This is a genomic window from Pseudomonas sp. 5Vm1k (assembly GCF_056161485.1).
In genome coordinates this window covers 1-115,343 of record NZ_JBSPCZ010000003.1, presented here as the reverse complement: position 1 = coordinate 115,343, position 115,343 = coordinate 1, and the positions used below count along the sequence as shown (strand labels likewise).

Genomic DNA, 115,343 nt, shown 5'->3' with positions numbered 1-115,343 from the left:
CGGCATCACCGAACGCGGCCGCCTGCAACCCGGCAGCTGGGCCGACTGCGTGCGGCTGGACCGCTCACTCACACTGACCGCCGTCATGGTCGAAGGAGAAGACATTGACTTCAAAAATGCTTGAAGAGGCGCTGTCCTCGTTTGAGGCCGTGCAAGCCCAACTGCAACAACTCGACCCGCAAATGATCGAGATCGCCGGACGTCTGCGTCGTCAGCCACCGCAAGTGGCGATGACCGTGGCCCGTGGCAGCTCCGACCACGCGGCGAGTTACTTCGCCTACCTGGCCATGCAGCAACTGGGCATCCCGGTGGCGTCTTTGCCGATGTCGGTGGTGACCATGCAGCAAGCGCCGTTGAAGGTCAGCGGCCAGGTCGCGTTTGCGTTCTCGCAATCGGGGCAAAGCCCGGACCTGGTGAACAGCCTGCGTCTGCTGCGCAAGCGTGGTGCCCTGAGCATTTCCATGGTCAACGCCGAGGGTTCACCGCTGGAAGCAGCGTGTGAGTTCAGCTTGCCGCTGTTGGCCGGCACCGAAAGCAGCGTCGCGGCGACCAAGAGCTTTATCGCCACCCTCAGCGCCAGCGCTCGATTGATCGCGCACTGGAAAGAAGACGTGGAACTGCTCGAGGCCGGCAACGCTCTGCCCGAGGGTCTGCGCGATGCGGCGAAACAGGATTGGAGCCTGGCCATCGAGGCCCTGCGCGATTGCGAGCGTCTGATGGTGATCGGCCGTGGCGCCGGTTTTGCCATCGCCCAGGAAGCCGCACTGAAATTCAAGGAAACCTCGGCGATCCAGGCTGAAGCCTTCAGCAGCGCCGAAGTCCGGCACGGCCCGATGGCGTTGATCGGCGACCAATACCCGCTGCTGGTGTTCGCCCCGCGCGGTGCCGAGCAGGCCGGTTTGCTGAGCCTGGCCGCCGACATGCGCCAACGCGGTGCTCGCGTATTGCTCGCGGCGCCGGATGACGTCAGCGAACGCGACCTGACCTTGACCCGCGCCGAGCACCCGGCCCTCGACCCGATCCTGGCGATCCAGAGTTTCTACGTGATGGCCGCAGGTCTGGCCGTTGCTCGCGGCATGGACCCGGACCAGCCGCGGCACCTGAGCAAAGTGACGCGCACGCATTGAGTTAAAGGGAGCCTGAAGCCCCCCGTAGGAGCTGCCGAAGGCTGCGATCTTTTGATCTTAAAAAACAAAATCAAAAGATCGCAGCCTTCGGCTGCTCCTACAGGGATCGGGCCACGCGTCGACCGAACCGAATTGTTTACTGATGAGTACCGAGCCATGCATAACAACAATAAAGAGCTGACCCTCAGCGCCCCGCTCAGCGGCCCGGTGCTCACGCTCGCCAAAGTCCCGGACCCGGTGTTCGCCAGCGGCGCCATGGGTGACGGGATTGCAATCGATCCATTGAATGACACCCTTCACGCTCCTTGCGCCGGCGTGGTGGTGCATGTCGCCCGCACCGGCCACGCGGTAACTTTACGCGCCGACAACGGTGCCGAATTGCTGCTGCACCTGGGCCTCGACACCGTCGAGTTGCAGGGCGAAGGCTTCTCGATGCTGGTCAAGGAAGGCGCGCGAGTCAGCAATGGCCAGCCGTTGTTGCGCTACGACCTGGACAAGGTTGCACAACAATGCAAAAGCCTGGTCAGCCTGATGATCCTGACCAACAGCCAGGATTTCCAGGCACGGCCGATCACCCTGAAATCGGTGAAGGTCGGCGATCCATTGCTGCATATCGTGCGGCGGTTGCCCAATGGCGTGCAGGCCGAAGTCGAGACGTCAGGCATCGAAGTTCACGGGCATATCCGCATCGCTCATCGCGGTGGCCTCCACGCTCGGCCAGCGGCGCTGATTCGTCAGACGGCGCAAGGTTTCAAGAGCAAGTCGCAGCTGCATTTCGCTGGCAAGTCGGCGTCGTGCGACAGCTTGATCGGGCTCATGAGCCTGGCCGTTGGCGAGCAGGAAGAAGTGCAGGTCAGCAGCCAGGGCCCGGATGCGGAAGCGGCGTTGCAAGCATTGCTAACGGCGTTATCCACAGCGCTGGCCGAAGACACTCACGTCGCTGCGCCAACGCCGATTGCCCAACGTCATCGCCCTGCCGAAGCGGGTGTGTTGAACGGTGTTTGCGCTGCTCCCGGCCTGGTCGCCGGGCCGTTGTTTCGCTTGAACGCGATCAGTTTGCCGGTGGACGCCGGCAACCATAATCCCGAGCAACAACTGCACGCCCTCGACACGGCGCTGAGCGTGGTGCGCAGCGAGATCGATCACACCCTGACCCAGGCCAGAAAGCACAAGAACATTGATGAAGAAGCGATCTTCGCCGCGCACCTCGCGCTGCTCGAAGACCCGGCGCTACTGGACGCGGCGGCTCACTCCATCGAAAAAGGTATGGCCGCGACTCACGCCTGGAGCCAATCGATCGACGTGCAGTGCGACGTCCTCCAGCAACTCGGCAGTGTATTGCTGGCCGAGCGTGCCAATGATCTGCGCGACCTCAAGCAACGGGTGCTGCGCGCCCTGCTCGGGGAAACCTGGCACTACGACATTCCGGCCGGCGCCATCGTCGCCGCCCATGAGCTGACCCCGTCCGACTTGCTGCAACTGAGCCAGCACGGCGTTGCCGGGTTGTGCATGGCGGCGGGCGGTGCGACGTCCCATGTGGCTATTCTGGCGCGCGGCAAAGGTCTGCCGTGCCTGGTGGCGTTGGGTTCGACGTTGCTGGATCAGGAGCAAGGTCAATCGGTAGTGCTGGATGCCGACGGTGGTCGCCTCGAACTGACGCCGACCAGCGAACGCCTGACCGAAGTGCGTCAGGCACAACTCGATCACCAACAACGACGCGCGCAACAACAGGCGCAGGCGCACACCCCAGCATTGACTCTTGATCGATTGCACATCGAAGTCGCGGCCAATGTCGCCTCTAGCGCTGAAGCGGCAGATGCGCTGGCCAATGGTGCCGATGGTGTCGGCTTGTTGCGTACCGAGTTTCTCTTCGTCGATCGCAACACCGCGCCGGACGAACAGGAACAACGCCTCGCCTACCAATCTGTGCTCGACGCCATGGGCGACAAGTCGGTGATCATCCGCACCATCGACGTCGGCGGCGACAAGCAACTCGACTACTTACCGCTGCCGATTGAGGCCAACCCGGTACTCGGTCTGCGCGGTATTCGCCTGGCCCAGGTGCGGCCGGAATTGCTTGATCAGCAACTGCGCGCACTGCTGCACGTCAGCCCATTGTCGCGTTGCCGAATTCTGTTGCCGATGGTCACCGAAGTCGATGAGCTACTGCACATCCGCCAACGCCTCGATGCCTTGTGCACCGAACTGGAACTGACCCAGCGCCCGGAGCTGGGGGTGATGATCGAGGTCCCGGCCGCCGCGCTGCTGGCCGAGCAACTGGCCGAACACGCGGACTTCCTGTCCATCGGCACCAACGACTTGTCCCAGTACACCCTGGCCATGGACCGCGACCACGCCGGCCTCGCCTCGCGGGTCGATGCGCTGCACCCGGCGCTGCTGCGACTGATCGCCCAGACCTGCGCCGGCGCGGCGGTGCATAACCGTTGGGTCGGAGTGTGCGGCGCGCTCGCTTCCGATCCGTTGGCCACGCCGGTACTGATTGGCCTGGGGGTCAGTGAGTTGTCGGTGAGCCCGGTGCAGATCGGTGAAATCAAGGACCGCGTCCGCCATCTCGACGCGAGCGAATGCCGACGCATCAGCCAGGACCTGCTCAAGTTGAGCAGCGCCGGCGCGGTGCGTCACGCCTGTCACCAACATTGGCCTCTGAGCTGAACAACAAGCTCTAAAACAAAAAGAACACAGGGAGATCCGCCATGTACCAATACTTTATCGAAGGCTTGCAGCGCCTCGGCCGCGCGCTGATGCTGCCGATCGCGATCCTGCCCATCGCCGGCCTGTTGCTGCGCCTGGGCGACACCGATCTGCTGAACATCGCGATCATCCACGACGCCGGCCAGGTGATCTTCGCCAACCTGGCGATGATCTTCGCCATCGGCATCGCGGTCGGGTTCGCCAAGGACAACAACGGCACCGCAGGCCTCGCCGGGGTGATTGGTTACCTGGTGATGATCTCCACGCTCAAGGTGCTGGATGCGAGCATCAACATGGGCATGCTCGCCGGTATCGTCAGTGGCTTGATGGCCGGCGCGTTGTACAACCGCTTCAAGGACATCAAGCTGCCGGAGTACCTCGCCTTTTTCGGTGGCCGACGCTTCGTGCCCATCGTCACCGGTTTCGCCGCCGTGGGCCTGGGGCTGGTGTTCGGGCTGATCTGGCCGCCGATCCAGCAAGGCATCAACAGCTTCGGCGCGCTGATGATGGAAAGCGGCAGCTTCGGTGCGTTCGTCTTCGGCGTGTTCAACCGCCTGCTGATCGTCACCGGTCTGCACCATATCCTCAACAACATGGCGTGGTTTGTGTTCGGCAACTTCACCGATCCAACCACAGGCGCCATCGTTACTGGTGACCTGTCGCGCTACTTTGCTGGCGATCCGAAGGGTGGCCAATTCATGACCGGCATGTTCCCGATGATGATCTTCGGCCTGCCCGCCGCGTGCCTGGCCATGTACCGCAACGCGTTGCCGGAGCGCCGCAAAGTCATGGGCGGGATTTTCCTGTCGATGGCGCTGACGTCGTTTTTGACCGGTGTGACCGAGCCGATTGAATTCGCCTTCATGTTCCTCGCGCCGATGTTGTACCTGGTACATGCGCTGCTGACGGGTCTGTCGATGGCGGTCACCAATATGCTGAACATCCACCTCGGCTTTACCTTCTCCGGCGGTTTCATCGACATGGTGCTGGGCTGGGGTAAATCCACCAATGGCTGGCTGGTGGTGCCGGTGGGGTTGGCGTATGCGGTGATCTACTACGTGGTATTTGATTTCTGTATTCGTCGCTTCAACCTCAAGACGCCGGGGCGTGAAGATGTTGTTTCTGGTGAGAGGGTTGTGGTTGCCGAGAACGAACGCGCCGGGGCCTACATCAAGGCATTAGGCGGCGCTGCCAACTTGATCACCGTGGGTGCATGCACCACCCGCTTGCGGCTGGACATGGTGGATCGCAACAAGGTCAACGATGCCGAGTTGAAAGCGCTGGGCGCGATGGCCGTGGTGCGTCCGGGCAAGGGCGGAAGCTTGCAAGTGGTGGTCGGGCCGATGGCCGACAGCATTGCCGATGAGATTCGACTGGCGATGCCGGCGCTGGGTCGCGCAGTGATTAGCACCCCCGCCGCTGTTGTCGAAGAGGCAAAACCCGTCGCATTGCCGGAAGCGCAGCAGTGGCTGAATGCGTTGGGCGGTGGCGACAATGTGCTGCAAATGGACTGCATCGCCATGACCCGGATTCGCCTGCATTTGGCGGATGGGAAGGCGTTGTCGGAATGTGATCTGAAGGCGCTGGGTTGTCAGGGTGTCAGCCAGTTGGAGGGTGGGGTTTGGCATTTGTTGATTGGCGATAAAGCGCCGAGTTTGAGTGGGGCGTTGGAGGCGTTGGTGAATCGTAGTGAGGTGAGTGCGAAGGTCTAAAATCTCTAGCGCCTGTTGGTCCGTCTTCGCGGGCAAGCCCGCTCCCACATTGGATCTATGCACGCCGATCCAATGTGGGAGCGGGCTTGCTCGCGAAGGCGCCCGCCCAGACACCACAAATCCCGAACAACAAAAAACCCGCTGATCTGCATCAGCGGGTTTCTTGTTTCAGCGGCAAGAGAATCAGAAATCCTCCAACCGCCACACTTCGTAAGCCGGCGTCTCGTAGGGATGGCTTAACTTCAACGCAGCCACCGCAGCCACGATCAACTCATCCGCCACCACCAGCTCAACCTTCCATTCCTCAACCTGCTCGACCTGTCCCGCTTCGCCAATAAACGGCTGACTGCCATCCAGAGGGCGAAACTGACCCAGGCCCAACACCTGCCATGCGCAGTGATCGTAAGCGCCGATCCGCCCGCCACCGGCGGCGAATACGGCGCTTTTGACCTGTTCCACATGACTGGCCGGAACAAAAAAGCAGAGCTTGTACACAGCTATCAGTTAACCCAGACGCGCGCGTTACGGAACATACGCATCCAAGGTGCGTCTTCGTTCCAGTCTTCCGAGCGCCACGAGTTCTGCACGGCGCGGAACACACGTTCCGGGTGCGGCATCATGATGGTTACGCGACCGTCGCGGCTGGTCAAACCGGTGATCCCGCGCGGCGAGCCGTTCGGGTTGGCCGGGTATTTTTCGGTGACCTTGCCGTGGTTGTCGACGAAACGCATGGCCACGCAACCGGACAGATCAGCTTCCAGCAACGCTTCTTCGCTGGCGAACTCGGCATGACCTTCACCGTGAGCGATGGCGATCGGCATGCGCGAACCGGCCATGCCTTGCAGGAAGATCGAGTTCGACTCCTGGACCTGAACCATCGCAACGCGGGCTTCGAACTGCTCGGAACGGTTGCGCACGAAGTGCGGCCAGAACTCGCTGCCCGGGATCAGTTCGTGCAGGTTGGACATCATCTGGCAACCGTTGCACACGCCGAGGGTGAAGCTGTCGTTACGTTCGAAGAAGCCCTGGAACGCATCGCGAGCACGGCTGTTGAACAGCGCGGATTTGGCCCAGCCTTCACCGGCACCCAGTACGTCGCCGTAGGAGAAACCGCCGCAAGCAACCATGCCCTTGAAGTCGTTCAGGTCGACACGGCCGGCCAGAATGTCGCTCATGTGCACGTCAATCGCGTTGAAACCGGCGCGGTCGAACGCTGCTGCCATTTCCACCTGACCGTTGACGCCCTGCTCACGCAGTACGGCAACCTGTGGGCGAATGTTTTTCTTGATGTAAGGCGCGGCGACGTCCTGGTTGACGTCGTAGCTCAGTTTGACGCTCAGGCCCGGGTTGTCTTCTTCCAGCAGCACGTCGAACTCTTGCTCGGCGCAGTCGACGTTGTCACGCAGACGCTGGATCTGGTAGCTGGTTTCAGCCCAGGTACGTTGCAGCAGACGACGCTGGCCTTCGAAAACGGTTTCGCCGTTGAAGGTGATGTTGATCTGGCCGTTGTTCATCGGCTGACCGATCACCGACACGCAGTCGCCCAGACCGGCCGCGCTGAATTGCGCGAGGATGTCCGGGGTAGCGTCCTGGCGAACCTGGATCACAGCGCCGAGTTCTTCGTTGAACAGGATCGCGGCGATGTCGGCAGAGGTTTCCGCCAGACCGTCGAGGTTCAGGCTCAGACCGCAGTGACCGGCGAAGGCCATTTCCACGGTGCTGGTCAGCAAACCACCGTCGGAACGGTCGTGGTAAGCCAGCAGGTGACCATCGGCGTTGAGGCCCTGGATCACTGCGAAGAAGGCTTTCAGGTCTTCGGCATCATCGACGTCCGGCGCTTGCGAACCGAGCTTGCCGTGAACCTGGGCCAGGATCGAGGCACCCATGCGGTTCTGGCCACGGCCCAGGTCGATCAGGATCAGGTCGGTGGTGCCTTTGTCCATGCGCAGTTCCGGCGTCAGGGTCTGACGGATGTCAGCCACAGGCGCGAAACCGGTCACGATCAGCGACATTGGCGAAGTAACAGTCTTGTCGACACCTTCGTCGTTCCAGCGCGTGGCCATGGACATGGAGTCCTTGCCCACTGGAATGGTGATACCCAGGTCCGGGCACAGTTCCATGCCGACCGCTTTCACGGTGTCGTACAGACGCGCGTCTTCGCCCGGGTGACCGGCGGCGGACATCCAGTTCGCCGACAACTTGATGTCGGAGATCTTGTTGATGCGCGACGCGGCAATGTTGGTCAGGGTTTCGCCGATGGCCATGCGACCCGACGCCGGAGCGTCCAGCAGTGCCAGCGGAGTACGCTCGCCCATGGCCATGGCTTCACCGGTGTAGACGTCGAAGCTGGTGGCGGTGACCGCAACGTCGGCCACCGGAACTTGCCACGGGCCGACCATTTGGTCACGGGCCACGAGGCCGGTGATGGTGCGGTCGCCAATGGTGATCAGGAAGCTTTTGCTCGCCACGGCCGGGTGATGCAGGACGCGTTCAACGCAGTCTGCGATCTCCAGCGTCGACGGATCAAAGTCGTCGCCCAGCTCGCTTTCACGAACGGCCGAACGGTGCATACGCGGGGCTTTGCCCAGCAGCACTTCGAGTGGCATGTCTACCGGGCTGTTGCCGAAGTGACTGTCGGTGACCGTCAGTTGCGGCTCGGCAGTGGCTTCGCCGACCACGGCAAACGGGCAGCGCTCACGTTCGCAGATCGCCTGGAAGCGTTCGAAGTCCGCCGGGCCAACGGCCAGAACGTAGCGTTCCTGGGATTCGTTACTCCAGATTTCGTGCGGGGCCATGCCCGGCTCGTCGTTAGGAATGTTGCGCAGTTCGAAGCGGCCACCACGGTTGCCGTCGTTGACCAGTTCCGGGAAGGCGTTGGACAGACCGCCCGCACCCACGTCGTGGATGAAGCTGATCGGGTTGTTTTCACCCAACTGCCAGCAACGGTCGATGACTTCCTGGCAGCGGCGCTCCATCTCAGGGTTTTCGCGCTGTACCGAAGCGAAGTCCAGATCTGCCGAGCTGGTGCCGGTGGCCATGGAGGAAGCAGCGCCGCCGCCCAGGCCGATCAGCATCGCCGGGCCGCCGAGGACGATCAGCTTGGAGCCGACAGTGATCTCGCCTTTCTGTACGTGTTCGGCACGGATGTTACCCATGCCGCCGGCCAGCATGATCGGCTTGTGGTAACCGCGAACTTCGTCGCCACGCGGGGTGGTGATCGACTGTTCGAAGGTACGGAAGTAACCGGTCAGGGCTGGACGGCCGAATTCGTTGTTGAACGCGGCGCCACCCAGTGGGCCTTCGATCATGATGTCCAGCGCGGTGACGATGCGCTCAGGCTTGCCGTACGGCACTTCCCACGGCTGTTCGAAGCCCGGGATTTGCAGGTTGGATACGGTGAAACCGGTCAGGCCAGCCTTTGGCTTGGCGCCACGACCGGTAGCGCCTTCGTCGCGAATCTCGCCGCCGGAACCAGTGGATGCGCCCGGGAACGGGGCAATCGCGGTCGGGTGGTTGTGAGTCTCGACTTTCATCAGGATGTGCACCGGTTCCTGCACCGCGCCGTACTGGCGGGTTTCAGGGTCCGGGAAGAAACGGCCGGCGACGTTGCCGACGATGACCGAGGCGTTGTCCTTATAAGCCGACAGAACGCCTTCGCTGTGCATCACGTAGGTGTTCTTGATCATGCCGAACAGGCTTTTTTCCTGGCTCTGACCGTCGATGTCCCAACTGGCGTTGAAGATCTTGTGACGGCAGTGCTCGGAGTTCGCCTGGGCAAACATCATCAGTTCGATGTCGTGCGGGTTGCGCTTCAAGCCGACGAAGGCGTTGACCAGGTAGTCAATCTCGTCTTCGGCCAGGGCCAGGCCCAGCTCGGTGTTGGCTTTTTCCAGCGCGGCGCGGCCGCCACCCAACACGTCGATCGCGGTCAGGGGCTTGGGCTCGGCATGGCTGAACAGGCCGGCGGCCTGTTCGAGGTTGCCCAATACGATCTGGGTCATGCGGTCGTGCAGCACATCGGCAATCAGCTGCGCGTCGGCGTCGCTGAACTGGCCGGCCACGTAGAACGCGATGCCGCGTTCCAGACGCTGGATTTTGCTCAGGCCGCAGTTGCGAGCGATGTCGCTGGCTTTACTGGACCATGGCGAAATGGTGCCGAAACGCGGCAACACCAGGAACAGACGACCGGTCGGTTCTTGCACCGGGACACTTGGGCCGTACTTCAGAAGGCGCGCAAGCACCTGCTGTTCGTCGCCGGTCAGGACGCCGGTGACTTCGGCGAAGTGAGCGAATTCAGCATACAAGCCGCTGACAGCCGAAACTTTCTGGCTCAGTTGCTCAAGGAGTTTGCTGTGGCGAAAGGCAGAAAGGGCAGGAGCGCCGCGCAGGATCAACATCTTCGGGACAGCCTCGGGAAGGGGTGTGCTTTGAGGCCGTGCATTCTAGCCTAAACCGCCCGCGACATCACCCGAAACGGTACGGGCGGCGTCACCCGGACGTCGGGCCGGGTATCGGGGCCTGAAACCGGCGCTTATCAGGGGTTATTTTTTCTGTCACAAAATGCTGTTCGGGCCCATTCCTGCGGGCTCCGGGTGGGTTTTCGTTTCTCTAGCAGACTAGCCCTTCGCTGTCGAGATATGGCGCTCGCAGTCCTTTGCGTATACTGCGCAGATGTTTTCCCCAACGGCTTTGCGTCCGCGGTACGCCAAATGGCTGATCGCAACCGGACTCTTCCTGATGCTCAGTGGCTGTGTTGATAAACCCAACACGCTGGAGCGCGTAAAGGAGGATGGCGTGCTGCGGGTGATCACCCGGAACAGCCCCGCCACCTACTTTCAGGATCGTAACGGTGAAACCGGCTTCGAATACGAGCTGGTGAAGCGCTTTGCCGAAGATCTGGGGGTCGAACTCAAAATCGAAACCGCTGACAACCTGGACGACCTGTTCAATCAGGTGGGCAAGCCCAACGGCCCGGTGTTGGCGGCTGCCGGTCTGGTCAGCAGCGAGCAACGTAAAAAGCAGGTGCGGTTTTCCCACTCCTACCTGGAAGTCACCCCACAGATCATCTACCGCAACGGCCAGTCACGGCCCACCGATGCCAGTGATCTGGTCGGCAAGAAGATCATGGTGCTCAAGGGCAGTACCCACGCCGAGCAACTGGCAGAACTGAAAAAGAAATATCCCGGCATTGAATACGAAGAGTCTGACGCGGTTGAAGTCGTCGACCTGCTGCGGATGGTGGATGAAGGTCAGATCGACCTGACCCTGGTCGATTCCAATGAAGTAGCGATGAACCAGGTCTACTTCCCCAACATCCAGGTCGCCTTCGACCTCGGCGACGCCAGCAACCAGAGCTGGGCCGTGGCCGCCGGGGAAGACAACAGCCTGCTCAACGAGATCAACGCCTACCTCGACAAGGTGCAGAAGAACGGCACCCTGCAACGTTTGAAAGACCGCTATTACGGGCACGTCGACGTTCTTGGCTACATGGGCGCCACCACGTTTGCCCAGCACTTGCAGCAACGGCTGCCCAAATACGAACAGCATTTCAAGAACTACGCCAAGAAAGAGAAAGTCGACTGGCGCCTGTTGGCGGCGATCGGTTATCAGGAATCGCTGTGGCAACCGGCGGTCACGTCCAAGACCGGCGTGCGCGGCCTGATGATGCTGACCCAGAACACGGCGCAGGCCATGGGCGTGTCCAATCGTCTCGATCCCAAACAGAGCATCATGGGCGGCGCAAAATACCTGGCCTACATGAAAGATCAGCTGGATGAGTCGATCCAGGAACCGGATCGCACCTGGTTTGCACTGGCGGCTTACAACGTTGGCAGCGGTCACCTGGATGACGCGCGCAAACTGGCGGCCAAGGAAGGGCTGAACCCGGACAAATGGCTGGATGTGAAGAAGATCCTGCCACGGCTTTCAGAGAAGAAGTGGTTCAGCAAAACCCGCTATGGCTACGCCAGGGGCGGCGAACCGGTGCACTTCGTGGCGAACATCCGTCGCTACTACGACATCCTGACCTGGGTGACGCAGCCGCAGCTTGAAGGCGATCAAGTGGCCGAAGGCAACCTGCACGTGCCGGGGATCGACAAGACCAAGCCGAGCCAGGAAACGCCGCCGCTCTAACAGTCACCACAAACAAATGTGGGAGCGAGCTTGCTCGCGAAAGCAGTTTGACAGTCAACGACCATGTTGAATGTTCAACCGCTTTCGCGAGCAAGCCCGCTCCCACATTTTGGTTTTGTGTTTGGCTTTTAGGCTTTTGCTGCAGCCAGAATCAATGCCTTCATTTCCGAAACAGCCGACTTGAACCCGACAAACAACGCATGCGCCACCAGTGCGTGGCCGATGTTCAGTTCGTTGATGCCCTTGATCGCCGCCACGGCTTCGACGTTGTGATAATGCAGGCCATGGCCGGCATTGACGATCAAGCCCTGGGTCAGGCCAAACGCCACGCCATCCGCCACACGCTTCAGCTCTTCAGCCACGTCGGTCGGTGTCTCGGCATCGGCGTAACGGCCGGTGTGCAGTTCGATGGCCGGGGCGCCCACACGCTTGGACGCCGCGATCTGCCGCTCGTCGGCATCAATAAACAACGACACTTCGCAACCGATCTTCGACAGGCGATCCACCGCAGCCTTGATCCGCGCTTCCTGCCCGGCAACGTCCAGCCCACCTTCTGTAGTCAATTCCTGGCGGGTTTCCGGCACCAGGCAAATGTGCGCCGGGCGGATGCGCTCGGCGAACGCCATCATTTCTTCGGTGACGCCCATTTCGAAGTTCATGCGGGTTTGCAGCACATCCTTGAGCAGCAGCACGTCGCGCTCCTGGATGTGCCGGCGGTCTTCGCGAAGGTGCACGGTGATGCCATCAGCGCCCGCCTCTTCCGCGTCCAGTGCTGCCTTGACCGGGTCCGGATAGCGAGTGCCCCGGGCCTGGCGCAGGGTGGCAACGTGGTCGATGTTCACGCCAAGAAGAATGCGATTGCTGGTGGTCACGGAAGCGCTCCTGAATAGGGGGGAAGTTCGGTGCACAGCATACACGGGGAGATAGGGTCTGTTGATGCTTGGTGGTGATCGTGACGGGATGACCACTTGGTACGGGGCAAAGCGCTAGGAACGCAGCCCTGGGCCAAGTGAGTGCCCGTTGCGACCACCGCCAAGCGTCAACAGACCCTAGGGCTTGCGAAACAGTTCGCGACTGACGAGAGGACGACCACCCAGATGCACGGCCAGTGCCTGGCGCATTAGACGCTTGGCGGCCGATAGCGCGCCGGGGGCTGACCAATCGGCTTCGGCCATGGCCAGCAACTCGATGCCGTTGAACAGACCGGGTTGCAGCAGATAGACACGTTCCAGCCCGGCGTCCACTTGCAAACGATAGAGCCCGTCCGGTGCGATGGGTTCGCCGTGGACATCGGTGTTCAGCGCGAAGCCGTAACCGAGATCATCCAGCAGTCGCCATTCGAACGAACGCAGCAAGGGTTCCAGCGGACGACCTTCAGCCAGCGCGAGCAGGGTCGCAGCGTAGTGATCGAAAACACCAGGGTGCGGGTCTTCAGCCGGCAGCAGGCGAATCAGCAGTTCATTGAGGTAGAGGCCGCTGAACAGCGCCTCACCGACGAGCCACGTAGAAGTACCCGAGCTTTCCATGCGCCCGACATTCTTCAGCTCACCACGCCCACGAAACTCGACTTCCAGCGGTACGAACGGCCGCGCCAATGTCCCGGCCTTGCCCCGCGCACTGCGCAACACCGCCCGCAGCCGGCCTTGCGGCGTGAGGAAATCCACGAGCGCACTGGTTTCGCGATAGGCGCGGCTGTGGAGCACGTAGGCGAGCTGGCCGATTGGCTGGGACATGGAGCTCTCAATGGCGGAACGCAGTTTTACAAACAACCCAAAACCAAATGTGGGAGCGGGCTTGCTCGCGAAAGTGGTGTAACAGTCAACATCAAGGCTGAATGTTACATCCTATTCGCGAGCAAGCCCGCTCCCACAGGGGTTCACTGGTGTATCTGGAACCGGGTGTTACAGGTCGCCATAACCCAGCGAACGCAAGGCACGCTCGTCGTCGGACCAGCCGCCTTTCACTTTCACCCAGAGGTTGAGCATGATCTTGGAGTCGAACAGCAGCTCCATGTCCTTGCGCGCCTCGGTGCCGATACGCTTGATGCGCTCGCCCTTGTCGCCAATGATGATCTTCTTCTGGCCGTCACGCTCAACGAGGATCAAGGCATGGATGTGCAGGGTTTTGCCCTGCTGCTTGAACTCTTCGATTTCGACGGTGATCTGGTACGGCAGCTCGGCGCCCATCTGGCGCATGATTTTCTCGCGCACCAGTTCAGCAGCAAGGAAGCGGCTGCTGCGGTCGGTAATCTGGTCTTCCGGGAAGAAGTGCTCGTTTTCCGGCAGGTAACCGGCGATCACGCGTTCCAGTGCTTCGAGGTTGTGCCCGTGCTGGGCCGAGATCGGCATGATCTGCGCGTTCGGCAGCTGTTCCTGCAACCAGCTCAGGTGCGGCATCAGCTCGGCTTTGTCTTCGATGCGGTCGGTCTTGTTCAGCGCCACGATCAAAGGACCGGTCACGTACTGGACACGCTCGAGAACCATCTGGTCTTCGTCGGTCCACTTGGTACGGTCAACCACGAAGATCACCACGTCGACGTCTTTCAACGCCGCCGAAGCGGTCTTGTTCATGTAGCGGTTCAGGGCTTTCTCGCCACCTTTGTGCATGCCCGGGGTATCGACGTAAACGGCCTGGATGGCGCCTTCGGTCTTGATGCCCAGCATGTTGTGACGGGTGGTTTGCGGCTTGCGCGAGGTGATCGCCAGCTTCTGACCCAGGATGTGGTTCAGCAGCGTGGACTTGCCCACGTTGGGACGGCCGACGATGGCAACATAGCCACAGCGTGTTGCGGTTGTATCAGTCATTGCCATTCTCCACACCCAGGGCAATCAGTGCTGCGGCGGCCGCTACCTGTTCGGCAATACGACGACTCACACCCTGACCTCGGCTTTTTTCATTCAGTAAGGTGATTTCGCATTCGACGAAGAATACTCGGCAATGCGGCTCACCCTGGATATCCACCACTTCGTAACGTGGCAGCTCACAGCCCCGCGATTGCAGGAACTCCTGCAGGCGGGTTTTCGGATCTTTATTGGTGTCGACCAGGGTCAGGCCCTCGAACTCCCCGGCCAGCCAGGCCAGCACGCGCTCGCGCGCCATGTCCATGCCGGCGTCCAGGTAGATCGCACCAATCAGCGCTTCCAGGGCATCGGCCAGAATCGACTCGCGACGAAAACCGCCGCTCTTCAACTCACCGGAACCCAGACGCAGGTAGTCGCCCAGATCAAAACCACGGGCCAGTACGGCCAGCGTCTCACCTTTCACCAGACGTGCGCGCAAACGCGACAACTGGCCTTCGCGGGCCAACGGGAAGCGATCGAACAGCGCCTCGCCAGCGACGAAGTTGAGGATGGCATCACCGAGGAATTCCAGGCGTTCGTTGTTACGCCCGGCAAAGCTGCGGTGAGTCAGGGCCAGGACCATCAGTTCCTGATCCTTGAAGGTGTAGCCGAGCTGACGCTCTAGACGACTTAAGGAGACGCTCACGGTTTACCCACGCTGAGTTCGTGGTTGGATTCCACCGCCATCGCCTTGATGCGGCGCAGGCTTGGGACAATTAACGCTGTGTTCAAAAATAACGTCCTGAATATCATTGGCTTCATGCCTTCGGGGTCGATTGTGGCGACTCCAGAAATGCATTCGGCGCTGTGTTCAACAGCGCCGTGTGTGATTACTTGATCAGGCCAACCCGCGAGAAATTCGGCAGGTGACTGAGTTTAGGTTCCGGCCAGCTCATCCAGACAGCGAAGGCCTTGCCGACGATATTCTTGTCGGGAACCATGCCCAGCAGATCCTTGGGAATAGTTGGATCATCCCAGTAGCGACTGTCGTTGGAGTTGTCGCGGTTGTCGCCCATCATGAAGTAGTGCCCGGCAGGCACGGTCCAGGTATGGTCCGGCGTTGCACGGTAGCGGCTCATTTCCTTGCGGATCAGGTGCTCGGCCTCGCCGAGTTTTTCTTTGTAGAGCTCGGCACTGCCCAACGTGCCCGGCTCGGAGCCGACCAGTTGCTCGGCGATCGACTCACCGTTGACGAACAGACGCTTGTCGGCGGTGTAACGAATCTGGTCACCCGGCAGGCCCACTACACGCTTGATGTAGTTGACGTTCGGATCACTCGGATAGCGGAACACCATCACATCGCCACGCTGCGGATCACCGACTTCGATGACTTTCTTGTCCATCACCGGCAAGCGGATCCCGTAGGAAAACTTGTTCACCAGGATGAAATCGCCAACGTCCAGGGTCGGTTTCATCGAGCCGGATGGAATCTGGAACGGCTCCACCAGGAACGAACGCAGCACCAGCACGATGAACAACACCGGGAAGAACGACTTGCCGTATTCGACCAGCAGCGGCTCTTTGTTCAGTTTCTCGACCACCACCCCATCTGGCTGGCTGACGCTGCCCTGATAGGAGGCAATGGCGGCTCGCCGACGCGGCGCCAGGAAAACCAGATCGAGCAACGCCAACAGGCCGCAGACGAACACGGCGATGACCAGCAACAGCGGGAAATTTAGTGACATAGGACCTAACTATCCAACCTGAGCACTGCAAGGAAGGCTTCTTGTGGAATCTCCACGTTACCGACTTGCTTCATGCGTTTTTTACCGGCCTTCTGCTTTTCCAACAGCTTGCGCTTACGGCTAACGTCACCACCGTAGCATTTGGCCAATACGTTCTTTCTGAGTGCCTTGACGGAGGTTCGCGCAATGATCTGCCCGCCAATGGCGGCCTGGATCGCGACGTCGAACATCTGGCGCGGAATCAGTTCTTTCATCTTCTCGGTCAACTGGCGACCTTTGTAGTGCGCATTGTCCCGGTGCACGATCAGCGCCAGGGCGTCGACCTTGTCACCGTTGATCAGCACATCCAGCTTCACCAGACTAGCCGATTGGTAACGATCGAAATGGTAGTCCAGCGAAGCATAGCCGCGACTGGTGGATTTCAGACGGTCAAAGAAGTCCAGGACCACTTCGTTCATCGGAATATCGTAGGTCACCTGGACCTGGGTCCCGAGGAACAGCATGTCGTGCTGCACGCCACGCTTCTCGATGCACAGGGTAATGACGTTGCCCAGGTGCTCTTGCGGCACAAGAATATTGGCCCGCACAATCGGCTCACGCATGTCTTCGATCGAAGACACGTCTGGCAGCTTGGACGGGTTATCGACGTAAATCGTTTCACCGGTTTTCAGCAACAGCTCGAAAATAACCGTCGGCGCCGTGGTGATCAGGTCCAGGTCGTACTCGCGCTCCAGGCGCTCCTGGATGATTTCCATGTGCAGCATGCCGAGGAACCCGCAACGGAAGCCGAAGCCCAGGGCGTCGGAGCTTTCCGGTGTGTACTGCAGCGACGAATCGTTGAGGGTGAGCTTTTGCAGGGCTTCACGGAAATCTTCGAAGTCGTCGGAGCTGACCGGGAACAGACCGGCGTAAACCTGCGGCTGAATGCGTTTGAAGCCGGGCAGCACGTCAACGTCGGGGGTGGAGCTCAAGGTCAGGGTGTCACCAACCGGTGCACCGTGAATGTCCTTGATACCGGCGATGATGAAGCCCACTTCGCCGGCCTTCAGGTCAACGGTGGCGGTGTGTTTCGGGTTGAAGACACCGACGCTGTCCACCAGGTGGATCTTGCCGGTGGACTTGACCAGGATCTTGTCGCCCTTCTTCACACGACCGTGGCGCACACGCACCAAGGAAACAACGCCCAGGTAGTTGTCGAACCAGGAGTCGATGATCAACGCTTGCAGCGGATCTTCGTAGTTACCGGTTGGCGCAGGAATGGTGTGAACCAGGCGTTCGAGTACTTCGTCGACGCCCAGGCCAGTCTTGGCGCTGCACTCGACCGCATCGGTGGCATCGATACCGATGATTTTTTCGATTTCTTCTTTGACGCGGTCCGGATCGGCCTGTGGCAGGTCGATCTTGTTCAGGACCGGCATGACTTCCAGGCCCTGCTCGATCGCCGTGTAGCAGTTGGCAACCGACTGCGCTTCAACGCCCTGACCGGCATCGACCACCAGCAACGCACCTTCACAGGCCGCCAGCGACCGGCTGACTTCATAGGTGAAGTCAACGTGGCCCGGGGTGTCAATGAAGTTCAGCTGGTACTTGATGCCATCGCGAGCAGTGTAATAAAGGGTAACGCTGTGGGCCTTAATGGTGATCCCGCGTTCACGTTCCAGGTCCATGGAGTCCAGCACCTGGGCCTCCATTTCGCGCTCGGCAAGGCCGCCGCACATCTGGATGAAGCGATCGGCCAGCGTCGACTTGCCATGGTCAATGTGGGCGATGATGGAGAAATTGCGGATATGACTCAAATCACTCACGGATCAACACTCAAAAAGGCTGCAGGCATAGCCCGCCGAAAAATAGCCGGGAATTGTACCTGATCCACGGCGCAAGCGTCACGTTCGCAGGTCAGACGGCGAATACAAAAACGCCCCGGTCTTGCGACAAGGGCGTTTTTTACGAGCGGCAAGGTCAGGAAAGCCCCGGATTCAACCGGCCCGACGCAACAGCCAGACCCCGGCCAAGGCACAGACACTGGCCGGCACCAGCACCGCAAACAGCGGCGAGAAACCGAATACCAGGCTCGAAGGCCCGAGCAAATCCTGGACGATACGGAAGGTGAAGCCTACCAGCACGCCGGTAAACACCCGCTGACCAAGGGTCACCGAACGCAACGGGCCGAAGATGAAGGAAATCGCCATCAGCACCAACGCGGCGGTCACCAGCGGCTGCAACACCTTGACCCAAAATGCCAGCCAGTAGCGACCGTTGGCCAGACCCTGGTCAGCCAGGTAATGGATGTAGCCCCACAAGCCGCTGATCGACAGCGACTCGGGCGCCATCACCACGGTGCTCAGCAACTGGGGACTCAAGGCCACTTCCCAACGCTCGACCGGCGTGTTGACCACTTCGGTATTTTTTTCATGGAACAGCGTGGTCGTCACGTCGCTCAGCTGCCAGTGATCCTTGTCGAACTCTGCGCGTTTGGCGAAGCTCGCCGACAACATGTGCCGCTCTTTGTCGAAGTGGTAACGGGTCACGCCATACAGCAGGCCGTTGGGCTGCACGGAGTTGACGTGAATGAACTCGTCACCCTGGCGATGCCACAGGCCGTGCTTGGCGCTTTGCGCATCACCGCTGCCTTGAGCCAGCGAGCGATTGGCCTGTGCCGTGACTTCGGTGGCTGGCGCCACATACTCGCCAATCACCACACCCACCACCATCAGGATCAGCATCGGCTTCATGACCGCCCAGACGATCCGCCCGATCGACACGCCAGCGGCGCGCATGATCGTCAGCTCGCTGTTACTGGCCAGGCTGCCGAGGCCGATCAGGCACCCGATCAACGCCGCCATCGGCAACATGTCGTAAAGACGCCGCGGTGCGGTGAGCAGCACGTAGCTCAGGACATCCATCAAGGTGTAGGTGTCGCTGGCGTCGCTCATTTCATCAATGAAGGCGAACAGCGTCGCCAGACCGAGAATGATCCCCAACACTGCCAGGATCGCGACAAATACGCTGCTACCAATGTAGCGATCGAGCTTAACCACGAGCCACCTCCAGCGCATCGCGGCGACTCGCCAGTTTCAAGCGCATCGGTTCCCAGTAGAGCAAGCCCAGGCCAATGGCCAGGAAGATCCCGTGCACCCACCACAAGCCCAGCGCAGCCGGGATCTTGCCCTTTTCAAGGGCGCCGCGAGCGGCAATCAGGATGGTCAGGTAAGCCATATAAAGAAGAATCGCCGGCAACAGCTTGAGGAAACGGCCCTGGCGCGGGTTGACGCGCGACAGCGGCACCGCCATCAGGGTCACGATGAAGACCAGTAACGGCAAGGACAGGCGCCATTGAAGCTCGGTGCGCGAGCGGATGTCATCGCTGCCCACCAGAGAGCTGGTGGTCATGGCATCACGGTCGGTCACCTCGTCACTGACGTCGGGTTTTGGCAGCAAAACGCCGTACTCGTCGTATTTGATCTTCCGGTAGTCGGCCTGCCCCGGATTACCGTCGTAGCGGTAGCCATTGTCGAGAATCAGGTAGCGGTTGCCGTCAGGGCGGATTTCCTGACGGCCCTTTTCGGCCACCAACACGGAAATCCCGCGGTCCTTCTGGTCGGACGAAATATTCTTTTGCGAAATGAACACGCCACCCAGGTTGACGCGGTCATCTGTCAGGGTTTCGGTGTAGGTCACCCGCGTACCGTCGCGCAATGCCTGGAAGCGACCGGGTTCCAGGGTATCGAATTCGGTCAGTGCATCCTGCTTGTTCAGCAGCAACTGGAACTGATTGGCCCCCTGTGGCGCCAGGCTCAGGCTCAGCCACGCGACCACCAGTGCCACCAGCGTGGCCGGAAACAAGGTGATGCGAAACAGGCGCTGCTGGCTCATGCCGGTGGCCGACAGCACGGTCATTTCGCTTTCCAGGTACAACCGGCCATACGACAACAGGATCCCGAGGAACAGGCCCAATGGCAGGATCAGCTGCAGGAAGCCCGGCAGGCGGAAGCCCATGATCAGGAACAATGAACCCGGGTCCAGTTGGCCCGAAGCCGCCTGTGCGAGGTATTTGATGAAGCGACCGCTCATGATGATGACCAGCAGCACGGCGCTGACGGCGCTCAAGGTCAACAGGACTTCGCGGGATAGATAACGGAAGACGATCAAACCAGACACTCCAGGGTTGTCAGGCTAAGGCGGCCAAACAAACAAACGTATCGGCCAGCCCGCAAGGCAGGGCCGCCGAAAAAAGATGGCGCATTATCCTGTGATTGGGTGCGCCTGTCACTGCGCATGCTCAAGCACGTGCCCAAAGCACCGAAGATCGTACAACCGAGGGTTGTCAGGCGCCGGTAGCGAGGTTCAAACTGCGGCCTTTGTCGCGGGCCGTGACCTGCGTCTTTCTATTTATATAAGCAGGCGCTTGCAGACACTGTCGAACGCCGCGTGTTGACCATTAATTCAGGGACCCGGACATGGAACTGGTTGTAAAAAGCGTTAGCCCAGAAACGTTGAAAACCGCCACTCTGGTGGTCGCCGTCGGCGAAGGCCGCAAACTCGGCGCCGTCGCCAAACAGCTCGACGAACTGAGCGGTGGCGCCATCAGCGCCGTATTGAAGCGCGGCGACCTGGCCGGCAAAGTCGGCCAGAGCCTGCTGTTGCACAGCCTGCCGAACCTCAAGGCCGACCGCGTGTTGCTGGTGGGCGTGGGCAAGGATGAAGAGCTGGGCGACCGCCCGTTCCGTAAAATTATCGCCGGCATCCTCAACACGCTTAAAGGCCTGGGCGGCGCTGATGCCGTACTGGCGCTGGACGAAGTCGTGGTCAAAGGTCGCGACAGCTACGGCAAGACCCGCCTGCTGGCCGAAACCCTGGTAGACGGCGAATACACCTTCGACCAGTTCAAGAGCCAGAAAGCAGAACCTCGCGCCCTGAAAAAAGTCACCCTGGTGACCATCAAGGCTGCACAAGCAGAAGTTGAGCGCGCCGTGGCCCACGCCACCGCAATCGCCAACGGCATGGCGTTTACCCGTGACCTGGGCAACCTGCCGCCGAACATCTGCCACCCGACGTTCCTCGGCGAACAAGCCAAGAACCTGGGCAAGGAATTCAAGAGCCTGAAAGTCGAAGTCCTCGACGAGAAGAAGATCAAGGACCTGGGCATGGGCTCGTTCTACGCCGTCGGCCAGGGCAGCGCCCAGCCACCGCGCCTGATCGTCATGCAATACAACGGCGGCAAAAAATCCGAGAAGCCGTACGCACTGGTCGGCAAAGGCATCACGTTCGACACCGGCGGCATCAGCCTGAAACCGGGCGCCGGCATGGACGAGATGAAGTACGACATGGGCGGCGCCGCCAGCGTGTTCGGTACATTGCGTGCCGTGCTCGAACTGAAACTGCCGATCAACCTGGTGTGCATCCTGGCTTGCGCCGAGAACATGCCGAGCGGCAACGCTTCGCGCCCTGGCGACATCGTCACCACCATGAGCGGCCAGACCGTGGAAATCCTCAACACCGACGCCGAAGGCCGTCTGGTGCTGTGCGATGCCCTGACCTACTCCGAGCGCTTCAAGCCGCAGGCCGTGATCGACATCGCGACCCTGACCGGCGCTTGCGTGGTTGCGCTGGGCGCTCACACGTCCGGCCTGCTGGGCAACAACGACGAGTTGATCGGCCAACTGCTGAGCGCCGGTCAATCGGCTGACGATCGCGCCTGGCAACTGCCGCTGTTCGATGAGTATCAAGAACAGCTGGACAGCCCGTTCGCCGACATCGCCAACATCGGTGGCCCGAAAGCCGGCACCATCACCGCAGCCTGCTTCCTGTCGCGCTTCACCAAGAACCTGAACTGGGCGCACCTGGACATCGCCGGCACCGCATGGACCAGCGGCGGCAAGGACAAGGGCGCCACTGGCCGTCCGGTTCCACTGCTGACCCAATACCTGCTGGACCGCGCCAAAGCCTGAAACCGATGACCCTGGGCGGCGTTGCTTTCGGGCAACGCCGCTCATGGCTCAGGAACCGCAATGACCAAAGTCGACTTCTATATCCTGCCCAGCGCCGATCCGTCAGCGCGGCTGGACTTTGCCTGCAAGCTCACCGAAAAAGCCTGGCGCATGGGGCACCGCATCTACCTGCATTGCAGCGATGCCGCCCAGCGCGAGGACCTCGATGCGCGGCTGTGGGCGTTCAAGGGTGAAAGCTTCGTACCCCACGGTCCCGCCGAAAGCGAACCGGATAGCCTGATTGTTCTGGGTTTGGGTGATGACTGTGGCCCGCATCAGGACCTGCTGGTCAATCTGGACCTGAAAGTCCCGGCCTTCGCCAACAAATTCGCCCGAGTGGCGGAAGTAGTGGTCGAAGACCCGACGATTCGTGCGGCGGCGCGGGAGAGTTTCCGTTTCTACCGCGAACAGGGCTATCCTCTGCAAGATCACCGTTTACAGCGACTCTGAGCATTCCGATGGACACTCCAAAACCGCAGCAAAAGTCCGCGCACCTGCTGGATGACCTTGAGTCGATCCGCCAACTGCTCGGTGATGACAACCTGCAACCGCCCCTGTTGACCGACACGGTTAATGAAGACGAACAGGAACAGATTCCGATGCTGTTCGAGCCGGCCGGCGCCACGCCTGACGCCGTCGAACCGCCTCCCGTCCCTGCCACCCAACCGGCAGCGGCCACCAGCAAAGGCCCCGACGCCTTGCTGCACCTGGACAGCGAACTGCGCGCCGCCGCGCAATTGATCATGCAAGACGTGATCGACGACTTCGCCCCGCACATTGAAACCGAGATCAAGCGTCGCCTTGATGCGCGGATGGAGCGGTTGCTCAGTCAGTACGAATAAACCCATGTGGGAGCGGGCTTGCTCGCGAAAGCGGTATATCAGTCGACTTAAATGGTGACTGACACGCCCTCTTCGCGAGCAAGCCCGCTCCCACATTTGATGTGTGCCCGGTCCGCCCCTGCTCGCCCTCGGCCCCATGCCCCGCTATACTCGTCGGCTTTTCCTGAATTGATGCCAATAGGGTCCCGCCGCGCATGGATAAGACCTACCAGCCGCACGCCATTGAAACTTCCTGGTACAACACCTGGGAGTCCGAGAATTACTTCGCCCCGCAAGGCGCGGGCGAGTCCTACACCATCATGATCCCGCCGCCGAACGTCACCGGCAGCCTGCACATGGGTCACGGCTTCAACAACGCGATCATGGACGCCCTGATCCGTTTCCGCCGCATGCAGGGTCGCAACACCCTGTGGCAGCCGGGCACCGACCACGCTGGTATCGCCACGCAAATGCTGGTGGAACGCCAACTTGAAGCCCAGGGCCAGAGTCGTCACGACCTGGGTCGCGAGAAATTCCTCGAGAAAATCTGGGAATGGAAGGATCAGTCCGGCGGTAACATCAGCCGTCAGATCCGCCGTCTCGGCTCGTCCGTCGACTGGAGCCGCGAGCGCTTCACCATGGACGACGGCCTGTCGGAATCGGTTAAAGAAGCCTTCGTGCGCCTGCATGAAGACGGCTTGATCTACCGCGGCAAGCGTTTGGTCAACTGGGACACCAAGTTGCACACGGCGATTTCCGACCTCGAAGTGGAAAACCACGACGAGAAAGGTTTCCTGTGGAACCTGAAGTACCCGCTGGCCGACGGCGCCAAGACCGCTGAAGGCAACGATTACCTGATCGTCGCGACCACTCGCCCGGAAACCATGCTCGGCGACGCCGCCGTGGCCGTTAACCCGAACGATGAACGCTACAAAGCCCTGATCGGCAAATTTGTCGAGCTGCCGCTGGTCGGCCGCCGCATTCCGATCATCGCCGACGATTACTGCGACCCTGAATTCGGCACCGGCTGCGTGAAAATCACCCCAGCCCACGATTTCAACGACTACGAAGTCGGCAAGCGCCACAACCTGCCGCTGCTGAACATCTTCGACAAGAACGCCGCCGTACTGCCGGCCTGCCAGGTGTTCAACCTGGACGGCACGCTGAACGAAAGCATCGACGGCAAGATCCCGGCCGAATACGCCGGTCTCGACCGCTTCGAAGCACGCAAGCAAATCGTTGCTGCATTTGACGCTGCCGGCCTGCTGGTCAGCGTTGACGATCACGGCCTGAAAGTGCCGAAAGGCGATCGCTCCGGCACCATCATCGAGCCGTGGCTGACCGACCAGTGGTACGTGTCGACCAAGCCATTGGCCGAGCCTGCGATTGCTGCCGTTGAAGACGGCCGTATCCAGTTCGTGCCGAAACAGTACGAAAACATGTACTTCTCGTGGATGCGCGACATCCAGGATTGGTGCATCAGCCGTCAACTGTGGTGGGGCCACCGGATTCCGGCCTGGTACGACGAGTCGGGCAAGGTCTACGTCGGTCGCGACGAAGCCGAAGTGCGTGCCAAGCACAACCTTGGCCCGGACGTTGCGCTGCAACAGGACAACGATGTTCTCGACACCTGGTTCAGTTCGGGGCTGTGGACGTTCTCCACCCTGGGATGGCCTGAGCAGACCGAATTCCTGAAGAAATTCCACTCCACCGACGTGCTGGTGACCGGTTTCGACATCATTTTCTTCTGGGTTGCCCGGATGATCATGCTCACCATGCATTTGGTGAAGAACGAAGACGGCACGCCGCAGGTTCCGTTCAAGACCGTGTACGTACACGGCCTGGTGCGTGATGGTCAGGGCCAGAAGATGTCCAAGTCCAAGGGCAACGTCCTGGACCCGCTGGACATCATCGACGGCATCGAGCTGGAAGAACTGGTACAGAAACGCACCTCCGGCATGATGCAGCCGAAACTGGCGAAGAAGATCGAGAAGCAGACCCGCGACGAGTTCGCCGACGGCATCGCCAGCTACGGCACCGATGCCCTGCGCTTCACCTTCTGCTCGCTGGCGTCCACCGGTCGCGACATCAAGTTCGACATGGGCCGCGTCGAAGGCTATCGCAACTTCTGCAACAAGATCTGGAACGCTGCGCGTTATGTTCTGGACAAGGGCGAAGACTGCGGCCAGAACGGCGAAGCCTACGAGCTGTCCCTGGCGGATCGCTGGATCATCTCGCAACTGCAACGCACCGAAGCCGAAGTGACCCGTCAACTCGACCAGTTCCGCTTCGACCTGGCGGCGCAAGCCTTGTACGAGTTCATCTGGAACCAGTACTGCGATTGGTACCTGGAACTGTCCAAGCCTGTGCTGTGGGACGAAAACGCCCCGGTTGAACGTCAGCGCGGCACTCGCCGCACGCTGGTTCGGGTGCTGGAAGTGGCATTGCGCCTGGCGCACCCGTTCATGCCGTTTATCACCGAAGAAATCTGGCAGCGCATCGCGCCGCTGGCCGGTATCGAAGGCAAGACGATCATGCTGCAACCTTGGCCAGTGGCCAACGAAGCGCGCATCGATCAGGGCGCCGAAGATGATATCGAATGGCTGAAGACCCTGATGCTCGGCACGCGCAACATTCGCGCCGAGATGAACATCGGTCCAGGCAAGCCGCTGAACCTGTTCCTGAAAAACGTCAGCGCCGAAGACCAGCGTCGTCTTACCGAGAACGAAGCGCTGCTGAAGAAGCTGGCGCGTCTGGAGTCGATCACCGTGTTGGCTGCTGGCGAAGAAGCACCGCTGTCCGCCACCGCGCTGGTGGGCGAGATGGAAGTGCTGGTGCCAATGGCCGGTCTGATCGACAAAGATGCGGAACTGGCGCGTCTGGACAAAGAAATCCTGCGCTTGCAGGGCGAAGTCCAGCGCGTCGGCGGCAAGCTGTCCAACGCCGGATTCGTTGACAAGGCTCCAGCCGAAGTCATCGACAAGGAGCGCGCCAAACTGGCCGAAGCTGAACAGGCTTTGGGCAAGTTGGCCGAGCAGCACGCGCGGATTGCCAGTTTGTAACGGCATATCGCAATGAAAAGGGAGGCCCATAACGGTCTCCCTTTTTTGTGCCCGCCACATTCCTCCAAACACCACAAATCCCCTGTGGGAGCGGGCTTGCTCGCGAAGGCGTAGTGTCAGTCGACTTGAATATTCACTGACACACCGCTTTCGCGAGCAAGCCCGCTCCCACAGGGATTGCGTTCACAACGCCCGGATGTGGGACAATGCCCCCACTTTCAGCCATACCCGAATCGATCACACCCATGAACGCCCCCCGCACACCCCGCCCTGCGCGCAAGAAGCCTGACTCCGCCACCCCGGCCAAAGCCGTGGAACCACGTCCGAAGGCCAGCCTGCACCCGCGCAACCGCCACCAGGGTCGTTACGACTTCCCGGAGCTGATCAAGAGCACGCCGGAATTGGCGAAGTTCGTGATCCTCAACCCGTACGGCAAGGAAAGCATCGACTTCGCCAGCCCCGACGCGGTGCGGGTGTTCAACCGGGCGTTGCTCAAGTCGTTCTACGGCGTGGCCCACTGGGACATCCCGGCGGATTACCTGTGCCCGCCAGTTCCGGGGCGTGCCGACTACGTGCACTTCCTGGCTGACCTGCTGGCCAGCGTCAACGACGGCGAAATCCCGCGCGGCGCGCCGGTCAAGGTGCTCGATATCGGCATGGGCGCCAACTGCGTCTATCCGTTGATCGGCTACAGCGACTACCGCTGGCACTTCCTCGGTTCGGAAATCGACCCGACAGCCGTGGCCGCCGCCAAAGCCATCGTGCAGTCCAACGGGCTGAACAAGGCCATCCAGCTGCGCCAGCAAAGCAATCCCAAGCACATTCTGCTGGGTCTGCTGGAACCGGGTGAACGCTTTGACCTGACCATGTGTAACCCGCCGTTCCACGCCTCGATGGATGAAGCGACCAAGGGCAGCGAGCGTAAATGGCGCGCCCTTGGCCGTGCCGACCCGAAACGCAAACTGCCGGTGCTGAACTTTGGTGGTCAATCGGCGGAATTGTGGTGTGAAGGTGGCGAAGCCCGCTTTGTGACGCAACTGATCGCCGAGAGCGCGCACTTCCAGCACAAAGTGCTGTGGTTCAGCACCCTGGTGTCGAAAGCCTCGAACCTGCCGGCGATCCAGACTGCACTGAAAAAGGCTGGTGTGCTGGAAAGCCAGGTAGTGGAAATGTCCCAGGGCCAGAAGCAAAGCCGCTTCGTCGCCTGGACCTTCCAGACCAAGTCCGAGCAGCAAGTGTGGCGCGAGCGCTGGGTTCGCAAGTAACTGATAGATACAGATCAAAAATGTGGGAGCGGGCTTGCTCGCGAATGCAGTGTGCCAGTCGACTTAAATGGTGACTGATACACCGCTTTCGCGAGCAAGCCCGCTCCCACATTGGTTTCGAGGTGTCTGAAAGACTGAATCACAGACACAAAAAAGCCGTGCCCGGATCGCTCCGGAGCACGGCTTTTTGTTACTGCGTCTTACTTGTTAACAGCGTCGGTCAGGCCTTTGGCCACAACCAGCTTGATAACTTTCTTGGCAGCGATTTCGATGGCAGCGCCAGTCGAAGGGTTACGGCCGGTACGGGCAGGACGCTCGGTCACTTTCAGTTTGCCGATACCTGGCAGAGTGATTTCGCCGCCGTTTTCCAGCTGATCGGCAACGATTTGGCCCAGTTGGTCCAGAGCGTTACGCGCGGTGGTTTTTGGCGCGTCGATAGCTTCAGCGATGTCGGCGATCAGTTGGTCTTTAGTAAGAGCCATGTAGTGTTCCTTCCCTATCAAATTCATATGGATTGCAGAGTGCAGTGTCAGCCATCGAGCCCGATCTTCTGGATCTGGCACCCTCGGCCATAACCGCGACGAGTCGGGGTTATAGATACCGAAATCAGGGTTTGGTTCGACCTGACAAATGCTGAATGCACGCTTAACGCAGTGACTTCGCGTAAGACCGGGCAAAACTAGCACAGAGACGGGGAAATATCCGCCTCTAGCTACCCATTTGGTCAGCTTTATTGCTCTAAACCGGGAAAAAACTGCATAAGGACCGCCGCGCACCGCCGATTTGCCCCTTACCCCGCCTGTAGGGGCTGCCGAAGGCTGCAATCTTTTGACTTGGATTTTAAAAACAAGATCAAAAGATTGCAGCCTTCGGCAGCGCCTACAAAGGGGGGCGTGCTGGCCTGGTTGCGGTACACTTGGCACTTTTTGGGGGAGCACGCCCTCCTCTCTTCAATCAGCCGAGAAGCCCATGCCGATCCGTCATTGCATCGTCCACCTGATCGACAAAAAACCCGACGGCACACCTGCAGTTCTTCACGCTCGGGACTCCGAACTGGCGGAGTCCACAGCCATCGAGAACATGCTCGCCGACCTCAACGAGAGCTACAACGCCAAACAAGGCAAGGCCTGGGGGTTCTTCCATGCCGAGTCCGGGGCGCATCCGTTCAGCGGCTGGCTGAAGGAATACCTCGACGGCGGCAAGGATTTCACGGCCTTCAGCCGTGTGGCGGTGGAACACCTGCAAAAGCTGATGGAAGAGTCGAACCTCTCTGTGGGCGGCCACGTGCTGTTTGCGCATTATCAGCAGGGCATGACCGATTACCTGGCCATCGCTCTCCTGCACCACAGCGAAGGCGTTGCCGTGACCGAGGAGCTGGACGTCACCGCCTCCCGTCACCTGGACCTGGGCCAGTTGCACCTGGCGGCGCGGATTAACGTGTCCGAGTGGCAGAACAACAAACAGTCCAAGCAGTACATTTCGTTCATCAAAGGCAAAAACGGGAAAAAGGTTTCGGAGTATTTCCGCGACTTCATCGGCTGCCAGGAAGGCGTCGATGGCCCCGGTGAAACCCGCACCCTGCTCAAGGCTTTCAGCGATTTCGTCGAAAGCGAAGATTTGCCGGAAGAGTCCGCCCGCGAGAAGACCAAGACTCTGGTGGATTACGCCAGCAGCCAGGCCAAACTCGGCGAACCGATGGGCCTGGAAGAACTCTCGGAGCTGATCGACGAGGAACGCCCGAAGGCGTTCTACGATCACATCCGCAACAAGGATTACGGCCTGTCCCCGGAGATTCCGGCGGATAAGCGCACCCTGAACCAGTTCCGCCGCTTCACCGGGCGCGCCGAGGGGCTGTCCATCAGCTTTGAAGCGCACCTGCTGGGCTCGAAGATCGAATACGACGAAGAAGCCGGTACGCTGATCATCAAGGGCTTGCCGACCCAGCTCACCGACCAGCTCAAGCGACGCAACTGATGCTCAACGGCATCCTGAAGAAATTCCTGCTGATCCTGCTGGTGGTCGTGGTTTACCAGAACTGGGGCAAGATCGAGCGGTATATCCACCCGGCGCAAGTGGTGTCCGAGCAGACTCAGGCCAAGGCCAACGTCGTGCTCTACGCCACCGACTGGTGCGGCTACTGCAAGCTGACCCGGCGCTTTCTTGATCAGAAAGGCATTCCGTACAAGGAATTCGATATCGAGAAGGATGCCGAAGCGCGCAAGGCCTATGAAGCGCTGGGCGGGCGTGGGATACCGTTGATTGACGTGAACGGCACGTTGATTCGCGGGTATGACCCGGATGAAATCCTCGCCGCATTGAAATAAATCATTGATTCACATCAAACCTGTAGGAGCGAGGCTTGCCCGCGAAGGCGGCCTCACGGGAGTTAAAAGCTTCGCGGGCAAGCCACGCTCCTACGGAGATCAGCGTTTTTCGATACGGAATCCAAACCGCGGAAAGTGCACATGCACCACACCCGCACGCTCATCCTCACGCCGCAAAATCAATTCCTCACGCCCCGCAAACACCAGTTCCCCCGCCACCGGATCACAGCCGTAGTCGGTCGCCGCAATCACCACCTGCTGACCCACCTCAAAGCCATTAGGCTCGTCGAACGCTTCATCCGGCAATGCGGCTGGCGTGGCAGTGCGCGACACCTCCAGCGCCTCGTCGGCGGTCATCTCGCTAAACGCGCCGTGACCAAACCCCATCACCCGCCCGAACCACGCCAACACCGCCGGATACGCATCAACCAACGGCGCAGTGACAGGCGTTGCCTTGAGAAACCACAAACAATGAGCCAGGGAAAAGTCGGCAATCGATGGCTCGCCAAACAGGAAGTCGCCCTGCTCACGTTGAAGCTGCAATTCGAGGCGCCCCATGATCGTCGGCCACTGGTGCAACGCCTGTTCCGCCGACAACTTCGTCGCACTGCCTCCGCTGAATAACCCGGCACGATCAGCCAGGAAGGCCTTGATCGCTTCCGGTGGCAACTTGCCGAAGCGCACCGCCACCGATTCCGGCTGGAACACCAGGCTGACCGCATGTTGGAAGACCACCGAATCTGCCCACGTGGCGAAGGTCGCGGCGATCATTTCCTGACCTTCCGGGAAAAACGCCGGCAGCGCTTTTTCCTGCTCCAGGCGCCGGGCAATCAATGCGGTGTCGCAATAAATATCGGCACCGATCTGCAACACCGGCGTCTTGCGGTAGCCGCCGGTCAACGCAGTCAGATCGGGTTTTGGCATCACCGGCGAGATCTTCACCGAGCGCCACGACAGCCCTTTGAAGCCCAGCAGCAGGCGGGCCTTTTCGGCGAAGGGGGACGTCGGGTAATTGTGAAGAATCAGCTCTGACATGCTCGGCTCCGCCGCTCGGATAAGGAGCTCGCAGCTTAGCGCGCAATCGGGAAGCGGCCTACAGATCCGCCTGATGGGAACTTATCAGTCAGATTGATAAGTCAGCACCAGACATTCCTTGGCGCTTTTCTTGAGCTTCTTGATCAACCGTTCCTGGCGCAGTGCTTCGCTTTTATCGCGACAGATTTCGGTATAGACCAACGCCATGGCGGGACTGGAAAGGAAAAACCGGGCGCCTTTGCCGCTTTGGTGCTTGGCAAAGCGGCGCACCGGATCATCGCTGATCCCGCAGTAAAGCGAACCATTGGCCGCACGAACGAGGTAGACGAACCAGGGTTTGCTGGCAGGCACCGATTCGACGGCAATGACGGGAGATTCGCTGAGGGTGCTCACGTGACGATCATGGCTTGCAAGGAAACAAGCCGCGATCTTATCAGCGACTGGCCTGAAATGCCTTCAGCCCCTTCAACGCCTGAGTGCGAACGGCGTTGCGCACCAGCGGCGTCCAGCCCAGCAACAGGCCTTTAGTGCCCAGTGCCTGACGGGACCAGCGCCACAGATCGAAGCTGTCGTGATGCTCACAAATCTTGCCGTCGCGAAACACAAAACGCGCCTGAATGTCATTGATCACGATATTGCCCGTCTGGCTGAACAGGTAGGTCGCCACCCAATGGGCACCGCCGGTACGCTCGTCGCTGCGCACGTTATCGAAGGTCAGGGAAAAGTCTTTCGCACGGGTCGTGAGCATGCGCCACATGTCACCGGCATCGCGGCCGCGCAACTCGCCGAATGCCGGATCGCTGAACACCACATCATCGGTGTAGCAGGCGGCCATAGCCTCGGCATCCAACCGTTGGAAGGCTTGATAGAAGCGGGTAATCAGTGCGCTGTGGGCATCACTCATGGGCAGGCTCCCTGCAATTTCAAAATGGCTACAAAAGATTGCCTGCACGATAGTCTGCAAATACACACAAGACCACTGGCATTCGTGGGCCGAATGCCAGCAGTGCGTAAATCAGACTTTTTCGCTGTTCACCTGAACGTACAGCGAACGCCCGGCGCCGAGGCCGGCGATGATCGCGCCGAGACCGATGATGCCGAAGATCCAGCCCAGCGCGTTCCAGCCACCGGTCAAGTCGTGCACGATGCCGACGGCAAACGGCCCCATGGACGCCAGGGTGTAACCGAAACCCTGAGCCATGCTCGACAGGTTGGCGGCCACGTGGGAATCGCGCGAGCGCAGCACGATCAGGGTCAGCGCCAGGCTGAACGTGCCGCCCTGCCCCAGGCCCAACAGGATCGCCCAGCCCCACAGACCTTCGATCGGTGCGTAGAGGCAACCGAACAGGCCACCGAGGGTCAGCAACATGACAATGACAATCGCCAGTCGTTGGTCCTTGCCCCGCGTCGCCAACCAAGGCGCAGCCAGAGAACTGGCCAACTGGACGATCACCGAACCCGAGAGTACGAGACCCGCCTGAGTCGGCGTCAGTCCACGACCGATCAGGATCGACGGCAACCAGCCGAACACAATGTAAGCCAGGGACGATTGCAGACCCATGTACAGCGTCACTTGCCAGGCCAATGGATCACGCAGCAGACCGCGAACCCGATAGGCAACGTTATGCGAACCGTGTTTCTGCCCCACTTGCGGCAACCAGAAGATCGCCGCGACCAGCGCCGGCACCACCCAGAAACCCAGGCCCAGCGCCCAGCTCTTATCGAAATGCTCGCTCAACGGCACGGTCGCCCCCGCCGCCATCGCCGCGCCCAGACACAGGGCCATGGTGTAGACACCGGTCATGGTGCCGGCCTGTTTCGGGAAGTCGCGTTTGACGATCCCCGGTAACAACACACCAATCACGCCGATGCTGGCCCCAGCCAACACACTGCCAGCGAACAGACCGACTTCACCGAAGGAGCTGCGCAGGATGATCCCGCCCGCCAGCACCAGCAAAATCCCCAGTACCACGCGCTCGGCGCCGAAACGCCGTGCCAGGATCGGCGCCAGCGGCGCGAACAAGCCCAGGCACAGCACAGGCAACGTGGTCAGCAAACCGGCCTGGGCAGCGGACAAACCGAGGGTCTTCGACACCTCGCTGAGCATCGGCGCCATGCTCGACAGTGCCGGGCGCAGGTTCAGCGCCACCAGGATCAGCCCCAGCAGCAACAGCCATGGCCGTCGCAAAATTGGGTGACTTTGCTGGACCTGTTCGTCATCGGCCTCGGCATCGATCAGCAGCTCTTCGAGCTCCGCCGTGCGCCTGGGTTGCGGGATGTTGCTGGGATTGGCAGACATGGAATTCTCGGTTTCAAGGTTCATTGATCAACTGCCTCGACAGGGCTTTGGCCCGTTCCGGGTCACGTTGCTCGACGGCATCCAGCAGCTCGATATGCAGATCGAACACCTCTTGGCGTCGTGGGGAAATGCTCAGGGTCTGGCGCAACTGCGCGCCGACGATGCTGGAGAAGTAGCGATACAGCTCGCTGAGGGTCGGGTTGTGCGCGGCGTCCACCAGACGGCGGTGGAACACCAGATCGCAAGCGATGTAACTGTCGAGATCGCCGTGGTAATGACTGCCGCTGACACCCAAAGCCTCGCGCAACGCGGCCAGGTCTTCGTCGGTACGGCGCAACGCAGCCAGGCCAATGGCCTCGACTTCCAGGATGTGCCGGGTTTCCCGAGCCTGCTCATGGGTGCATTGAGACAACGCTTTCATGGTGTCCAGCGGATCGATCACAGCCCGCAGGTAACTGCCGTCGCCCTGGCGGATCTCGATCAACCCGGAAAACGCCAATACGCGCATGGCTTCGCGCACGGTGTTGCGGCTGATGCCCAGCTCTGCGGACAGCTCCGGCTCGGTGGGTAGACGTTGGCCAACTGTCCAGACGCCTTGGGTAATGCGCAGGCGTAATTGCTCCAGGGCCTGATCGACCAGGGATCGTTTAACGAGTGGAGAAATGTCTGACATAGGATTCGCCCTTTCATCCAATCATAGGATGAATTTTCCGACATGTTAGTCAGCTCCGTGTAGGACGGCAACCGCCTACGGTTGAAGCAGCAACATTCAGAGGGATTTTCGATTGGTCAAAATTACCCTTTAAGGGTAATTTCAGGGATAGGGTTTACGGTTTCTTATGGAGAAGAACACACCCCACTACAACTTGGCGGTGATCAAGGAGGACGTCAGGCGGCGTGGAAAAAACGCTTTCACCATGACCGCACGGAGAAACGGCAGAGGGCTGGGTTTCACCCTCGAGGAAATGCAGGACGTCATTTTCGAATTACACAGCAGGATGTTGTACAAATCGATGACGACTACAGCAATCATCGGGTTTGGCAAGACGTTTACCACATCACTTCGCACGATCAGGAGATTTACATCAAGGTCACTTATTGCTCAGGCAGTGAACCTCCGGTGATCTCCTTCAAGGAGAAAAACCCATGAACACCAAACAATGTTTCAGTTGCGGGGCACCTGAAGGCATGCGGCACTTCGAAGGCCGCGCTGAAACCATGAGCGTGAAAGGCATGGAGCGCCGCGTTGATGATTTGTCTGGATGGGAGTGCCAGGCATGCGGGGAAGTCATCCTCGACCCCAACTGCTCGGAGCGCTATTCGGATGCCTGCGACGAGTTAGTCCTGGCTGGCAGACAAATGATCGGCAACGAGATGAAGCGTATCCGCCGCAAACTGCACCTGTCGCAAAAAGAAGCGGTGCTGCTGTTGTCCGGAGGCGGGCACAACGCGTTTTCTCGTTACGAGCGCGGCGAACTGCTTCCCCCCAAGGCATTGATGGTGCTGATGCGCTTGCTTGATCGCTACCCGCATTTGCTCACCGATGCGCGAAGCTTGGGCGAAGGCGCAGACTTGAGAGGTTTCAAGGACATCGTTCACAAAGAGCATGAAACGCTCACTGTGTCCTGAACAACGCACATAAAAACCCGGCGCGTGGCCGGGTTTGTTTTACCAGTCAGCCTTGCATCAATGCAAAATCTGGCTCAAGAACAACTTGGTCCGATCATTCTGCGGATTGTCGAAGAAATCATTCGGCGCCGCTTGTTCAACGATTTCGCCTTTGTCCATGAAGATCACGCGGTTGGCCACGGTGCGGGCGAAGCCCATTTCGTGGGTCACGCAAAGCATGGTCATGCCGTCTTCGGCCAGGCCGATCATGGTGTCCAAAACCTCTTTCACCATCTCAGGGTCGAGTGCCGAAGTCGGTTCATCGAACAACATGATTTTCGGTTTCATGCACAGGGCGCGGGCAATCGCCACACGCTGTTGCTGACCGCCGGACAGTTGCCCCGGGAATTTATGCGCCTGCTCTGGAATGCGTACGCGTTCCAGGTAGTGCATGGCGATTTCCTCGGCCTTGCGTTTTGGCATCTTGCGCACCCACATCGGGGCCAGGGTGCAGTTCTGCAGGATGGTCAGGTGCGGGAACAGGTTGAAATGCTGGAACACCATGCCGACTTCACGGCGGATCGCTTCGATCTGCTTGAGGTCGTTGGTCAGTTCCACGCCATCGACCACGATGCGGCCCTGCTGGTGTTCTTCCAGGCGATTGAGGCAACGGATGGTGGTGGACTTGCCGGAACCCGACGGGCCGCACAGGACGATACGCTCGCCCTGCTTAACGTTCAGGTTGATGTCTTTCAACACGTGGAACTGGCCGTACCACTTGTTTACACCCTGCATCTGAATAATGCCTTCAGGGCTCACAGGCTGTTTGATCGCTTCGCTCATCACTTAACTCCTAACGCTTGTGGCCAGTGTCCAGCTTACGTTCCAAATGCATGGAGTAGCGGGACATACCAAAACAGAAAATCCAGAACACCAGGGCCGCAAACACGTAGCCTTCGGTCGCCATGCCCAACCATTTCGGGTCGGCGGCGGCTTGCTTGACGCTGTTGAGCAGGTCGAACAGGCCGATGATGATCACAAGGCTCGTGTCCTTGAACAGCGCAATGAAGGTGTTGACGATGCCAGGGATCACCAGCTTCAGGGCTTGCGGCAGAATCACCAGGCCCATGCTGCGCCAGTAACCGAGGCCCATCGCTGCGGCCGCTTCGTACTGACCTTTGGGGATCGCTTGCAGGCCGCCGCGCACCACTTCTGCGACGTAGGCCGACTGGAACAGGATCACGCCGATCAACGCCCGCAGCAGTTTGTCGAAGTTCATGCCTTCGGGCAGGAACAACGGCAGCATCACCGAGGACATGAACAGCACCGTGATCAACGGTACGCCGCGCCAGAATTCGATGAAGGTCACGCAGACCACCCGAATTGCCGGCATGTTCGAACGACGACCCAATGCCAGGATGATCCCCAGCGGCAACGCTCCGGCGATACCGACGGTGGCAATCACCAGGGTCAGCATCAGGCCGCCCCATTGGCTGGTCGCCACGTTGGTCATGCCAAAGACGCCGCCGTGCAACAGGAAGTAGGCAATGATCGGGTACAGCACCAGGAAGCTCAGCCCGTACACCGCTTTACGGTGAAAACGCGAGATGAACAACGGTGCCACGCCGATAACCGCCAGCCACACGGTCAGGTCCACGCGCCAGCGCAGTTCCGGCGGGTAGTAGCCGTACATGAACTGGCCGAAACGCTGCTGGATGAACACCCAGCAGGCGCCCTCCTTGGTGCAGTCGGCGCGGGTGGTGCCGACCCAGTTGGCATCCAGGATCGCCCAATGCAGCAGCGGCGGAACCACCAGGTAGATCAGGTAGAACGCGAACAGGGTCAGCAGCGTGTTGATCCAGCTGGAGAACATGTTGGCGCGCATCCACGCCACTACACCGATGCTACTGCTCGGTGGAGGCATGTCAGGCTTGAAAGTATGAGTACTCATGCGCTTTTCCTTACCGCTCGATCAGCGCAATGCGCTTGTTGTACCAGTTCATCAGCAGGGAAATGCTGATACTGATCGCCAGGTACACGCTCATGGTGATGGCAATCACCTCGATCGCCTGCCCGGTCTGGTTCAGCACCGTGCCGGCAAACAACGAGACCATTTCCGGATAACCGATACCGGCTGCCAGCGAGGAGTTCTTCGCCAGGTTCAGGTATTGGCTGGTCAGCGGCGGGATGATCACGCGCAGGGCTTGCGGGATGATCACCTTGCGCAGGGTCGGACCGTTGCGCAGCCCGAGGGAACGCGCCGCTTCGGTCTGGCCGTGGCTGACCGACTTGATGCCCGAACGCACGATCTCGGCGATAAACGCCGCGGTGTACACGGTCAGGGCCAGGGTCAGCGCCAGCAGCTCCGGGATCAATACCCAGCCACCGACAAAGTTGAAGCCTTGCAGCTTCGGCAGTTCCCAGTGCAGCGGAGCACCGAAGATCAGCGCGCACAGTGCCGGGATTGCGACGAACAGCGCCAGGCCGACCCAGAACTTGTGGAACGGTACGCCGGTCGCTTCAAAGCGCTTGTTGGCCCAGCGAGCCATCAACACGATGGCGACGATGGCTACCACGACGCTGACCACGAACGCCCAGAACCCGTCCGCCATTTGTGCGGCGGGCATGTTCAGGCCACGGCTGCTGACGAAGAAGGTGTCGCCGAAGTTGTGGCTGGCACGCGGCCCTGGCATGGTCAGGAACACCGCGAAGTACCAGAACAGGATTTGCAGCAGCGGCGGAATGTTACGAAAGACTTCCACGTAAACCGTCGCCAGCTTGCTGATGATCCAGTTCGGCGACAGCCGTGCCACGCCGACGATGAACCCGAGGATGGTCGCCAGGATCACGCCGATGACAGTCACCAGCAGTGTGTTGAGCAGACCGATGACAAACACCCGGGCATACGTGTCCGATTCGGTGTAGTCGATCAGGTGTTGAGCGATGCCGAACCCGGCACTGCGATCCAGAAAACTGAAGCCGGAAGTAATACCCCGGTGTTGCAGGTTGGTTTGCGTATTGTCGAACAGATACCAGCCCATCGCGACGACCGCGACAATCGTGATGATCTGAAATAGCCACGCACGCACTTTCGGATCGCTGAGGCTGAGCCTCTGCTTTGGTGCGCCGATTGATTTTTGCATGAAGTGCCCCGGAAATAATGGAACAGAACATCACCCGGTGGTTGGCCCACCGGGTGACAGAACCATCAGCGCACTGGTGGTGCGTATTGAATGCCGCCGTTGGTCCACAGGGCGTTCAAGCCACGGTCGATTTCCAGCGGAGTGCCCTTGCCGAGGTTTTTCTCGAAGATTTCGCCGTAGTTACCGACTTGGGAAACGATCTTGACGACCCAGTCCTTCGGCAGTTTCAGGTCTTTGCCGTATTCGCCGTCAGCACCCAACATACGGGCAACGTCCGGGTTCTTGGTGGACTTGGCTTCAGCCAGAACGTTTTTCGAAGTGATACCGGCTTCTTCGGTGTTCAGCAGTGCGTAGCCAACCCAGCGAACGATCGCCAGCCACTCGTCGTCGCCGTTACGCACGACTGGACCCAGTGGTTCTTTGGAGATGGTTTCCGGCAGTACCACGTAGTCTTTTGGCGAAGCCAGTTTGCTGCGCTGTGCGTACAGCTGCGACTTGTCGGAGGTCAGCACGTCGCAACGACCGGATTCCAGCGACTTGGCGCTTTCATCGGAGGTGTCGAAAGTGATCGGGGTGTATTTCAGGTTGTTGGCGCGGAAGTAGTCGGAAACGTTCAGCTCAGTGGTGGTACCGGCTTGAATGCAGATGGTTGCACCGTCCAGTTCCTTGGCACTTTTCACGCCCAGCTTGCTGTTGGCCAGGAAGCCTACGCCGTCGTAATAAGTAATGAAGCCAGGAAATTTCAGGCCCATGCCCGCGTCACGGGAGCTGGTCATGGTGGTGTTACGCGAAAGGATGTCGATCTCGCCGGACTGCAACGCGGTGAAGCGCTCCTTGGCGTTCAACTGGCTGAACTTGACCTTGGTGGCGTCGCCGAATACGGCAGCTGCCACAGCGCGGCAGACGTCAGCGTCGATCCCGAGGATCTTGCCGGTGGAGTCCGGAACCGAGAAACCCGGCAGACCGTCACTCACGCCGCACTGAATGAAACCTTTTTTCTGCACTGCATCCAGGGTTGCACCCGCCTGAGCGAACCCACTGACACCGAGTACTGCGGCTGCAGTCACGATAGCCAGGGTGGATTTCAACATTTTCATTCAAACCTCCAGTTTTGCTCTTGTTGTGTCGGAGCGAGAGTCCCGCCGCACCCTTTTGAGGCGTTGTTGACCCGTGTTGGCTTTTTTTGGGGTCAACCGGCGTAAGACCTTAGCTATGAGTCTAGTAGGAGAAAATCCACATCATGGACAACTCACTTCTCACCAATCGGCCGAACGGGCTGTAGCCCTTTCACGTTCGCTAAGCCCGTAACGGCCACTGGCGAACATCCATCACCGGATTCTTTGCTATCCCGTCGTCAGCAGTACACTGATAGTGTTACCGCCAGGCGCGAGATTGGTTGCACAGGTTTTCCCATAGCAAAGCCCGTACCACACCGCTCGCTAAAGCGATTCAGCGACAGGTCAATAGCAAAACTTGTAGCCTTGCGACATCTTTTTAACTGATCAACATGACGCGCACTCGGATCACGCACTCAATGAGAGCGCACGCACAAAATTGGAGCAAAACATGACCCAGCCCTTGATTCTTCAGCCCGGCAAGCCCGTAGACGCCTGCGTTATCTGGCTGCACGGCTTGGGTGCCGACCGCTATGACTTCCTGCCGGTGGCTGAAGCGCTGCAGGAAACCCTGCTGACCACCCGCTTCGTTTTGCCCCAGGCACCGACCCGCGCTGTCACCATTAATGGTGGCTACGAGATGCCGAGCTGGTACGACATATTGGCCATGAACCCGGCACGCGCGATCAGCCGCGAGCAGCTGGACGAGTCGGCGAAAATGGTGATCGAGCTGATCGAAGAGCAGAAGGCCAGCGGAATAGACGCCTCGCGCATCTTTCTGGCCGGTTTTTCCCAGGGCGGCGCAGTGGTGTTGCACAGCGCTTTCCTGAAATGGCAGGGACCGTTGGGTGGCGTACTTGCCCTGTCGACTTATGCCCCGACGTTCAGCGATGAACTGGCGCTTTCTGCCAGCCAGCAGCGCATTCCAGTGCTTTGCCTGCACGGGCAGTACGATGACGTTGTGCAAAACGCCATGGGGCGTAGCGCTTATGAGCATTTAAAGCAGCGTGGTGTCACCGTGACATGGCAGGAATACCCAATGGGTCACGAAGTGTTACCCGAAGAAATTCGCGATATTGGCGTCTGGCTCACCGAGCGTTTGCGTTAACTCTTTATATGAAAGGAACCTCCTTTAGCCTCCTTTGATCATCCCGCTACGCCGCGCCTGATTCTTGCATTACACTGGCCGGCGTACATTCCTTAACCAATTGATGAGATGACCGTGCTCAAAGCACTCAAAAAAATGTTCGGTAAAAGCGAGACTGAGCAGCTCGCGCCAGTCGCCAGCGCTCCGTCTCACACCCCCAGCCACCGCACCGACGGTCGTCAGCCTGGCCGGACCGCAGCCGCAGCGGCACCGAAACAAGAGCCCGTGACCACACCGGCCGCCCTACCTGTCGAACCAATCGCTGCCGAGCAACCGCTTAGCGAAGCGCCGAAACCTGCAAAACCGCGTCGCGAACCGAAGCCAAAGGCCCCGGTTATTCCCTGGAAGCTCGAAGATTTCGCCGTCGAGCCGCTGGAAGGCAAAACCCGTTTCCATGATTTCAAGCTTGCCCCTGAACTGATGCACGCCATCCAGGACCTGGGCTTTCCGTACTGCACGCCGATCCAGGCGCAAGTCCTCGGTTTCACCCTGGCCGGTAAAGATGCCATCGGTCGCGCCCAGACCGGCACCGGCAAAACCGCCGCGTTCCTGATTTCGATCATCACCCAGTTGCTGGAAACCCCGCCGCCCAAGGAACGCTACATGGGTGAACCGCGGGCGCTGATCATCGCGCCGACCCGCGAACTGGTGGTGCAGATCGCCAAGGACGCAGCCGACCTGACCAAGTACACCGGCCTCAACGTCATGACGTTTGTCGGCGGCATGGACTTCGACAAGCAGCTCAAGCACCTCGAAGCCCGTCACTGCGACATCCTCGTCGCCACCCCGGGCCGCCTGCTGGACTTCAACCAGCGCGGCGACGTGCACCTGGACATGGTCGAAGTCATGGTCCTGGACGAAGCCGACCGGATGCTCGACATGGGTTTCATCCCACAAGTGCGTCAGATCATTCGCCAGACCCCGCCGAAGAACGAGCGCCAGACGCTACTGTTCTCCGCGACCTTCACCGAAGACGTGATGAACCTGGCCAAGCAATGGACCACCGACCCGTCGATCGTCGAGATCGAGTCGCAGAACGTGGCCAGCGAAAACGTCGAGCAACACATCTACGCCGTTGCCGGTGCCGACAAATACAAACTGCTCTACAACCTGGTCACCGACAATGGTTGGGAGCGGGTGATGGTCTTCGCCAACCGCAAGGACGAAGTGCGGCGCATCGAAGAACGCCTGGTGCGCGATGGCGTCAACGCCGCGCAACTGTCGGGCGACGTGCCGCAGCACAAACGGATCAAGACCCTGGAAGGTTTCCGCGAAGGCAAAATCCGCGTGCTGGTGGCCACCGATGTTGCCGGTCGTGGCATCCACATCGACGGCATCAGCCACGTGATCAACTTCACCCTGCCGGAAGTGCCGGACGACTACGTGCACCGCATCGGTCGTACAGGTCGCGCAGGCGCTGATGGCGTGTCCATCAGCTTCGCCGGTGAAGATGACTCCTACCAGCTACCGTCCATCGAGGCACTGCTGGGCCGCAAAATCAGCTGTGAAACGCCACCGACGCATCTATTGCGGGCGGTTGAGCGCAAGCGCCCGTAACTCAGGCGCAGCGAAAAAAGGCGCAGCCGGCAACGGACTGCGCTTTTTTTACGTCTGGACGTTGCTCAAGACAACTAAAAGTCCATAATAGACAAATTAGTTTACTTTCAGCGCCCGGAGCCGAACATGTCCAGTACGCCTTACGTGATCAATCAACTTCAGGCCCGCGAGTTGCTGGCACAAGTCGATGTGCCGCAGATCCTGCGCAAACTGTTCCGTGACCTCGCTGCCGGGCAAGCCGTGCAGCCGGCGCAGCAACTGGTGGAATTCCCCCAAGGCGCCGGCGACTTCATCAACTATCTGGGTGTGCTGGCCGAGGATGGCGTCTACGGCGTCAAGACCTCGCCCTACATCGTGCGCGAGCAGGGTCCGCTGGTCACGGCGTGGACGCTGTTGATGTCGATGCAAACCGGCCAGCCGCTGTTGCTCTGCGACGCTGGTGAGCTGACCACCGCCCGCACCGCCGCGACCACCGCCGTGGCGGTCGATGCTCTCGCCCCATTAAAGGCGCAGCGCCTGGCGATTATCGGCAGCGGCAAAGTGGCCCAGGCGCATTTGCATTACGTGAAGGATCTGCGCGACTGGCAGAGCATCAGCCTGTACTCGCCAAGCCTCAGCGAACTGGCCCCCGAAGCGTTGGCCCAGCTCAAAAGCCTCGATTCACGGCTGACCCTCGTCGACAGTCGCGAAGCGGCGATTCACGACGCGGACGTGATCATGCTCTGCACCTCTTCCGCCGGTCCGGTGATCGATCCGTCGACGCTGAGCAAACCGGCGCTGATCACCTCGATCAGCACCAACGCACCACGCGCCCACGAAGTGCCGCCCCAGAGCCTCAACGACATGCAGGTGTTCTGCGACTATCGTCAGACCACTCCGGGTTCGGCGGGTGAAATGCTGATCGCCAGTGAACAACATGGCTGGGACAAGAGCGCGATCGCCGGCGACTTGCCCGATCTGCTCAGCGGCAAAGTGCAACGCCCCGGTTATGACCGCCATGTGTTCTTCCGCTCCATTGGCCTGGGCCTGGAAGACATCGCGCTGGCGAATGCCCTCTATCGCCTTCAACCCTGACACCACAATTCCCATGTGGGAGCGGGCTTGCTCGCGAAAGCGGTGTATCAGTCGACATCAAGGGTGAATGTCAGACCGTATTCGCGAGCAAGCCCGCTCCCACAAGGGGATTTTCAACATTTTGGTATTTACGCCCCACAGGAGACGTTCATGAGCCAGGCAGACTTCATCATCATCGGCGGCGGGATTGCCGGCGCCTCCACCGGTTTCTGGCTGTCGCAGCACGGGCGGGTCATTGTGCTGGAGCGCGAATCCCATCCGGCCTATCACTCCACCGGACGTTCGGCCGCGCTGTTTACCGCCGCCTACGGCACGCCGCAAGTGCGCGCCCTGACCCAGGCCAGCCGCGACTTCTTCGACGCTCCGCCCAGCGGTTTCTGCGATCACCCGCTGCTGACCCCGCGCGGCGAAATGACCGTGGATTTCACCGGCGACCCGGACGAATTGAACAATCAGTACCTGAGCGCCAAAGCCACAGTGCCGGAGATGCAACTGCTCAGCGCCGAAGAAGCCTGCGCGCGCCTGCCGATCCTGCGCCGGGAAAAAGTCCACGGCGCGCTCTACGACCCGACCGCCTGCGACATCGATACCGACGCCTTGCATCAAGGCTATCTGCGTGGCATCAAGCGCAATAAAGGTGAAGTCCATACCGATAGCGAAGTGCTGGGCCTGAGCCGTGACGCCGAAGGCCAGTGGCACGTGCAGACCAACGGACAGACCTTCAGCGCGCCCGTTATCATTAACGCCGCAGGCGCCTGGGCCGACAAAATCGGTGAACTCGCCGGCGCCGCGCCAGTAGGCCTGCAGCCGAAGCGCCGTGCAGCCTTCATCTTCGCCGGGCCCGAGGGCGTGGACATTCACCATTGGCCGATGCTGGTGGCACTCGACGAGTCCTTCTATATGAAGCCCGACGCTGGCATGTTCCTCGGCTCGCCCGCCAACGCCGACCCGGTGGAACCCCACGACGTACAGGCCGAAGAACTGGACATCGCCATGGGCATCTACCAGATCGAAGAAGCCACCACCCTGTCCATCCGCCGCCCGACCCGCACTTGGGCCGGTTTGCGCAGTTTCGTGGCCGACGGTGATTTGCTGTCCGGTTTCGATACCCGGGTGCCGGGGCTGTTCTGGGTCGCGGCGCAAGGTGGCTACGGCATCCAGACATCGCCGGCCATGGGCCAGGCCAGTGCTGCGCTGGTGCGCGGCGAAGCCTTGCCGGAACAACTGAGCCGTTTCGGCCTGGACGCCGCGATGCTCTCCCCGGCGCGCCTGGGTTGAGCGCGGACTTGGGTGACGTGCCGCCACGATTGCGGCAAACTTCCAGCGCCCTGCTTGATGGGGCGCTGACGTTGCCTGGAGCTACCTGTATGAATGCACCTGAAAAAGACCCGGCCCTGGACAACTACCGGGCGATTGCCGACGCCATCGCCACGCTGTTTTTTCCTCACGCCGAGGTGGTGCTGCACGACCTGCGTACGCAAAAAATCGACTACATCGCCAATAACCTGTCGAAACGGGAAATCGGCGATGACGCAGCGCTGGAGGACATGCTCAGCGACGATGTCAGCGAACGAAACATCGGGCCGTACGAAAAGCTCAACTGGGACGGCCAGAAGATTCGCAGCCTCAGCAGCGTGCTGCGCGACAGCGACGGCCATCCGCTGGCGGTGCTGTGCATTAACCTGAATATTTCGCTGTTCGAAAATGCCAAGGCCGCGCTGGATCTGTTCCTGTCGCCAACCAAGCTGATCCCGCAACCGGACTCACTGTTTCGCGATGACTGGCAGGAGCGGATCAACACGTTCCTGCATGCCTGGCTGCGCGAACGTCAATTGAGCCTGAATGTGCTGACCCGCGACCACAAACGCGAGCTGGTGCTGGCGCTGCACGCCGAAGGCGCGTTCAAAGGCAAAAGCGCCTCCAACTATGTAGCCAATGTGCTGAACATGGGGCGGGCGACGGTGTACAAGCATTTGAAGGAATTGAAGGGTTAGGCATTTAATCTGTGTTGTTAGGTCGGGCCTCTTCGCGAGCAAGCCCGCTCCCACAAAGGAATCGCACTCCAATGTGGGAGCGGGCTTGCTCGCGAAAGCGGTCGATCAATCGCCGTAGATGTCGGACTTGAAGTACTTGTCGGAAATCTTCTGGTATTCGCCATTCGCGCGAATGCCATCAATGGCGGTGTTCAGCTCACTGACCAACTCGGCATTACCCTTGCGCACCGCAATCCCGGCGCCCTCGCCCACGTATTTCGGGTCCTTGAGCTCCGGCCCGACAAAGGCGTAGCCCTTGCCCCGTGGCATCGACAGGAAATCATTCAGCGGGATGGTGTCGGCAAAAATCGCATCGAGACGACCGGCTGCCAGGTCCATGTAGATTTCTTCGTTGTTACCGTAACGCTTGACGTTGATGCCCTTCGGTTCAAAGACCTCGGTGGCGTAACGGTCAGTGGTGGTCGCGCGCTGCACGCCGATGGTCTTGCCCTTGAGGCTGGCGTACTGGTCATCCACCACCGCTCCGTCCTTCATCACCAGACGCGATGAGGTGAAGTAGTACTTGTGGGTGAAATCCACTGACTTCTTGCGGTCTTCGTTGATGGTCATGGACGACAGCGCCATGTCGATTTTCTTCACTTTCAGGGAAGGAATCAGGCCATCGAATTCACCTTCGACCCAGATGCACTTGACCTTCATCTGCGCGCACAGGGCATTGCCGATGTCGTAGTCAAAACCGACGATCTCGCCCTTGTCGGTCTTGGAGGCGAACGGCGGATACGCGGCTTCGATGCCGATGCGCAAGGTTTTATCGGCGGCGAACACTGTGCTGCACGCCAACAGGCTCAGAGCGAGGCCGGTGATGAGGGGGAATTTCTTCATGTTCGTTTTCTCGCGGTTGTTGTTGGTTTGGCAAGACAGAAGAAAGAACGGAAACGGGGAAATACCTTTTTTGTACTTATAATTCCATACTGGACTTTTATGTATAAACCGTCAATCGGGCGTTAGGGATCATACCTGGCCGATGGTCGGGTGCTCAGTCAGTAGATTATTGGGTGAAGCAAAGGGCCTCTTCGCGAGCAAGCCCGCTCCCACAGGGGAACGCGTTTCCCTTGTGGGAGCGGGCTTGCTCGCGAAGGCGGCAGAGCGGACAACAAAGAAACAACAGGCTGACTTACTTCTTCCAGCGATCCGCCGCCGCATGATCGCTGTCCCGCCCTTCCACCCATCGCGGGCCGTCACTGGTGTTTTCCTTCTTCCAGAACGGCGCACGGGTTTTGAGGTAGTCCATGACAAACGCACAGGCATCGAACGCGGCCTGACGGTGGGCGCTGGCGGCGCCGACGAATACGATCGGCTCACCCGGCTCCAGAGCGCCGATGCGGTGCAGCACTTCAAGCTTGAGCAGCGGCCAGCGCTGTTCGGCCTCGAGGGCAATCTTGCCCAGAGCCTTTTCGGTCATGCCCGGATAGTGCTCGAGAAACATCCCGGCGACGTCGAGTCCGTCATTGAAGTCGCGTACATAGCCGACAAAACTCACCACCGCGCCGACGCCGACATTGGCAGCGTGCATGGCGTTGACTTCAGCACCCGGATCGAACGCCGTGGACTGCACGCGAATCGCCATGGCTCAGCCCCCGGTCACGGTCGGAAAGAACGCCACTTCATCACCATCAAGCACCGGCTCGTCGAGTTGGCAGAGGTCTTCGTTGCGCGCGCACATCAAGTTCTGCTCGCTCAACACATCGGCGCCGTCGCGCTGGGCCAACAATGCGCGCACGTCATCCACCGTGGTGAAATCACCCTCGACCTTGATCGAGTCCACACCCAACGCTTCACGGTAACGGGCGAAAAATTTCACAGTGACGTTCATGACGGATCTGCCTGGAAATGCCCGCTCTTGCCGCCGACCTTCTCCAGCAGGCGCACGCTTTCGATGGTCATGCCGCGGTCCACAGCCTTGCACATGTCGTAGATGGTCAGCGCGGCAACGCTGGCGGCGGTCAGGGCTTCCATCTCGACGCCGGTCTGCCCGGACAACTTGCAGCGCGCGACGATACGCACGGTGTCGTCGCCCTCGGCACTGAGCTCGACTTTGACGCCGGTCAGCATCAGCGGATGGCAGAGTGGAATCAGGTCACTGGTTTTCTTCGCCGCTTGAATGCCGGCAATGCGCGCCACGGCGAACACATCACCTTTTGGGTGACCGCCGCTTACGATCATCTGCAGGGTTTCGGGCAGCATGCGCACCAGCGCTTGGGCCGTCGCTTCACGGAACGTCACGGCTTTTTCAGTGACGTCGACCATGTTGGCGCGACCTTGGGAATCGAGATGAGTCAGCACAGGGTTACTCCTGATCAGGAGCGTCGATTGTAAACCTGCGGGTCAATTTTTCGCACGCTAGATTATCGGCTCACCACAGAACCCACGTAGGAGCTGCCGAAGGCTGCGATCTTTTGATCTTCGCCCCTTTAAAAGCAGGATCAAAAGATCGCATCCTTCGGCAGCTCCGACAGGGGATTTTTGCCAGGCACAAAAATGGATGGGATGTGTGTTGGGCATAAAAAACCGGGCGACCTGAGAAGGCCACCCGGTTTGGGTGAAGCGGTTACAGATGCGATTCGGCGTATTCGGCCAGGATCGAACGAGGCACCCCTTGCAGAGTGATATGTACACCGTTAGGGAAGTCTTTGAAGCGTTCAGTCAGGTAGGTCAGCCCGGAGCTGGTCGCGGACAGGTAAGGGGTGTCGATCTGCGCCAGGTTGCCCAGGCACACCACTTTGGAACCGGCGCCGGCACGGGTGATGATGGTTTTCATCTGGTGCGGCGTGAGGTTCTGACATTCATCGATCAAGATCAGGCTCTGCTGGAAGCTGCGCCCCCGGATGTAGTTGAGGGATTTGAACTGCAACGGCACTTTGCTGAGGATGTAGTCGACGCTGCCATGGGTGTTTTCGTCATCCATGTGCAAGGCTTCGAGGTTATCGGTGATGGCGCCCAGCCAAGGCTCCATTTTTTCCGCTTCGGTGCCGGGCAGGAAGCCGATTTCCTGGTCCAGGCCCTGCACGCTGCGGGTGGCGATGATGCGGCGATAGCGTTTGCTGACCATGGTCTGCTCGATCGCAGCGGCCAGGGCCAGGATGGTTTTACCGGAACCGGCCGCGCCGGACAGGTTGACCAGATGAATATCCGGATCGAGCAAGGCGTACAGGGCCAGGCTCTGATAGATGTCACGCGGCTTCAGGCCCCAGGCTTCCTGGTGCAACAGGGGTTCCTGATGCAGGTCGAGAATCAGCAGACGGTCTTCTTCAATCTCCTTGATCCAGCCGACAAACCCTTGTTCGTCGATGATGAATTCATTGATGTGCACCGCCGGCAGGTTGTCGATCAACTTCACCTGGTGCCAGGTGCGGCCGTGGTCCTGACGGGTTTCGACCTTGCTCACGAGGTCCCAAAAGGAGCCGGTCATGTTGTGGTAGCCGTTAGGCAGCAGCGAAACGTCGTCGACCAGTTGGTCGGTGCTGTAGTCCTCGGCCGCAATCCCGCACGCCCGGGCCTTGAGGCGCATGTTGATGTCTTTGGTGACCAGCACCACGGGCAATTTTGGTTCGCGCGCGTGCAGGTCGATCAACTGGTTGATGATGATGTTGTCGTTCAGGTGCTCGGGCAGAATGATGTTCGGCTCAGCGCGCTTGCTCATCAGAATTGACAGCAAACCCTTGGGCCCACTCTTGCCGCGCTGGATCGGCACACCGAGTTCGACATCCTCGGGGCTGGCATCACCCAGGGTCTTGTCGATCAGGCGGATCGCCTGACGGCATTCGGCCGCAACGCTGTGATGCCCGCTCTTGAGCTTGTCCAGCTCCTCAAGCACGGTCATCGGGATCGCAACGTGGTGTTCTTCGAAGTTAAGAAGGGCGTTTGGATCGTGAATCAATACGTTGGTATCGAGTACATAAAGGATTGGCTGGTTGGAAGAAGAACTACGTCCGTGATCATCCATACTCGGTCACCTTTGTGGGAGCCAGTCGACGCAATACCGTGACAGTGCTGCGCCTCGAAGTGGCCACCGAATTCACCTGTTGGGACTCAAGTGAACTGCTCACAAATGGGTCTTGGAAGACGCCACCTGTGTTGCAGGTTTCGGCGGTCTGTCTTCGTAATACTCCAAAACCCATGACAGAAAAAAGCACTTTGACGTTTTTTTGAAGTTTATTTTTCAGAGTGACGAATAGCCCTTGGCGTGCAGGCATTGTGCCGTTAAAGTCGGAAGTCCGCCTGCATCGAAATTCCTTTCAAAATCGCCCCGCCCTACCCTCCGCCCCAATGATTGCGGGCTTTCTTCGATTTCAGCGAAACGCCACCTGACAGTCTTCCCAACCGATCCCGCTTTGCGCCGTTTGCGTGATCAGCCAGGGCATCGACGTTTTCACTGCATCCTGCTTCACGTTGAAATTGATCACGCCGTGGCGCCACAACAGCATCAGCGTCAGTACCCGCTGGGCGCTCTGGCTGCCCTTGAGCTTGCCGGCGCCGTCCTGGGGATCGATGTCCCACAGCGCTACTTGCAAACCCTGCGATTCAAAGAAGCCCTGCGCATCGGAACGACGCTGGCCATCGGGCGGGCGGAACAGCGGCACGTAGTTCTCCGGCAGCTTGTTCTTGACCAGTTCGACGCTGCGTTTCACCGAGTCCTGCCAGTCTTGCCAATGGCTGTGGGAACGGAACTCCCAACCCTGCACGCCGATGCATTGCTGCGAATACATCGCTTGCAGGCTGGCCACCGAACTGTCGGCCAGACGCGCCTGAATGTCCTTGCCGAGCACGAAGAACGTGCCGTTCATGTTTGACTTGCGCAGGTATTCCGTCACCCAACCGGTGTTGTCCGGAATGGCGTTGGCCGCACTGTCGAAGGTCAGCAAAAACAGCCGGTCATGCATCTCGTCGCCATTGCGCTCATAGTCGCCGAAACGATCGACTTCGCTACTGGTTTGCGGAAACAGCGCCGCCTTGCGCAATTGCTCGTCCAGGTACTGGGCGTGGAACAAACGGCTCGGCTCGGACCATTTGATATAGAAGCTGTCGTCACTGACCTGGAACTTGGCCGCCTGCTCGCGCAAGGTCGGCAGGTCTTCGACCAGGAAACAGAACGACGCGTCCTGATCGCAGCTCTGCTGGGCGAAGTTGTAGTTAGTCAGCAGGCGCTGCCACATCCGCTCACGCAGGTTGTTGACCGAGTCCAGATTAATGGTGCGCAGGCCAAGGCGCTGGGCCAGGCTGGCTTCATTCAGGGACTCGCTGGCCAGCAGGACGCGGGCGAACATGAGGATTTCGGCCCGTGACGCGACGTCGAACAGGGTCGGGCTGGTGAGCTGCTCCGGCCAGGTGCTGCGATCAAGCGTCGCCACATCGCCAGGCGCCGCCAGGGCACCGAAGCTCAAGAGCCAGGCCGAGAATAAAAAAATGATACGCAAAGGGATGTCTCCATAACAAAACCCGCGCGGCACTATAGCTGATCCCACTCAATATCCTGTAGGAGCGAGGCTTGCCCGCGAACACGGCGGCACATTCAACATCAATGTCGCCTGACACACCGCCTTCGCGGGCAAGCCTCGCTCCTACAGGGTGTTGCGTGGCACCACCGATCACCTATGGGCTTGATAGCTGGAGTCAACACGAACAACCCCCTAGAATCGCCGCACGATTAAAGGAGACGACTTCATGCTGATGGTGATTTCCCCCGCCAAGACCCTCGATTACGAAACACCGCCGGCCACCCAGCGTTTCACCCAGCCGCAATACCTGGACCATTCCCAGGAGCTGATCATGCAGTTGCGCGACCTCACGCCAGCGCAGATCAGCGAGTTGATGCACGTCTCCGACAAGATCGGCGGGCTCAACGCCGCGCGTTTCGGCAGCTGGACGCCCGCGTTCACCCCGGAAAACGCCAAGCAGGCGCTGCTGGCCTTCAAGGGTGACGTGTACACCGGCCTGAATGCCCAAACCTTCAGCGAGGCCGATTTCGATTACGCCCAGCAGCATTTGCGCATGTTGTCCGGCCTGTACGGCCTGCTGCGCCCGCTGGACCTGATGCAGCCCTATCGGCTGGAGATGGGCACCAAACTGGCCAATGCCCGTGGCAAGGACCTCTACGCCTTCTGGGGCACACGCATCAGCGAATGGCTGAACGAAGCACTGGCCGATCAAGGTGACGACGTGTTGCTGAACCTGGCGTCCAACGAGTACTTCTCGGCGGTCAAACGCAGTGCCTTGAACGCGCGCATCATCAATACCGAGTTCAAGGACCTGAAGAACGGCCAGTACAAGATCATCAGCTTCTACGCGAAAAAGGCTCGCGGGATGATGAGCCGCTTCGTTATCGAGGAACGCATCAACGATCCGGCAGCGCTCAAGCAGTTTGATATCCAGGGTTATCGATACAGTACCGAACAGTCTAAACCGGACAACTTGGTATTCCTGCGCGATCACACTCCGGAGTAACGCACTCATTCGGCGCACGACCGTCGGTCGTGCGCACTGTTTAATCGTCCAACAATTCCCCGCCTGTTTCGCCATTCTCTTGGCGCCAAAAATACATCACCCTACTTTCTAACTTTTCTTTCACTCGACATTCGTGTTTTTTTTCAGTAGTGGCACCGAAAAAATTTATCAGTGGTGGCACATACACATCTAATTTGATTATTTCCCTATATATAAAGGGCCAAACCGTAAGTGCTATCAGTTTGAAAGCAGTGCCATCTTTTTCAATATTTCAAGAAATTTCAGAATTCGCGATGGGCGGACAGGAACTATGTCCAAATGCGTCGCTCATACCACCGGTAACGATTCTTCTTGAGCTTGTAGGAGATAACTTACACAGAGACGAGAACCATGTAGCTAAGTTGTCACACTAACTTCTGCTTAATGGCCCTCTTATTTGAGCAGCACCGAAAGGACAGGAGATACGCACCATTACTATCCCCTATACGGCCAAGGCAGCGCCCCTATAAACGTGCTCATCCGAGCACCCAACCGCTTGATTTACGGGCTTACGGCCTGACATCGAGCGCGCATGACCTTTGCACGAATGCCCTCTGAACCGGGGACAGGATGCATAACAGGGCACATCACAATAATAAGGCCTAGTTGCGCACATCTTGAGTGCACTTATTTAGTCACTCGGAACTTAGTTTGCCTGCACGCTGCATTGTGGCGCCTGTAAGCACGCACTTGCGAGTGCACTACGACCGCTGAACACCATTAACTCCGGCCATTTAATGGCTTGATAATTACAGAGGTAAATGCGATGCGCATCAGCATATTTGGTTTGGGTTACGTCGGTGCAGTATGTGCCGGTTGCCTGTCTGCACGTGGCCATGACGTCATTGGCGTCGATGTTGCCAAAGACAAGATCGATATGATCAACGCCGGTAAATCGCCGATTGTTGAACCGGGTCTGGGCGAACTTCTGCAGAAGGGAATCGAGACGGGCAAACTGCGCGGCACGACCAACTTCGCCGAGGCGATTCGTGACACCGACCTGTCGATGATCTGCGTCGGTACGCCGAGCAAGAAGAACGGCGACCTGGAACTGAACTACATCGAAGCCGTGTGCCGCGAGATCGGTTTTGTCCTGCGTGACAAGACCACCCGCCACACCATCGTGGTTCGCAGCACCGTGCTGCCGGGCACGGTCGCAAACGTTGTCATCCCAATCCTCGAAGACTGCTCGGGCAAGAAAGCCGGCGTCGACTTCGGCGTGGCGGTCAACCCTGAATTCCTGCGTGAAAGCACCGCGATCGCCGACTACGACCTGCCACCGATGACCGTCATCGGTGAGTTCGACAAGGCCAGCGGCGACGTGCTGCAAGCCCTGTACGAAGAACTCGACGCGCCGATCATCCGCAAGGACATCGCCGTCGCCGAGATGATCAAGTACACCTGCAACGTGTGGCACGCCACCAAGGTGACCTTCGCCAACGAGATCGGCAACATCGCCAAGGCTGTCGGCGTCGATGGTCGTGAAGTGATGGAAGTGGTCTGCCAGGACAAAACCCTGAACCTGTCGCAGTACTACATGCGCCCAGGTTTCGCATTCGGCGGCTCCTGCCTGCCGAAAGACGTGCGTGCACTGACCTTCCGTGCCGGTTCCCTGGACGTCGATGCGCCGCTGCTCAACTCGCTGATGCGCAGCAACGTGTCGCAAGTGCAGAACGCCTTCGACATCGTTTCCAGCCACGACAAACGCAAAGTCGCCCTGCTCGGCTTGAGCTTCAAGGCCGGCACCGATGACCTGCGCGAAAGCCCGTTGGTAGATCTGGCGGAAATGCTGATCGGCAAGGGTTACGACCTGAGCATCTACGACAGCAACGTCGAGTACGCCCGTGTCCACGGCGCGAACAAGGACTACATCGAGTCGAAGATCCCGCACGTATCGTCCCTGCTCAACTCCGACTTCGACGACGTGATCAACAACTCCGACGTGATCATCCTCGGCAACCGTGACGAGAAATTCCGCGCCTTGGCGGAACAGGCTCCACACGGCAAGCAAGTGATCGACCTGGTCGGCTTCATGTCCCAAGCCACCAGCGTCAAAGATCGCACCGAAGGTATCTGCTGGTAACAAGCAGCCCTCTGTAGGAGCCAGGCTTGCCGGCGAACCAGACGACGTGATGTGTCAGGTACGCCGCTTTCGCGGGCAAGCCTCGCTCCTACGGGTCCGAGGGAATTGACCTGGTTTTTTTCGCCTGCCTTAACCCCATCGGGCCACCCAACAGGCTCGCCCGAGATAGAGACGGATGCAGATTATGCACAGGCTAAAGCACGGCCTTTTACAGGCCGCCGGTTGGCTGTTTTACCTAAGTTTATTGATGGGCATCGCCATGGCGTTGCCTTCGTCCACGTTCGACTCCGAGTCGAAGGACTTCATTTTCCTGATCGGTTTCATCGGGATCTGGCGTTACTCGATGGGTGCCACGCACTTTCTGCGCGGCATGCTGTTCCTGTACGTGGTTTACCCGCACCTGCGGCGCAAAGTGCGCAAGCTGGGTAAAGCAGCTGACCCGTCCCATGTGTACCTGATGGTCACCAGTTTCCGTATCGACGCCCTGACCACTGCTCAGGTCTACGCCTCGGTGATTCGCGAGGCGATCGACTGCGGCCTGCCCGCCACCATGGTCTGCTCGATCGTGGAAATGTCCGATGAGCTGCTGGTGAAAAGCCTTTGGGCCCGGATGAATCCACCGGACCGGGTCAAGCTCGACTTCGTGCGCATTCCCGGCACCGGCAAGCGCGATGGCCTGGCCTACGGTTTCCGCGCCATCTCCCGCCACCTGCCGGACGACCGTGCAGTGGTTGCAGTGATCGATGGCGACACCGTGCTCGCCCCCGGCGTCGTGCTCAAGACCGTGCCGTGGTTCCAGCTGTTCGGCAATGTCGGCGGCCTGACCACCAACGAGTTCTGCGAAGTGCGCGGCGGCTACGTCATGGCCGAATGGCACAAACTGCGATTCGCCCAACGCCACATCAACATGTGTTCGATGGCGCTGTCCAAGCGCGTCCTGACCATGACCGGCCGGATGTCAGTGTTCCGCGCAACCGTGGTGACCGACCCGGACTTCATCGCCGACGTGGAAAGCGACTCGCTGCAACACTGGCGCCTGGGCCGCTTCAAGTTCCTGACCGGTGACGACAAGTCGAGCTGGTTCAGCCTGATGCGCCTGGGTTACGACACCTTCTACGTCCCCGACGCGGCAATCCACACCGTGGAACACCCGCCGGAAAAAAGCTTCATCAAGGCCAGCCGCAAATTGATGTTCCGCTGGTACGGCAATAACTTGCGCCAGAACTCCCGCGCCCTGGGCCTGGGGATGAAACGCCTCGGCCTGTTCACTTCAGTGGTGCTGTTCGACCAGCGCGTGTCGATGTGGACATCCCTGCTCGGCCTGACGGTGGCGATCATCGCCAGCTTCAAGTACGGCGGCGCGTTCATCCTCGCTTACCTGCTGTGGATCGGCCTCACCCGTCTGATTCTGACCTTGCTGTTGTCGTGCTCCGGTCACCGGATCGGCCCGGCCTACCCGATGATTCTCTATTACAACCAGATCGTCGGCGCGCTGGTGAAGATCTACGTGTTCTTCCGCCTCGACCAACAATCCTGGACTCGCCAGGACACCAAATTGACCCGTGATCTCGCCAGCTTTCAACGTTGGTTCAACACCTGGTCGTCTCGGACCATGACCTTCTCCGCCGGCAGCGTTTTCGTCGCCGTGCTGCTGATGATGGTCTGACCGCCCCCTTATTGAATTAACCAGGAAATTGCCCCTATGAATACCGCCGTGAACACCAACGTAGTGCATGAATCCGAAGCCCAGCGCCAACACGCCCGAGTGAAAATCCCGGCCAAGCTGCGTTTTTTCGGAACCACCGGTGCACCGCTCGAGGCGCGGGTCGAAGACCTTTCCGCTGGCGGCCTGTGCTTCAACGCCGGCACCCAGAAAGCCCTGACCATTGGTGAAGTGCACAAGGCTCGCCTGCAGTTCGTCATCGATAACCTGGGCCTGGCGATGGACGTGGAGTTGCAGATCCGCTCCTACGATCGCCAGACCGGCCGTACCGGTTGCCAATTCCAGAATCTGGAAACCCAGGACATCTCGACCCTGCGCCACCTGATCACCTCTCACCTGGCCGGCGACATCGTCAGCATGGGTGAAGTGCTGGCGACCCTGCAGCGCGACAACTTCACCAAGGCGCGCAAGGTCAAGGACGGCGGCCACGGCATGACCCCGTTCGGTCGCTTGCGAGCGGTGACGTTCAGCTTCGCGATTTTCCTCGTCGGCCTCGCGGCCTTCGGTTTCATCTTCAAGTCGGTGTACGGCATGTACTTCGTCAGTCACGCCCAGGCCGGCATCGTCAGCGTACCGGGCATGAACATCACCATGCCCCGTGACGGCACCGTGCAGAGCCTGATCAAAAGCGACGGCATTGCCGCCAAAGGAGCACCACTGGCGACCTTCAGCACCAGCATGCTCGATGTCCTCAAGGGCCATCTGGACGAAGACCAACTGCAACCGGCCAAGGTTGAAGAACTGTTCGGCAAACAAATGACCGGCACCCTGACCTCGCCGTGCGATTGCACCGTGGCGCAGCAACTGGTTGCCAACGGTCAGTACGCCAGCAAGGGCGACGTGATCTTCACCCTGGTGCCGCGTAACAGCGAAGCCAACATCGATGCGCGCTTCACTTATCGCCAGTTCGCCGATGTGCGTCCGGGCGCTCCAGTGACCTTCGAAATCGCCGGCGAAGACAAGACCCGCACCGGCAAGATCGTCAGCAGCACCAGCCTGAAAAGTGCCGACCTGTCCTCCGACATCCGCGTCCAGATCAAGCCTGACGAGCCGCTGGACACCACCTTCGCCGGTCGCCCGGTGGAAGTGAACAGCGATCGTGGCCCGAGTTTGAACTGGCTGATCGACAAAGCCATGGCCGCCGGTATTTAAGTCGAGGACATGCCTGTGACGATTATCAGTCTCCTGAAAACACCGCAAACCTTGTGGGAGCGGGCTTGCTCGCGAAGGGATCAGCGCGGTCTGCCTGATGCACCGCAGCGCCTGCTTCGCGAGCAAGCCCGCTCCCACATGGGTTTTGCATTCTGCTCGCTGGCCCTTGCAGTCAGCCTCAGCGGTTGCGCCGGCCTGCCCGACCAACGCCTGGCGAACGAAGCCCTCAAGCGCGGCGACACCGCGCTGGCGCAGCAGAACTACCAGCAACTGGCCAACCTGGGCTACAGCGAAGCCCAAGTGGGCCTGGCCGATATCCAGGTCGACAGCCGTGACCCGGCGCAGATGAAACTGGCCGAGGCGACTTACCGCGCCGCGGCCGACGTCTCGCCGCGGGCCCAGGCTCGCCTCGGTCGCCTGCTGGTGGCCAAGCCCGGTTCCACCGAAGCCGAACAGCACGAAGCCGAAGGCCTGTTGAAAAAAGCCTCGGCCAATGGCGAAGGCAACACCCTGATCCCGCTGGCCATGCTGTACCTGCAATATCCACACAGTTTCCCGAACATCAACGCCCAGCAGCAGATCAGCCAATGGCGCGCCGAAGGCAAACCGGAAGCGGGCCTGGCCCAAGTGTTGCTGTATCGCACCCAAGGCACTTACGACCAGCACCTGGACGAAGTCGAATCCATCTGCAAAGCCGCGTTGAACACCACCGACATCTGCTACGTCGAACTGGCCACGGTTTACCAGAAACAAGCCAAGCCAGAGCAAACCGCCGAGCTGATCAAACAGATGCAAGCCGCTCATGCGCGTGGCACCGTTTCCGCTCAGCGCGTGGACAGCGTCGCTCGCGTATTGGGTGATGCAACCCTGGGCAAGACTGACGAGAAAACCGCCCAGTCGCTGCTCGAAGGTATCGCCCCTGGCTACCCCGCTTCCTGGGTCAGCCTGGCGCAATTGCTCTACGACTTCCCGGAACTCGGTGACGTCGACACCATGATGAAGTACCTGGATAACGGTCGCGCCGCGGATCAACCCCGTGCCGAACTGTTGCTGGGCAAGCTCTACTACGAAGGCAAATGGGTGCCGGCCGACGCCAAGGTCGCCGAAGAACACTTCCAGAAAGCCGTTGGCCGTGAAGTGGCCGCCGATTACTACCTCGGCCAGATTTATCGCCGTGGTTACCTGGGCAAAGTCTATTCGCAAAAAGCCCTGGATCACCTGCTGACCGCTGCGCGCAACGGCCAGAACAGCGCCGACTTCGCCATTGCCCAACTGTTTTCCCAAGGCAAGGGCACCAAACCCAACCCGGTAAACGCGTACGTCTTCAGCCAGTTGGCCAAGGCTCAGGACACCCCGCAAGCCAATGAGCTCGCGACAACACTCGAAGCCCAACTGCCGCCTGCCCAGCTCGCCGAGGCCCAACGCCTGTTGAAACAAGAACAGGCCGTTCGTGGTTCCTCGAGCCAGAACAAGCTGGATTTGCATGCCCTGCAAGAAGAAGACGGCGAGGAAACACTATGAAGCTCAATCCATTCGTTAAGGCCGGTATCGGCCTGACATTCGCCCTGCTGTGGTCGTGTCCGACCCTGGCCGCGATGACCGAAGCCAAGAACTACGGTCTTGAAGTGAAAGTCACCGGCCAGTCCGAAGACGACGCCGACCTCGGTACCGCCAAGGGCGGCGACGTCAATGGCCTGGGCCTCGACCTGCGTCCATGGGTCTACGGCGAACGCGGCGCGTGGAGCGCCTATGCGATGGGTCAGGCGGTGACGTCCACCGACATCATCGAAACCGACACCCTGCAACAGGCCGACGACACCAACCAGACCACCGACAGCGGTGACCGCAAGTCCAAGAAAAATTACTTGGCCATGCGCGAGTTCTGGGTCGGCTACAGCGGCCTCACGCCTTACCCGGGCGAGATGCTCAAGCTCGGTCGTCAACGCCTGCGCAATGACGACGGCCAATGGCGCGATACCAACATCGAAGCGCTGAACTGGACCTTCGACACCACCCTGCTGCGTGCCAACGCCGGTGTTGCCGAACGCTTCAGCGAATACCGCACCGACTTGAAAGAACTGGCGCCAAAAGACAAGGATCGCCTGCACGCCTACGCCGATGCGGCGTATCAGTGGACGCCGGGCAACTGGGTCGGCATTCGCGGTCATCACACCCACGATGACGGCAAGCTCGATTACCCGGAACCGGGTGTGGCCGGCGACTCGCTGGACAAAAAACAGAATGGCGACATCAGCTGGCTCGGCCTTACCGCTGACAGCGACGCCTACAACTGGCGCAACACCAACACCGTCAACTACTGGGGCAGCATCACCGGTATGAGCGGCGACACCGACACGGTCAACGCGCTGAATGCCGACGGCACCCGCCCGACCGAAGCCAAGACCGGTGAAGACCTCAACGGCTGGGCCACCGATGTCGGCGTGCGTCTGCGCCTCGATCCGCAATGGCAAGTCGGTGCAGCCTATGCCCGCGCCAGCGCCGATTACGAACAGAACGGCCTGGAAAGCAACCGCTCGAACTACACCGGTACTCGCTCGCGGGTTCACCGTTTCGGCGAAGCCTTCCGTGGCGAAATGAACAACATGCAAACTGCGACCCTGTTCGGTTCGTGGATGCTCAACGACGAATACGACGCCAGCCTCGTGTACCACAAGTTCTGGCGCGTGGACGGCAGCAAACCGGTGGGCAGCAACGGCATCAACGCCGTCGAGAACAACACCGACGACGCCACCGGCGCGATCCTCTCCAGCACCTCGCTGCCGCTGCAAGATGGCAACAAGGACCTGGGTCAGGAAATGGACCTGGTGGTCACCAAGTACTTCAAGCAAGGGCTGCTGCCTGCCGCTCTGAGCCAGTCGATCGATGAGCCTTCGGCCCTGGTGCGTTTCCGTGGCGGTGTGTTCAAGCCCGGCGATGCCTACGGCAAAGAAGTCGATTCGTACATGCACCGCGCGTTCATCGACGTGATCTGGCGCTTCTGATGCGAGCCGCGAAAGGAGTGCCCGACATGACCCATCCGAAGATCGGCTCGATCACGTTGCTGGCCGGCGCGATGCTGCTGGCCAGCTCGGTCGCCTTCGCCAATGCGGAGCCGGTTGCGCCTGCACAAAAAGGCCAGCCGAGCACCCTGGCCAAAGGACTGCAGCAAGCCAAGACCTACACCGTCAGCAGTGCACCGACCGCGCCGCTGAACCTGGCCAAGCCGAAGCTGCCGGACACCTCTGGCTATACCGCCGAAGCCATCGCCGCGAAAGTGGTGCGGACCAAACCGGGCAAGATCAGCGTGCGCCGGATGATGCAGGAAGACGCCTTGAAGGACTTCATCGGCGGCGACAACAAGATGGCTGAGTGGGTGGTGCGTCAGCACGGCATCCCGCAGGCGATCTTCGTCGACGACGGCTACATGAACCTGAAAGACCTGGCGAAGAAAGAACCAAAGTACATCAGCGAAACTTCGCCGGGTGTATTTCTGGCGAAGCTGCCGATCGTGGTTGGCCGCAAGGGCATCCTCGAAATCGACAAGCAGACCCAGGAATTGCGCCTGTCCCAAGAGGCCGGGTCGTTCCTGGTCAACGACGGTCAGTTGTTTGTGCGTGACACCAAAATTACCGGGTGGAGCGAAAAGAACAATGGGCCGGCGCTGTTCAAGACGCCGAAGGAATTCCGTCCGTTCCTGTTGTCCTGGGGCGGCACCGAGACCTATATCGCGAACAGCAAGATCGCCAGTTTCGGCTATGCCAACAGTAAGTCCTACGGCGTGAGTATTTCCCAATACACGCCGAACATGGCCAAGGTGCTCAAGCGCGCTGAACCAACCGGCTGGATCGTCGGCTCCGAGTTCTCGGACATGTGGTACGGCTTCTACTGCTACGAAACCCGCGACTTCGTGGTCAAGGGCAACACCTACAAAGACAACATCGTCTACGGCATTGACCCGCATGACCGCTCGCACGGTCTGATCATCGCCGACAACACCGTACACGGGACCAAGAAGAAGCACGGGATCATCATTTCCCGTGAGGTCAACGACAGCTTCATCTTCAACAACCGCAGCTACGACAACCACCTCTCGGGGCTGGTGATCGACCGTAACAGCGTGAACAACCTGATCGCCGACAACGAGATCTACAAGAACCACACCGACGGCATCACCCTCTACGAGAGTGCTGACAATCTGCTGTGGGGCAACAAGGTGATCGGCAACAAGCGTCACGGCATCCGGATTCGTAACAGCGTGAACATTCGCCTCTACGAAAACCTCGCCATGGCCAACGGTCTGACCGGTGTCTACGGGCACATCAAGGACCTGAGCGACACCGACCGGGACATCAAGCTCGACCCGTTCGACGCCCAGGTGTCGCTGATCGTGGTCGGTGGCGAACTGGCCGGCAATGGCAGCGGACCGCTGGCCATCGACTCGCCGCTGAGCGTCGAGTTGTACCGCGTGTCCATGCTCGCGCCGACCAAATCCAGTGGCATCAGCTTCAACGGGATTCTTGGCGAGCGCCAGGATGAAATTCTCGACCTGCTGGTGCGCCAGCAGAAAGCCGTGCTGATCGACCCTGTCGAACGCCAGACCGAAATGCGGGACTGAGGATAATTTTATGCACCCACACTTGATCAAATTACTCAGCCTGTCGGCCCTGACCGCCGGGATGCTCGCGGCCAGCGCTGGCGCCCGTGCCGACGATGCCGCCGCCAGCGCAGCGGCGCCGAAGTTCACCGCCGACCCGTGCTGCAACCTGTGCCCGGAAGCCCACGACGCGAAGAACTACACCACCCGGTATCAGCAGAATTTCACAACGCTGGTCCAGGCCCAGGGTGACTGGCTGTTCCGTACGCAAGAAGACTTGCGTACCGAGTTCGACACCTCCCCTGCCGGCTACAAACGCATGAAAGAACTGCACGATGCGTTCAAGAGCAAAGGTGTGGAACTGGTCGTCGTTTACCAGCCGACCCGTGGCCTGGTAAACCGCAACAAGCTCAACCCGGAAGACAAGGCCAAGTACGATTTCGACAAGGCCCTGAAGAATTACAAGACCATGCTCGGCCGCTTCGCTGCCATGGGCTACACCGTGCCGGACCTGTCGCCGCTGACCAACGAGACGCTGCCCGACACTCTGCCGGCCCACGACTTCTACTTCCGCGGCGACCAACACTGGACGCCTTACGGCGCCCAGCGCACAGCGAAAATCGTCGGTGAGCAAATCAAGAAAATGCCGGCCTTTGCCGACGTGCCGAAGCGCGAATTCGAGAGCCATAAGTCGGGTCGTATGGGTAAGACCGGAACGTTACACAACATGGCCGGTCAACTCTGTGGCACTAGCTACGCGATCCAGTACATGGATCAGTTCACCACTGAGCCAAAAGGCGAAGCGAACGATGGCGATCTGTTCAGTGATTCCGGCAATCCGGAGATCACCCTGGTCGGCACCAGCCACAGTGGCAAGAACTACAACTTCGCCGGTTTCCTCGAAGAGGCTATCGGTGCCGACATTCTCAATGTGGCATTCCCTGGCGGTGGCCTGGAAGGTTCGATGCTGCAGTATCTGGGCAGCGACGAGTTCCAGAAGAAACCGCCGAAGATCCTTATCTGGGAATTCTCGCCGCTCTATCGCCTCGACCAGGAAACCATCTACCGCCAGATGATGGCGCTGCTGGACAACGGTTGCGAAGGCAAGGAAACACAGATGACCGGTAGCACCACATTGAAACCGGGCAAAAACGAATTAATGGTCAACAGCAAGAACCTGAACCTGCAAAACAGCAGTCACCAGGTCGACATCCAGTTCGCCGATGCGTCGGTGAAAGTCCTGCACGCCACCCTCTGGTACATGAACGGTCGCCACGAGGACATCAAGATCGAAAAACCGGAAACCTCCGACACCGACGGGCGTTTCGCCTTTGAGTTGCGCACGGATGAAGACTGGGCCTCGCAGAATCTGCTGGCCGTCGAAGTCGAGGGCCCTGAAGCGGGTGCCGCGCCACAAAAAGTCGAAGCGAAAATCTGCAAACGCAACGTATTCCCAGGCGCTGAGCAACGTACCGCTCAGGCCGGGCAATGAGGTTCATATGCAAACCCGAACTTTGAAAAAGTTACTCGCTCCTTCCCTGCTGACGCTGGCAATGTTCGCTGGCGCCACCCAGGCCGCCGCGCCATTGCGTCCGCCTCAGGGCTATTTCGCGCCGATTGAAAAAGTCAAAACCGGCGACAGCAGCGAAGGTTGCGACGCGATGCCGACGCCTTACACCGGCGCCCTGCAATTTCGCAGCAAATACGAAGGTTCCGACAAGGCCCGTTCGACCCTGAACGTGCAGTCGGAAAAAGCCTTCCGCGACACCACCGCCGACATCACCAAACTGGAACGCGGCACCAGCAAGCGCGTCATGCAGTTCATGCGTGACGGTCGCCCGGAACAACTCGAATGCACGCTCAACTGGCTGACGGCCTGGGCCAAGGCCGATGCCTTGATGTCCAAGGACTTCAACCACACCGGCAAATCGATGCGCAAATGGGCATTGGGCAGCATGGCGTCGTCGTACATTCGCCTGAAGTTCTCCGACTCGCATCCGTTGGCTAATCACCAGCAAGAGTCGCAGTTGATCGAAGCCTGGTTCAGCAAAATGGCGGACCAGGTGGTCAGCGATTGGGACAACCTGCCGCTCGATAAAACCAACAACCACTCGTACTGGTCCGCCTGGTCGGTGATGGCAACGTCCATCGCCACCAACCGCCGCGACCTGTTCGACTGGTCGGTGAAGGAATACAAAGTCGGCGCCAACCAGATTGACGCCGATGGCTTCCTGCCGAACGAACTCAAGCGCCAACAACGCGCACTCGCCTATCACAACTATGCCCTGCCGCCACTGTCGATGATCGCCAGTTTCGCGCTGGTCAACGGTGTGGATTTGCGTCAGGAAAACAACGGCGCGCTGAAACGCCTGGGTGATCGAGTGCTCGCGGGTGTGAAAGATCCGGATGAATTCGAGAAGAAGAACGGCAAGGAACAGGACATGACCGACCTCAAGGTCGATTCGAAATTCGCCTGGCTCGAACCGTTCTGCTCGCTCTACACCTGCCCGCCGGATGTGCTGGCGCAGAAACACAAGATGCAGCCGTTCAAGACCTTCCGCCTCGGTGGGGATTTGACCAAGGTCTACGACCCGGCCAATGAAAAAGGCAACAAGGGGAGCTAGCACTCTCCCCCTTGTGGGAGCGGGCTTGCTCGCGAATGCGGTCTGACATTCACCAATGATGTCGACTGACACACCGCTTTCGCGAGCAAGCCCGCTCCCACAGGTTTAGTGCAAGACGTGAGTTGAGTTGTATGCCCCCGTTTTTTCGTGGGGGGTTTGGGGGGGCCGTTGGCCCTTGACTGTTGGTTAAACATGGAGAGACCGGGATGGTATTTTCATCCAACGTGTTCCTGTTTTTGTTCCTGCCGATCTTTCTCGGCATGTACTACTTGAGCGGAATACGCTATCGCAACCTGCTGCTGCTGATCGCCAGCTATGTGTTCTATGCCTGGTGGCGTGTGGACTTCCTTGCGCTGTTCGCCGCCGTGACGCTGTGGAACTACTGGATCGGCCTCAAAGTCGGTGCCGCAGGCGTTCGGACCAAACCGGCCCAGCGCTGGTTGCTCCTGGGCGTGGCCGTCGACTTGTGCATTCTCGGCTACTTCAAGTACGCCAACTTCGGCGTCGACAGCATCAACGCGATGATGACCTCGGTCGGTCTGTCGCCGTTCATCCTGACCCACGTGCTGTTGCCGATCGGGATCTCGTTCTACATCTTCGAGTCCATCAGCTACATCATCGACGTCTACCGTGGTGACACCCCGGCGACTCGTAACCTGATCGACTTTGCCGCATTTGTGGCGATCTTCCCGCACCTGATTGCCGGCCCGGTCTTGCGTTTCCGCGACCTCGCCGACCAGTTCAACAACCGCACCCACACCCTCGACAAGTTCTCCGAAGGTGCCACGCGGTTCATGCAGGGTTTCATCAAGAAAGTGTTCATCGCCGACACCCTCGCGGTGGTGGCCGACCATTGCTTCGCCCTGCAAGCACCAACCACCGGTGACGCCTGGCTAGGCGCCCTGGCTTACACCGCGCAACTGTATTTCGACTTCTCCGGCTACAGCGACATGGCCATCGGCCTGGGCTTGATGATGGGTTTCCGCTTCATGGAAAACTTCAAGCAGCCGTACATCAGCCAGTCGATCACCGAGTTCTGGCGTCGCTGGCACATCAGCCTGTCCACCTGGTTGCGTGACTACCTGTACATCACGCTGGGCGGTAACCGTAAAGGCACGCTGATGACCTATCGCAACCTGTTCCTGACCATGCTGCTTGGTGGTCTGTGGCACGGCGCGAACATCACCTACATCGTTTGGGGTGCGTGGCACGGTATGTGGCTGGCGATCGAGAAGGCCCTGGGCCTGAACACCTCGCCACGCAGCATCAACCCGATCCGCTGGGCGCTGACCTTCCTGCTCGTGGTCATGGGCTGGGTGATCTTCCGCTCGGAAAACCTGCACGTTGCCGGTCGCATGTACGGCGCGATGTTCAGCTTCGGCGAATGGTCGCTGTCGGAACTCAACCAGGCCAGCCTCACCGGCCTGCAAGTCGCGACCCTGGTGGTGGCTTACATGACCCTGGCGTTCTTCGGCATCCGCGATTTCTACACCAATCGTCCGCCGGAAAAAACCAAGCCTGTGGTCAACGTCGAGGCCGATGGCCCGGCGACCGCAACGCCTGGAATGATCAAAGCCGTACCGGGCGACAACCCGGGCAGCATCCACCAGCCGGGCTACACCGTGGGCGTTGAAGCCACCGTGCAACCGGCCTACTGGTCCGCTGACTGGCCGCGCTACCTGATGCGCACGCTGGTGCTGGTGTTGTTCATCGCCTCGATTTTCAAACTCTCGGCGCAAAGCTTCTCGCCGTTCCTTTACTTCCAGTTCTGAGGGATCTGACCATGACCCGCTCATTACGCATCCTCTACATCGCCCTGTTCCTGGTGACCCTGTTGGTCCTGGGTCTGTGGTCCACGCGCAGTTTCTTCGGTTTCAGCACCAGTGCCGAAACCACGGTGCTCAATGGTCGCTGGACCAAAGCCGTGGAGACGCACTACGACGCCGAGTTCCCGATCAAACGCCTGGGCACCAACCTCTGGGCCGCGCTGGATTTCAAACTGTTCAACGAAGGTCGTCCGGGCGTGGTGCTCGGTCGCGACCAATGGTTGTACAGCGATGAAGAATTCAACCCGATCGTCAACGAAGAGCTGAACCTGCAAGGCAACTACGCGCTGGTCGAAGGCGTGCGCCAAACCCTGGAAGCCAAAGGCATCAAACTGGTAATGGCGATCGTGCCGGCCAAGGTTCGCCTGTACCCGGAACACTTGGGTGAAGTGAAACCGGCAAGTATCCACGCCAATCTGTATGAAGATTTCCACGCTCGTGTGGCGGCCGACAAGATCCTCGCCCCCGACCTGCTCGGCCCGTTCAATCAGGCCAAGCTGAACGGTGAGCAAGTGTTCCTGCGCACCGACACTCACTGGACCCCGGAAGGCGCGCAAATCGCCGCCGAAACCCTGGCCAAGACTATTACCGAGAAAACCCCGCTCAGCGGCGAACCGCAAAAGTTCGTCACCACACCGGCGGAAAAAGTCACCCACAAAGGCGACCTGCGACTGTTCCTGCCGCTGGACCCGCTGTTCGAAAACCTGATGCCGGCCACCGAGCCGCTGCAGAAGCGCAACACCGTGGCGGCTGATGACCAGCCTGCCGCTGATGACGCGCTGTTCGCCAACAACGAAGTGCCGGTGGCCCTGATCGGCACCAGCTACAGCGCCAACCCTAACTGGAACTTCGTCGGTGCACTGAAACAAGCGCTGCACAGCGACGTGGTCAATTACGCCGAAGACGGCCACGGCCCGATTCTGCCGATGCTCAGCTACCTGAAAAGCGATGCTTTCAAGAACAGCCCGCCACAAGTGCTGATCTGGGAGTTTCCTGAACGTTATCTGCCTGTGAACAACGAAATCGGTGACGCCGACCCGCAGTGGGTCGCAGAGCTCAAAGAAGCTGGCGTGCGCCAACAAAACGTAGCCGCAAACACTAAATCCGAGACGCCCGACCGGGCGCAAAACTGAAAGAGAGAGGTACTACCATGACTTTCACTACTACTCCTCGCCGTCTCGCCGCTCGCTCCTTAAAAGCAGTCGCACTCGTTGCAGGCATGAGCGTGTTGTCGATGTCCGCCTTCGCTGGCGACGCCGCACTCTATGGCCCGACCGCACCGAAAGGCTCGTCCTTCGTACGGATCTACAACGCCGGTAACGCTGAAGTCAGCGCCACCGTTGGCACCACCAACCTGAGCGATGTTGCGCCACTGGCCAGCAGCGACTTCAGCTTCATGCCGGGCGGCGACTACAGCGCCAAGGTCGGCAGCCAGACCCTGCCGGTCAAACTTGCCGGTGACCACTATTACACCCTGGTCAACAACGCCAGCGGCGCGCCACAACTGATCGAAGAGCCGCCGTTCAAGAACAAGCAGAAGTCCCTGGTTCGCGTGCAGAACCTGAGCGACAAGGCCCTGACCCTGAAAACCGCTGACGGCAAGACTGAAGTGGTTCCGTCGGTCGCGGCCAAGGGCCGTGGCGAGCGTGAAATCAACCCGGTGAAAGTCAGCCTGGCCCTGTACGACGGCGCCACCAAAGTCGGCGACGTGAAACCGGTTGCCCTGGAACGCGGTGAAGCTGCCGTGCTGTACGTCACCGGCAAAGGCAGCAGCCTGTCGCCAGTGTGGGTGAAACGTCCGGTTTCGACGCGCTAATCATTTTTCTGGATTGACCCGTTTCCATGTGGGAGCGGGCTTGCTCGCGAAAGCGGTCAGACATCCACCCATGATGTCGACTGATACACCGCCTTCGCGAGCAAGCCCGCTCCCACCGTGGACCGAGGTGTCATCCGGATACGGAATAAGAACAAGAGTGAAACGACAGAACGCAGTAGCTCTAACCAATCGATTTTAAGGAGTAACAACATGATTCCGGTAATCTTGTCAGGTGGTAGCGGCTCACGTCTTTGGCCGCTTTCGCGCAAACAGTTTCCAAAACAGTTCCTGGCCTTGACCGGCGAACACACCCTGTTCCAGCAAACCCTGGAACGCCTGGTGTTCGAAGGCATGGACACCCCAATCGTGGTCTGCAACAAGGACCACCGCTTCATCGTCAACGAGCAATTGAGCAATCGTAAGCTCGAAGTACAGCGCATCCTGATGGAACCCTTCGGCCGCAACACTGCGCCGGCCGTGGCCCTGACCGCGATGATGCTGGTCAATGAAGGTCGCGACGAGTTGATGCTGGTACTGCCAGCCGACCACGTCCTGGAAGACCAGAAAGCCCTGCAACGTGCGCTGGCCCTGGCCACCGTCGCTGCGGAAAACGGCGAAATGGTGCTGTTCGGCGTTCCGGCCACCAAACCGGAAACCGGTTACGGCTACATCAAGTCGACCAATGACTCGCTGCTGCCCGAAGGCGTCAGCCGTGTCTCGCACTTCGTCGAAAAACCAGACGTCAAGCGCGCCACCGAATACGTCGAATCCGGCGGTTATTTCTGGAACAGCGGCATGTTCCTGTTCCGCGCCAGCCGCTTCCTCGAAGAGCTGAAAAAGCACGACCCGGACATCTACGACACTTGCCTGCTGACCCTTGAGCGCAGCGAGCAAGATGCCGACACCATCACCTTCGACGAAGCCACTTTCGCCTGCTGCCCGGACAATTCCATCGACTACGCCGTGATGGAAAAAACCCAGCGCGCCTGCGTCGTGCCATTGACCGCCGGCTGGAGCGATGTCGGTTGCTGGGCATCGTTGTGGGAAGTGAATGAAAAAGACGCCAATGGCAACGTCTCCAAAGGCGACGTGGTCATCCAGGACAGCAGAAACTGCATGATCCACGGCAACGGCAAACTGGTGTCGGTGATCGGCCTGGAAAACATCGTGGTTGTCGAAACCAAGGACGCCATGATGATCGCCCACAAGGACTCGGTCCAAGGCGTGAAACAGATGGTCAACACCCTCAACGAGCAGGGCCGCAGCGAAACCCAGAACCACTGCGAAGTCTATCGTCCGTGGGGTTCCTACGACTCGGTGGACATGGGCGGCCGCTTCCAGGTCAAGCACATCTCGGTCAAGCCGGGCGCGTGCCTGTCGCTGCAAATGCACCACCACCGTGCAGAACACTGGATCGTGGTCAGCGGCACGGCTGAAGTGACCTGCGACGAGAACGTGTTCCTGCTCTGCGAAAACCAGTCGACCTACATCCCGATCGCGTCGGTCCACCGTCTGCGCAACCCGGGCAAGATTCCACTCGAGATCATCGAAGTGCAATCGGGTAGTTACCTGGGTGAAGACGATATCGAACGGTTCGAAGATATCTACGGTCGCTCCACCCCGATCGAACGCGGCGTGTCGGTGAAAACCATCGCGCAGTAAGCGTTCAACCCAATAAAAAGCCCTCGTCGAGCCCACTGCGTTTTCCCTATCCGCAGTGGGTTGGTCGGGGGCTTTTTTTGTTCGGATCTTTCGCAGCCTTTGAGGGCCCCTTCGCGAGCAAGCCCGCTCCCACAGGTGACCGCGCTCCAATGTGGGAGCGGGCTTGCTCGCGAAGAGGCCCGACCAGACGCTGAAGATTTAATCCCCATCGCCAACCGCACCTACGCTTAGGTAGGATGACCGTCTCCCCTCCCGAGGTTGTGCGACATGTTCATCGGCGTCCTGCTGGTCATCACCTGGCTGATCCTGTTGTTGCGCTACCCGGCCAAAGCCTTGCCCGTCTCAGTGGCCGCCGCCGTGGGTTTGGGTCTGGTCGCCACTTGGGTAATCTGGCTGGACAACCGCGAGGTCAAGCAACTGGCGCGCCTTGAATTGCGCATCAGCTACGCGCCGGAACAGTGTCCGGCAGACCGCCCGTTGCAGTTGAAAATGAACAACGGCAACGACGTGCCGCTCACCGAATTGCGCTGGCGCATCGCCGCTTACGCACCCGGCGACACGGTCAACCTGGCCGACAATCAATACGCCGCCCCGCGTTATCGTGGCCCCGGCGAACTGCAGGCCGGCGCCGATTGGGAAGACTGCTTGCCGCTGCCACCGCTGCGCCCCGGCTACCGCCCGCAAACCCTGGAGTTTCGCGCCGAGCATTTGCAGGGTAGTTTCTCCGACTGATCCCCCACTTCTTATTGCACAAGGACCGCGCCATGCCCGTTGCGTTGATTACCGGTTGTTCCAGCGGCATCGGCCGCGCCCTGGCCGAGGTGTTCAAAAACGCCGGCTACGAAGTCTGGGCCAGTGCCCGCAAAGCTGAAGACGTGGCCGTGTTAGCGGCGGCCGGTTTCACCGCCGTGCAACTGGACGTCAACGATGGCGCGGCACTCGAACAGTTGGGCGAGCGGATCAACCAGCAACATGGCGGCCTCGATGTGCTGATCAACAACGCCGGTTACGGCGCCATGGGGCCACTGCTCGATGGTGGGGTGCCGGCCATGCAGCGCCAGTTCGAAACCAATGTGTTCTCGATTGTCGGCGTCACCCGTGCGTTGTTCCCGGTGTTGCGCCGGGCCAAGGGGCTGGTAGTGAACATCGGCAGTGTTTCGGGGGTGCTGGTCACGCCGTTCGCTGGCGCCTACTGCGCTTCGAAAGCCGCCGTGCATGCCTTGAGCGATGCGTTGCGCATGGAACTGGCGCCGTTTGGCGTTCGGGTGATGGAAGTTCAGCCCGGCGCCATCGCGTCGAGCTTCGCCAAGAATGCCGGCCATGAAGCTGAGCAATTGATCACCGAACAATCGCCGTGGTGGCCGCTGCGTGAAGGGATTCGTGCTCGGGCCAAGGCATCCCAGGACAACCCGACCCCGGCCAGCGAATTTGCCGCCGGTTTGCTCAAGGCTGTGCAACAAAGCAAACCGCCGCGCCTGCTGCGTCTGGGCAATGGCAGCCGCGCGTTGCCGTTGCTGGCTGGGTTGTTGCCTAAAGGGTTACTGGAGTCAGGATTGATGAAGCGGTTTGGATTGCGCGCAAAGCTCTAACACCCGACTCGGTGAAATTGCCAAACCATTCGATTTAAGTAGAATGCCCGCACTTGAAGCGTCCGTTGCTTCAAGTGCTGTACATCGCCGAAGCCAATGAGCATGGAGTCGCTCGCGCAAACACTAAAGCAAGGGAATTGCTGAACACCTGTACCTCCCCCCTCTTCCATTTCCAATGCCTTGATTGACGAAACGGCTATCGACAACCGAACCGTCGTCTCAAGTGGAAATTGGCGCTTTTGCTTTGATGGCTTGCCTGACGTGATCTCCCTGCTTAACGCACTTCCATTCAATTGCAGATCAGGAAAATCCATTGAATTTTTTCAAATTGCTGCCGCTGGCCGTCATCACGTTGCTGGCAGGTTGCAGCGCAGGCACATCAGACAAAGCGCCCGCGCTCAATGACACGTTGCCCAAGCAGACCTTGCAAAGCGTATTGCCGGCAGTGGCTGATACCGAACACTGCAACGCGCAGATGGACAGTGATATCACCTACGGTATCGGCTTCCAGTTGTTCAACGATCAAGAGTTCGACGCCGCCAAAAACTGCCTGGTGATGGCTGCGCCGAAACACACCCGAGCCTTTTGCTATTTGTCGGTGATTGCCGGCCAGGATGAGAGCAAAACCTCTGAACAACAAAGCACCGAGTCCTTCAACTACATGGCTTACTCCGCCACCCAGAATGACTGGTGTGCGGAATATGGCCTGTATCGGGAATACTTCTACGGCACTTTGGCCGCCAAGCAGGATAAGGCGTTAGGCCTTCGCTGGCTGGAGCGATCGGCCCTGCATGGTTACCCTGACGCCCAGAGTACATTGGTGACGCAATACGAAGAGCAGGGCAATCTGGCCGCCGCTTATGCCTGGACCCGGATCATGGCAACTGCCGATGACACCAGCGCAGCCGATGCCCTGAAGGCAAAAATGACCGCCGAGCAACTCGCCGACGGTGAAAAGCGCTACACCGAACTCAGCACTCAGGTGACCAGCAAAAAAGCCATGTTCGACGAAGCCCGGGAAGAAGACGTTGCCCGGTACTCTGCCGAAATCTATCAGGAGTACCCGGACACGTTCAAAGGCGTGCCGGCCACTGAGCGCCACGCCTTTGTGAAGCAAAGTATGCTCACGGCGATTGCACAGCCCTTCACCAAAAACCGGGGTGACGTGCGCAGCTATATCGTGATCGCCCGGCATGCGCAGATGAAAAATCCTGCTGCCGATATCTCGCAGAACCCGGCCATCACCGACTTGATCAAAAACACTGAGCTGTCGGTCGACGAAACGATTCAACAGGCGTTGGTGGTAGTCGACAAAACCTACCAGTAACCGTCTGCTCACCTCCCACGGCTTTCATACCGAAACCGTGGGTGGTTCCCTGGAAAGCCCTCAACCCCACCCCTTCATAAAATCAATAAACGCCCGCACCTTCAGCGGCAGATGCCGGGTGTCCGGGTACAGCGCATACACCCCTTGTTGCGCGAATCGATGATCCGCCAACAAACGCCGTAACCGCCCCGCCTCCAGATCTTCCTGAATCAGCCACTGCGGCAGGATCGCCACGCCCTGCCCGGTCAACGCAAAGGCCCGCAGCGTCGCCGAGTTGTCCGCGACAATCGTGGTTTTCCCTGGCTTCGGCTGATAGAGATACTCCGTCCCGGCCGGGTCGGTCACCGTCAATTCGGGCACCCGTCCATGCCCCAACGTCGGCAACGACTCCAACGCCGCCAGCGTGTCGACGGCCTCGAAACGCTCGACCAACCCCGGCGCCGCCACCGCAAAAATCTCGAACGTCGACAGCTGTACCGCCCGCAGATTGGAGTCGTGCATCCGCCCCAGCCGAATCGCCACGTCGAAACGCTCGGAAATCAGATCGGCATGGGTCGAAGAGGTGGACAGGTGAATGTTCAGTTGCGGGTGTTGCTCTCGAAACACCCCCAGAGCAGGGACTACCTGAGCCAAGGCGAACTCCACCGTCGTGGTGATCCGCAGCGTGCCCTTGAGCTGCGAATGCTCGGAACGGGCCTCCTCGATGGCCAGTTGGGCCTCGTCCAGGGTGCGCAAGCAGCGCCGATAAAAACGCTCGCCGGCATCGGTCAACGCCAATTGTCGGGTGCTGCGGGTCAGCAAGGTCACGCCCAGTTCTTCCTCCAGGCGCTTGAGGTTGAAACTCACCACCGCCCGGGTCTGCCCCAACGTCTCGGCCGCTGCGGTCAACGACCCGGCCTCGACCACGGCTTTAAAGGTGTCAAAACGGTCCAGGCTGACCATGTTCGCGGCGCTCCTTGTCAAAATAATTTTGACAAACTAGCAGCCAAACCAGCGTTTTCCTAACGCCGCAAGCGCCCTACCCTGCACCTCTCATTACAGGGAAGCTGCCATGGCCTATCGCTCGAAAGTCGCGCTGGTGTATTTGTTGGGGTTCGCCCTCGACCTGCTGAACATGTTTGTCGCCACCATCGCCTACCCCGACATTGCCCGGGAATTACACGCCTCGGTGACCGAACTGGCGTGGATCGGCAACGCCTACATGCTCGGGCTGACGCTGATCATTCCGATGAGCGTGTGGCTGGCGGCGCGGCTCGGTGAGCGGCGGCTGATCCTCGCTTCGCTGCTGTTGTTCGGGATCGCCTCGGGACTGGTGGCCCAGGCTGGCTCGATTGAAAGCCTGATCGGCTGGCGGTTGCTGCAAGGGCTCGGTGGCGGACTGTTGCTTCCGGTCGGCCAGGCCTTGGCCTATCGACAATTTCCTCCGGCCCAGCGTGCGCACTTCACCGGTGTGGTGTTGCTGGTGGCGCTGATGGTGCCTGCGCTGTCGCCTGCGGCGGGCGGGTTGATTGTTCAGGCGTTGTCCTGGCGCTGGATTTTCTACCTGAATGTGCCCGTGGCGTTACTCGCAGTGAGCCTCGGCATGCTTTGGCTGAAACCTGATCAAGCCTCGAGCGAACGCCCGACCCTCGATGCTCGCGGCTTACTCCTCGCAGTTTCGGGCCTGAGTCTGATGTTGATTGCCTTGAGCCTGTTAAGCGAGCCCGACACTCGCGCTTTCGGTCTGCTTGGCCTGGTCCTCAGCGCCGCGGTCACGGCGTTGTACGTGCGCGACGGCTGGCGAAAACCCGCTGCGATCCTCGACCTGCAACTGATCAAAAATCCGTCACTGCGCCTGGCGATGCTGATCTACCTGTGTGTACCCGGCATTTTTACCGGCACCAACCTGATTGCCGTGTTGTACCTGCACGGCCTCGGTTTCGGCGCGGCGCAAACCGGTGCGTTGATGTTGCCGTGGGCGGCGGGCTCGGGGGTGGCGATCATGCTGGGCAAACGCACTTTCAACCGCATAGGCCCCAAGCCCTTGCTGATCGCAGGCATGGTCTTGCAATGCCTTGGTATTGTGTTGCTGATGCGGATCGAACAGCCTGCCGGCTCGCTACTGATCATTGCCTACGCCGTGATGGGCCTGGGCGGCAGCTTGTGTAGCATCACCGCGCAGACCTTGGCGTTTGTCGGCATAGCGCCTGAAAAAATGGGTCACTCCAGCGCGCTGTGGAATATCAATCGCCAGCTCGGTTTCTGCCTCGGCGCCGCGCTGTTGAGCTCGTTGCTCGGCGCGTTGGGCACCGATGGTTTCAACTACTGCTTTCTCGCCGCCGCGCTGATCACTTTAGTGCCGATAGCCGCTGTCCTGCGCCACGACTCGACGAAAGTGCTCGCCCTGCTAACCTCACCTCTCATTCAGGAAAAATCCGTATGACTGACTACACCGACTACTTTGACGAAGTGATCCAGGCCCACGTTGCGATCGAACAATGGTTTGCCGTGGAAGAAGACGAAGCCGCGCTGGAACGATTACTGAAACGTTTTTCAACGCAGTTTTCCATGTTCTCACCGTTGGGCCGAGTGCTCGATCTGGAGGCACTGCGTGCGTTGTTCCGGATGGCGGGCGGGAAGAAGACCGGGTTCAAAATCGAACTCAGCGAGCTGTGCGGAATTGCCCTGCACGAACGCGGCGCGACGGTGAGTTATCGCGAGCAACAGACCGATGCGACAGGGTTGCACTCGGATCGGCGGTCGACGGTGGTGTTTGAAAAACTCGAATCCGGGCGGCTGGTTTGGCGGCATTTGCAGGAGACGTTTTACCAAGGCTGACGCAACCGCCAGCGCCCGTGCATCCATGGCTCATTGCCCGGTTGTTGTCTGAGGCGATACCCGTAGAATGTGCGCACTCAATCGCATGGAAGCGCTGGCACATTGGAGCAAGGAACGGCTGAAATTCACCCTCCGCCCTTCTCCTGAAAATCCAGGCTCCCTCCTTTGCGCAATTGCACCTCAGGGAACTGTCATTGAAATTCAATAATGTGCTGCCATTGGCAATAGTCGCCTTGCTTGTTGGCTGTGATGCTTTGTCACCGGACGAGAAGCTGAACAAAGAGCTGCCCAACTTAAGTATCCAGGAGCTATTGCCCAAGCCCGTTGCCAACCAATACTGCAAGCCAGGCATGGACAGCGAACTTCTGTATGGCTTAGGCAGCATGCAATACGATGAAGACGAACGTCTTTATGGCATAGGACGTGTGCTGATCGAAAGCAAGGAACTGCAAATGGCCAAGAACTGTATGATCATGGCCGCCCCGCAGTACACCCGAAGTCTTTGCTTTCTGGCAGGTATGGTTGGCAGTAGGCCAAGTCCGGAAAACAATCGCGAAGCTTTCAATTACCTGGCTTACGCGGCATCAAAAAATGAGTCCTGCGCAGAATCGGGTCTGTCCGACGTCTACATCGTCGGCAAGTTGGACCAGGAACAGGACAAGACTTTGGGCATGCGCTGGCTGGAACGCGCCGCACGGCATGGCGACTTCGATTCACGACAAGATTTGATCAGTATGAGCAGCGAGCAGGGCAATATGCCCGTCGCCTATGCTTGGGCGAGAATTCAGGATGACGCAGAAAAGATCGCCGCACTAAAAATAAATATGAATCCCGGACAAATCGCAGAAGGCGATCAGCACTACAACCAACTGCTCAGCCAAATCACCAGCCAGGAAGTCTTGAAACAGGCGCATCGCAAAGAACAAATCGCGCTGCATTCGGCGGACGTTTACATCAATCATCCAGAGGCGTTCGAGGGCATGTCCCCCGTGGAGCGTCGTGCCCTCATGGCCAGTGTTGTGGATACATTGAGCCTCTACCCGGACTTCACCAAACGCCAGCAACTTTACGCTTACGTGCTGATCGCCAGACGCACGCAATCCACTGGCCCATCTGTGGATCTATGGCAGAACCCGGCAGTGCGTGCGGTGCTGAACGATAAAAAAATGAACATCGATGAAGTTGTGGCCAAGGCCTTGGCTATCCTGGCCAAGAACAGTAAATAACACCGGAACCTGGGTCGACGGTGGTGTTTGAAAAACTCGAATCCGGGCGGGTGGTTTGGCGGCATTTGCAGGAGACGTTTTGCAGTTGAATGGCCCCAAAAGATCGCAGCCTTCGGCAGCTCCTACAGGGTTTTGTACATACCAGTAGGAGCTGCCGAAGGCTGCGATCTTTTGATCTTCTGCTTACTCGGCAATTGCCTGCTTCACCACCACCGTGCAGGTAATCCCCGCCGCCAACAGCACGCCCTCCGGCACTTCATCAATGTGAATCCTTACCGGAACCCGCTGGGCCAGGCGCACCCAGTTGAACGTCGGGTTCACATCGGCAATCAGCTCGCGACTTTCCGGGTTATCCCGGTCGTAGATGCCGCGGGAAATACTCTCTACATGCCCCTTCAAAACCTCGCCGCTCATCAATTGCATGTCCGCCTTATCGCCCACACGAACGTGAGGCAATTTGGTTTCTTCGAAGAAGCCATAGACCCAGAACGAGTTCATATCGACCACGGCCATTTTCGCTTCGCCGATGCGTGCGTAGTCGCCGCGATGGACGTTGAGGTTGGTCACGTAACCGTCCACGGCGGCGCGGACTTCAGTGCGTTTTAGATTGAGCTCGGCGGCTTCCAGTTGTGCCTGGGCGTGCTGGTAATCGGCCAGGGCCGAGTCGGCGATGTTGCTGGCGTCGTCGCGGTTTTCCTTGGAGATGACCAGTGCATCCATGTCGGCGCGGCGATGGGCGTTGACCTTGCGCATCTCCCAGGTGGCCTTGCGCGAGGCCACCAGCGACTGCGCCTGTTTCACGGCGATGCGGTAGTGCTCGGGGTCGATCTGCATCAGCAAGTCGCCCTTCTTCACCAACTGGTTGTCACGCACCGGCACGTCCACCACTTCACCGGTGACGTCGGCGGCGACGTTGATGATGTCGGCGCGCACGCGGCCGTCGCGGGTCCACGGGGTGTCCATGTAATGCACCCACAGGGTCCGGCCGATCCATATCGCGAGGGCCAGCACCAGCAGGGTCGCGAGCAGGCTGAAAAGCTTTTTCATCAGTACGTTCTCAACGGTAGACCGTCAGCGCCAGGGCGCCGAACAGACAGGTAAACAGACTCAGGCGCAGCAGCGCCGGGTGCCAGAAGAAGCGGTACAGATCGAACCCGGACAAAAACCGGTCGAGCGCCCAAGCCAGTGCCGCAGCGATGAAAAACATCAGCGTCATGGTCGGCATGTACACGCCGTGGAAGGCGATTTCACGCGGCATGTTCAACTCCTTGGGGCTGAGTGATTGCGTATGCGGCAAGCGGTGATTGCGGGTCGAGCAACGAGGTGCGAATGAAGTGCAGATAGCTCTTCACCCGACGCAATGCCGAAGTATCGAAGTGCGGAGCGAACGGTTCGTCGGTGGCTTGCACACGACTGATCGCATGGTCCACGGCGATCAATCCACGCTCCAGATTGCTCTGGCTCGGTTGCAAAAACAGCCGCACCAGCGAGCGTCCCATTACGCGAATTGCCTGACGCCACGGTTGGGATTCGGCATACGCCGGGTGCACCGGCAAAATCGCCTGTTCCTTGCGCAACTCGATGATCGCGTGGCCGACTTCCAACACCACGAACATCCAGCGCAGCAAGTCCCGCTGCACTTGTGGCGAACCTACCGCCAGGCCATACGCCTGGTGCAGCAGATCCCGCGTGCGACTTTCAAAACTCGACCCCAAGCCTTTGAGCTTGCCGCTGATCGCATACACCACTTGCTCGCGCAGATCCTGCTCCAGCCGACGCCACAACCAACGGCTATTGGGCGGCAGGATGATCGCCCCGGCGGCGGCGCACACCAGCATGCCAATGACCATGGCGATGTAGTCGTTGATAAAGGTGTAAGGGTTGTAGACCGTGAGGTTGTCCGGCACCGAACCGGTGCTGAAGAAGATCAGCAACCCGAGGCCGACCCCGGCGTATTGCGGGCGTGAGGTGAGGAACGAACCGAATACGATCACCGGTGCGAGCATCACGCACAGCAACGGAAACCCATCGATCCACGGGAAGATGAAAAACATCTCGACGAAGCCGATCAGCGCACCAAGCAACGTGCCGCAGGCCATCTGGAACGCCATGCGTTTCGGGTTCGGCGTCGCTGCGGAAAGGCCCACGGTGGCAGCGGCAATCAACGTCATCGTCGCCCCGCTCGGCCACGCGGTGGCGACCCAATAACTGCCGAGCACCACCAGAATAAATGCCGCGCGAATCCCCGACGCCGCCGACGCCAGCCAGTTGGTTTGTGGGGTGAATGGCTCGTCCCATTGCTCCCGCGCATGACTGTGATCGGCCAGGGACGCGTGAGTCTGTGCATAACTGTGCAGGTCGTCGACGAAGCGGTAGAGCAATTCGTACGCGGTGTGGAAATCCAGTTGCTCGGCGTCGCTCGGGTTACTCTCCTGGAAGGTCGCCCGCAGGCTGCGCACCCGCGCCGGCAAGCCTTCCTTGTACGCGGTCAACGCCGTGACCAGGCGTGCAGCATCGGCATTGGTCAGTGCCCGACCGCTGAAGCCGTCGAGCAACTCCGCCAGGTCTTGCAAACCGGGTTTGATCGCCGCGACAACATGGTCTGCCTCGCTGCTGCGCAAGCGTTCAAGCAATTGATGCAAGGCGTTGAAACGGGTGGTGATGCTCATGAACTCGCTGTTCAAGCGACTGAGGCGACCGTTGCGCCGGCGCATGTGCGGGTCTTCGAACACCGTCACGCTGCGCAAGCCTTCCAGGCCCACCGCTTCGGCGATGAAACGCACGTTGCTCGCTTCAAAAGCCTCGCGTTTGCTGCGACCGCGCAAGCCGTCGGTCACGAATAACGCGAACACACCGAAGCGCTGATACAAGGCGTTGCGCATCGCGGCGCTGGCGGTTTGCGGCAGGATCGCGGCGCTGATCAGGGTCGAGCAGATGATCCCCAAGGAGATTTCCAGCACCCGCCAGACCGCCGCCATAAATGCGCCGTCCGGGTGGGCCAGGGCCGGCAAACCGACCATCGCCGCGGTGTAACCGGCGAGCACAAAACCGTAGGCGCGGAAGTTGCGATAACGCGCTGCGCCGGCCGTGCACAAGCCAACCCAAATCGCCAATGAGCCGAGGAACAGTTCGGTGTTCTGCGCAAACAACGCGATCAGCAACACCATCACCGCCGACCCGGCGAGGGTGCCGAGGAAGCGATAAAAACTCTTGGCCAGCACATGACCGCTTTGCGGCTGCATCACGATGAACACGGTGATCATCGCCGTGCGCGGTTGCGGCAGCTCCAGGCGCATGGCCAGCCACAGGGTCAGGAACGCGGCGAGCAGCACTTTGAAAATGTAGACCCAGGTCACGCCATCGCTGCGTGCCCAGTCGTAAAAGCCCCGGCGCCATTCGAGGGAATACAGCCAGCGCAGAGGTGCGGGCAAAGGAGTCATTCAATCCTGCTCAATGAGTATTCAGTCGGGCCGAGACCCTGTGGGAGCGGGCTTGCTCGCGAATGCGGTGTGTCAGTCAATGCCGATGTCACCTGACACACCGCTTTCGCGAGCAAGCCCGCTCCCACAGGTTTTGTGTTCAATTCAAGATGCTCTGAACTGCACTAGAGATAGTCGCCGGGGTTTTCGGGACGGCGGTCTGGCTGTCTTTCGGCACATCGCTGCCAGCACCGAGACCACCGCCCAGCGCCGTCACCAACTCTGCATGCGCACTCAAGCGCGCCGCCTGCACCTGCTGCTGAACCTGTTGCTGTTTGAACAGCAACGTCTGGGCATTGAGCACGTTGAGGTAGTCCGTGAGCCCACGCTGATAAGCGATCATCGCGATGTCATAGGTTTTCTGCGCCGTGGCCACGGACTCGGCGGCGAAGGCCTGCTGCTTGTCCATCGACTCGCGGCGGATCAATTGATCAGAGATGTTCTTCAGCGCATTGACCAGGGTCTGGTTGTACTTGGCCACCGCGATGTCATACCCGGCGGACGCTTCACCCAGTTCTGAGCGCAAACGCCCCCCGTCAAAAATCGGCAACGAGATCGCCGGGCCAACGCTGTAGTTGAGTTTCTTGCCGGTCAAAAACTCCAGCGCGCCGCCGCCCGTCGCCATGTAGCCGAGGCTGCCGACCAGATCGACGTTGGGGTAGAAACCGGCGTGGGCCACATCGATGCCTCGGGCCTGGGCCGCGACTTGCCAGCGGCTGGCGACCACGTCCGGGCGTTGGCCGAGCAATTGCGCAGGCAACGAGGACGGCAGTTTTAGAGCGGCGCCCAACGACAACGTTGGCCGCTGCAACTGCGCGCCCTCCCCCGGACCTTTGCCGGCCAGCGCCGCGAGTTGATTGCGGCTCAGGGCGATTTCTTCGTCCAGGGCGTCGATCTGCCGATGGGTTTCCGGCAACGGGGTTTCGGCCTGGCTGACTTCGAAATGCGTGCCGATCCCGCCGTTCAGGCGTTTTTGCGCGAGGTCGAGGATTTGCTGTTGCTGCTTCAGCGTCGCCTGCACGATGTCCCGTTGCGCGTAATGCAACGAGAGTTCGATGTAGGCGCGCACGATGTTGTTTTGCAATTCGAGCTGGGCCAGCCGCGCTTCGGCAGCGGTCATGTGCGCCATGTCCACGGCGCGCTCGGTAGCGTTGCTTTCGCGGCCCCACAGGTCGAGGGCATAGCTGAAGCCCAGCGAAGCGTTGTTGTCCCACGTGGTGGTATTGGCCAACTCGCCAGGGCCGTAGAACTGATCGGTGGGCCAGTTGTGGCGCTTGAGCGTTGATTCACCGTTGACCTGCAACGACTCGGCGGCCTCGGCGATGCCGGCCATGGACTTGGCCTGACGCACCCGGGCGGTGGCCATGGCCATGGTCGGGCTGCCTTGCACGGCGAGGTCGATCCAGCGGTTCAGTTGCGGGTCGCCATAGGCCTGCCACCATTGCGCGGTGGGCCAGTGAGCGTCCTGTGCAGCGTTCTGGATGGCTTCGTCGGTGGCCAGTGAATCAGCCTCCAGCGCCTTGCCCTGCGGGGCAATACCTCCGGTACCGATGCAGCCGCTGATTGCCAGGGTTAAAGCCAAAACACTGAGCGTCTTGAGCGCTCTGTTGATGCGACGCGGCACTGCTGCAAATTCCTGAAAAGTGGAGAGAGGCACGAGATGTTGTGGGCGCCGCAATCCCTGTGGGAGCGGGCTTGCTCGCGAAAGCGGTGTGTCAGGTGACATCATCGGTGACGGTTACACCGCTTTCGCGAGCAAGCCCGCTCCCACAGGGTTATTGGGTTGGCACAGTCTGCGGTGGCGCAATTCTAGGGGTGGGCCTGGTTGGCGATAAGCTGGGATTCCTGTGAATCTTTGTTACCGTTAGCGCGATAATCCCTTGGTCGGGGTCTCCGACCCTGAAACCTTGTGTCACAATTTGCCATCGAACCCGAGAGCACCCCATGGACACCTTGCAAAACATGCGCGCCTTCAGTTACGTGGCCCAGGCCGGCAGCTTTACCGCCGCCGCCGTGCAACTGGACACCACCACGGCCAACGTCTCGCGCGCGGTCTCCACCCTGGAAGCCCACCTGCAAACCCGTCTGCTCAACCGAACGACACGCCGCATAGCCCTGACCGAAGCCGGCAAACGCTATCTATTGCGCTGCGAGCAGATCCTGGCCTACGTCGAAGAAGCCGAAGCCGAGGCCAGCGACGCCCACGCCCGCCCCGCCGGGCAACTGAAAGTGCACACCATGACCGGCATCGGCCAGCACTTCGTGATCGATGCGATCGCCCGCTATCGCAAGACCCACCCGGACGTGACCTTCGACCTGACCATGGCCAACCGCGTACCGGACTTGCTGGATGAGGGCTACGACGTGTCCATCGTGCTCGCCAGCGAACTGGCGGACTCGGGCTTCGTCTCCCAGCGCCTGGGTATCACCTACAGCATCGTTTGCGCCTCGCCGGCTTATGTGAAAGCCAACGGCTGTGCACAAAAACCCAGCGACCTGCTCAACCACGCCTGCCTGCGCCTGGTGAGCCCGGTGATCCCGTTGGAAAAATGGACGTTCGACGGCCCGGAAGGCCAGGAAATGGTCACCATTAACAGCTCACCGTTTTTGGTGAACTCCGCCGACGCCATGAAAACCGCGATCACCAGCGGCATGGGCGTAGGCGTGCTGCCGGTGTACGCGGCCATTGAAGGGCTGCGCAACGGTACGCTGGTGCGGATGATGCCGAACTACCGCTCGCAGGAGTTGAACCTGTACGCGATCTACCCGTCGCGGCAGTACCTGGATGCGAAGATCAAGACGTGGGTCGAGTACCTGCGCGGGTCGTTGCCGGAGATATTGGCGGCGCATCAGGCGGAATTGGCAGCGTATGAATTGAGCGGTAGCCTGGCCGGGGCGCGGCTGGCGAATTGAGCTACGGACGGTCCTACAAACTGCAGATTTTCGAGGACGTTTCCGACGTGTTTTGACGGTTGTTGTGTGGGAAGGGAAGTGGATAGGCTTTGGGGGTCACTGACGCATCAGTGACCGGGTCTGGAAAACCCTAATCAACGTTTGACATCTGCACATGGCATACTGCGGCGCGTTTTTCTGCGCGCAATGTTATGGCAGCTGTGCGCGGGAGACCTTCGGGTCTGCCGGGTTTTGTTGGGCGTTACCGGTTTTTCCAGTCCGCGCACGGCTGCCACCCTTCGTCTGGAAAACGTAAGTGGCAGCTCCATTAAGCATCTGCATGGAGTAACGCCCTTATGTTCAAGCCAACACCGAATCCCCCTCACACGCCCAGCCACCTGTTCCAGGTCGTCCCCGAAGCCACCACCGAAGCCCTGATGGTCTACGCCAGCGAAACCCTCGCCTCGGCCAGCGTCATGGCCAGTGACTTCGCCGGATTTGTCGAAGGCACCCACCGCAACACCCTGCTCGGTATCCAGCAAGTCATCATGCTGGGCGAACTAGCGGTGAACCGAGCGCTGGACAACCTCGACCCGCAAGACTGACCAACACCACCGAACCTTCCACAGGGGATAACTGTATTCACAGTGTTGTGTTCGCTAAAGAACCCTTGTGGGAGCGGGCTTGCTCGCGAAAGCGGTGTGTCAGGTACATCAATGTTGAATATCAGACCGTATTCGCGAGCAAGCCCGCTCCCACAGGGGAGTCGTGTCCATCCGGGACCTCGCACAACACCTGAGAAGAATGTTAGCGTGCTTGGCATTCATCACCGCCCGCCGAGCCGCTTCCCATGAAAAAAACCGTCCTCGCCTTCAGCCGTGTCACCCCCGAAATGGTCGAGCGCCTGAAACAAGATTTCGACGTGATCGTGCCGAACCCGAAAAACGGCGACATCAACGCCCAGTTCAACGAAGCCCTGCCCCACGCCCATGGCTTGATCGGCGTCGGTCGCAAACTCGGCCGTGCACAACTGGAGAACGCCGCCAAACTGGAAGTGGTTTCCAGCGTCTCGGTGGGCTACGACAACTATGACGTCGCCTACTTCAACGAACGCGGGATCATGCTCACCAACACCCCGGACGTGCTCACCGAAAGCACCGCCGACCTGGCCTTCGCCCTGCTGATGAGCAGCGCCCGTCGCGTCGCCGAGCTGGATGCCTGGACCAAGGCTGGCCAGTGGCAAGCGACCGTCGGCGCGCCGCTGTTCGGCTGTGATGTGCACGGTAAAACGTTGGGCATCGTCGGCATGGGCAACATCGGCGCGGCCATCGCCCGTCGCGGTCGGCTGGGTTTCAACATGCCGGTTATCTACAGCGGTAACAGCCGCAAGACAGAACTGGAACAAGAACTCGGCGCGCAGTTGCGCAGCCTCGATCAGTTGCTGGCCGAAGCCGATTTCGTTTGTCTGGTGGTGCCGCTCAGCGAGAAAACCAAACACCTGATCAGCCATCGCGAACTGGCGCTGATGAAGCCGAGTGCCATCCTGGTGAACATCGCGCGTGGTCCGGTGGTGGACGAACCCGCGCTGATCGAGGCGCTGCAAAACAACCGGATTCGCGGCGCCGGCCTGGATGTCTACGAGAAAGAACCGCTGGCCGAGTCGCCATTGTTCCAGTTGAAAAATGCCGTGACCTTGCCGCATATCGGCTCCGCCACCGGTGAAACCCGCGAAGCCATGGCCAACCGCGCCCTGGCTAACTTGCGCAGCGCACTGCTGGGAGAGCGCCCACAGGATCTGGTTAACCCACAGGTCTGGAAAGGCTAAAAAAAACGGGCAAGTGCTTTATCCACTTGCCCGTTTTTTATCAATTTTCAATACGTGCAATGAATATTCAAGTTCGCTACACACCTTGAAATTCAGTGCCCCACCAAAGAACTTATCCACACTATAGACTCCGCGTCATTCACTCGACTATCTCGAGTTTTGGCTACGGAGAGCCTATCCATTGAATAACCTGAGCACTGACCAACTCATCAGGTACAGCAAAATTACACTCATGGCATTCTTGAGTTTTTTTGGACTGTTGGTGATGTACAGCAACATCATCGACTACAGCTCCAACTATGAGTACGTCAGCCATATCCTGAGCATGGACACCACCCGAGAGAACCTCAACATCAGCTACCGCGCGATTACCTCGCCGATGCTGCATCACCGCATCTACTGGATCATCATTACGCTGGAAGTCATCTACACAGCGTGTTGCCTGTTGGGCACCTATCAGTTATTCAAACACCGACATGCATCTTTCGAAACTTTTCACGAATCTAAAAAGCTATCCATCGTCGGCTTGTTAATTGCTATTTTTGTTTATTACGTGTGCATGCAAGTAATCGGTGTCGAATGGTTCGACATGGACGAGTCACAAGTCTGGAATGCCAAGGATTGGGCGCGGCATATTGTCGATTTCATTGTGCCGTTATTGATTTACCTGACACTGAAGATCGAGCGCTAAGTGCGCTCGACCTTCCTGTTACTTCAAGCCAGTTTGCCGTTGCCCTGTACCAGCGGTGCCTTGGGTTTGCGAAACACCAGTACGTTACCCAGCATCACCAGTACCAGCCCTGCCAGTGCCGGCGCGGTCCATTGGTAGCCCTCGGCAAACGCCGAGACATTCAGCGCCACCACCGGGAACAACACCGTGCAGTACGCCGCACGCTCCGGGCCCATGCGTCCGACCAGTGTCAGGTAAGCCGTGAAACCGATCACCGAGCCGGGGATGACCAGGTACAGCAGCGAGCCGATGTAGCGGGCATTCCATTCGATGTCGAACGGAATACCTTTGACCAGGCACCACACCGACAGCATCGCCGCACCGTAGGCCATGCCCCATGCATTGGTGGTCAGCGGTTTGAGCCCGGCCTTCTGTTGCAGGCTCGACAGCATGTTGCCAGCCGAGAAACACAAGGTGCCGCACAGCGCCAGGCCCAGGCCGAGAAGGGTTTCCGGACTGGCTGTATGGCCGGCCAGTTCCGGCCAGAACAACAAGCCAAGCCCCAGCAACCCCAACGCGCCACCCATCAACACGTTACGGGCGATTTTCTGGCCGAAGAACACTCGCGCATTCAGGGCGTTCCACAGCGTCGCGGTGGAAAACACCACCGCAACAAGTCCGCTGGGGATCCATTGGCTGGCGGTCAGGAAACACATGAAGTTGACGCAGAACAGGCACAACCCCTGGGCCAGGCAGATCAGGTGCCCGCGACGGTTCATCACTTGCAGGCGTCGGCTGAGCAGCAGCATCACGAATAACACCAGCGCGGCGAGGCCAAAGCGATAAACGATCGACACCGGAATGGCCACCACACCGAGTTGCCATTTCAAGGCAATCCAGGTGGTGCCCCAGATCAGCACGGTCAACAAATACAACGACAGGTTCATGGCAACAACTCCTGGATGGGGCAATGCGGCGCGCTTTTGTGGCAAAAAGGGCTTCTGTGGTGAGCGAGCTTTTGTGGCGAGGGGGCTTGCCCCCGTTGGGTTGCGAAGCGGCCCCAAAATCTCGATATCCGATGCGAATCTTGTGAGCGCTTCGCACTCAAGCGGGGGCAAGCCCCCTCGCCACAAAAGCTCCCTCGCCACAGGGCATTGCTAATTAGGAATCCAGTGTCCCGCGCCGGTGCCGGGTTCACTTGCATAAACTTGCGCTTTTGTCGGCCGACGGGCTGGCAGGTCAACGTCTACGGAGTAGGATGCGAAGCGTTGGAGAGAAAACGATCATGCCCGCACTGGAAACGTTGCAAGTCTTTCAAGCCCTCAACCGCTCGCCCAATGCTCGTCTCGAGCACAGCGCCGAGCTCGGTGACGGCATGGCTGCAGCCTTGTGGAGCAACCATCACGACGCCCAGGACTACGAAGCGCCGACTCACCACACCTTGTCCTGCTACATCGCCGGCGGCACCGGGACTTTTCGCCGCGACCAGCCCGGCAACAAGGGCGGCCCGGACAAACTGTGCATCCTGCCCGCCGAGCATCAATCGGGCTGGGTGATCAATGGCGATATTCGCCTGGCTCATCTGTATTTCAGCCCTGAACAATTTGCCCTCGGTTGCGTCACGTTGCTGGACCGCGAACCGCGCGAACTGCAATTGCGCGAAGCAACTTTTCTCGACGACCCACAACAGGCCCTGCGCTTTCGGCAGATGCTTACGCTCAATTGGGATGAACCCGGTGAGCGCGTGCTGACCAGCAGCCTGGCTCACGAAATGCTCAGCCATGCGCTGCTCAATCAGGTTGGCATGCGCCAGGGCTTACGGCTCAAGGGCGGATTGGCCGCGCATCAGCGACGGCAGTTGGTGGAGTTCATCGACAATCAGCTGGCCGAACCCATCAGCCTGGGGCAATTGGCCGGGTTGTGTGCGCTGTCGGAATATCACTTTGCGCGGATGTTTCGCGAGAGCTTCGGCTTGCCGCCGCATCAGTATGTGCTGGCGCGACGCATGAGTCGGGCGCGGGAGTTATTGCGCTCGACGTCGCAGCCGTTGGGGGAGATTGCGCTGGCGTGCGGGTTTGCCAGTGCGAGTCATTTCACCAATCGGTTTCGGCAGGTGTTGGGCGGGACGCCTGGGGAGTATCGGTTGGCGTTTTTGCGTTAGGGCAGGAGATTATCGGTGCCTTTGAGGGCCTCTTCACGAGCAAGCCCGCTCCCACATTTGATCGCATTCCCATGAAAAAACGCGGTCACCTGTGGGAGCGGGCTTGCTCGCGAAGAACGATGACGCAGTGCCCGATCAGAACTCCAATGTGCTGGAGAGCGAAACCTGCCGCGAATCCCCCATCGACACAAAGAACCGGCTCGCCGCCGAGGTGTAGTAGGTGCGATCAAACAGGTTCTTCACATTGAGCTGAAACTTGACCTTCTGCCCTTCAACTTTGGTGTCATAAGTGGCGAACGCATCGGCCACGGTGTAGCCCGGCAAGTCGAAATCATTCGGCGCATCCCCCGCCCGCTCGCCGACATAACGCGCACCCGCGCCGACCCGAAGTTGATCACCGCCGACAATCGTGCCGAAGTCGTAGACCGCCGACAGCGAGCCCGTGTTCTTGGCGACGTTTTGCAGTTTCTTGCCTTTGTAGTCCGGGTCTTCGGTGACTTCGGCATCGGTGTAGGCATAGCTGCCGATCATGCTCCAGCGGTCGCTGAGCTGGCCGGTCAGGTCAATTTCCAGACCACGGGAGCGCACTTCGCCGGCGGCGCTGTAGATCGTGGTCGGGCCTTCGGAATTGGCGATCAGCACGTTGCGTTTCTTGATGTCGAACAACGCGATGTCACCGGTGATGCGCCCCGGCATGTCGAGCCGGGCGCCGATTTCCCAGGACTTGGCTTCTTCCGGCGCGATGCTTCCGTCGAGCACCACGGTGCTGCCGCTCAACGGTGCGATGGTCGAGTTGGGTTTGAACGATTCGGTGTAGCTGCCGTAAAACGACAGTTCATCGGTGTAGCGATACACCAGGCCGGCGCGCGGCACGAATTTCTGGCCGTTGTTGTCGGTGTTGGCCTTGAACGGCACGCCTTTGCCGGCGTACTGGTCGTACTCCTGGAAGCGCCCGCCCGCCACCAGAATCCACTGGTCGGTGAGGTGAATCGAGTCCTGGGCGAAGATCGAATCGCTGCGCAGCTGATCGGTCTGGGCGCTGTCGGGTGCGCTGACGGTGGTGCCGGCGACTTCGCGGCCATACACCGGGTTGACGTAGCTGAAGGTGGTCCGGCTTTTCTGGCGGATCAGGTCTTCACGGTAGATCTTGCGGTACTCGTCATCGACGCCGAACACCAGGTCGTGTTGCATGCCCAGCACGTTCACCTTGCCTTCGAGGCTGGCGGTGGTGAAACGGTCGGTACTGATCGCATTCTGCGTGCCGTCCATGCTGCGGGTCAGGGTGCCTTTCTTGGTGTCGATGGCGGTGACACGCACTTGGCTGGCGTCGTAGGTTTCGCGGTTCCAGCTGTAGCCGAAGTGGGCTTTCCAGTTGTCGTTGAGGTCGTGGTCGGCCTCGAAGTGATACAGGTCCGAGCGCCCTTCCATGTTGTTGAACGGCTCGTCGAGGCGTTCGTTACGCGAGATGTCCAGCGGATGGTTGGTGCGCGGGTCGATGATCGTGCCCCGGTCGAACGGGGTGAGGAATTCCCGGTGCTCGTAGGAGAACAACAGCTTGGTGCTTTCGCCGAACCAGGCCAGGGACGGCGCCACCAACGTTTCGCGGTGAGTGCCGAAGTTGCGCCAGTAGTCTTCGTCTTCGTGGTCCAGGACCATGCGATAGGCCAACCCGGAATCGCCCAACGCGCCGGTGCTGTCGAGGCCGCCGCCGCTGCCGTTCTTGCCGTCACCGTAGGTCGAACCGCGCAGCGTCAAAGCGTTGTACTGCGTCAGTTCCGGTTTCTTGCTGACCATGTTGACCACGCCGCCCGGGTCCTGGATGCCGTAGAGCAAGGAAGCCGGGCCCTTGAGCACTTCAACGCGATCGACGGTGGCGTTCATGCCACGGCCCTGCACGATCGGCATGCCGTCGCGCATGATCGAGCCGTTGCGGTTGTCGCCGAAGCCACGGGTCATCACCGAGTCCTGAGTGCTCGCCAGGGTATTGCCCTGGGTGATGCCGCTGACGTTGGCCAGGGCATCATCGAGATTGCGCGGCGCCTGGTCGCGAATGACCTGGGCCGGAATTACGTTGATGGTCTGCGGGGTTTCCTGAAGCAACGCCGAGCTGCGCATCACCGAACTGGTGGGCGGCGGCTGATAGCTCATGGTTTGATCCATCACCGAGGTGATGGTGGTCGCGCCCAGGTTCAGGGTGCCTTCGGTGGGCACAGGTTCCAGCGCCAGGGTGTGGGCGTCGGTGCGGCGGAAGGTGAAGCCCGAACCGCTGAGCAAACGCTGGATCGCCTGTTCGGCACTCATCTGCCCGCTGACGGCCGGGGCGTTGATGCCGTAGGGCGCTTCGTCGGTGTAGACCACGCTGATGCCGGTGACACGGCTGAAGTCGCTCAGGGCCTGGGGCAGCGGTTTGGCGGCCAGGGCAAAGTTAAATTGCGTGCGTTGTTGCGTGCTGGCAGTTTCAGCGGCGATTGCCACGCTCAGCGGCAGCAATGCCAATGCCGAAAAACTCAGCGCCGAGGCACCGAACCATTGTTTGACCGAACCCGATTTTGCCCTGGACTTCATTGCTCATGACCTGTGTAGAACCGCAACGGATGCGAATGACTCGCAGTTTCAGTCACTACACGGATGGGGGTTGGGTTTATCTCATCAATATTTTGAAATTATTTTTATTGAAGTGATGTGGTGTTTGATCTGACGCCTTCGCGAGCAAGCCCGCTCCCACAATTGGAATGCAATCCCCTGTGGGAGCGGGCTTGCTCGCGAAGGGGCCGGTCGCCTCACCGCAAAATAATGATTTGGCCCAACAGTTGATGCTGCTCAAACCCCAACACCCCCTGCAACGAACTCAACACCGCTTGCGGGTCCTTGCTCGGAAAACTCCCGCTGACCCGCCGCGCCGCCAGTTCATCGTTAAGCAGCACAATCCGCCCCGGGTAATAACGGCGCAAATCCTCCACCACTTCCGCCAGGCTCGCCTTGTAGTAATTCAGCCAACCTTGGCGCCAGGCCAGTTGCGCTTCACTGTCCACGGCATGCAGTTTTTCCGCCGAGCCTTCGCCATACGCCACTTGCTGACCAGCGGTGAGGATTTGCTGTTCGGCATTGCGATCCGCCGTCACGCCAACCCGCCCGGACAACACCGTCACCTGCGCGCCATGGGGTTGCAGGCGCACTTCGAATTGCGTGCCCAGCACCCGCGCCTGACCCTTTTCGGCATCCACCACAAACGGTTCGCCGGTATGGGTCACGCTGAAAAATCCGGCACCGCGACGCAATTGCACATGGCGCTCGCCGCGGCTGAAATCCACGGCGATTGCGCTGTCGGCATCGAGGGTGACTTGGGTTTTATCCGCCAAAGTCACCGTGCGAACTTCCCCCGGCGCCGAAACATAATCCGCGCCCAGATCATCCGCCCAACGCAGCGGCTGCCACCCTGCGCCAAGGCCGACCATCAGCAACAGGCACGCGGCCATCGCCAACGCGCCGGACCAGCGCCGCACGCTGGGGCGCCGGGAGCGGTTCATCGCATTGAGATAACCCTGCAGGGCAAACGCCTCTTCGTCGGCCAGTTTTTGCGCCGGCACTTCGCTCAATTCCCACACCACTTGCGCCTGGGCATACGCCTCGGCATGCGCCGGGTCCGCCTGCAGCCAGTGACTGAAAGTGAGCTGATCGCCACTGCTGGGCTGATCGTGCAACAAGCTCAGCCAGGCGAAAGCGGCCTGTTCCTGGGCGGGCGTCGGGGTGACGCGTTCGGCGTGGTTCACGGTGCTTTCCTTGGCGTGCACGGTTCGGGTTCCCGCAGGCTGGCCTTGCAGGCGTCGAGGGCGCGCATCATATGTTTTTCCACGGCACTTTGGGACAAACCCATGGCCTTGGCGATCTCGGCGTACTTGCGGCCGTGAATGCGGTTGAGCAGGAAAATCTGTCGCGTACGTTCGGGCAAGGCACGCAACGCGGCTTCGACGTGACGCAAATCGTTGCCCGCCTCCAGCGCGGCTTGCGGCTCACTGCCCTGGCTGTCTGGCGCGTCGGGCATCCAGCCTTCGTTGACCCGCACCCGCGTGCCTTCGCTGCGCAAATGGTCGATGGCGATGTTGCCGGCGCAGCGCAGCAGGTAGGTGCTGAGTTCTTCGACCTGAACCAGCGGCCGGCGCCAGAAGCGCAGGAACAAATCCTGCACCAGGTCCGCCGCCGTCGCCCGACAACCGACGCGACGATTCACCAGTGCTTCCATCTGCGAACGCTGGGACAGGAACACCTGAAGAAAATGCGCGCGGGCGCCACGATGTTCGTCATCGTGGGATTCCGGGGGGCTGGCGATCATCAACTCAACACTGCACAAACGGGACTGGTGAGGAGCCCCAACGCCGCCAGCGACAAGGCCAGACGCGGGCGATAGGGCAGCAGCAAGACCAGCAGCAATGCGCTGAGCATCAGGACTGCAAACCACTCCACCAAGCCGAGGCCCCAGCCGGTCGCGGACACCGCTGCCCACAATGACAGGGCCAGCAACAACCAGCCGCCGAGTCGCATGTTGGATCGGCGTCGGGCCGAGGGTTTACGCCCGAGCAGGTCGGCGTGATGCCGATCCATCGACAGACAGAGCGCGGTGAAACCGCCGTAGCACAGCAACAGGGCCAGCAGCATTCAGGTCGCCTCGTGCTCAAGGGTGACAGGTCGGGCACGCGCTCGGGTGACGGGCTCAGTGCGTCCCGAACGCTGCATTTTCCACGCGCCCCACGCCAGGAACAGGCCGCTGCCCAGGCACGTCAGATCGAAGCCGGCCATGGCCCAGTCGCCTTGGCGCAGCGACACGCCCAAGTGATGCTGCGAGGTCAGCGCGTTGAGCAACGGCACCGCGCAGAACAACAGAGCCGCCAGCGCCAATTGCTCGACCCACGCCGCGCGGCCACGGCGGACCATCGCGTGCAGCACGCTCAGGCCCCAGAGAATGAAGAAGCTATTCACCTCCCAATCCGCCCGTTCTGCCAGACCCACCGGCAACAACCGATTGGCCCAGAAGAACGCCGCCACGGCGATCACCAACCCCGACATGCTGGCGATGTTCAGCACTTCCACCAGACGCAATTCGAACGGCATCACGCCGCTCTTGGCATGTTTGAGCTGACGCTTGCCGAGCCAGATCACCAACCCGGTGCCAATCATTGCCGTGCCGGCCAGCCCGCAGATGAAGTACAGCCAACGCAACACCGGACCGGCGAAATGGCCCATGTGCAAGCCATAGAAACCGCCGGCAATCGCCATCGGGATCGGTTGGTCCGGCGTCTTGCTCAGTAGCTGGCCGGTCACGCCATGGAACGTCAGCGCGCGGCCAAAATCGTAGACCACACCGTCGCCACCATCGCGCTCCAACACCACCGAGGCATTCGCGTCGCCGGGATTATTCACCGCCAGGCTACCGACTCCGCCGCCCGACCATTGCTCGCGGGCATGTTCCAACAGCGATGCCAACGGCGCCAACTGGCCTGGCTGACCTGCGGCTGGCGGCGTGCTGGACGCCGGAAACACCTCCTCGAAGAACGCCCCGGTCTGACCTTTATACGAAGCAAGAATGCTCGCCGGCATGACCATCGACATGAAAATCACCAGGCTGCTGTAAGTGATCATCAAGTGAAACGGCAACACCAGCACGCCCACCGCGTTATGCCCGTCGAGCCAGGAACGCTGGCCCTTGCGCGGACGGAAGGTGAAAAAGTCCTTGAAGATTTTCTTGTGGGTGATGATCCCGGTGATCAGTGCGATAAACATCACCATCGCGGCGATGGTCGACAGCCAACGGCCCCACGGGTAAGGCATTTGTAGCTGGAAATGGAAACGGTAGAAAAACTCGCCGCCCATCGTGGCCCGGCCCTGCACTTCGGCACCGGTTTGCGGATCGAGGTTCTTTTTACTGAATTGACCGCGCTTGCCCGGTTCAGCCGGGGCCTGCTGCCAGCGCACCGTCAGGCGGGGCTCGCGGGCCGTCGGCAGGTCGATGAGCCAGCGCGACGCGTTGGCTGCGTGCTGCTGGAGATAGTTTTGCGCCAGCGTCAGGCTGGCTTCGGAGGGCACCGATCGCGCGGGGATCTCCGGTTGCATCCAGTGGCTGGTTTCAGCCTTGAAATACGCGAGGGTGCCGGTCAGGAAAATCGCGAACAGCAACCAACCGAAGATCAAACCAACCCAGGTATGCAGCCAGGCCATCGCCTGGCGAAAGCCCTCTTTCATGGCTGGCCCGCCCAGTAGGCCAGCCCCGAAACCGCGCCCAGCACCAGGCTCGGCACGATCATGCCGAGCCACGCCTGCCAGGCGCTGCGACAAGCAAAGCACCAGAGCACCGCCACCAGATAGGCCAGAAACGAGGTCATCATCCCGGTGACCACGGCTTCAGCGCGGGCCATGGGCAGCAACAGACTCAGGCTGACGCTGGCCAGCGCGGCAACGACATAACCGCCCAGCACGGCAGCCAACACCCGCGAGGTAACCGCCAGTCTGTAGGAAACGGGGAGCGTGCTGATCTTGCCTTTCATGTTTCGACCTTGAAACCGGGTGAGGCCCCGTGAACGTTGCAGGACCAACAAGCGCGCAATATTAATGATAAATATTCTCATACGCAAAAGAGATCCGATTGCCGGATGCGCGATGACGCCCTTACAATGCGAACAATTCTTGTTCTCTAACGTATCCGTATGTGTCGGAGTGGTTCCGTTGCAGCCCGCCAATCCCGTCGAAGTCCTTTATCACGACCATCACAACTGGCTCACCGGATGGTTGCGGCGCAAGCTCGGCTGCCCGGACAGCGCCGCCGACCTGGCCCAGGACACGTTCATGCGGGTGCTGACGGCGCGGGAAGCCCCGCAAATCATTGAGCCACGGGCGTTCCTCACCACCATCGCCAAGCGCGTGCTGTTCAACCATTACCGTCGTCAGGATCTGGAACGCGCTTACCTCGACGCTCTCGCGCAGATGCCGGAATGCGTCGCGCCGTCGGAGGAAGAGCGGGCGATCATCCTGCAAACCCTGATGGAGCTGGACCAGTTGCTCGACGGCCTGCCGCGCCTGGTCAAGCGCGCCTTTTTGCTGGCGCAGGTCGATGGCCTGACGTATCCACAGATCGCCGCTGAACTGGGGATCTCCATCGCCACAGTCAAACGGCACCTGAACAAAGCGGCGATGCGCTGCTACTTCGCTCTATGAACGCCCCGCCAGATTTTTCCAACCGGGTCGCCGAGCAGGCGGTGCACTGGCTGCTGGAAATGCAGCAAGGACCGTTGAACCCGCGCCAGCAACATGCCTGGCAGCAATGGCACGACGCGCACAGCGAACATCAGCGGGCGTGGGAGCATATTCAGCGGGTCAATCAGCGCTTGCGCGGGTTGTCCTCGTCCCTGGCCCACGCGGCATTGAATGTGCCGAAGTCCGGCAGCCGTCGCCAGGCGTTGAAGCTGTTGCTGATTCTGGGCGCCGGTTCTGCGGTGACCTGGGGCATGCGCGAACACAATCTGCTGACGCCGTTGCTGGCGGACTATCGCAGCCCGGTGGGTCAGCGACGCAAAGTGGCGCTGGGTAATGGCAGCCAGTTGCAGCTCAATACCGCGACGTCGGTGGATGTGCGTCCCGACGGGCTGATTCGTTTGCTCGAAGGCGAGGTGCTGCTGACTGCCGCTCGGAGTTTTGAAGTGCGCACGGCTCAGGGTTTGTTGAAAACCCAGGGCGCGCGGATGAACGTGCGGCAATTTGCGGATCGAACTCAGGTTGCGGTGTTTGAAGGGCGGGTCGAATTGACGCCCGATGGCGGTGCTCCTTTGTTGCTGCAAAGTGCCCGGCAATTGAGTTTCGGGCTTCGCGGCGTCAGCACTCCCCTGCCCCTGGACGCCAACAGCGGCGCCTGGGCTGACGGCATGTTGGTGGCGGCGCATATGCGTCTTGGGGATTTTCTCGATGAGCTGGGTCGCTATCGTCACGGGCAGCTTAATTGCGATGCGAAGGTGGCGGATTTGTTGATCTCCGGGACGTATCCGCTGGATGACAGCGAGCGGATTTTGCAGATGCTGGAAATCAGTTTGCCGGTGAAGGTGCGGCGGTTTACGCGGTATTGGGTGACCGTGGAAGCCCGTGCCTGAATCCAGGCCACACCATAAAACCTGTGGCGAGGGAGCTTGCTCCGTCGCCACAGGAATCGGTCAACCAAAAAATTTCATACTACGTGAGCCGTTTTTCAGATCTGGCGTGACAGAGAAGGAAAGCCCCCCTTGATTCCACCTTCTCAGGATCGTCGTCCATGCAACCCACTCGCCTAACCCCGCTGGCCCGCACTGTGCGCCAACTCTTGCTGGGCGCCAGCCTGAGCTTCGCTGCCGTCTCAATGACTCAGGCCGCTGACGCCAAGCCGTACCACATCGCCCCCACCTCCCTTGAAAACGCGCTCAACCAGTTCGGCCGTGAAGCCGGGGTGCTGATTTCGTTTGGTTCGCAAGTCACCAGCGGCGTGAAAAGCCGTGGCCTGGAAGGTAACTACACGACAGAACAGGGTTTGAACACGCTGCTCGAAGGCACCGGTCTGCAAGCCCGGGCCGAGGGTAACAATGCGTTCAGCCTGCAACCGGCGGGCGATGCAGCGCTGGAGCTGGGCACCTCGACGGTGGTCGGCGACTGGTTGGGTGATGCGGCGCAGATCAACGTATTCGAACACCCCGGTGCGCGGGACGTGATCCGCCGCGAAGAGTTCGAACGCCAGGGCGCGACCCAGGCCAAGGACGTGCTCAACCGCATCCCCGGCGTCAACGCCCCGGACAACAACGGCACCGGCAGTCATGACATGGCGCTGAACTTCGGCATTCGCGGCCTCAACCCGCGTCTGGCCTCGCGCTCCACGGTGTTGATGGACGGCATTCCGGTGCCGTTCGCGCCATACGGTCAACCGCAGTTATCGTTCGCGCCGATCAGTATGGGCAACATGGACGCGGTGGACGTGGTGCGCGGCGGTGGTGCGGTGCGTTACGGACCGCAGAACGTCGGTGGCGTGGTCAACTTCGTGACCCGCGCCATTCCCGATGCACCAACGGTCAAGGGCGGTTTCCAGACTGAAACCAGTCCGTCCTCCAGTCACGACGGCTTCAAAACCACCGGCAATCTGCTGGCCGGCGGCACCGCGGATAATGGCCTGGGCGGCGCGCTGCTGTATTCCGGCACCCGCGGTGGCGACTGGCGCGAGCACAGCGATACCGAAATCGACGACCTGATCCTCAAGGGCAAGTATCAACTCGACGAGGCCAACAGCTTCAACGCGATGGCCCAGTATTACGAAGGCAAAGCCGACATGCCCGGCGGTTTGAACGTCGCCGATTACGATGCTGATCCGTATCAATCCACGCGTCCGAAAGACCAGTTCTGGGGCCGTCGCACGATGTTCAATTTCGGCTATCGCTATCAGGAAGATCGCCGCGAGTTCACCGCCAACACCTTCTTCACCAAAACCCTGCGCAGCGGTTATCTGGATCAGGGCACGTTCCTGTCGCTGTCGCCTCGCGAGTACTGGGTGCGTGGCCTGGAAACCCGCTTTGCCCAAGGCTTCGATGTCGGCCCGACCAGCCATGAAGTCGGCGTCGGCTATCGCTACATCAACGAGGCCGGCCACGAACTGCGCTATCGCACGCCGATTGCCAGCAATGAATTGCCGACCACCAACAGCCGCAACGACCGCGACACCCGTGGCGGCACCGAAGCCAATGCGTTCTTCGTCGATGACCGGATCGACATCGGCAAGTGGACCCTTACGCCGGGCATCCGCTACGAGATGATCGAATCGCAGCAGACCAACAACCTGACCAAAGTGAAGTACAAGGGCGATTACAACACCGCGCTGCCGGCGTTGAACGTGCTCTATCATCTGACCGACAGCTGGAACCTGTACGCCAACACCGAAGGCTCGTTCGGCAGCGTGCAATACAGCCAAATGCCTAACCGGGTGACCAGCGGCGAAGTCAAACCGGAGAAGGCGCGGACCTGGGAGTTGGGCACCCGTTACGACAACGGTGCACTCAGGGCGGAAATCGGCGCGTTCCTGATCAACTTCGACAACCAGTACGAAAGCAACCAGACCAACGACTCGGTAATCGCCAGGGGCGAGACGCGGCATCAGGGTATCGAGTCGAGCATCAACTATGCCCTTGAAGACTTGAGTCCGGCGCTGGCCGGTTTTGATGTCTACGCCACTTATGCCTATGTGGACGCGACCATCCGCGAAGACGGGTCGAACAAGGGCAATCGTGTGCCGTTCTCCTCAAAGCACAAAGGCACGCTTGGCGTCGGTTACACCGAAGGCGCGTGGAAGCTCAACTTGGACAGCAGCTACCAGAGCGACCAGTTCGCCGACAACGCCAACACTTCGAAGGAAAGCGCCGACGGCAGCACCGGGCGGATTCCGGGCTACATGCTGTTCAGCAGCCGTGCAGCGTATGACTTCGGGCCGAAGTTGTCGGATTTGAACGTGGCGGTGGGGGTGAAGAACATCTTCAACCACCAGTACTTCACCCGTTCGTTTGATGACAACAACAAGGGCAAGTATGTGGGGGAACCAAGGACGGTATATGTGCAGACGTCGGTTGCGTTCTGATCGACCAGTAGCTTCAGCCATAACGCACACCCTGTAGCAACTGGCGAAGCCTGCATCCGTGTAGGTACTGTCGAGTGAAACGGGGCTGCGATCTTTTGACTTTGATTTTTTAAAACAAGATCAAAAGATCGCAGCCTCATTTCACTCGACAGCTCCTACAGGGGGACTTGTCGTGGTTGAGATTAAGGGGAGCCAAAACAAAAACGGGCCTGCATAAGCAGACCCGTTTGTCAGTGGAAAGGTGAAAGGTGACTCAGGCCTCAGCCGTTTTGCGCAGCCTGTTCGTTTTCGAGAAACTCTTCTTCCAGCAGCACGTCAGCATGTGCGCCCCGTTCAAATGGGACGACAGCGGCACGTGGTTTGCCCCGCAGTTTGCCGAACAGATGGTCCAGTGCATGTTCAAGTTTGGTGGCCGCCCCGTCGATCGCTTGTTCAAGGGTATCGGCTTTATGGGTCACAGAAATTGGTTGATGGCCTTTAGGCCGCGCTTCCAGCTGGCAGCGCATGTCATGCGGTCCAGGCTTGTCGCCGTTCTCGTCCCGCAGGTGAACCTCGACGCGGGTCAGGTCCTCTTCATAACGTTCGAGCGTGCTCTCAATGGTAGTACGTACCCACTCCTCCAGTCGGATGCTGCTTTGAATATGGTTATCGCTGTTGACTTGGATTTGCATAGTTCATCCCTTATTTCAGCTAGCTCGCGAGAGGTCGGTCGGCTGGCCCTTGGGCGTCATCACCGTGACCTCTTACTTACACAATCGGTCTGTGCGCTGAACATTTCAACCCCTAAAAAAAGATAAATTTTCATACGCAAAAAAAGCCGGACAAGGAGCAAAAGCGCTGTTAAGGTCGGGAGTTGGGTCGCATCGCTTCTTTGTCACAATTGCTCACATCTGCTGTTCCGCCAGTGGATGCAGACTCCGGAAAATCCCCGCCTCTTCCACCAGCCAGTCATGCACCGCACGCACGCCCGGATGGCTCAGCGCCCCCGGCGCATACAGCAGCACGTAGCGTTTGTGGTTCGGCACCGCCAAGCCAAACGGCACAATCAACGTCCCCCGTTCCAGCTCATCGTTCAGCAACGTTCGCCGCGCAATCGCCACGCCCATGCCGGCAATCGCCGCTTCGATGGTCAGGTGATTGCGATTGAACGTGTGCCCGCGCCGTACGTCGGCGCCCTCGAAGCCGATGGCGTTGAGGTAGAACTCCCATTCCGCGTACTCATAGCTGCCGCGCCAGGCGGTGATGTCGTGCAGCAACGGAAAGTGCACCAGGTCCGCCGGGCCGTGCAGCGGCGGGCGGCCGCGCAACAGGCTCGGGGCGCACACCGGGAAGATCTGCTCGTCGAGCAAGGCTGTGGATAACAATCCGGGGTAACTGCCGTCGTTCAGGTCGATGGCCAGATCGAAGTCGCCCTCGTGCAACGGCACGCTGCTGTCCTCGGCCACCAGGCGCAGTTGAATGTCCGGAAAACGCTGCTGCAAACGCGGCAGGCGTGGGGTCAGCCACTTGCTCAGGAAGGATGGAATTGAGCGCAAACGCAAAATCCCGCTGATCATCCCGGCGTCCAGTCGTCGCAATTCTGCATCGATGCTGCCGTAAGCCTCGTTGACCGTAATGGCCAGTCGCTGGCCCTCAGCGCTTAATTCCACGCCGCGCGCGCGCCGATGAAACAGGCGAAAGCCCAGGCGTTCTTCCAGTTGTCGGATTTGCTGGCTGACCGCACCCGGTGTGATGTGCAGTTCTTCGGCGCAACGGGTGAACGACAAGTGCCGCGCGGCACAGGAAAACACGTGCAGCCAGACATAGGTCTGGGCATGCAATTGACGACTCATCGTTTAGTCCTGCTAAAGGCTGTCTTAGGAAGTTTCGTTGGTCACGTAGGACCGAGGTGGGCAGTATCGCCGACATTGCGCTTGTCCTACAAAAATGGCAGCGATTTCTCTTCCATTGCTTGTATAGGCTTTAGCATGGCTATCAGTGTTTTCGATCTCTTCAAAGTCGGCATCGGTCCGTCCAGTTCCCACACCGTCGGCCCGATGCGCGCCGCCGCGACCTTCGCCCAGGCCCTGATTGACCAGCATTTGCTGGCCGACGTGCGGCGGGTGGAAATCCGTCTCTACGGCTCCCTGTCGGCCACCGGCGTCGGTCACGCAACCGACCGCGCCTGCGTCATGGGCTTGATGGGCGAATGGCCGGACAGCATCGATCCGACCTCCATCGACAGCCGAATCCAGACACTGCGCGAAACCAACGAACTGTCCCTGGCCGGTAAAACGACCATCGCCTTCAACTGGCAACGCGATCTCCTGCTGCTCGACGAGAGCCTGCCCTACCACCCCAACGCGATGTCTCTGACAGCCTTTGCCGAAACCGGTGAGTTGTGGGAGCAAACGTACTACTCGGTTGGCGGCGGTTTCATCATTGAAGCGGCCGAAGCCGAGTCCGGCATCGCACCGACCAGCGACGTGGTGCTGCCGTACGATTTTTCCAGCGCCGCCGAGTTGCTCAGGCTTTGCAACCAGCACGGCCTGCGGGTTTCCGAGCTGATGATGGCCAACGAACTGGCCTGGCGCAGCGAAGCTGAAATCCGTCAGGGATTGCTGCATATCTGGTCAGTGATGCGCGAGTGCGTCGAGCAAGGTTTGCGCCACGAAGGCATCCTACCCGGCGGTCTGAATGTTCCGCGGCGCGCGGCGAAATTGCACCGCAGCCTGTTGGAAATCGGCAAACCGAATGTCATCACGTCCACCCTGTCGGCGATGGAATGGGTCAACCTGTTCGCCCTCGCCGTAAACGAAGAAAACGCGGCGGGCGGACGAATGGTCACCGCACCTACCAACGGCGCGGCGGGGATCATTCCGGCAGTGCTGCACTACTACATGAAATTCAACCCGGACGCGTCGGACGATGACGTGGTCGCGTTCTTTCTGGGCGCGGCGGCCGTGGGCATTCTGTGCAAGAAAAACGCCTCGATCTCCGGCGCCGAAGTTGGCTGCCAGGGTGAAGTCGGCTCGGCCTGCGCCATGGCCGCCGCCGGTCTGGCGGACGTGCTCGGCGCCACACCGGAGCAACTGGAAAACGCCGCTGAAATCGGCCTGGAACACAACCTTGGCCTGACCTGCGACCCGGTCGGCGGCCTGGTGCAAGTGCCGTGCATCGAGCGCAATGCCATCGCCGCCGTGAAGGCGATCAACGCCACGCAAATGGCCCTGCGCGGCGACGGCAAGCACTTCATTTCCCTGGACCGGGTGATCCGCACCATGCGCGATACCGGCGCCGATATGCAGGACAAATACAAAGAGACTTCACGAGGCGGCCTGGCAGTGAGCTGGGTGGAGTGCTGACCGGCATTCCCTGACCGTCCGTAACACGTGAGCCCGAGCAAGAATAATAACGAGGCCCCAAACGATGACCGATGTACGTACACCTGCTGCCGATAATCCCGCTGTAGACCTGACACGCAATACCGAAATTGCCCACAAAGGCTGGAGTAAATTCGACACCACCTGGATGCTTGGCCTCTACGGCACGGCGATTGGCGCGGGCACGTTGTTCCTGCCGATCAACGCCGGCGTCGGCGGTTTCTGGCCGCTGTTGATCCTGGCGCTGCTGGCGTTCCCGATGACCTTCTTCGCCCACCGTGGCCTGACCCGCTTCGTGCTGTCCGGGCGTTCGGGCGACATCACCGAAGTGGTGGAAGAACACTTCGGCATCGGCGCCGGCAAGCTGATCACGCTGCTGTATTTCTTTGCGATCTTCCCGATTCTGCTGGTGTACAGCGTGGCGCTGACCAACACCCTGAGCAGTTTCATGGAGCACCAGTTGCACATCGCCCCGCCGCCCCGGGCGATTCTCTCGCTGGTACTGATCCTCGGTTTGATGGCCATCGTGCGTTGCGGTCAGGGCGTGATCGTCAAATGCATGAGCGTGCTGGTTTACCCGTTCGTCGCGGCGTTGCTGCTGCTCGGCCTGAGCCTGATCCCGAACTGGAACGGCGCGTTCTTCGCCACCGCCAGCGAAGGCATGCCGTTGCCGCTGTTCTTCAAGACACTGTGGCTGGCGATTCCGGTGATGGTGTTCTCGTTCAACCATTCGCCGATCATCTCGGCGTTCGCGGTCGAGCAGAAACAGCGCTACGGCGCCCAGGCCGAACGTAAAAGCAGCGGCATCCTCGCCATCGCCCACGCGATGATGGTGGTGACGGTGATGTTCTTCTGCTTCAGTTGCGTGCTGGCACTGTCGCCGGCTGATCTGGCGGCCGCCAAGGCGCAGAACATCTCGATCCTTTCGTACCTGGCCAACCACTTCCAGACTCCTGTCATCGCTTACGCCGCGCCGTTGATTGCGCTGGTGGCGATCACCAAATCCTTCCTCGGCCACTACATCGGTGCCAGCGAAGGCTTTCAGGGCCTGATCGTGAAAAGCCTGCGCGGCCGTGGCCGGGTGATGTCATCGAGCTGGCTGAACCGCGTGACCGCACTGTTCATGATTCTCAGCTGCTGGGCCGTCGCCACGTTCAACCCGAGCATCCTCGGCATGATCGAAACCCTTGGCGGGCCGATCATCGCGTGCCTGTTGTTCCTGATGCCGATGTACGCCATTCGCCGCGTGCCGGCCTTGCGCCAGTACTCCGGGCAAGCATCGAACGTGTTCGTGGTGTTGATTGGATTGATTGCACTGTCTGCGATCATCTATTCATTCCTGCCCTGAATCGGGCAGGCAAAAAGAAGGCGGGCCGTGGCGCCCGCCTCTTTTTTGCCGTGTACGTTGTTCGACACTTTTCCCGGCATGGCCCTTGCTATGCCCTATGTAGGAGCTGCCGCAGGCTGCGATCTTTTGCTCTTTAGCGCTATCAAGGATGCCGAAGATCAAAAGATCACAGCCTTCGGCAGCGCCTACGCGACACGGATGAAAGCGCATGAACATGGAATGCCGATGGTCTGGTCTTGCGAACCAACCCGATCATGGCCGGTCAACAACTGCACGTTCAATCAGGCGGTGACGCATCATGGACAACCCTTTTCAGCTCATTACCGATGCCTTTGCACCGGATTATCAGATCAACCTGAGCATTCAGGGTCTGGACGGCAGCATCATGCTGACCCTGTCCAACGGTGGCCGCGTGGTGGCCAAACGCATGATCAGTGCCGAACAACGCAATGACCCCAAGCGCCTCAAGCGCCTGGTGCAAAGCATTCAGTTCGGTATCGCCATCGAACAGGGCCACAGCGCCGTGGCTATCCTTGAAGCCATGACCGACGGCGACAATCGCAACCTGCCGCCGCCTCAAGTCAAAGGTCACGCACGGCCAGCCATGCGTCTTTAAAGCTCGCCCTTCTACCCTTCCGGGCACTGATCGGTCGGAAGGGATGCGGTGACTATCACGTATCGACGAAAGAGTCGCCTACGCGTTTTGCTCGGTAATTCGTATTAATAGCTGTTCAATTAAATCACTGACTTCACGTTGGCGGAGTGCGCGAGCCTCTCTGAACTCCTCGTCCTCGCCCAATTCAAACTTCGCAACGGAGACGGGCCCATCCAACCTGTAACCTTCGATATCACCGTTGCCAACAAAGCGCCTGCGCAGAATATCGAGTGTTTTACTCAGCACGTCTGGATGCCGACCTTGTTGCGCCTTGACCATCGCGACCACCACTGCATCGAGGCCAAGATCTGAATGCTCGATGCAGTACACAAGATCATGGGCATCCTTACGCTCGTTTCGCTGATCGAACGCCAGTGACTTTAAACAAGTGAAACTCACCACGTCAGCGTACTTGATCCACTCCGTAGCCACGCCGTTTCCACCGAGCAACTCTGCGCATATCTCGACCCGTTGATGGTGATCAAAAACCATGGATGAGTGGGGAATATTAAGCGCGGAAATCGTACCTTCCGTTGGCAGGGCCTGAACCTTTCCACCAGATATCTCAGGCGCATCGGCAAGTAGTTCAAGAACCATGAGCACACCATGCTCAGTCCTGGTCTGCCAACGCCACGACAACTTGCGCCCTTGCTCATTGACTGAGCGCTCGAAGCCATTTTTTTTGAAATTTTCCTCAAGCGTGTGGTACGCCTGAGTATCGGTGAGGATCGCAAGATCGATCACTACATCGACATCACTGGTTCCCGCATGAGCAGGTACAGCCGGGGGTCGGGCCCTCACGAGATAGCGCGGCACTAACCCGCCTATTAAAAAAACGGACTCCTTCCACGGTCCCAGCCCCCGCATGAGCGTGACCAGGACTCGCTCGCAATCGAGTGTGTAGTTAGCGCTGTATCCACCCGAGGTCTGAGGCTTCATCATCAGAAACCAATCCTTTCTTTTCGTAAGTGTTCGGCGAGTTCACGGGCGCGTCCTTCACCCTTCAAAAGGTCAAGATAGACCCGCACAGGGCTCGCCAAAGTTATTGATTCGATATCTTGAGTTTCCAGAAAGTCGTTGTCGTTCTTCGACTCGATGATAATCAGGTTTGCCCCCTCTGTAACGGCTCTCGCCCCCAGATCACGCAGCGACAAATCGGCCGTCCAACCTGGTTGTAACAGGCACCGCACCTGGGAAATATTGGTAAGGAAAGGGGAATAACGCTGGGCCGCAGCCTCGTGAGTAACCGCATACTCTGCGCCATTGTTCACGAAAGCTTCGGCTATCCGTTCAATCAGCTTGTCGCCCTTGTAACCCGGAACGTAATAGCGACTAACGGGTGGCGAAGGAAGCTCGGTCAACTGTTTGCTCCACGCATTCAGTAGTTCTGCGGGAGCAGAAAGTCTTCGCTCTTTACTGGGTCCTTGGCCTCTCGTTTCAAGCCATTCGTAACGTTCCAGAGTGGTCAACACGCCTGATACGGTTGCTGCCGAAACCTTTGCCAGAGTGGCCAGTTGATTCACCCCGAACCACTGAAAAGGATGATTCAGCAAATGGTGGATGACTTGAGCTCGTCGCCCTGAATAGAAACTCTTGGCCGCCTTTTTTTCCGACTTGGAGCCGGGTCTGTCGACATAAAAAAAAGCGTTTGGCGTTGAAAGGCAAATACTCCCCCCGCCCACGAAGTAACCGACTTGGGCTTCTTCCAACAACTTCCTGGCGCCCGGGGAAATCGAGTCAGCGGCCAATAGAATAAGGCTCTGGTCGTCCCTGGCACCCTTTGCGGCGGCCGCATGCTGGACCCACAGAAACTGTTGCACATCCCGGGGAAAGATTGTTCTCTTGCATTCGATCAAGAGCTGCACTTGGTCAGACCCGATAGTCAGATCGATGGAGGGTACAGCGTCGGAATCACGATGGACTGGGTCATTCGCAAATCGCACATTTGGAAGATTCGCCAAAGTTTCTAATAGCTCGCTGACGAGTTTGTCGTTATCTATGTTCATACCCCCCCCTAATTCACTGCACAGCAAACATCGCTATTTATCAGAATATTCAGCATAAAATGCATATTTACTGCGCAGCAAATATCGCCTCAATCGAATCTAGCGCTAACCCTATCCTTAGGCAAGGCATGAATTTGTCAAAGCTCGCCCTTCTCCACCTCGGGATGTTCACCGGAGCCCGCGCCGATCTTGCGCTGCGGGTTCTCGATCTTCACCGAGGGGAATTGCGACGAGGCGTAACGCACCACCAGAATCGAAAACGCCAACAGCAGAATCCCGCCGCAGAGGTAGATGATGCCGATGTCCGGCGGGTTGTGGTGCGAGACGTTGGAGATCAGCAGACGCGTCAGCGCAGTGATCGCCACGTAGATCAGGAAGCGCACGGGCATGTGGTTGGTCTTGAAGTAAATCCCGACCATCGCCCCCAATTCCAGGTAGATGAACAGCAGCAAGATGTCATCGATCTTGATGTGCCCCGCCTCGATCATCTGCAAAAACTCCATCACCGCCGCCCACGCGGTCACCGCACCGATGGCAAACAGCGCCAGGTAGTGGAAGGTCTCGACGAACAGGTTGCCCAGGGACTCGGCCAGTTGATGCACATTCTGCCGCAGGTTCTCGGCCCAGTTGATTTTCACGATGATTCTTCCTTAGCTCGGTTCGAGCGGATGATGCGGGTTGGACGTGACGGTTGTTCTGCATGCAGAAAAAAGGCCAGCGGCTGGAAATTGAGATGATGGCCGCGTGACATGAGACACTTCGGCGGTGATTGGACCGACGCCTTCGCGGGCAAGCCTCGCTCCTACAGGTTCGATGTGATCTGTAGGAGCAAGGCTTGCCCGCGAATGGGGCGACACGATGCACCTGAACAAATGCCAAATTCGGTCTACATTGAAATGCCACTACCCAAAGCGCAGGGATTCGCTTATCCTTTTCGCTGTATATAGATACAGTAGTCGCGAAGACAACTTAATGTGAAGGCATGTGAGGTGGTGAATGGCCGTCGAAGTGGTATACCGCAGCAGCCGAGATCTGGAGCGCTTGTTCATGGATAAAGCCGAAGCTGACCGTCATGACAAAATGCTCGAACTGGCCGAATTGCTGGCTGAAGTGTTGCAAAAAGCCGTGCCATCCCTGAGCGAGCAGCAAGTGGAAGAAGCTGGGATCTACATGGCGAAGAACCGTGATGTGTTCGCCAAGGCGTTCAAGAGTCAGCCGGACGCACTGTCCGAACTGCTGAGTGCGCCTGCTGAAGTGGCTGAACCTGTAGAGGTGGTTGAAGCCGCCGAGCCGGTCAAGCCTGCGAAAGCAGTCAAAGCCGTCAAGTAAGCAATGCCCGAATTGAATAGGCCCTGAGTCGAATGGCTCAGGGCCTTTTTAATGCCCGAAAATCAAAGATCAAAATCAAGATCAAAAGATCGCAGCCTTCGGCGACGCCCACAGGCGCGTAGGAGCTGCCGAAGGCTGCGATCTTTTGACCATGCTCTTCAAATCACCGATACAAAACCTTCTCCGCCAACTCATCCGCCACCCGTGCCGGCGAGCGTTTTTCCGCCTGGGCATGCGCAAAGACTTCGGTCAGCCGCGAGGCGATTTTCGACAAGTGCGCGGTGATGGTCGCCAGCTCTTCGCCACGGTGTTTGAGCGAAACGTAGATCAGCCCGCCAGAATTGATCACGTAATCCGGCGCATACAGAATGCCGCGCCGTTCCAATTGGTCGGCAACGTCCAGGTGCGTCAGTTGGTTGTTGGCCGAGCCAGCCACCGCCGAGCAGCGCAGTTGCGTCACGCTGTGGCTGTTGAGCACACCGCCCAAGCCGCACGGCGCAAGGATGTCGCACGGGGTGCTGAGCAGCGCATCGTTGGCGATCGGATGGGCGCCGAGTTGTTCCATGGCCAGTTGCACCTTGCCGTGATCGATGTCGCTGACCAGCAGTTCGGCACCGGCAGCGTGCAGTTGTTCGGCCAGGGCATAACCGACGTTACCCAAGCCTTGAATGGCCACGCGCAAACCTTCGAGGTTATCGCTGCCGAGCCGGGCCATGGCGGTGGCACGAATACCGGTGAACACGCCCATTGCCGCGTGAGGCGCGGGGTCCCCCGCCGAGGTGGTGCTGGTGACGTATTGGGTTTGTTGGGCGATGCAATCCATGTCCGCCACCGAGGTGCCGCTGTCGATAGCGGTGATGTAGCGGCCGTCGAGTTGGTTGATGCAACGTCCAAACGCTTCGAACAGCGCGCCACGGTTTTCGACATGGGCCGGGCGCACGATCACAGCAACGCCGCCACCTTGGGCCAGGCCGGCCAGGGCGGCCTTGTAGCTCATGCCCTGGGCGAGGCGCATAGCGTCCTCGACGGCGGATTCGTCGCTGGGGTAGGCAAGGTAACGACAACCGCCCAGGGCAGGCCCCAAACGGCTGTTATGAATGGCAATCACTGCCTTCAACCCGGTGACCGGGTCTACGCTAAGGTGTAGCGATTCAAGGCGAGTGCTTTGCATGAGAGCGAACATCGTCGGGCTCCCGAATCACTTCTGGTAGTCGCCAGTATAGGCTTGCGCCCGAAAATTGCTGAAGCGCACCGGAATAAGCCGCGCGCCTTTGAGGGCTTTCGGACATAACCTGTAAACGCCTGTGTGCAGCACTGGACGAAAACCGGTGACGGGGCTAAAACGAGGCATGCCCCGGAGATTTTGATGACCCCGCGCCAACGCTTTTTCGCCTGCCTGCAACGTTCACCGCCCGCTCTGTTCGAGGCGGCGCTGTGGATTGCGGCCGAACACGATGCAGAAATGAATCCCGAGCTCTTACTGGCAGACTTCAAGGAGCTGCAACAGCGGGTCAGTGCAGGCCTGCCGATGCTGCCGGTCAGCGAGCTGGCCCAGCCGTTGTTGCGACGGATGAATGACCTGGGGTTCGCTCAGGACGATTTCACCCCGCTACGCCCGCAAGTGGCATTGATTCACAAAGTGCTGGAACGCCGTCGCGGCCAGCCACTGGCCTTGGGCCTGATTGCGCTGGAGCTGGCCAGAAGACTGGAGATCCCCATGGTCGGGGTCAACTTCCCCGGGCATTTCCTGCTGCGCGTGCAGGGCGCCGATCATCTGCTGGACCCATGCGGCGGGCGCCGGTTGTACCCCAACGACTGTCGCGACTTGCTGCAACGCCAGTACGGTCCGAACATCAAACTCAGCGCCGAGCATTTGCTCACGGCTGACCCGGTGCACATGCTCCAGCGCCTGTCACGCAACCTGCGCCAGTTGCACCTCACCAACGATGACTACATCGGCGCCCTGGTGGACGCCGAGCGTGTGCTGGAGCTGGGCAACGGCAGCGCCTCCGACTACCTGGCGCGGGCCAGTCTCTATCAGCGGCTCGACTGCCCGAACGCCGAGCGCTTCGATCTGGAACATGCACTGCTGCTCAGCGACGACCCGATCCAGCGGATTCGCCTGACGGAACGCCTGGGGCACCTGCCGCCCAACTCCGTCGTTCACTGATCGCAGAACCCTGTGGGAGCGGGCTTGCTCGCGAAAGCGCCCGTTCAGTCGACATCGATATTAGCTGACACGACGCCTTCGCGAGCAAGCCCGCTCCCACCTTTGTTCGGGGTTGTTTCTGATGGCGAACGCACCTGGATGATAAACAACGCCGCAATCACCGCCGGTATCGCGCAGAAGAAGAAAATCTGCTGCACCGGAATGTGCATCGCCAGCAGCATGCTGCCAAACAGCGGCCCGAGGATCGAACCGAATCGTCCCACGCCCAGCGCCCAACCGGTGCCAGTAGCGCGGACCTGCGCCGGGTAGAAATTACTGGCGAAGGCATTGAGGGTCAGTTGCCCGCCGATGATGCAGAACCCGGCGGCAAACACACTGGCCACCAGATAACGCGGGTTGTCATGATTGAGGCCCAGCAGAATCGTGCACAGTGCTGCCGCAGCCAGCACGCATGACAACAGGCGTACTTTGCTTTTGAGGCGGTCAGCGAACCAGGCCATGCAGATCGCGCCGACAGTGCCGGCGAACAGGAACATCGAGGTCACCAGGTTGGCTTCATTGAGTTTCAAGCCACTTTCCAGCAACAGCGTCGGCAGCCAACTAATCATGAAATACAACAGGATCAGGCTGACGAAAAAGGTCGCCCAGATCAGTAAGGTCGGGCGTGCATAACCGTTACGGAACAACTCCAGCACCGTCAGTTTGCTGCCCTGCTCTTGCTCGTTTTGCGTGATTGATGCGGCGGGTGGTTGCCAGTCCGGCAGCATCCGCGCGGTGACTTTGCGCAAGCGTGCGTAAGCGTGCGTAAGGTGGTGCATCACGCAGCAAACGCGGCAAGGACTCAGGCAGAAACCAGGCCAGAAAAGGGAACAGCAGCAACGGCGTGACACCACCGGCAAGGAACACTGCTTGCCAGCCGAAGCTGTCGATAAACCCCGCTGCGACAAACCCGCCCGCTGCCCCGCCGAAAGAAAACCCGCAAGCCGCCAAGGTCACCATCAAGGTGCGCAGACGTGGCGGCGAATATTCCGACATCAACGCCATGGCGCTGGGCATCGCCCCGCCCATGCCGATCCCGCAAATGAACCGCGCAGCCATCAGGGTATTCAGTGAGTCCGCGAACACCATCAACACCGTGAGGGTGGCGTAGATCAGCACGCAGCACAGCAGAATGCGCCGCACGCCGAAGCGATCCGCCAGCGGCGTGACGGCCAGCGAACCCAGGGTCAGGCCCAACAGGTTGGCGCTGAACACCGGGCCGAACGCGGCTTTTTCCAGACCCCAATCCTGAGCCAGGGCAGGCACCACGTAGCCTAGGACTTGCGCGTCGTAGCCGTCGGTCACCAACAGCAATGCTAGAAGCAACAGGAGCAACCACTGATAACGGGACACAGGACGGGCGTCGAGTGCCGCCCGGAAGCTGGCAATCTGGTTGTGCATCGCAAGGTACCTGTTTTGTTTTTATGGTGTTGATGCCGTCCCGAATCCCTTGTGGGAGCGGGCTTGCTCGCGAAGGCGTCGTGTTAGCCAACATCCATGTCGACTGAACGGGCGCTTTCGCGAGCAAGCCCGCTCCCACAATGGGATTGGTGTGAAGCGTTAAGGGGTATCTGGCTGGTTTGCCGGGTGCGCTTTTATGAACGCTGGATGTGTGACTGCCAACGCCGCCACCCGGCGAATCCGCGGATACGCTTCAAGTGAAATGTTGAAACGTTCTGCCGCATACAACTGCGGGATCAGGTAAACATCCGCCAGCCCCGGCTCATCACCGAAGCAATAACCGGCATCACCGATCAACCGCTCCACAGTCGCCAACCCCTGGCTGATCCAGTGCCCGATCCACTCCACCACTTGCGGCTCATCGTGACCCAACTGGCGCAGTTTGTTGAGCACGCTGACGTTGTGCAGCGGGTGCACATCACAGCCAATCACCGCCGCTACACCACGTTCGTGAGCACGGGCGGCGAGGTCTTTGGACAGCAGCGGCGCCTGTGGATAACGTTCCTCCAGGTACTCGATGATCGCAGGTGACTGGATCAGCAATTCACCTTCGTCTGTACGCAAGGCCGGCACCCGACCTTGCGGATTGACGGCCAGATACAGCGGCTGCCGGTGTTCGCCACCGGGCGGCGCGATCAGGTTGATCGGCAGAGCCTGGTAATCCAGCCCCTTCAATGCCAACGCAATGCGCACCCGGTACGAAGAAGTCGAACGGTAGTAGGTATAGAGTTCCATGACCCGCTCCTCTTAGCGCGCCGGCACGACTTTGCCGCGGCATTCACCGAAACCGATGGAAGCAAAACCGTCGCGGCTGCAACGGGCGCGCAGGATGATTTCGTCGCCATCCTCAAGAAACTTGCGCACTTCGCCCGAGGCCAGTTCGATCGGCTTTTTACCACCGTCGGTGATTTCCAGCAGGCTACCGAACTGACCGTTTTCCGGGCCGGACAAAGTGCCCGAACCAAACAGATCACCGGCCTGCAATTGGCAGCCGTTGACGCTGTGGTGCGCAACCATTTGCGCCACGGTCCAGTACATGTGTTTGGTGTTGCTCAGGGTCAGCCGATGGGCCGGCAGGTTCTGCTCGCGCATGGTTTCGGTGAGTAGCAACACTTCCAGCTCAATATCGAAAGCACCACCGGCCTGATCGCGTTTGTCGAACAGGTACGGCAGTGGTTGCGGGTCCCCTTCAGGGCGTGTCGGTTGCGCGCGACGGAATGGTTCCAGCGCTTCGGCCGTCACGACCCAAGGCGAGATACTGGTGATGAAACTTTTCGACAGGAACGGCCCCAGTGGCTGGTATTCCCAGGCCTGGATATCCCGTGCCGACCAGTCGTTGAGCAGGCAGAAACCGGCGATGTGATCCGCCGCGTCACCAATGGCGATCGAGTCGCCCATCTCGTTGCCCTGGCCGATCCAGATGCCCAGTTCCAGTTCGTAATCCAGGCGTGCGCACGGCCCAAACGTCGGTTCGGTCTGGCCGGCGGGCAGGGTCTGGCCTTTCGGACGACGAACGTCGGTGCCGGACGGGCGAATGGTCGAGGCGCGGCCGTGATAACCGATCGGCACGTACTTGTAGTTCGGCAGCAAAGGGTTGTCAGGGCGGAACAGCTTGCCGACGTTTTGTGCGTGCTCGATGCCGACGTAGAAGTCGGTGTAGTCGTTGATTTTTGCCGGCAGATGCATCACGCAATCCGCGGCCAATGGCAGCAGTTTGGCGCCTTGGGCTTCGATCTTGCCGTGCAGGGTGCTGCCTTCGGCGAACAGTTCCAGCAGGCGTTCGCGCAAAGCAACGCGGGCGTCACGGCCCAGTTCGAAGAAGGCATTGAGCTGACCGCCACGGGTCGCTTCGACCGCCGTGCGCGCGGCGCCGTCGAACAGACCGGCGTCCAGCGCCGCTTCCAGATCGAAAATATGCTCGCCGATAGCCACGCCGCTGCGCGGTGCCGAACCCTTCACGCTGAACACGCCCAAGGGCAGGTTCTGCAACGGGAAATCGGTGTGGCCGTTGGCGGAGGCAACCCAGCTACGAGGGATGGAAGTCTGAGTCATGGGTTATCTCCGGGTCGGGTCGAAAGTGACGGGCAGCGTGGCCCAGCAGGCGTCGTAGTTGGATTGCAGTTGTGAGCATTCGAGGGCGAACTGGCTCGGGCGCAGCACCTGACTGGTCTCGAACATGAAGGCCATGGTGTTGTCGATTTTCGCTGGCGCCAGCTCGGCGTTGATCGCTTTGGTGCAGCTCTCGCCATCGGGGCCGTGGGCGCTCATGCAGCTGTGCAGCGAGGCACCACCGGGCACGAAGCCTTCGGCCTTGGCGTCGTATTCGCCCTTGATCAGGCCCATGAATTCGTTCATCAGGTTGCGGTGGAACCACGGCGGCCGGAAGGTTTTCTCGGCCACCATCCAGCGTGGCGGGAAAATCACGAAGTCGAGGTTGGCCAGGCCGTGAACGCTGGTCGGCGAGGTCAGGACGGTGAAGATCGACGGGTCCGGATGATCGAAACTCACGGTGCCGATGGTGTTGAAACGGCGCAGGTCATATTTGTACGGCACGTTATTGCCGTGCCAGGCCACCACGTTCAGCGGCGAATGATTGAGCTCGCAGCCCCACAACTGGCCGAGGAATTTCTGCACCAGGGAGGTCGGTTGCTTGAGGTCTTCGTAATGGGCCACCGGGGTCAGGAAGTCCCGTGGGTTGGCCAGGCCGTTGCTACCGATCGGCCCGAGGTCCGGCAGGCGCAATGGCGCGCCATGGTTTTCGGCAATGTAGCCCCGGGCTTGCGGGTCGAGCAATTCGACGCGAAATTTCAGACCGCGCGGCAGCACGGCGATTTCCAGCGGTTCCAGCTCCAGCACGCCGAGTTCGGTGGCAATGCGCAGACGCCCCAGCTCCGGCACCAGCAGCAATTCGCCGTCGGCATTGAAGAACACGCGCTCCATGGAGCGGTTGGCGCGATAGCTATAGATGCTGATCCCGGACGGTTTTTCCGCGCCCGAGTTGGCGGCCATGCTCACCAGCCCGTCGATGAAATCGGTCGGTTCGCTCGGCATGTCCAGCGGGTTCCAGCGCAGCCGGTTGGGGGTCACTTCACCCAAGGGGCCGCCGGCCAGTTGCCGGTCCAGTTTGACGAACGCCGGGTGATTGGCCGACGGCTGAATGCGGTACATCCAGGTGCGCCGCGCTTCGCTGCGGGCCATGGTGAACGCAGTGCCGGAGAACAGCTCGGTGTAGAGACCGTACGGGACTTTTTGCGGGGAGTTCTGGCCGACGGGCAATGCGCCAGGCAACGCTTCGCTGCTGAATTCGTTGCCGAAGCCTGACTGGTAAGCCAGCGCTGGCGTCGTTGAATCGAGGTTCATGGAGCCTCCTGAACAGGGAGTAGGCAATAGCCTGTCGCTCTGTTGCAGAGGTCTTGGCACGCCCGGGTTATTTTTATCGTAATCCAATTACGCTTAACGTAATTTGATTGGTATTGACCGTCAAGCTATAAAGACGCCCATTCGTCCCGGGATCACACCGCCTCCATGGAAAAGCCGCGCAACAACGATAAACAGAAAGTCCGCTCGGCCGAGGTCGGCACTGACATCCTCAAGGCCCTGGCTGAACTGTCGCCGTCGACTTCGTTGTCGCGCCTGGCCGAACACGTGCAGATGCCGGCGAGCAAGGTTCACCGTTATTTGCAGGCGCTGATTGCCAGCGGTTTTGCCGAGCAGAACACCGCCACCAACCATTACGGCCTTGGCCGCGAAGCCCTGCGCGTGGGCCTGGCTGCACTCAACAGTATGGACGTGCTGAAAGTCGCCGCCCTGCCCCTGGCTGAGCTGCGCGATGACTTGAACGAAACCTGCTTTTTAGCGGTGTGGGGCAATCAGGGCGCGACCGTGGTGCACATCGAGCCGGCGGTGCGAGCGGTGACGGTGGTGACTCAATTGGGGTCGGTGCTGCCCTTACTCAGTTCGTCCACCGGGTTGGTGTTCAGCGCGTTTTTGCCCAATCGGGAAACCGTGGAATTGCGCGAGCTGGAAATCCAGGCCAGTGCAGCGCATGCACTGGCTGACGAGCAGGTCTACGCGACCTTGTGTGAACAGATCCGCGAACGTGGCTTGCACCACGTTCACGGCTTGCTGATGCCCGGCGTCGATGCGTTGTCCGCGCCGGTGTTCAATGCCGTGGGCAACGTGGCAGCGGTGCTGACCATCGTTGGCCCGACTTCGCTGTTCCACGCGGATGAAGACGGCCCGGCGGCGCAGCGTTTGCTGGCGGCGACTCGGGCCGTGAGTTGGCGGATGGGTTATCACCCAACACCTGAGCGCTAAAATCGAAGCAATGAAAAGAGGCACTGATCAGTGCCTCTTTTTAACTGCGTAAAACTACGTGTTCGTTGCGGGTATTAACTCATGCGAGTGGTTGCCATCCCGTGCGTACTTGGAATCGTTTGGCTGGCCACATAAGTCAGATAATTTGCGCCGACGGTTACCCCGGTCGCGGTGGAAACAAGGTTGGCGTAATCGTTTATCTTCGAGAAGGTATCCATGCCGGCGCCGATTCCACCGACGCCCGATGCCTTGCCCAGATATGCAGTGATAAGCCCTACCCAGGCCGCGGCGAAGTGAGCATTCGCCGCTTTATCATCACCATTATTGTAGGCGCCTATTCCTTGCACGATGGAACGTGTGGCTTTCAGCAGGCTTGCCACCAATCCCACCGGAGGAATGAACAGCGAGGCAACATCAGCGACAAACTCGACCACAATCATCGTGTCGCGCCAGAACGCTTCGGAAAAACTCGTAGTCTGATGATCTACATCGGCAATAAAGCGATCCACCATCGGCGCGTATTCATAGTGAAGAGCGGTAATCGCCATTTTTAACCCGGAAAGCTCGAGCGTTGATTTGCGCTGTCGAATTTCGTGAAAGTAATTCTCCACTGTTGCTCGGTCTTGCAACCGAACACACTCCAGAATGGTGTTTTTTAAAGCGCCGCCACGCAAATCCGCATTGATATCTTCGGCCGTACGGAACATTTCTTCTTCTACCGAGCCTGGTAGGTACAGTATGTTTTCCGAACGCCCGTTGACTGTTCCAGTGAACCAGTAGGCGCCATCTACCCGTTTTCCTTTCAAGTAGCAGCCATATATCCAACCGTTTGAAGGATAAGAGTGGGTGTCAGTATCCAGACGATCCAGGATTGCTTTTAACCAGTTATAACGCTCCGGCGCAAGCTTACCTTTGACTTTCTGAACCAGCGCATCCCTCTGCATCCTGTTCTGCTTGAGCTTGCCATATAAAGCAGCACGAGCTGAACGGTCCTCGGGCTTACCGCCGACGAAGTCTTTTTTCAGATATGCAATATATTTATCACCCGGCAATAAATCGATCAGTTCATTGATGACTGCACCATTGAGCCTATCGAGGTTTTTCCCATCCTTTGATTTGAACGTTGCGGTACGCACCGTATCTTTGATCTGCACCACGACGCTCGCCGCTGGATGAACCCAGGCAAATGCCTGAATAAAAGGGCTGGTATCGGAACGCCACACTTCCCAGTTTATAAAGAGCTGAGTCAGTGTCATGGCACCGTGGCCTAGTGTGCTGTTCTCAAATTAACATTTCTCCGATATTGGCTACACTTCCGGTGTCATCCAACGTTCGGAGAAGCGCAGGTGAACGCACTCAACATTGTCCTCAGTCCAGAAGAGCATGCCGA

The 115,343-nt window shown here is 59.6% G+C and carries 98 protein-coding genes and 3 pseudogenes (1 of these 101 running past the window's edge); 52 read left to right on the top strand and 49 right to left on the bottom strand.

Going from position 1 to position 115,343, the window contains the following annotated elements:
* The 4 genes from nagA to nagE all read left to right on the top strand — a co-directional run.
* Window positions 1–124, top strand: partial view of an N-acetylglucosamine-6-phosphate deacetylase gene (gene nagA, locus ACWIKB_RS07000; protein ID WP_475265948.1) — the final stretch only. 983 nt of this gene lie to the left of the window's left edge; the window shows 124 of its 1,107 coding nt (coding positions 984–1,107); the start codon falls outside the window, past its left edge; it ends in the stop codon at window positions 122–124.
* Complete coding sequence (locus ACWIKB_RS06995) at window positions 105–1,127, top strand: SIS domain-containing protein (RefSeq protein WP_475265947.1); 1,023 nt, start codon at window positions 105–107, stop codon at window positions 1,125–1,127. Before nagA ends, ACWIKB_RS06995 begins: the two co-directional genes overlap by 20 nt.
* A 156-nt stretch (window positions 1,128–1,283) precedes the next feature.
* On the top strand, window positions 1,284–3,800 hold the full coding sequence (ptsP, locus tag ACWIKB_RS06990; protein WP_475265946.1) for a phosphoenolpyruvate--protein phosphotransferase: 2,517 nt from the start codon (window positions 1,284–1,286) through the stop codon (window positions 3,798–3,800).
* Window positions 3,801–3,841: 41 nt separating this feature from the next.
* Entirely contained in the window at window positions 3,842–5,551 is a 1,710-nt protein-coding gene (gene nagE, locus ACWIKB_RS06985) for an N-acetylglucosamine-specific PTS transporter subunit IIBC (protein WP_475265945.1), read from the top strand.
* Window positions 5,552–5,734: 183 nt separating this feature from the next.
* Here the strand turns inward: nagE and ACWIKB_RS06980 are convergent, their stop codons facing one another.
* Both ACWIKB_RS06980 and purL read right to left on the bottom strand, forming a co-directional pair.
* Window positions 5,735–6,046, bottom strand: coding sequence for a YqfO family protein (locus ACWIKB_RS06980; protein WP_133837157.1), 312 nt, complete (start codon window positions 6,044–6,046; stop codon window positions 5,735–5,737).
* Between the two features lie 5 nt (window positions 6,047–6,051).
* Entirely contained in the window at window positions 6,052–9,948 is a 3,897-nt protein-coding gene (purL, locus tag ACWIKB_RS06975) for a phosphoribosylformylglycinamidine synthase (RefSeq protein WP_475265944.1), read from the bottom strand.
* Window positions 9,949–10,222: 274 nt separating this feature from the next.
* Here purL and mltF point away from each other — a divergent pair, with 274 nt between their 5' ends.
* Entirely contained in the window at window positions 10,223–11,683 is a 1,461-nt protein-coding gene (mltF, locus tag ACWIKB_RS06970) for a membrane-bound lytic murein transglycosylase MltF (protein ID WP_475265943.1), read from the top strand.
* A 128-nt stretch (window positions 11,684–11,811) separates the two neighbouring features.
* On the opposite strand, the gene pdxJ is transcribed toward mltF, so the two are convergent.
* From pdxJ to lptF, 8 genes are all read right to left on the bottom strand, one after another.
* Window positions 11,812–12,555 (bottom strand): pyridoxine 5'-phosphate synthase, encoded by a 744-nt coding sequence (pdxJ, locus tag ACWIKB_RS06965; RefSeq protein WP_475265942.1) that lies wholly within the window; start codon window positions 12,553–12,555, stop codon window positions 11,812–11,814.
* A gap of 177 nt (window positions 12,556–12,732) precedes the next feature.
* Window positions 12,733–13,416 (bottom strand): DNA repair protein RecO, encoded by a 684-nt coding sequence (gene recO, locus ACWIKB_RS06960; protein WP_475265941.1) that lies wholly within the window; start codon window positions 13,414–13,416, stop codon window positions 12,733–12,735.
* A 168-nt stretch (window positions 13,417–13,584) separates the two neighbouring features.
* Window positions 13,585–14,487, bottom strand: coding sequence for a GTPase Era (gene era, locus ACWIKB_RS06955; RefSeq protein ID WP_054054777.1), 903 nt, complete (start codon window positions 14,485–14,487; stop codon window positions 13,585–13,587).
* Window positions 14,480–15,169, bottom strand: coding sequence for a ribonuclease III (gene rnc / locus ACWIKB_RS06950; RefSeq protein WP_123507875.1), 690 nt, complete (start codon window positions 15,167–15,169; stop codon window positions 14,480–14,482). The genes era and rnc overlap by 8 nt, the downstream gene beginning before the upstream one ends.
* A 184-nt stretch (window positions 15,170–15,353) precedes the next feature.
* Window positions 15,354–16,208 carry a signal peptidase I gene (gene lepB, locus ACWIKB_RS06945; protein ID WP_475265940.1) on the bottom strand — a complete coding sequence of 285 codons (855 nt, stop codon included), beginning with the start codon at window positions 16,206–16,208 and terminating at the stop codon, window positions 15,354–15,356.
* A 5-nt stretch (window positions 16,209–16,213) separates the two neighbouring features.
* Entirely contained in the window at window positions 16,214–18,013 is a 1,800-nt protein-coding gene (gene lepA / locus ACWIKB_RS06940) for a translation elongation factor 4 (RefSeq protein WP_208669873.1), read from the bottom strand.
* A gap of 171 nt (window positions 18,014–18,184) precedes the next feature.
* Window positions 18,185–19,246: an LPS export ABC transporter permease LptG gene (gene lptG, locus ACWIKB_RS06935; protein WP_475265939.1), complete on the bottom strand. Its 1,062-nt coding sequence runs from the start codon at window positions 19,244–19,246 to the stop codon at window positions 18,185–18,187.
* Complete coding sequence (gene lptF, locus ACWIKB_RS06930; protein WP_475265938.1) at window positions 19,239–20,357, bottom strand: LPS export ABC transporter permease LptF; 1,119 nt, start codon at window positions 20,355–20,357, stop codon at window positions 19,239–19,241. Before lptF ends, lptG begins: the two co-directional genes overlap by 8 nt.
* A 308-nt stretch (window positions 20,358–20,665) precedes the next feature.
* Here lptF and ACWIKB_RS06925 point away from each other — a divergent pair, with 308 nt between their 5' ends.
* The 5 genes from ACWIKB_RS06925 (at window position 20,666) to rlmF (ending at window position 27,343) form a co-directional block, all read left to right on the top strand.
* Window positions 20,666–22,156 (top strand): leucyl aminopeptidase, encoded by a 1,491-nt coding sequence (locus tag ACWIKB_RS06925; RefSeq protein WP_475265937.1) that lies wholly within the window; start codon window positions 20,666–20,668, stop codon window positions 22,154–22,156.
* A gap of 60 nt (window positions 22,157–22,216) precedes the next feature.
* Entirely contained in the window at window positions 22,217–22,645 is a 429-nt protein-coding gene (locus tag ACWIKB_RS06920; protein ID WP_401329889.1) for a DNA polymerase III subunit chi, read from the top strand.
* A gap of 8 nt (window positions 22,646–22,653) precedes the next feature.
* A complete protein-coding gene (locus ACWIKB_RS06915) occupies window positions 22,654–23,037 on the top strand; it encodes a DNA polymerase III subunit chi (RefSeq protein WP_475265936.1) in 384 nt (127 codons plus the stop codon).
* A 194-nt stretch (window positions 23,038–23,231) separates the two neighbouring features.
* Window positions 23,232–26,078, top strand: a complete 2,847-nt coding sequence (locus tag ACWIKB_RS06910; RefSeq protein ID WP_475265935.1) for a valine--tRNA ligase — start codon at window positions 23,232–23,234, stop codon at window positions 26,076–26,078.
* A gap of 245 nt (window positions 26,079–26,323) precedes the next feature.
* Window positions 26,324–27,343: a 23S rRNA (adenine(1618)-N(6))-methyltransferase RlmF gene (rlmF, locus tag ACWIKB_RS06905; protein WP_475265934.1), complete on the top strand. Its 1,020-nt coding sequence runs from the start codon at window positions 26,324–26,326 to the stop codon at window positions 27,341–27,343.
* 200 nt (window positions 27,344–27,543) lie between these two features.
* Here rlmF and ACWIKB_RS06900 read toward each other — a convergent pair whose 3' ends face one another.
* The gene (locus ACWIKB_RS06900; RefSeq protein ID WP_007905514.1) at window positions 27,544–27,825 is read right to left on the bottom strand and encodes an HU family DNA-binding protein; all 282 of its coding nucleotides are present in this window, start codon (window positions 27,823–27,825) and stop codon (window positions 27,544–27,546) included.
* A 487-nt stretch (window positions 27,826–28,312) separates the two neighbouring features.
* Here ACWIKB_RS06900 and yejK point away from each other — a divergent pair, with 487 nt between their 5' ends.
* A complete protein-coding gene (gene yejK, locus ACWIKB_RS06895) occupies window positions 28,313–29,317 on the top strand; it encodes a nucleoid-associated protein YejK (protein ID WP_054049670.1) in 1,005 nt (334 codons plus the stop codon).
* The gene (locus tag ACWIKB_RS06890) at window positions 29,317–29,667 is read left to right on the top strand and encodes a glutaredoxin family protein (protein ID WP_149657474.1); all 351 of its coding nucleotides are present in this window, start codon (window positions 29,317–29,319) and stop codon (window positions 29,665–29,667) included. Before yejK ends, ACWIKB_RS06890 begins: the two co-directional genes overlap by 1 nt.
* Before the next feature lie 99 nt (window positions 29,668–29,766).
* Here the strand turns inward: ACWIKB_RS06890 and ACWIKB_RS06885 are convergent, their stop codons facing one another.
* The 5 genes from ACWIKB_RS06885 to ACWIKB_RS06865 form a co-directional block, all read right to left on the bottom strand.
* On the bottom strand, window positions 29,767–30,702 hold the full coding sequence (locus ACWIKB_RS06885; protein WP_475265933.1) for a glutathione S-transferase family protein: 936 nt from the start codon (window positions 30,700–30,702) through the stop codon (window positions 29,767–29,769).
* An 84-nt stretch (window positions 30,703–30,786) separates the two neighbouring features.
* On the bottom strand, window positions 30,787–31,095 hold the full coding sequence (locus ACWIKB_RS06880; protein WP_475265932.1) for a GIY-YIG nuclease family protein: 309 nt from the start codon (window positions 31,093–31,095) through the stop codon (window positions 30,787–30,789).
* Window positions 31,096–31,135: 40 nt separating this feature from the next.
* Complete coding sequence (locus ACWIKB_RS06875; protein WP_475265931.1) at window positions 31,136–31,606, bottom strand: nuclear transport factor 2 family protein; 471 nt, start codon at window positions 31,604–31,606, stop codon at window positions 31,136–31,138.
* A 111-nt stretch (window positions 31,607–31,717) separates the two neighbouring features.
* Window positions 31,718–33,025 (bottom strand): CynX/NimT family MFS transporter, encoded by a 1,308-nt coding sequence (locus ACWIKB_RS06870; protein ID WP_475265930.1) that lies wholly within the window; start codon window positions 33,023–33,025, stop codon window positions 31,718–31,720.
* Window positions 33,015–33,674, bottom strand: a complete 660-nt coding sequence (locus tag ACWIKB_RS06865) for a FadR/GntR family transcriptional regulator (protein WP_475265929.1) — start codon at window positions 33,672–33,674, stop codon at window positions 33,015–33,017. Before ACWIKB_RS06865 ends, ACWIKB_RS06870 begins: the two co-directional genes overlap by 11 nt.
* A gap of 166 nt (window positions 33,675–33,840) precedes the next feature.
* Between ACWIKB_RS06865 and ACWIKB_RS06860 the strand changes: the two are divergent.
* Together ACWIKB_RS06860 and ACWIKB_RS06855 are read left to right on the top strand one after the other, a co-directional pair.
* A pseudogene (locus ACWIKB_RS06860) lies at window positions 33,841–34,151 on the top strand (type II toxin-antitoxin system MqsR family toxin).
* Window positions 34,148–34,630 (top strand): type II toxin-antitoxin system MqsA family antitoxin, encoded by a 483-nt coding sequence (locus ACWIKB_RS06855; protein WP_475265928.1) that lies wholly within the window; start codon window positions 34,148–34,150, stop codon window positions 34,628–34,630. Before ACWIKB_RS06860 ends, ACWIKB_RS06855 begins: the two are co-directional and overlap by 4 nt.
* 57 nt (window positions 34,631–34,687) lie before the next feature.
* Here the strand turns inward: ACWIKB_RS06855 and ACWIKB_RS06850 are convergent, their stop codons facing one another.
* The 4 genes from ACWIKB_RS06850 to ACWIKB_RS06835 all read right to left on the bottom strand — a co-directional run bounded on the left by ACWIKB_RS06850 (window position 34,688) and on the right by ACWIKB_RS06835 (window position 38,849).
* On the bottom strand, window positions 34,688–35,452 hold the full coding sequence (locus ACWIKB_RS06850; protein WP_003171943.1) for an amino acid ABC transporter ATP-binding protein: 765 nt from the start codon (window positions 35,450–35,452) through the stop codon (window positions 34,688–34,690).
* A 10-nt stretch (window positions 35,453–35,462) separates the two neighbouring features.
* Complete coding sequence (locus ACWIKB_RS06845) at window positions 35,463–36,560, bottom strand: amino acid ABC transporter permease (protein ID WP_475265927.1); 1,098 nt, start codon at window positions 36,558–36,560, stop codon at window positions 35,463–35,465.
* A gap of 10 nt (window positions 36,561–36,570) precedes the next feature.
* Window positions 36,571–37,752, bottom strand: coding sequence for an amino acid ABC transporter permease (locus ACWIKB_RS06840; RefSeq protein WP_475265926.1), 1,182 nt, complete (start codon window positions 37,750–37,752; stop codon window positions 36,571–36,573).
* Between the two features lie 65 nt (window positions 37,753–37,817).
* Window positions 37,818–38,849, bottom strand: a complete 1,032-nt coding sequence (locus ACWIKB_RS06835) for an amino acid ABC transporter substrate-binding protein (protein ID WP_403022011.1) — start codon at window positions 38,847–38,849, stop codon at window positions 37,818–37,820.
* Between the two features lie 469 nt (window positions 38,850–39,318).
* On the opposite strand from ACWIKB_RS06835, the gene ACWIKB_RS06830 reads away from it, so the two are divergent.
* The 5 genes from ACWIKB_RS06830 to ACWIKB_RS06810 all read left to right on the top strand — a co-directional run bounded on the left by ACWIKB_RS06830 (window position 39,319) and on the right by ACWIKB_RS06810 (window position 44,639).
* The gene (locus ACWIKB_RS06830; RefSeq protein WP_475265925.1) at window positions 39,319–39,975 is read left to right on the top strand and encodes an alpha/beta hydrolase; all 657 of its coding nucleotides are present in this window, start codon (window positions 39,319–39,321) and stop codon (window positions 39,973–39,975) included.
* Between the two features lie 108 nt (window positions 39,976–40,083).
* Window positions 40,084–41,571 (top strand): ATP-dependent RNA helicase RhlB, encoded by a 1,488-nt coding sequence (rhlB, locus tag ACWIKB_RS06825; protein ID WP_054049698.1) that lies wholly within the window; start codon window positions 40,084–40,086, stop codon window positions 41,569–41,571.
* 126 nt (window positions 41,572–41,697) lie between these two features.
* Window positions 41,698–42,645: an ornithine cyclodeaminase family protein gene (locus ACWIKB_RS06820; protein WP_475265924.1), complete on the top strand. Its 948-nt coding sequence runs from the start codon at window positions 41,698–41,700 to the stop codon at window positions 42,643–42,645.
* A 150-nt stretch (window positions 42,646–42,795) separates the two neighbouring features.
* Entirely contained in the window at window positions 42,796–43,923 is a 1,128-nt protein-coding gene (locus tag ACWIKB_RS06815; RefSeq protein ID WP_475265923.1) for an NAD(P)/FAD-dependent oxidoreductase, read from the top strand.
* An 89-nt stretch (window positions 43,924–44,012) separates the two neighbouring features.
* Window positions 44,013–44,639: a helix-turn-helix transcriptional regulator gene (locus ACWIKB_RS06810; RefSeq protein WP_475265922.1), complete on the top strand. Its 627-nt coding sequence runs from the start codon at window positions 44,013–44,015 to the stop codon at window positions 44,637–44,639.
* A 105-nt stretch (window positions 44,640–44,744) separates the two neighbouring features.
* On the opposite strand, the gene ACWIKB_RS06805 is transcribed toward ACWIKB_RS06810, so the two are convergent.
* From ACWIKB_RS06805 to ACWIKB_RS06780, 6 genes are all read right to left on the bottom strand, one after another.
* Entirely contained in the window at window positions 44,745–45,521 is a 777-nt protein-coding gene (locus tag ACWIKB_RS06805) for an ABC transporter substrate-binding protein (RefSeq protein ID WP_475265921.1), read from the bottom strand.
* A gap of 292 nt (window positions 45,522–45,813) precedes the next feature.
* Entirely contained in the window at window positions 45,814–46,266 is a 453-nt protein-coding gene (gene moaE, locus ACWIKB_RS06800; protein ID WP_054049707.1) for a molybdopterin synthase catalytic subunit MoaE, read from the bottom strand.
* A gap of 3 nt (window positions 46,267–46,269) precedes the next feature.
* On the bottom strand, window positions 46,270–46,512 hold the full coding sequence (gene moaD, locus ACWIKB_RS06795) for a molybdopterin converting factor subunit 1 (protein WP_475265920.1): 243 nt from the start codon (window positions 46,510–46,512) through the stop codon (window positions 46,270–46,272).
* Complete coding sequence (gene moaC / locus ACWIKB_RS06790; protein WP_077430837.1) at window positions 46,509–46,982, bottom strand: cyclic pyranopterin monophosphate synthase MoaC; 474 nt, start codon at window positions 46,980–46,982, stop codon at window positions 46,509–46,511. The genes moaD and moaC overlap by 4 nt, the downstream gene beginning before the upstream one ends.
* Window positions 46,983–47,247: 265 nt before the next feature.
* The gene (locus ACWIKB_RS06785) at window positions 47,248–48,642 is read right to left on the bottom strand and encodes a PhoH family protein (protein WP_123405490.1); all 1,395 of its coding nucleotides are present in this window, start codon (window positions 48,640–48,642) and stop codon (window positions 47,248–47,250) included.
* A 346-nt stretch (window positions 48,643–48,988) separates the two neighbouring features.
* Entirely contained in the window at window positions 48,989–50,113 is a 1,125-nt protein-coding gene (locus ACWIKB_RS06780; RefSeq protein WP_475265919.1) for a polysaccharide deacetylase family protein, read from the bottom strand.
* Between the two features lie 247 nt (window positions 50,114–50,360).
* On the opposite strand from ACWIKB_RS06780, the gene yaaA reads away from it, so the two are divergent.
* The 16 genes from yaaA to ACWIKB_RS06700 all read left to right on the top strand — a co-directional run bounded on the left by yaaA (window position 50,361) and on the right by ACWIKB_RS06700 (window position 71,575).
* On the top strand, window positions 50,361–51,140 hold the full coding sequence (yaaA, locus tag ACWIKB_RS06775; protein ID WP_475265918.1) for a peroxide stress protein YaaA: 780 nt from the start codon (window positions 50,361–50,363) through the stop codon (window positions 51,138–51,140).
* Between the two features lie 805 nt (window positions 51,141–51,945).
* A complete protein-coding gene (locus ACWIKB_RS06770) occupies window positions 51,946–53,262 on the top strand; it encodes a nucleotide sugar dehydrogenase (protein ID WP_163908570.1) in 1,317 nt (438 codons plus the stop codon).
* A 184-nt stretch (window positions 53,263–53,446) separates the two neighbouring features.
* On the top strand, window positions 53,447–54,928 hold the full coding sequence (alg8, locus tag ACWIKB_RS06765) for a mannuronan synthase (protein ID WP_475265917.1): 1,482 nt from the start codon (window positions 53,447–53,449) through the stop codon (window positions 54,926–54,928).
* Between the two features lie 36 nt (window positions 54,929–54,964).
* Window positions 54,965–56,137, top strand: coding sequence for a PilZ domain-containing protein (locus ACWIKB_RS06760; RefSeq protein ID WP_475265916.1), 1,173 nt, complete (start codon window positions 54,965–54,967; stop codon window positions 56,135–56,137).
* 15 nt (window positions 56,138–56,152) lie between these two features.
* On the top strand, window positions 56,153–57,658 hold the full coding sequence (gene algK / locus ACWIKB_RS06755; protein ID WP_475265915.1) for an alginate biosynthesis TPR repeat lipoprotein AlgK: 1,506 nt from the start codon (window positions 56,153–56,155) through the stop codon (window positions 57,656–57,658).
* Window positions 57,655–59,139, top strand: a complete 1,485-nt coding sequence (locus ACWIKB_RS06750) for an alginate export family protein (RefSeq protein WP_475265914.1) — start codon at window positions 57,655–57,657, stop codon at window positions 59,137–59,139. The genes algK and ACWIKB_RS06750 overlap by 4 nt, the downstream gene beginning before the upstream one ends.
* Window positions 59,140–59,165: 26 nt before the next feature.
* Complete coding sequence (algG, locus tag ACWIKB_RS06745) at window positions 59,166–60,752, top strand: mannuronan 5-epimerase AlgG (RefSeq protein WP_475265913.1); 1,587 nt, start codon at window positions 59,166–59,168, stop codon at window positions 60,750–60,752.
* A gap of 10 nt (window positions 60,753–60,762) precedes the next feature.
* Window positions 60,763–62,223, top strand: coding sequence for an alginate O-acetyltransferase (locus tag ACWIKB_RS06740; protein WP_475265912.1), 1,461 nt, complete (start codon window positions 60,763–60,765; stop codon window positions 62,221–62,223).
* A gap of 7 nt (window positions 62,224–62,230) precedes the next feature.
* A complete protein-coding gene (locus ACWIKB_RS06735) occupies window positions 62,231–63,355 on the top strand; it encodes a mannuronate-specific alginate lyase (protein WP_475265911.1) in 1,125 nt (374 codons plus the stop codon).
* 206 nt (window positions 63,356–63,561) lie between these two features.
* Window positions 63,562–65,127: an MBOAT family O-acyltransferase gene (locus tag ACWIKB_RS06730; protein ID WP_054049733.1), complete on the top strand. Its 1,566-nt coding sequence runs from the start codon at window positions 63,562–63,564 to the stop codon at window positions 65,125–65,127.
* 11 nt (window positions 65,128–65,138) lie between these two features.
* Entirely contained in the window at window positions 65,139–66,314 is a 1,176-nt protein-coding gene (locus ACWIKB_RS06725; protein ID WP_475265910.1) for an alginate O-acetyltransferase, read from the top strand.
* Window positions 66,315–66,331: 17 nt separating this feature from the next.
* Entirely contained in the window at window positions 66,332–66,997 is a 666-nt protein-coding gene (locus tag ACWIKB_RS06720) for an alginate O-acetyltransferase AlgF (RefSeq protein WP_054616080.1), read from the top strand.
* A gap of 210 nt (window positions 66,998–67,207) precedes the next feature.
* The gene (locus ACWIKB_RS06715; protein ID WP_475265909.1) at window positions 67,208–68,659 is read left to right on the top strand and encodes a mannose-1-phosphate guanylyltransferase/mannose-6-phosphate isomerase; all 1,452 of its coding nucleotides are present in this window, start codon (window positions 67,208–67,210) and stop codon (window positions 68,657–68,659) included.
* A 267-nt stretch (window positions 68,660–68,926) separates the two neighbouring features.
* Window positions 68,927–69,391: a multidrug transporter gene (locus ACWIKB_RS06710; protein WP_475265908.1), complete on the top strand. Its 465-nt coding sequence runs from the start codon at window positions 68,927–68,929 to the stop codon at window positions 69,389–69,391.
* Between the two features lie 32 nt (window positions 69,392–69,423).
* Window positions 69,424–70,248, top strand: coding sequence for an SDR family oxidoreductase (locus tag ACWIKB_RS06705; RefSeq protein WP_475265907.1), 825 nt, complete (start codon window positions 69,424–69,426; stop codon window positions 70,246–70,248).
* Between the two features lie 313 nt (window positions 70,249–70,561).
* On the top strand, window positions 70,562–71,575 hold the full coding sequence (locus ACWIKB_RS06700) for an SEL1-like repeat protein (protein ID WP_475265906.1): 1,014 nt from the start codon (window positions 70,562–70,564) through the stop codon (window positions 71,573–71,575).
* 60 nt (window positions 71,576–71,635) lie between these two features.
* Here ACWIKB_RS06700 and ACWIKB_RS06695 read toward each other — a convergent pair whose 3' ends face one another.
* Entirely contained in the window at window positions 71,636–72,517 is an 882-nt protein-coding gene (locus ACWIKB_RS06695; RefSeq protein WP_475265905.1) for a LysR family transcriptional regulator, read from the bottom strand.
* Window positions 72,518–72,626: 109 nt separating this feature from the next.
* Between ACWIKB_RS06695 and ACWIKB_RS06690 the strand changes: the two genes are divergently transcribed.
* From ACWIKB_RS06690 to ACWIKB_RS06680, 3 genes are all read left to right on the top strand, one after another.
* On the top strand, window positions 72,627–73,997 hold the full coding sequence (locus ACWIKB_RS06690; RefSeq protein WP_475265904.1) for an MFS transporter: 1,371 nt from the start codon (window positions 72,627–72,629) through the stop codon (window positions 73,995–73,997).
* Entirely contained in the window at window positions 73,994–74,392 is a 399-nt protein-coding gene (locus ACWIKB_RS06685) for a DUF4440 domain-containing protein (protein ID WP_475265903.1), read from the top strand. Before ACWIKB_RS06690 ends, ACWIKB_RS06685 begins: the two co-directional genes overlap by 4 nt.
* 194 nt (window positions 74,393–74,586) lie before the next feature.
* Window positions 74,587–75,618, top strand: a complete 1,032-nt coding sequence (locus ACWIKB_RS06680) for a sel1 repeat family protein (RefSeq protein ID WP_475265902.1) — start codon at window positions 74,587–74,589, stop codon at window positions 75,616–75,618.
* A 183-nt stretch (window positions 75,619–75,801) separates the two neighbouring features.
* On the opposite strand, the gene ACWIKB_RS06675 is transcribed toward ACWIKB_RS06680, so the two are convergent.
* The 4 genes from ACWIKB_RS06675 to ACWIKB_RS06660 form a co-directional block, all read right to left on the bottom strand.
* Entirely contained in the window at window positions 75,802–76,665 is an 864-nt protein-coding gene (locus tag ACWIKB_RS06675) for an efflux RND transporter periplasmic adaptor subunit (RefSeq protein ID WP_475265901.1), read from the bottom strand.
* 10 nt (window positions 76,666–76,675) lie between these two features.
* Window positions 76,676–76,876, bottom strand: a complete 201-nt coding sequence (locus ACWIKB_RS06670; protein ID WP_007896379.1) for a DUF1656 domain-containing protein — start codon at window positions 76,874–76,876, stop codon at window positions 76,676–76,678.
* Entirely contained in the window at window positions 76,866–79,058 is a 2,193-nt protein-coding gene (locus ACWIKB_RS06665; RefSeq protein ID WP_475265900.1) for an FUSC family protein, read from the bottom strand. Before ACWIKB_RS06665 ends, ACWIKB_RS06670 begins: the two co-directional genes overlap by 11 nt.
* Before the next feature lie 139 nt (window positions 79,059–79,197).
* Window positions 79,198–80,721 carry an efflux transporter outer membrane subunit gene (locus ACWIKB_RS06660; protein WP_475265899.1) on the bottom strand — a complete coding sequence of 508 codons (1,524 nt, stop codon included), beginning with the start codon at window positions 80,719–80,721 and terminating at the stop codon, window positions 79,198–79,200.
* 320 nt (window positions 80,722–81,041) lie between these two features.
* On the opposite strand from ACWIKB_RS06660, the gene ACWIKB_RS06655 reads away from it, so the two are divergent.
* The 4 genes from ACWIKB_RS06655 (at window position 81,042) to ACWIKB_RS06640 (ending at window position 84,505) form a co-directional block, all read left to right on the top strand.
* Window positions 81,042–82,010 (top strand): LysR family transcriptional regulator, encoded by a 969-nt coding sequence (locus tag ACWIKB_RS06655; protein WP_149657516.1) that lies wholly within the window; start codon window positions 81,042–81,044, stop codon window positions 82,008–82,010.
* A gap of 335 nt (window positions 82,011–82,345) precedes the next feature.
* Window positions 82,346–82,594, top strand: a complete 249-nt coding sequence (locus ACWIKB_RS06650) for a DUF6124 family protein (RefSeq protein ID WP_475265898.1) — start codon at window positions 82,346–82,348, stop codon at window positions 82,592–82,594.
* Window positions 82,595–82,839: 245 nt separating this feature from the next.
* Window positions 82,840–83,814 (top strand): 2-hydroxyacid dehydrogenase, encoded by a 975-nt coding sequence (locus ACWIKB_RS06645; protein ID WP_475265897.1) that lies wholly within the window; start codon window positions 82,840–82,842, stop codon window positions 83,812–83,814.
* 181 nt (window positions 83,815–83,995) lie between these two features.
* Window positions 83,996–84,505, top strand: coding sequence for a DUF2165 domain-containing protein (locus tag ACWIKB_RS06640; protein WP_475265896.1), 510 nt, complete (start codon window positions 83,996–83,998; stop codon window positions 84,503–84,505).
* A gap of 23 nt (window positions 84,506–84,528) precedes the next feature.
* Here ACWIKB_RS06640 and ACWIKB_RS06635 read toward each other — a convergent pair whose 3' ends face one another.
* Complete coding sequence (locus ACWIKB_RS06635; RefSeq protein WP_475265895.1) at window positions 84,529–85,431, bottom strand: DMT family transporter; 903 nt, start codon at window positions 85,429–85,431, stop codon at window positions 84,529–84,531.
* 338 nt (window positions 85,432–85,769) lie between these two features.
* Here ACWIKB_RS06635 and ACWIKB_RS06630 point away from each other — a divergent pair, with 338 nt between their 5' ends.
* The gene (locus ACWIKB_RS06630; protein ID WP_475265894.1) at window positions 85,770–86,645 is read left to right on the top strand and encodes a helix-turn-helix transcriptional regulator; all 876 of its coding nucleotides are present in this window, start codon (window positions 85,770–85,772) and stop codon (window positions 86,643–86,645) included.
* Between the two features lie 135 nt (window positions 86,646–86,780).
* On the opposite strand, the gene ACWIKB_RS06625 is transcribed toward ACWIKB_RS06630, so the two are convergent.
* The 6 genes from ACWIKB_RS06625 to ACWIKB_RS06600 form a co-directional block, all read right to left on the bottom strand.
* Window positions 86,781–89,210 (bottom strand): TonB-dependent siderophore receptor, encoded by a 2,430-nt coding sequence (locus ACWIKB_RS06625; protein WP_475265893.1) that lies wholly within the window; start codon window positions 89,208–89,210, stop codon window positions 86,781–86,783.
* 215 nt (window positions 89,211–89,425) lie between these two features.
* A complete protein-coding gene (locus ACWIKB_RS06620; protein WP_475265892.1) occupies window positions 89,426–90,415 on the bottom strand; it encodes a FecR family protein in 990 nt (329 codons plus the stop codon).
* On the bottom strand, window positions 90,412–90,975 hold the full coding sequence (locus tag ACWIKB_RS06615; protein ID WP_475265891.1) for an RNA polymerase sigma factor: 564 nt from the start codon (window positions 90,973–90,975) through the stop codon (window positions 90,412–90,414). The genes ACWIKB_RS06620 and ACWIKB_RS06615 overlap by 4 nt, the downstream gene beginning before the upstream one ends.
* On the bottom strand, window positions 90,975–91,298 hold the full coding sequence (locus tag ACWIKB_RS06610) for a DUF3325 domain-containing protein (protein WP_475265890.1): 324 nt from the start codon (window positions 91,296–91,298) through the stop codon (window positions 90,975–90,977). The genes ACWIKB_RS06615 and ACWIKB_RS06610 overlap by 1 nt, the downstream gene beginning before the upstream one ends.
* Window positions 91,299–92,879 carry a PepSY-associated TM helix domain-containing protein gene (locus tag ACWIKB_RS06605; RefSeq protein WP_475265889.1) on the bottom strand — a complete coding sequence of 527 codons (1,581 nt, stop codon included), beginning with the start codon at window positions 92,877–92,879 and terminating at the stop codon, window positions 91,299–91,301.
* On the bottom strand, window positions 92,876–93,181 hold the full coding sequence (locus tag ACWIKB_RS06600) for a DUF3649 domain-containing protein (RefSeq protein ID WP_475265888.1): 306 nt from the start codon (window positions 93,179–93,181) through the stop codon (window positions 92,876–92,878). The genes ACWIKB_RS06605 and ACWIKB_RS06600 overlap by 4 nt, the downstream gene beginning before the upstream one ends.
* A 178-nt stretch (window positions 93,182–93,359) precedes the next feature.
* Between ACWIKB_RS06600 and ACWIKB_RS06595 the strand changes: the two genes are divergently transcribed.
* The 3 genes from ACWIKB_RS06595 to fecA all read left to right on the top strand — a co-directional run bounded on the left by ACWIKB_RS06595 (window position 93,360) and on the right by fecA (window position 97,266).
* Window positions 93,360–93,848 (top strand): sigma-70 family RNA polymerase sigma factor, encoded by a 489-nt coding sequence (locus ACWIKB_RS06595; RefSeq protein ID WP_475265887.1) that lies wholly within the window; start codon window positions 93,360–93,362, stop codon window positions 93,846–93,848.
* Window positions 93,845–94,774 (top strand): FecR domain-containing protein, encoded by a 930-nt coding sequence (locus tag ACWIKB_RS06590; RefSeq protein ID WP_475265886.1) that lies wholly within the window; start codon window positions 93,845–93,847, stop codon window positions 94,772–94,774. Before ACWIKB_RS06595 ends, ACWIKB_RS06590 begins: the two co-directional genes overlap by 4 nt.
* A 158-nt stretch (window positions 94,775–94,932) precedes the next feature.
* Window positions 94,933–97,266, top strand: a complete 2,334-nt coding sequence (gene fecA, locus ACWIKB_RS06585; RefSeq protein WP_475265885.1) for a TonB-dependent Fe(3+) dicitrate receptor FecA — start codon at window positions 94,933–94,935, stop codon at window positions 97,264–97,266.
* Window positions 97,267–97,526: 260 nt separating this feature from the next.
* Here the strand turns inward: fecA and ACWIKB_RS06580 are convergent, their stop codons facing one another.
* Entirely contained in the window at window positions 97,527–97,937 is a 411-nt protein-coding gene (locus ACWIKB_RS06580) for an HPF/RaiA family ribosome-associated protein (RefSeq protein ID WP_149418217.1), read from the bottom strand.
* A 213-nt stretch (window positions 97,938–98,150) separates the two neighbouring features.
* On the bottom strand, window positions 98,151–99,098 hold the full coding sequence (locus ACWIKB_RS06575; RefSeq protein ID WP_054049783.1) for a LysR substrate-binding domain-containing protein: 948 nt from the start codon (window positions 99,096–99,098) through the stop codon (window positions 98,151–98,153).
* Between the two features lie 135 nt (window positions 99,099–99,233).
* On the opposite strand from ACWIKB_RS06575, the gene ACWIKB_RS06570 reads away from it, so the two are divergent.
* The 3 genes from ACWIKB_RS06570 to ACWIKB_RS06560 all read left to right on the top strand — a co-directional run bounded on the left by ACWIKB_RS06570 (window position 99,234) and on the right by ACWIKB_RS06560 (window position 102,592).
* Entirely contained in the window at window positions 99,234–100,610 is a 1,377-nt protein-coding gene (locus tag ACWIKB_RS06570) for an L-serine ammonia-lyase (protein ID WP_475265884.1), read from the top strand.
* A 64-nt stretch (window positions 100,611–100,674) separates the two neighbouring features.
* A complete protein-coding gene (locus tag ACWIKB_RS06565) occupies window positions 100,675–101,976 on the top strand; it encodes a serine/threonine transporter (RefSeq protein ID WP_475265883.1) in 1,302 nt (433 codons plus the stop codon).
* Window positions 101,977–102,274: 298 nt separating this feature from the next.
* Entirely contained in the window at window positions 102,275–102,592 is a 318-nt protein-coding gene (locus ACWIKB_RS06560) for a DUF3509 domain-containing protein (RefSeq protein WP_475265882.1), read from the top strand.
* Between the two features lie 78 nt (window positions 102,593–102,670).
* Here the strand turns inward: ACWIKB_RS06560 and ACWIKB_RS06555 are convergent, their stop codons facing one another.
* From ACWIKB_RS06555 to ACWIKB_RS06545, 3 genes are all read right to left on the bottom strand, one after another.
* Window positions 102,671–103,573: a hypothetical protein gene (locus ACWIKB_RS06555; protein WP_475265881.1), complete on the bottom strand. Its 903-nt coding sequence runs from the start codon at window positions 103,571–103,573 to the stop codon at window positions 102,671–102,673.
* On the bottom strand, window positions 103,573–104,637 hold the full coding sequence (locus ACWIKB_RS06550; RefSeq protein WP_475265880.1) for a hypothetical protein: 1,065 nt from the start codon (window positions 104,635–104,637) through the stop codon (window positions 103,573–103,575). Before ACWIKB_RS06550 ends, ACWIKB_RS06555 begins: the two co-directional genes overlap by 1 nt.
* 137 nt (window positions 104,638–104,774) lie before the next feature.
* Entirely contained in the window at window positions 104,775–105,275 is a 501-nt protein-coding gene (locus ACWIKB_RS06545) for a phosphate-starvation-inducible protein PsiE (protein WP_123405399.1), read from the bottom strand.
* 358 nt (window positions 105,276–105,633) lie between these two features.
* Between ACWIKB_RS06545 and ACWIKB_RS06540 the strand changes: the two are divergent.
* Window positions 105,634–105,888, top strand: a pseudogene (locus ACWIKB_RS06540) (YebG family protein); the annotation flags it as partial.
* Between the two features lie 241 nt (window positions 105,889–106,129).
* On the opposite strand, the gene ACWIKB_RS06535 reads toward ACWIKB_RS06540, so the two are convergent.
* The gene (locus tag ACWIKB_RS06535) at window positions 106,130–107,149 is read right to left on the bottom strand and encodes a Glu/Leu/Phe/Val dehydrogenase family protein (protein WP_475265879.1); all 1,020 of its coding nucleotides are present in this window, start codon (window positions 107,147–107,149) and stop codon (window positions 106,130–106,132) included.
* 183 nt (window positions 107,150–107,332) lie between these two features.
* On the opposite strand from ACWIKB_RS06535, the gene ACWIKB_RS06530 reads away from it, so the two are divergent.
* Window positions 107,333–108,136, top strand: a complete 804-nt coding sequence (locus ACWIKB_RS06530) for a SirB1 family protein (protein ID WP_475265878.1) — start codon at window positions 107,333–107,335, stop codon at window positions 108,134–108,136.
* A 44-nt stretch (window positions 108,137–108,180) separates the two neighbouring features.
* Here ACWIKB_RS06530 and ACWIKB_RS06525 read toward each other — a convergent pair.
* The 4 genes and pseudogenes from ACWIKB_RS06525 to hmgA form a co-directional block, all read right to left on the bottom strand.
* Window positions 108,181–109,576: pseudogene (locus tag ACWIKB_RS06525) on the bottom strand (MFS transporter).
* 159 nt (window positions 109,577–109,735) lie between these two features.
* Window positions 109,736–110,371 (bottom strand): maleylacetoacetate isomerase, encoded by a 636-nt coding sequence (gene maiA, locus ACWIKB_RS06520; RefSeq protein ID WP_475265877.1) that lies wholly within the window; start codon window positions 110,369–110,371, stop codon window positions 109,736–109,738.
* Between the two features lie 12 nt (window positions 110,372–110,383).
* Window positions 110,384–111,688, bottom strand: coding sequence for a fumarylacetoacetase (fahA, locus tag ACWIKB_RS06515; RefSeq protein WP_475265876.1), 1,305 nt, complete (start codon window positions 111,686–111,688; stop codon window positions 110,384–110,386).
* A gap of 3 nt (window positions 111,689–111,691) precedes the next feature.
* Window positions 111,692–112,996, bottom strand: coding sequence for a homogentisate 1,2-dioxygenase (gene hmgA, locus ACWIKB_RS06510; protein ID WP_475265875.1), 1,305 nt, complete (start codon window positions 112,994–112,996; stop codon window positions 111,692–111,694).
* Between the two features lie 165 nt (window positions 112,997–113,161).
* Here hmgA and ACWIKB_RS06505 point away from each other — a divergent pair, with 165 nt between their 5' ends.
* A complete protein-coding gene (locus ACWIKB_RS06505; protein WP_475265874.1) occupies window positions 113,162–113,953 on the top strand; it encodes an IclR family transcriptional regulator in 792 nt (263 codons plus the stop codon).
* A 74-nt stretch (window positions 113,954–114,027) separates the two neighbouring features.
* Here ACWIKB_RS06505 and ACWIKB_RS06500 read toward each other — a convergent pair whose 3' ends face one another.
* Complete coding sequence (locus ACWIKB_RS06500) at window positions 114,028–115,209, bottom strand: hypothetical protein (RefSeq protein ID WP_475265873.1); 1,182 nt, start codon at window positions 115,207–115,209, stop codon at window positions 114,028–114,030.
* Window positions 115,210–115,343 lie beyond the last annotated feature (134 nt).

What these genes read in the sequence shown, in the direction of transcription:
- ptsP (WP_475265946.1), top strand. Translation starts at nt 1,284, where the DNA reads ATGCATAACAACAATAAAGAGCTGACCCTCAGCGCCCCGCTCAGCGGC.
- nagE (WP_475265945.1), top strand. Translation starts at nt 3,842, where the DNA reads ATGTACCAATACTTTATCGAAGGCTTGCAGCGCCTCGGCCGCGCGCTG.
- purL (WP_475265944.1), bottom strand. Translation starts at nt 9,948, where the DNA reads ATGTTGATCCTGCGCGGCGCTCCTGCCCTTTCTGCCTTTCGCCACAGC.
- mltF (WP_475265943.1), top strand. Translation starts at nt 10,223, where the DNA reads ATGTTTTCCCCAACGGCTTTGCGTCCGCGGTACGCCAAATGGCTGATC.
- recO (WP_475265941.1), bottom strand. Translation starts at nt 13,416, where the DNA reads ATGTCCCAGCCAATCGGCCAGCTCGCCTACGTGCTCCACAGCCGCGCC.
- era (WP_054054777.1), bottom strand. Translation starts at nt 14,487, where the DNA reads ATGACTGATACAACCGCAACACGCTGTGGCTATGTTGCCATCGTCGGC.
- lepB (WP_475265940.1), bottom strand. Translation starts at nt 16,208, where the DNA reads ATGTCACTAAATTTCCCGCTGTTGCTGGTCATCGCCGTGTTCGTCTGC.
- ACWIKB_RS06925 (WP_475265937.1), top strand. Translation starts at nt 20,666, where the DNA reads ATGGAACTGGTTGTAAAAAGCGTTAGCCCAGAAACGTTGAAAACCGCC.
- ACWIKB_RS06920 (WP_401329889.1), top strand. Translation starts at nt 22,217, where the DNA reads ATGACCAAAGTCGACTTCTATATCCTGCCCAGCGCCGATCCGTCAGCG.
- ACWIKB_RS06915 (WP_475265936.1), top strand. Translation starts at nt 22,654, where the DNA reads ATGGACACTCCAAAACCGCAGCAAAAGTCCGCGCACCTGCTGGATGAC.
- ACWIKB_RS06910 (WP_475265935.1), top strand. Translation starts at nt 23,232, where the DNA reads ATGGATAAGACCTACCAGCCGCACGCCATTGAAACTTCCTGGTACAAC.
- rlmF (WP_475265934.1), top strand. Translation starts at nt 26,324, where the DNA reads ATGAACGCCCCCCGCACACCCCGCCCTGCGCGCAAGAAGCCTGACTCC.
- ACWIKB_RS06900 (WP_007905514.1), bottom strand. Translation starts at nt 27,825, where the DNA reads ATGGCTCTTACTAAAGACCAACTGATCGCCGACATCGCTGAAGCTATC.
- yejK (WP_054049670.1), top strand. Translation starts at nt 28,313, where the DNA reads ATGCCGATCCGTCATTGCATCGTCCACCTGATCGACAAAAAACCCGAC.
- ACWIKB_RS06890 (WP_149657474.1), top strand. Translation starts at nt 29,317, where the DNA reads ATGCTCAACGGCATCCTGAAGAAATTCCTGCTGATCCTGCTGGTGGTC.
- ACWIKB_RS06885 (WP_475265933.1), bottom strand. Translation starts at nt 30,702, where the DNA reads ATGTCAGAGCTGATTCTTCACAATTACCCGACGTCCCCCTTCGCCGAA.
- ACWIKB_RS06875 (WP_475265931.1), bottom strand. Translation starts at nt 31,606, where the DNA reads ATGAGTGATGCCCACAGCGCACTGATTACCCGCTTCTATCAAGCCTTC.
- ACWIKB_RS06870 (WP_475265930.1), bottom strand. Translation starts at nt 33,025, where the DNA reads ATGAACCTTGAAACCGAGAATTCCATGTCTGCCAATCCCAGCAACATC.
- ACWIKB_RS06865 (WP_475265929.1), bottom strand. Translation starts at nt 33,674, where the DNA reads ATGTCAGACATTTCTCCACTCGTTAAACGATCCCTGGTCGATCAGGCC.
- ACWIKB_RS06855 (WP_475265928.1), top strand. Translation starts at nt 34,148, where the DNA reads ATGAACACCAAACAATGTTTCAGTTGCGGGGCACCTGAAGGCATGCGG.
- ACWIKB_RS06850 (WP_003171943.1), bottom strand. Translation starts at nt 35,452, where the DNA reads ATGAGCGAAGCGATCAAACAGCCTGTGAGCCCTGAAGGCATTATTCAG.
- ACWIKB_RS06845 (WP_475265927.1), bottom strand. Translation starts at nt 36,560, where the DNA reads ATGAGTACTCATACTTTCAAGCCTGACATGCCTCCACCGAGCAGTAGC.
- ACWIKB_RS06840 (WP_475265926.1), bottom strand. Translation starts at nt 37,752, where the DNA reads ATGCAAAAATCAATCGGCGCACCAAAGCAGAGGCTCAGCCTCAGCGAT.
- ACWIKB_RS06835 (WP_403022011.1), bottom strand. Translation starts at nt 38,849, where the DNA reads ATGAAAATGTTGAAATCCACCCTGGCTATCGTGACTGCAGCCGCAGTA.
- ACWIKB_RS06830 (WP_475265925.1), top strand. Translation starts at nt 39,319, where the DNA reads ATGACCCAGCCCTTGATTCTTCAGCCCGGCAAGCCCGTAGACGCCTGC.
- rhlB (WP_054049698.1), top strand. Translation starts at nt 40,084, where the DNA reads ATGACCGTGCTCAAAGCACTCAAAAAAATGTTCGGTAAAAGCGAGACT.
- ACWIKB_RS06820 (WP_475265924.1), top strand. Translation starts at nt 41,698, where the DNA reads ATGTCCAGTACGCCTTACGTGATCAATCAACTTCAGGCCCGCGAGTTG.
- ACWIKB_RS06815 (WP_475265923.1), top strand. Translation starts at nt 42,796, where the DNA reads ATGAGCCAGGCAGACTTCATCATCATCGGCGGCGGGATTGCCGGCGCC.
- ACWIKB_RS06810 (WP_475265922.1), top strand. Translation starts at nt 44,013, where the DNA reads ATGAATGCACCTGAAAAAGACCCGGCCCTGGACAACTACCGGGCGATT.
- ACWIKB_RS06805 (WP_475265921.1), bottom strand. Translation starts at nt 45,521, where the DNA reads ATGAAGAAATTCCCCCTCATCACCGGCCTCGCTCTGAGCCTGTTGGCG.
- moaE (WP_054049707.1), bottom strand. Translation starts at nt 46,266, where the DNA reads ATGGCGATTCGCGTGCAGTCCACGGCGTTCGATCCGGGTGCTGAAGTC.
- moaD (WP_475265920.1), bottom strand. Translation starts at nt 46,512, where the DNA reads ATGAACGTCACTGTGAAATTTTTCGCCCGTTACCGTGAAGCGTTGGGT.
- ACWIKB_RS06785 (WP_123405490.1), bottom strand. Translation starts at nt 48,642, where the DNA reads ATGGATGATCACGGACGTAGTTCTTCTTCCAACCAGCCAATCCTTTAT.
- yaaA (WP_475265918.1), top strand. Translation starts at nt 50,361, where the DNA reads ATGCTGATGGTGATTTCCCCCGCCAAGACCCTCGATTACGAAACACCG.
- ACWIKB_RS06770 (WP_163908570.1), top strand. Translation starts at nt 51,946, where the DNA reads ATGCGCATCAGCATATTTGGTTTGGGTTACGTCGGTGCAGTATGTGCC.
- alg8 (WP_475265917.1), top strand. Translation starts at nt 53,447, where the DNA reads ATGCACAGGCTAAAGCACGGCCTTTTACAGGCCGCCGGTTGGCTGTTT.
- ACWIKB_RS06760 (WP_475265916.1), top strand. Translation starts at nt 54,965, where the DNA reads ATGAATACCGCCGTGAACACCAACGTAGTGCATGAATCCGAAGCCCAG.
- ACWIKB_RS06750 (WP_475265914.1), top strand. Translation starts at nt 57,655, where the DNA reads ATGAAGCTCAATCCATTCGTTAAGGCCGGTATCGGCCTGACATTCGCC.
- algG (WP_475265913.1), top strand. Translation starts at nt 59,166, where the DNA reads ATGACCCATCCGAAGATCGGCTCGATCACGTTGCTGGCCGGCGCGATG.
- ACWIKB_RS06740 (WP_475265912.1), top strand. Translation starts at nt 60,763, where the DNA reads ATGCACCCACACTTGATCAAATTACTCAGCCTGTCGGCCCTGACCGCC.
- ACWIKB_RS06735 (WP_475265911.1), top strand. Translation starts at nt 62,231, where the DNA reads ATGCAAACCCGAACTTTGAAAAAGTTACTCGCTCCTTCCCTGCTGACG.
- ACWIKB_RS06730 (WP_054049733.1), top strand. Translation starts at nt 63,562, where the DNA reads ATGGTATTTTCATCCAACGTGTTCCTGTTTTTGTTCCTGCCGATCTTT.
- ACWIKB_RS06725 (WP_475265910.1), top strand. Translation starts at nt 65,139, where the DNA reads ATGACCCGCTCATTACGCATCCTCTACATCGCCCTGTTCCTGGTGACC.
- ACWIKB_RS06720 (WP_054616080.1), top strand. Translation starts at nt 66,332, where the DNA reads ATGACTTTCACTACTACTCCTCGCCGTCTCGCCGCTCGCTCCTTAAAA.
- ACWIKB_RS06715 (WP_475265909.1), top strand. Translation starts at nt 67,208, where the DNA reads ATGATTCCGGTAATCTTGTCAGGTGGTAGCGGCTCACGTCTTTGGCCG.
- ACWIKB_RS06710 (WP_475265908.1), top strand. Translation starts at nt 68,927, where the DNA reads ATGTTCATCGGCGTCCTGCTGGTCATCACCTGGCTGATCCTGTTGTTG.
- ACWIKB_RS06705 (WP_475265907.1), top strand. Translation starts at nt 69,424, where the DNA reads ATGCCCGTTGCGTTGATTACCGGTTGTTCCAGCGGCATCGGCCGCGCC.
- ACWIKB_RS06695 (WP_475265905.1), bottom strand. Translation starts at nt 72,517, where the DNA reads ATGGTCAGCCTGGACCGTTTTGACACCTTTAAAGCCGTGGTCGAGGCC.
- ACWIKB_RS06690 (WP_475265904.1), top strand. Translation starts at nt 72,627, where the DNA reads ATGGCCTATCGCTCGAAAGTCGCGCTGGTGTATTTGTTGGGGTTCGCC.
- ACWIKB_RS06685 (WP_475265903.1), top strand. Translation starts at nt 73,994, where the DNA reads ATGACTGACTACACCGACTACTTTGACGAAGTGATCCAGGCCCACGTT.
- ACWIKB_RS06675 (WP_475265901.1), bottom strand. Translation starts at nt 76,665, where the DNA reads ATGAAAAAGCTTTTCAGCCTGCTCGCGACCCTGCTGGTGCTGGCCCTC.
- ACWIKB_RS06670 (WP_007896379.1), bottom strand. Translation starts at nt 76,876, where the DNA reads ATGCCGCGTGAAATCGCCTTCCACGGCGTGTACATGCCGACCATGACG.
- ACWIKB_RS06665 (WP_475265900.1), bottom strand. Translation starts at nt 79,058, where the DNA reads ATGACTCCTTTGCCCGCACCTCTGCGCTGGCTGTATTCCCTCGAATGG.
- ACWIKB_RS06655 (WP_149657516.1), top strand. Translation starts at nt 81,042, where the DNA reads ATGGACACCTTGCAAAACATGCGCGCCTTCAGTTACGTGGCCCAGGCC.
- ACWIKB_RS06650 (WP_475265898.1), top strand. Translation starts at nt 82,346, where the DNA reads ATGTTCAAGCCAACACCGAATCCCCCTCACACGCCCAGCCACCTGTTC.
- ACWIKB_RS06645 (WP_475265897.1), top strand. Translation starts at nt 82,840, where the DNA reads ATGAAAAAAACCGTCCTCGCCTTCAGCCGTGTCACCCCCGAAATGGTC.
- ACWIKB_RS06635 (WP_475265895.1), bottom strand. Translation starts at nt 85,431, where the DNA reads ATGAACCTGTCGTTGTATTTGTTGACCGTGCTGATCTGGGGCACCACC.
- ACWIKB_RS06630 (WP_475265894.1), top strand. Translation starts at nt 85,770, where the DNA reads ATGCCCGCACTGGAAACGTTGCAAGTCTTTCAAGCCCTCAACCGCTCG.
- ACWIKB_RS06625 (WP_475265893.1), bottom strand. Translation starts at nt 89,210, where the DNA reads ATGAAGTCCAGGGCAAAATCGGGTTCGGTCAAACAATGGTTCGGTGCC.
- ACWIKB_RS06615 (WP_475265891.1), bottom strand. Translation starts at nt 90,975, where the DNA reads ATGATCGCCAGCCCCCCGGAATCCCACGATGACGAACATCGTGGCGCC.
- ACWIKB_RS06610 (WP_475265890.1), bottom strand. Translation starts at nt 91,298, where the DNA reads ATGCTGCTGGCCCTGTTGCTGTGCTACGGCGGTTTCACCGCGCTCTGT.
- ACWIKB_RS06605 (WP_475265889.1), bottom strand. Translation starts at nt 92,879, where the DNA reads ATGAAAGAGGGCTTTCGCCAGGCGATGGCCTGGCTGCATACCTGGGTT.
- ACWIKB_RS06600 (WP_475265888.1), bottom strand. Translation starts at nt 93,181, where the DNA reads ATGAAAGGCAAGATCAGCACGCTCCCCGTTTCCTACAGACTGGCGGTT.
- ACWIKB_RS06590 (WP_475265886.1), top strand. Translation starts at nt 93,845, where the DNA reads ATGAACGCCCCGCCAGATTTTTCCAACCGGGTCGCCGAGCAGGCGGTG.
- fecA (WP_475265885.1), top strand. Translation starts at nt 94,933, where the DNA reads ATGCAACCCACTCGCCTAACCCCGCTGGCCCGCACTGTGCGCCAACTC.
- ACWIKB_RS06580 (WP_149418217.1), bottom strand. Translation starts at nt 97,937, where the DNA reads ATGCAAATCCAAGTCAACAGCGATAACCATATTCAAAGCAGCATCCGA.
- ACWIKB_RS06575 (WP_054049783.1), bottom strand. Translation starts at nt 99,098, where the DNA reads ATGAGTCGTCAATTGCATGCCCAGACCTATGTCTGGCTGCACGTGTTT.
- ACWIKB_RS06570 (WP_475265884.1), top strand. Translation starts at nt 99,234, where the DNA reads ATGGCTATCAGTGTTTTCGATCTCTTCAAAGTCGGCATCGGTCCGTCC.
- ACWIKB_RS06565 (WP_475265883.1), top strand. Translation starts at nt 100,675, where the DNA reads ATGACCGATGTACGTACACCTGCTGCCGATAATCCCGCTGTAGACCTG.
- ACWIKB_RS06560 (WP_475265882.1), top strand. Translation starts at nt 102,275, where the DNA reads ATGGACAACCCTTTTCAGCTCATTACCGATGCCTTTGCACCGGATTAT.
- ACWIKB_RS06555 (WP_475265881.1), bottom strand. Translation starts at nt 103,573, where the DNA reads ATGATGAAGCCTCAGACCTCGGGTGGATACAGCGCTAACTACACACTC.
- ACWIKB_RS06550 (WP_475265880.1), bottom strand. Translation starts at nt 104,637, where the DNA reads ATGAACATAGATAACGACAAACTCGTCAGCGAGCTATTAGAAACTTTG.
- ACWIKB_RS06535 (WP_475265879.1), bottom strand. Translation starts at nt 107,149, where the DNA reads ATGTTCGCTCTCATGCAAAGCACTCGCCTTGAATCGCTACACCTTAGC.
- ACWIKB_RS06530 (WP_475265878.1), top strand. Translation starts at nt 107,333, where the DNA reads ATGACCCCGCGCCAACGCTTTTTCGCCTGCCTGCAACGTTCACCGCCC.
- maiA (WP_475265877.1), bottom strand. Translation starts at nt 110,371, where the DNA reads ATGGAACTCTATACCTACTACCGTTCGACTTCTTCGTACCGGGTGCGC.
- fahA (WP_475265876.1), bottom strand. Translation starts at nt 111,688, where the DNA reads ATGACTCAGACTTCCATCCCTCGTAGCTGGGTTGCCTCCGCCAACGGC.
- hmgA (WP_475265875.1), bottom strand. Translation starts at nt 112,996, where the DNA reads ATGAACCTCGATTCAACGACGCCAGCGCTGGCTTACCAGTCAGGCTTC.
- ACWIKB_RS06505 (WP_475265874.1), top strand. Translation starts at nt 113,162, where the DNA reads ATGGAAAAGCCGCGCAACAACGATAAACAGAAAGTCCGCTCGGCCGAG.
- ACWIKB_RS06500 (WP_475265873.1), bottom strand. Translation starts at nt 115,209, where the DNA reads ATGACACTGACTCAGCTCTTTATAAACTGGGAAGTGTGGCGTTCCGAT.